This is a genomic window from Pseudomonas sp. R1-6, assembly GCF_051132115.1.
GTDB lineage: Bacteria > Pseudomonadota > Gammaproteobacteria > Pseudomonadales > Pseudomonadaceae > Aquipseudomonas.
The window spans coordinates 1145265-1257773 of sequence record NZ_CP071662.1 but is presented as its reverse complement, the minus strand read 5'-3'; the positions used below and the strand labels follow the sequence as shown (position 1 = coordinate 1257773).

Genomic DNA, 112509 nt, shown 5'->3' with positions numbered 1-112509 from the left:
CTGTTGGCCACCGACTCGGGCGGCCAGTCGTTCGATGAGTGTTTCACGCTGCTGTGGTGGCAGCTCAAGGAACGTTTTGGCGAACGATTCGAGATTCCCCTGGGAAGCTTTTCGGTCACCGTCGAACTGCGCGGCCAGGGTGACGTCAACCACGGCCTGGCGAGCCTCGACTGCCAGGCATTGATCGAGTACCTGATCCACTACGGCGCCATCGACGGCGAACCGGTGCCGTTGCCCGACCTGCCCTACCCGGCCACGCCGCTGGCGGCCGTCGAACCGGTGGCGACGCCGGTTGGCGGGCTGCTGGTGTACAACGCCCTGCCCGGCGAGTACATGGAGGCGGGGCAACTGATCGCCGAAATCATCGACCCGGTCAACGACACCGTCACGCCCGTTCATTGCCGCAACGCCGGGCTGCTTTATGCCCGCTCGCTGCGCCGCATGGCCACCGCCGGCATGGTCATCGCCCATGTCGCCGGAACCGAAGCCTACCGCAGCGGCTACTTACTTTCGCCTTGAGGATGCCTGTTCCATGTACAAACTGACCATCGAAGGCCTGCACAAGAGCTATGGCCAGCACGAGGTGCTCAAAGGGGTTTCACTCAAGGCCAGGACCGGCGACGTGATCAGCCTGATCGGCGCCAGCGGCTCGGGCAAAAGCACCTTCTTGCGCTGCATCAACTTCCTCGAACAACCCAACGACGGCGCCATGACCCTGGACGGCCAGTCGATCCAGATGATCAAGGATCATCACGGCATGCGCGTGGCCGATGCCGACGAGCTGCAACGCATCCGTACGCGCCTGGCCATGGTGTTTCAGCACTTCAACCTATGGAGCCACATGACCGTGCTGGAAAACATCACCATGGCGCCACGCCGGGTGCTGGGTGTCAGCAAGCAGGAAGCCGACGAGCGCGCCCGTCGTTATCTCGACAAGGTCGGCCTGCCGGCCCGCGTCGCCGAGCAATACCCGGCGTTCCTGTCCGGCGGGCAGCAACAGCGCGTGGCGATTGCCCGCGCCTTGGCGATGGAGCCGGAAGTCATGCTGTTCGACGAACCGACTTCCGCCCTCGACCCGGAGCTGGTGGGAGAAGTGTTGAAGGTGATCCAAGGCCTGGCGGAAGAAGGCCGCACCATGATCATGGTGACTCACGAAATGAGCTTCGCCCGCAAGGTTTCCAATCAGGTGCTGTTCCTGCACCAGGGCCTGGTGGAAGAAGAAGGCGCGCCGCAAGACGTGCTGGGCAACCCCAGGAGCGAGCGACTCAAGCAGTTCCTCAGCGGCAATCTGAAATAACTCCCCGCCTCCGTGGCGAGGGAGCTTGCTCCCGCTGGCGTTCAATCAACGAGTCTTAAACACAGCAATACCTGCGGGAGCGAGCTTGCTCGCGAAGGCGATAGACCAGTCGCCATCGATGCTGCCTGAGCTGGCCCTATCGCGAGCAAGCTCGCTCCCACAGGGGTCCGCGCCCGACCAGTCGATCAAATAAACCTTCATCTCCTGCCGTGGTCACTGAAGAAGGACCTTCAGGGCGCACACGGCACGCATGGCGACATCCAGCAACTTCGCAAAAAAGTGGTTCGACGCCCGGGGCTGGAAGCCGTTCGCTTTTCAAAAAAATGTGTGGGCCGCGGTCAAGCGCGGCGAGTCGGGGCTGCTGCACGCCAGCACCGGCGCCGGCAAGACCTACGCCGTGTGGTTTGCCGCCCTCAACCGTTTCGCCCGCGCCGTGCCGCCGCCGGACAAACCCCGAAAACGCAAACCTGCGGCCGAGCCGTTGACAGTCTTGTGGATAACGCCGATGCGCGCGCTGGCCGCTGATACCGGCAAGGCACTTCAAGCGCCCCTCGACCCGTTGCAGATCCCCTGGACCGTCGGCCTGCGCACCGGTGACACCAGCGCGAACGAACGCGCCCGCCAAGGCCGACGCCTGCCCACGGCGCTGATCACCACCCCGGAAAGCCTGACCCTGATGCTGGCCCGCGCCGACGCGAAAACCGCCGTTTCGACCTTGCGCATGGTCGTGGTGGATGAATGGCACGAATTGCTCGGCAACAAGCGTGGCGTGCAGTTGCAACTGGCCCTGGCCCGCTTGCGGCGCTGGCATCCGGGGCTGATCGTGTGGGGAGTCTCCGCGACCCTGGGTAACCAGGCCCACGCCGAACAGGTGCTTATCCCACAAGGCAATGGTGCCAGCGTGCAGGGTGCCAACGCCAAGGCTCTACAGGTCGATACGCTGTTGCCGCCGACCCTTGAACGTTTCCCCTGGGCCGGGCACATCGGCTTGAAAATGCTGCCCCAGGTCGTCGCCGAAATCGACGCCAGCAGCAGCTGCCTGGTCTTTACCAACACCCGTGCGCAGTCGGAAATCTGGTACCAGGCGATCCTCGAGGCACGTCCGGACTGGGCCGGGCTGATCGCGCTGCATCACAGCTCGTTGTCCCGCGAGACCAGGGATTGGGTGGAACAAGCCCTCAAGGATGGCCAGCTCAAAGCGGTGGTGTGCACCTCAAGCCTGGACCTTGGGGTGGATTTTCTGCCGGTAGAACGGGTGTTGCAGATCGGCTCGGCCAAGGGTTTGGCGCGGCTGATGCAGCGCGCCGGACGCTCCGGCCACGCGCCGGGACGGACCTCGCGAATCACACTCGTGCCGACCCATAGCCTGGAACTGATCGAGTCCGCCGCCGCGCAGGACGCCGTGGCGCAGCGGCGCATCGAGCCCCGGGAATCGCCGCACAAACCCCTGGACGTGCTGGTCCAGCATTTGGTCAGCATGGCCCTGGGCGGCGGTTTCAGGCCCGACGAACTGTTCGACGAGGTCCGTGGCGCCTGGGCTTACCGCGATTTGAACCCTGCCGAATGGGCATGGGCCCTGGCGTTCGTGCGCCACGGTGGACTCTCGTTGACGGCCTACCCTGACTATCGACGGGTCGAGCCGGACGAGCACGGCGTATGGCGCGTGCCTGACGCACGCCTGGCCCGGCGCCACCGCATGAGCATCGGCACCATCGTAAGCGACGCCAGCCTGCAGCTGAAGTTCTGGAGCAAGGGTGGGGGCGGCAGGACCTTGGGCAGCGTGGAAGAAGGTTTTATCGCGCGGCTGCGTCCCGGCGACGGGTTTCTCTTCGCCGGGCGGTTATTGGAACTGGTCCGGGTCGAAGACATGACGGCCTACGTGCGGCGCAGCCAGGCGAAAAAAGCTGCCGTGCCACGCTGGAACGGCGGCCGCATGCCACTTTCCAGCGAACTTGCCGCCGCGGTCGTAGCACGCCTGAGCGAGGCCGCCGCAGGCCATTTCGACGGCCCGGAGATGCGCGCCGTGCAACCATTGCTATCGACGCAACTGCGCTGGTCCGGCCTCCCCACGCAGAGTACGTTGCTGGCCGAAGCGCTCAAGTCCCGGGAAGGCTGGCACCTGTTCCTCTATCCATTCGCCGGGCGCCAGGTTCACCTCGGGCTTGCCAGCCTGCTGGCCTGGCGCGTCAGCCAGCGACAACCGGTGACATTTTCCATCGCGGTCAACGACTACGGACTGGAACTGCTCAGCGCCACCCAAGTGGACTGGTCAGCGCACCTGAACCCGGGGCTCTTGCGCACCGATAATCTGCTGGTGGACGTGCTCGCCAGCCTGAATGCCGGAGAATTGGCGCTGCGGCGCTTTCGCGAGATCGCCCGAATCGCCGGGCTGGTATTCGCCGGCTATCCCGGCGCGCCGAAGAGCACACGGCAAGTCCAGGCCTCCAGCGGACTGTTTTTTCAAGTGTTCAAGCAATACGACGCCGATAACCTGCTGCTGGCACAGGCCGGCGAGGAGGTCCTGCGCGAAGAATTGGATATACGCCGACTGGAGCAGACCTTGGAACGCCTCGATACGTTGAAGCTGGACCTGCACATCATTAAACGCCCCACCCCGCTGGGCTTCCCGTTATTGGTGGAACGGTTCCGCGAAAGCATGAGCTCGGAAAAACTTGCCGATCGCATCCGCCGGATGGTCAGCGAACTGGAACGAACCGCCGATAAAGGTACCGTCTGATGCCCGCGCCCTACCCCATCAACCTCGCCGGTGAAGAACTCTGGCTGCTGCCGCACAAAGCCCTGTACTGGCCGGCCCAGGAAACCCTGATGGTGGCCGACGCACATTTCGGCAAGGCCGCTGCCTATCGCAGCCTCGGCCAACCGGTGCCCCACGGCACGACGGCGAGCAATATCGCCGAGCTGGATCAACTGCTGGCAAGCGTGCCGTGTCGATTGCTGATTTTCCTTGGGGATTTCCTTCACGGGCCTGGTTCCCATGCCCCCGGCACACTGAACGCTCTCGCCGGTTGGCGTGAACGGCATCAAGCACTTCCCATCACACTCATACGTGGCAATCACGACAAGAGCGCTGGCGATCCACCGCCCTCGATGAATATCCGCGTCGTACCCGAGCCACTGCTGCTGGGCCCGTTCGCCGTGCAACACGAACCCACGCCGCACCCAAGCCGACATGTGCTGGCCGGGCATGTGCACCCGGTCTATCACTTGACAGGCAAAGGCCGGCAACGGCTTCGGCTTCCGTGTTTCCGCCTCGGTAGTGATGTCAGCCTGCTGCCGGCCTTCGGTGCGTTCACCGGAGGCTATCGGGTCGAGCAGGACAACGACTGCAAGATCTTCGTGATTGGCGACAACGAAATATGGCCCGTCAGCTGAAGCGCATTCGCTTCAACTGACGGGCCATATGTGATCAGGCTACGGGCGCAGGAGGCGGCTCGTCGGGAAGTGTCGGTTCGCCGGGTTCGGTTGGCTGCTCGTTGGGGGTATCGGGATCTGGCTGACCGGGGATGCCGCCTGCCGCTTCAGCAGGATGGGCCAGCAGTGACCAAGCCAGGACGCCGATCTGATTGGGCTCAAGACTTGCCAGTTCGGCACTGATTCGCGGATCGATCTTCATAGAGCTACTCCTGAGCGAAGGCCCATTGGGCTGACGCAAAAAAACGGGCAGTACACTTCATAGAGTGCCTGCCCGCCCAGGAATTCCAACAGCTCGTCAGAATCAGGTACGCGGCAGTGTCACGCCGCGCTGGCCCTGGTATTTGCCACCCCGGTCCTTGTAGGACACTTCGCACTCTTCATCGGATTCGAGGAACAGCATCTGCGCCACGCCTTCGTTGGCGTAGATCTTGGCCGGGAGGGTCGTGGTGTTGGAAAACTCCAGGGTCACATGGCCTTCCCATTCCGGTTCCAGCGGCGTGACGTTGACGATGATGCCGCAACGGGCATAGGTGCTTTTACCCAGGCAAATGGTCAGCACGTTGCGCGGAATACGGAAATACTCGACGGTGCGGGCCAGGGCGAAGGAGTTCGGCGGAATGATGCAGACATCGCTCTTGATGTCGACGAAGCTCTTCTCGTCGAAGTTCTTCGGGTCGACGGTGGCCGAGTTGATGTTGGTGAACACCTTGAATTCATCGGCGCAGCGCACATCGTAGCCGTAGCTGGAAACACCGAAGGAAATCAGCCGGTCGGCGCCTTCGCCACGCATCTGGCGCTCTACGAAGGGCTCGATCATGCCGTGCTCTTGCGCCATGCGGCGAATCCACTTGTCCGATTTGATGCTCATGGCGGGTTTCCTGAATAGCGAGGTGGAAAAAACTGTCCGGCATCTTACCGGGGCGCGGGGCGGGTTCAAAGTGCGGGACGCAATTCTCGCCGATCCACCTTGATTTCCGGGCCCTGGCGGCAACCGTCAGCGCCGTCAGTCATTAAAACCGAGAAACCTTCGCAAAGACCATTGGCACGTTCCGGAAAAAGGGTTAAGGTGGCGTCACTGTGCTGCTTGTGTCACTGAGAATCTCTACACGATATGTTGAATTTCGATCCAACCATCTACAAGAATTTTTCCTGCTCTTTGCACTCAGTCTCGGCCAGGGTTCTTCCTGAGTCGCAGTTATCTTTGTTCAAGGAGTTACACCATGTCTAATCGCCAAACCGGTACCGTTAAGTGGTTCAACGATGAAAAAGGCTTCGGCTTCATCACTCCACAATCCGGTGACGATCTGTTCGTTCACTTCAAAGCTATCCAATCCGACGGCTTCAAAAGCCTGAAAGAAGGCCAACAGGTTTCTTTCATCGCTACCCGCGGTCAGAAAGGCATGCAAGCTGAAGAAGTTCAAGTTATCTAACTTGTACTTGCTTTAGTAAGAAGCCCCGCCCTTAAAAGCGGGGCTTTTTTGTGCCTGTTGATTTTTCAGGCACAAAAAAACTGTGGGAGCGAGCTTGCTCGCGATAGCGGTCTGTCTGATCCACCGTTATCGCGAGCAAGCTCGCTCCCACAGGAGGGTTCGTTGATTAGCCTGGGATTACCAGGTCACACCGAACCCAGCCGTGTAGCGCGTCTTACTGATGTCGCTGTCTTCCGTCCCTTCGATGACATCTTTCTCGGCCTTGAGATTGAGTGACGCCCAGTCGGTCACTTTATAGCGCAACCCCAACTCTGCGTCGTAGGCATAATCCGCCACGCCAGACAGCGGCTTGCCGACTTCGCCATTGGTGAAAAACTCAACCCGCTTGCCGATCAGGTAACGGTTGTAGTCCCATTTCATGGCGACGGAATAGAAGTTGTCCTTGCCGCCATCGCTGTACTCGTAATCGGTGCGGTTGAGCAGCGAACCCAGGGAGAACGCACCCAGTTCGTCGTCCCAGAACTGGTAGCCCGGACCGGTACCCACGACACGCTGGCGGGCCAGGTCCTCGACTTTGTCGCGCTTGTAGTTGAGCCGACCTTGCCAGAACCATTTATCGGTGATGAACCGGTCGAGGGAGTACTCCAGTCGCCAGTTATCAGCCGAGACTATGTCGTCTTGGAATTCGCGGTTGTATTCGCCTTCGGCGGTGTGCCGCCACCTGCCGTGGCGCGCCGAAGTCTTGAAGTCGATGTCGTAGTCGTCGGTGTCGTTTTCCGCCCGCTGGTAATCCAGTGCGGCGTCGATATTGCCCTTCCACACCAAATCCTCGACCACCGGCTTGGGCTTGAGAATCTGCTGGATGCTCGCCAGCTCGACGGTCTTGGGCACATCACCATTGGCCAAGGTCACCTTGCCATCCTCGGCCGCCTGCAACGCCTTGGCCTTCTCGCCACTGTAAGCGTCCTGCTTGACCAACAACTGCTGGTCGCTTTCAAGGGTCTTGACCTGTTTCCAATCGATAGGGACCGCGCCGGCATAATCGGTCTGGATCAGCAACTTGCCGCCGTCGAAAACGGTGATCTTGCCGCTGAGCTTGTCGCCGTTCTTCAACCAGACGGTATCGGCAAGCAAAGGCATGGAGGCGCTCGTAACAGCTAGGCAAAGCAGGGTTCTGGACAACATAAGCGATAATGGGCTCAAGTTTGCGATGAAAAGGCGGCATTATCCCCCAGGATGACACCTCAGCAACGACTGACCCACGTATGGAAGATGAGTTCATTTATCAACCCGCCCTGTAGGAATTAATCTACAGACGGACACTTTCAGGAACCGCGCTTGTGACTGACGCCACTTCGGCCACCGAGAACGCCGCCCAGATCCGCCGCACCACGCTTTACCTCACCCTGGCACAGGTGCCTGCCGGCAAAGTCGTAACCTACGGCCAACTCGCCGAAATGGCCGGGCTGGGCCGCGCCGCGCGCTGGGTCGGACGAACCCTCAGCCAATTGCCCGGCGACACGAAGCTGCCCTGGCATCGCGTGCTCGGTGCCGGCGGTCGGATCAGCCTGCCGGTGGGAAGCCCCTCAGGGGATGAACAACGCGCGCGCTTGCGCACGGAGGGGATCAGTGTCCTGAATAATCGTGTTGATATTCAGCGCCATGGCTGGCGCCCGGTAGAGCACAGCGGTTAGAGTGCGCGCTTTGTTTTCGCAATTTTTGAGGCAGACTCCAGCCCATGCCCCGTAAAACCTGGCGCGCCGCCCTCGCCGCCTATGCCAGTCCTTCGACGCTCGTGCTGTTGCTGCTTGGCTTCGCCGCCGGCTTGCCGTACATGCTGGTGTTTTCCACGCTCTCGGTCTGGTTGCGCGAAGCCGGCGTGGCTCGCGAGACCATTGGTTACGCCAGCCTGATCGGCCTCGCCTACGCCTTCAAATGGGTCTGGTCGCCATTGCTGGACCAATGGCGCCTGCCACTGCTGGGCAAGCTGGGACGCCGCCGATCCTGGCTGGTGCTGTCCCAAGGGCTGGTCATCCTGGGCCTGGTGGGCATGGGTTTCTGCGATCCGCAAAAGCACCTGTCCTGGCTGATCGCAATCGCGGTAATAGTGGCCTTCGCCTCCGCCACCCAAGACATCGCCGTCGATGCCTATCGGCTGGAAATCGTGGACGACACCCGCCAGGCCGCATTGGCAGCCAGCTACATGTCCGGCTACCGGGTCGCCGCCCTGCTGGCCACGGCCGGCGCGCTGTTTTTCGCCGAGGGCTTCGGCTCCACCGGGTTCAGCTACAAACATTCGGCCTGGGCGGGCACGTACCTGTTGTTCGGCGTGCTGATGGTGCCCGCCTTGCTGACCTCACTGTTCATGCGCGAGCCTCCGGTGCCACTGCGCACACAGTTGCAGGCCGGGCGCTATACCTTCGTCCATCAGCTCGCATCGGTGTTCGTCCTGATCGTGCTCCTGGTGTCGGTCCCGGCCATGTTCACCCAACTCTATAACACCGACTTCGCCAGCGTGCTGTTCGAGGGCGTCAGCCTGCTCGACCTGCTGCTCGAGGACCGGGCGTTCCTGCGCGCCATCCTCTATATCCTCCTGACTGTCATGTGCCTGTCGTCGATGGGCCGTCGCGGCCTGGCGCCGGTGCTCACCCCCGTCAACGACTTCATCCTGCGCTACCGCTGGCAGGCGCTGCTGCTGCTCGGCCTGATCGCCACCTATCGCATGTCCGACACGGTCATGGGCGTCATGGCCAACGTGTTCTACATCGACCAAGGATTTACCAAGGACCAGATCGCCAGCGTCAGCAAGATATTCGGGCTGATCATGACGCTGGTGGGCGCCGGCATGGGCGGCCTGCTCATCGTGCGATTCGGCATCTTGCCGATCCTGTTCATTGGCGGCGTGTCCTCGGCGGCCACCAATATCCTCTTCTTGATGCTCACGGGGATGGGCGCCGACCTGGAGATGCTGATTGTCACCATCTCCCTGGACAACTTCAGCTCCGGCCTGGCGACCTCGGCATTCGTCGCGTACCTGTCCAGCCTGACCAACCTGAAATTCTCCGCAACCCAGTACGCCCTGCTCAGCTCGATCATGCTCTTGCTGCCGCGCCTGATCGGTGGGTATTCCGGGGTCATGGTGGAAAAGTTCGGCTATCACGATTTTTTCCTGATCACCGCCCTGCTCGGCGTTCCAACCTTGCTGCTGATCGCGCTCCACTGGTATCAGGAAAATCGCCGCCAGGACTCGACGCACGGAACCGAGTCAGAGCCGGAGTCGAAATCGACGCCGACCCGGCCCGCCCAAGAGTCGTAGGCCCAAGAATCGTAGGAAAGCTCAGCAGGCGCCGAAGAAAGCGGCGCCTGGATCCGGCAACAGGCCACGCGCCTGTACGCCAGGGCATCTCGCCCGTACAATGCTGCGTCACTTCTCGTCATCAGCAACCGACAACGGCCAACCATGCGCACCAGTCAATTTTTGCTCGCCACACAGAAAGAAACGCCTTCCGACGCCGTCGTGATCAGCCACCAGCTGATGCTGCGTGCCGGCATGATCCGCAAACTCGCCTCCGGCCTGTACACCTGGCTGCCGATGGGCCTGCGGGTCATGCGCAAGGTCGAAGCCATCGTCCGTGAAGAAATGGATGCCGCCGGCTCTCTGGAAGTGTTGATGCCGAGCACCCAACCGGCCGAGCTGTGGCAGGAGTCGGGACGCTGGGAGGAGTACGGCCCCGAGCTGCTGCGCATCAAGGACCGTCACGGTCGCGACTTCTGCGCAGGCCCGACCCACGAAGAAGTGATCACCGACCTGATGCGCAACGAGTTGAGCAGCTACAAGCAGCTGCCCATCAACCTGTATCAGATCCAGACCAAGTTCCGTGACGAGATCCGTCCGCGCTTCGGCCTGATGCGCGGTCGCGAGTTCATCATGAAGGACGCCTACTCGTTCCACGCCGACCTGGCGTCGCTGCAGGTTACTTACGACCGCATGCACCAGGCGTACTGCAACGTGTTCACCCGCCTGGGCCTGAAATACCGCCCGGTTGAAGCCGACAACGGCTCTATTGGCGGTGCCGGCTCCCACGAATTCCACGTACTGGCCGAGTCCGGCGAAGACGACATCGTCTTCAGCAACCGCTCCGACTACGCCGCGAACATCGAGAAAGCCGAAGCCGTGCCACGGGAAACGTCCCGCGCCGCGCCGACCGAAGAATTGCGCCTGGTGGATACACCCAACACCAAGACCATCGCCCAGTTGGTGGAAGGCTACAACCTGCCGATCGAACGCACCATCAAGACCCTGATCGTGCGCGCGGAAGAAGAAGGCAAGCTGATCGCCCTGATCGTCCGCGGCGATCACGAGCTCAATGAAATCAAGGCGGCCAACCAGCCTGGCGTCGCAAGCCCATTGGTCATGGCCACCGACGCCGAGCTGCGCGACGCCATCGGCGCCGGCGCCGGCTCCCTCGGCCCGCTGAACCTGCCGCTGCCGATCATCATTGATCGCTCGGTGGAGCTGATGAGCGATTTCGCCATCGGCGCTAACATCGACGACAAGCATTATTTCGGCGTGAACTGGGAGCGCGACCTGCCGGTTCCAGCCGTCGCGGACCTGCGCAACGTGGTGGCCGGCGATCCAAGCCCGGACGGCAAGGGCACTCTGGAAATCAAGCGCGGTATCGAAGTCGGACACATCTTCCAGCTGGGCGACAAGTACAGCAAGGCGATGAAATGCGAGGTGCTGGGCGACAACGGCAAGCCGGTCACCCTGCAGATGGGCTGCTACGGCATCGGTGTATCCCGCGTGGTGGCCGCTGCCATCGAGCAGAACAACGACGAGAACGGGATCATCTGGAGCGACACACTGGCGCCCTTCCAGGTCGCGCTGGTGCCGCTGCGCTATGAAACCGAACAGGTTCGCGAAGCGACCGACAAGCTCTACGCCGAATTGACGGCCGCTGGCTTCGAGGTGCTGCTGGACGACCGCGACAAGAAAACCAGCCCCGGTATCAAGTTCGCCGACATGGAACTGATCGGTATCCCGCACCGGATCGTAGTCAGTGATCGCGGCCTGGCCGAAGGCAACCTGGAATACAAGAGCCGCACCGAGGCCGAGCCGCAAGCGCTACCGGTCGCCGAAGTGCTGTCCTTCCTCCAGGCTCGTATCCGCCGCTGAGACCAGATAGAGACGTCATGTTCAAGCGAAACACCTTAGGCCTCGGGGGCGCCGCACTGTGCGGCGCCCTGTTGGTCAGCGGCTGCGCCAACCAGATGTCGCAACGCAACGAGCACGAAGAACGGATCGAGCGCAAGCTGCTCGACCATAGTCTGCAAATCGATGTGGGCGAGCCCAAGGTGCTCGACTTGCCGCAGCGTCGGGTTCGGATCAACGAGCAAAAGACTTTCGAGGTCACTGAATTCGAAGTCACCCGGCACTACGATCGCTACACGCCCTACCAGCCATGGCGCGAGGTCTATGAGATCCCGCTGGGCGCGGTGGCGGTGGTGGCCGGTGTCGGCGCGAACGTGGTCAATGTGTTCGCCCTGGGCACCTTGCCTGACACCGCGACCCGTGACTGGATCAGCTACGGTTTCGCCGGCCTGAACCCATTCATGAACGTCCCGTCCAACGGTCGAGCGCAACAAAACCTGGCCGGTATCGACGAAATCCAGCGCGACAAGCGCACCGAGCACTCGAGCCTGCCCTGGAGCGAACGCCCGGTACAGGTGAAGGCCGCCCGCCAGACATTCGAGATGAGCACCGACCGCAACGGGGTGCTGCGCTTGAACCTGCTGGAAAGCCCGTTCGCCGAACATGACCTGAGCCAGTTCGGCAAATTGCAGATCAGCGTGACGGATGCCCAGGACGAGGTGCATACCGACTCGTCGCTGAGCATCAGCAGCACCCTGCGCAGCAAATTGGTCGAAGCCCACGCATTGATCTACGACGACCTGGAAGATGACGAAGTGAGCCAGTGGGTTCACCGGGTCAAACGCCTGTCGGAACTGGGCCTTGAAGAAGAAGCCAGTGAGCTGGAGCAAAGCCTGATCGAACTGACCCGCAACGATCCGGAACTGCAGACCGAGTTCCTGAAGGCTTTGACCAAGGATGGCGGACGGTTGGTGGCGGACCCAGGGGCGAGTTGAACCTGGCTGAACGAGGGATGCTTCCCCTGTGGTGAGGGGATTATCCCTCACCACAACGAGCGCTTACCGATCAAACAGCTCCAACTGTTTATACCCTCCCCGCAAATCCTCCAACCGTACCCCGATCCCCAACAACCGCACCGGCTTGCCGCCACGGTTGAAGGCCTGGGTCAACAAAAGCTGGTAACTGCCCAGATCCCGCCCGGCCCCGGACTGCTCCAGGGTGGTCTGGGTGAAATCATGGAATTTGACTTTGACGAATGGCTTGCCCGGGCGGTAACTGCTGTCGATCCGCGCCATGCGCCCGCTGAGGGTTTCCATCAGCTCCGGCAACTTGTCCAGGCAGCTTTTCAGATCGGGCAGATCAACGTCGTAGGTGTTTTCCACGCTGATGGACTGACGACGGCTGTCGTTGTGCACCAGACGCTCATCGATCCCACGGGCAAGGCTCCAGAGGCGCTCGCCAAAACTGCCGAATTCACGCACCAGGGCGAGCTTGTCCCACTGACGCAACTGTGAACAATCGGTGATCCCGAGCCTGTTCAACTTGTCGGCGGTGACCTTGCCAACACCGTGGAGTTTATTCACCGGTAATGCCGAGACGAAATCTTCCACTTGGTCGGGGGTGATGACAAACAAGCCATTGGGCTTCTTCCAATCACTGGCGATCTTGGCGAGAAACTTGTTCGGCGCAACGCCAGCGGACACGGTGATGTGCAGCTGATTGGAGACACGCCGGCGAATGTCTTGGGCAATACGCGTGGCGCTGCCGCCAAAATGCGCGCTGGCGGAGACATCCAGGTAAGCCTCGTCGAGGGACAGCGGCTCGATCAGATCGGTGTAATCGCTGAAGATCGTGTGGATTTCCTTCGACGCCTCTCGGTAGGCGTCCATCCTCGGCTTGACGATGGTCAGGTCAGGGCAGAGCTTCAGCGCATGGCCGGAAGACATGGCAGAGCGCACGCCATAGGCCCGGGCCTCATAGTTGCAGGTCGCGATTACGCCGCGCCGGTCCGCCGAGCCGCCGACCGCCAATGGCTTGCCGGCCAGCTGCGGATCATCACGCATCTCGATAGCGGCATAGAAGCAGTCGCAGTCGACGTGGATGATTTTGCGTTGCGTCATGAGAGAAGCGGCACACGAATTGATTCGGGGCGCCAGTATCTCATTCGAACCTGTATATAGCACCAGTGCTTTGAAAGATCCTTCGTTGAACCTTGAAAATTCCTACACGGATGTATTTCCTCAATCACCAAGAGCCGGCCAATAGGGCGCCAGCCCTTGCCCGGCTTGCGTCACAGCGTGAAACCTGGCCCTGGGCCTAGGCTAACCGCTTGAAGCGGAACATGTTTTTCCTGAGCAAGGGTTGACAGCCCGTCGATCTTCTGTAGAATGCCGCCTCACAGACGCGGGATGGAGCAGCCTGGTAGCTCGTCGGGCTCATAACCCGAAGGTCGTCGGTTCAAATCCGGCTCCCGCAACCAAACATCAAGAAAGGCTACTCGAAAGAGTGGCCTTTTTTGTGCGCGCCTGATTTATGCGCCTGCGCCCCATGGCGCTTCTATCAACCTAAGCCCTTGCTGATGGTTGTAGGACAATTTTCTTTTGTTTTCGTGTATTTAGGTGAACTCGTCGTTTATTTCACCCAGCCCCTTATTAACGGTTGACACTCTGGCGTTCGCCTGTAGAATGCCGCCACACAGACGCGGGATGGAGCAGTCTGGTAGCTCGTCGGGCTCATAACCCGAAGGTCGTCGGTTCAAATCCGGCTCCCGCAACCAAACATCAAGAAAGGCTACTCGAAAGAGTGGCCTTTTTTGTGCGTGTCGAAAAAACTCCATGACAAATATTTTGTAATATTTTCCACCGCAGGGATTGGTAACTTGGCTGGATACCCCCATCCTGTCGCGCATAGCTCAAGAGGTGATTGATGCGCGCCCACTCGTCTGACCCACAAGACACTGTTTCTGCGACACAACCGATCAAGGCCGAGCGATTGCGCTGGATGGAGCGGATCAGCCAGTACCGGCAACCGATCGGCCTCGCTGTCACGCTGCTCCTGTTTGCAATTGCCTTGATCGCCTGCCGCCATCTGTTGAGCGAGCTCGACCTTTACGCCCTTCACGACTCGATCCTCGAGGTGCCGAGGCCGGCCCTGCTCGGCGCGATCGCCGCGACCGTGGCCGGTTTTGTCATTCTGCTGGGCTATGAGTGGTCCGCCACCCGCTACGCGGGGGTGAAGCTGCCGCCGCAAACCCTGGTGCTAGGGGGCTTCAGCGCTTTCGCCATTGGCAACGCCATCGGCCTGTCGCTGCTGTCGGGCGGCTCGGTTCGTTATCGCCTGTATGCTCGCCATGGCCTGGGGGCGACGGATGTCGCCCATATGACGTTGTTCGCCAGCCTGTCGCTGGGCTGCGCCCTGCCGCCCTTGGCCGCCCTGGCGACACTGAGCAATCTGCCTGCGGCATCCGCCGCCTTGCATCTTCCAGCCACGTTGCTGGGATCGATCGCCGTCGCGGTGCTGCTGCTGACTGGCGTGCTGGCGGTGGGTATCTATCGCCGTCGCCTGCCGGACCAACCCTACCGCGACAGCCTGCTGGTCAGGGCCGGTCGCCGGACCTTGCGGCTGCCAGGCCGACGCCTGACGCTCCTGCAATTGGTGATTACCGCGCTGGACGTCGCAGCTGCCGCGACGGTGCTCTATCTGTTGCTGCCCGAGGCGCCCCCGTTCGGTCCATTCCTGCTGGTGTACTTGCTCGCGCTGGCCGCCGGTGTACTCAGCCACGTGCCGGGCGGGGTCGGGGTGTTCGAGGCAATCCTGCTGGCCGCGTTTGCCGACAAGCTGGGTGCCGCGCCGCTGGCCGCCGCCTTGCTGCTGTATCGCTTGATCTACGTGCTGCTGCCGATGCTGGTAGCGTGCGTGCTGCTGCTGATCAACGAGGCGCAACGACTCTTCCAGACACGCCAGTCCTTGCGGGCGGCGTCAGGTTTCGCGGCACCGATCCTGGCCGTGCTGGTGTTTTTGTCGGGCGTGGTGCTGCTGTTTTCCGGGGTGACACCCGAAATCGACACCCGCCTGGAGCACATCGGCTTTCTGATTCCTCACCGACTGGTGGATGCCTCGCACTTTGGCGCCAGCCTGATTGGCGTGCTGTGCCTGTTGCTGGCCCAAGGCTTGCGCCGTCGCCTGTCCGCCGCCTGGATGCTCACCACCGTGTTATTGCTGGTGGGTGCCCTGCTCTCGCTGCTCAAGGGCTTTGATTGGGAAGAAGCCACGCTGCTGACCTTGACTGCTGCCCTGCTGTCGATCTTCCGGCGTTCGTTCTACAGGCCGAGTCGCCTGACCGAGTTGCCGTTTTCGCCGTTGTTCTTGATCGCTAGCCTGTGCGTCCTGGGGGCGTCGATCTGGCTGTTGCTGTTCGCCTATCAGGACGTGCCCTACAGCCATCAACTGTGGTGGCAATTCACCCTGGATGCCGACGCTCCCCGCGGCCTGCGCTCATTGCTCGGTGCCGCGGTGCTGCTGGTGGTGGTGTCGCTGACCTGGTTGCTGCGCACCGCGCGGCCGGTGATTCACTTGCCTACGGCACAAGAGCTGGAACGCGCCAAGTCCATTCTCATGGCGTCGTCTCAACCCGACGGCGGCTTGGCCCTGACCGGCGACAAGGCGCTGCTGTTTCACCCCAACGACGAGGCATTTTTGATGTACGCCCGTCGCGGCCGCAGCCTTGTCGCGCTGTACGACCCGATCGGGCCGACCCAGCAACGGGCGGAAATGATCTGGCAGTTCCGTGACCTGTGCGACATCTATCACGCCCGGCCAGTGTTCTACCAGGTACGCGCCGAGAACCTGCCTTACTACATGGACATCGGCCTGACCGCGATCAAGCTGGGCGAAGAGGCGCGAGTCGACCTCAAACGTTTCGATCTCGAAGCCAAGGGCAAAGAGATGAAGGACCTGCGCTACACCTGGAATCGCGGCACCCGTGATGGCCTGTCGCTGGAAATCCACGAGCCGGGCCAGGCGCCTATGGACGAACTGAAAGTCATCTCCGACGCCTGGCTGAGCGGCAAGAACGTCCGGGAAAAAGGCTTCTCCCTCGGACGATTCAGCGATGACTACCTCAAGCATTTCCGCATCGCAGTGATTCGTTTCGAAGGCCGGCCGGTGGCATTCGCCAACCTGCTGGAAACCCACAACCACGAATTGGCCAGCCTCGACCTGATGCGTGCCCACCCCGACGCGCCGAAGCTGACCATGGAATTCATGATGGTCGGCCTGATTCAACATTACAAAAACCATGGCTACGCTCGCTTCAGTCTCGGCATGGTCCCTTTGTCGGGCTTGCAGCCGCGGCGCGGCGCACCGCTGACCCAGCGCCTGGGGTCGATGGTGTTTCGCCGTGGCGAGCAGCTTTACAATTTCCAGGGGCTGCGCCGCTTCAAAGACAAATTCCAGCCTGACTGGGAACCTCGTTACATGGCCGTGCCCGCCGGACTCGATCCGCTGGTTGCGCTGGCTGATACCGCCGCCCTGATTGCAGGCGGCCTGACTGGATTGGTGAAACGCTGATGATGCAACGCTCGTGGCGATACGTAGTGGCCGCCCTGCTGGTGCTGGCTGTGATTCTCGGTGGCGGCTACTGGTATTGGAACCGCCCTGCCCCGCAACCGACCCTGGAACAACTGGAACCCGCCGACGGCGTGCCAATGACGCGCGTCATCCCCGGCACCAAGCCCCGCGCCCAGGTGCTGGTGGCCGTGAATGAGGACCAAAAGCTCAGCGACACCCAGTTGACGACCCTCAGCCGCAGCGGCTCGGCACAGATCGTCCAAGTGATCCTGCCCAAGGACTGCATGTTGCAAGGCCGTGCTCTACAGGCCGGCCTGAGACAACTCCACGGCCCGGCCACGCTGGTCAGCGGCATCGGCCCCGGCGCCGTGCTGGCCTGGCGCTGGTTGGCCGAGCAGAAGGACGACAATGCCCGGGCCGTCTCGGTGGACCTGGCCCTGGAAAAACCTGGCTGCACGCACCTGCTGCCCAAGAGCGCCGCACACGGTCACTGGCTGGTCGCCTGGAACGATAACCCCGACGACACCAGCGCCGGGTTCGTTCGTGATCAACACAATGCCGAAACCAGCATCAGCGACTACGACATCAACCTGCCGCAAGTGCTGAACAATGAACTGCGCAAGATCCTGGTAGGTGCCGAAAAGGGCAAGGGCGGCCTGAGCATCCCGGTGGTGGAGGTGCCCGCCAGCCTGGCCCGGGATACCGTGACGCTGTTTCTCTCTGGCGACGGTGGCTGGCGTGACCTGGACCGCGACGTGGCCGATGAAATGGCCAAGGTCGGCTACCCGGTCGTCGGCATCGACACCCTGCGTTACTACTGGCAGCACAAGAGCCCCGAACAGAGCGCCGCCGACCTGACCGAGCTGATGCAGCACTACCGCCAGATCTGGGGCACCAAGCGCTTCATCCTGACCGGCTACTCCTTCGGCGCCGATGTGCTGCCGGCGATCTACAACCGTCTACCGGCGACAGAGCAACAGCGGGTCGATGCAATCATCCTGCTCGCCTTCGCTCGCACGGGCAGCTTCGAAATCGAAGTCGAGGGCTGGCTCGGCAACGCCGGCACCGAAGCCGCCACCGGCCCGGAGATGGCCAAGCTGCCCGCCGAAAAAGTGGTGTGCATCTACGGCGCCGAAGAGGCCAACGAAAGCGGCTGCACCGACAAGACTGCCGTGGGCGAAGTCATCAAGTTGCCGGGCGGCCACCACTTCGATGAAAACTACCCGGCCCTGGCCAAGCGCCTGATCGGCGAGATCGACAAGCGCCAAACCAAGCCTGCCGTGCAATAAGCGGGGGGCAAGCCAGACAAAAGCCCCCACCGCCGCAAGGCACTTGGGGGCTTTTGTTAACGGCGACGTTCTGCCGCGTCGTATACTTCTTTATCTCGCCGCGCGCCAACGGCGACTATCAGCACCTGAATCGCTTTTCCGTCGACCCTGTAAACAATGCGGGTATCACCCGTTCGGATCCTTCGGCACCCGGCCAGGCTGGCTCTGAGCGGCTTGCCGATCTTGTCCGGCTCGCCATTGATGATCCGCTCTTCGATGACATCAAGGATACGGTTCGCAGCCGCAGCACCCAACTGATCCAGATCGTCTTGAACCTCCGGATGGTAAACAACGTTCCAAGCCATTCACCGCCCCTTCAGTCGTTTTTGGCATACCGCGCCCGCATATCCTCATGACTGACGGCCTTGGCCCGATCGAAATTGATCAAGCGCTCACGAGCCGTCGCCTCGACGCGAAGATTTTCCAGCTCATCGAGCATTTCCTGATAAGCGTCGACGTTGATGATCACCGCTGCGGGTTCATTGTCCTTGAAGATCACCAGCCTTTCGGTTGCACGACTCGATACTTCCTTGAGCTTCGCGCTGAACCCCCTGACCATTGCCGTAACGGATATCGCTTGATCCGCCCGCTCCAGTAGTGCTGCCATACCCCACCTCCTTCCACCTGATTCCGCATACTTTAAAACACATCTTTAACTGTAAAATATTACGTCATATTAGACGCAAATCAACGTAAGGAAAGACCAACCGACCAAATGCCAAGAGGCTCCCACAAAAAAGCCCCCACCGCCGCAAGGTAGTGGGGGCTTTTTGTTTCCCGGTGCTACATCTCCACCTGCGTCCCCAATTCAATTACCCGATTCAACGGCAGATTGAAAAAGCGCAGGTTGCCATTGGCATTTTTCAACATGAAAGCAAACAACGACTCACGCCAACGCGCCATGCCCTCCAGCTTGGAGGCGATAACAGTCTCGCGACTGAGAAAGTAGGTGGTGCGCATCGGACTGAAATCCAGGTCGTCCAAATGACAGAGCTTGAGCGCCTCGGGCACGTCCGGCTCGTCGGTAAAACCGAAATGCAGGATCACCCGGAAGAAGCCCTCGCCATAGGCATCGACCTCGAAACGCCGTTGTGGCGGCACGCGGGGAATGTCTTCGTAGACCACTGTCAGCAACACCACCTGCTCATGCAGCACCTGGTTGTGCAGCAGATTGTGCAATAGCGCATGGGGCACCGCATCCGAGCGCGCCGTCAGGAACACCGCCGTGCCCTGGACCCGGTGCGGCGGCTGCACGCGGATGCTGCTGATGAAGACCGGCAGCGGCAACGCCCCTTCGTCCAGCCGCTCCACCAACAGCTGCTTGCCGCGTTTCCAGGTGGTCATCAATACGAACAAGGCAATGCCGGCTATGACCGGGAATGCGCCGCCCTGGATGATTTTCGGCACGTTGGCGGCGAAGTACAGCCCATCTACCAGCAAGAAACCGAACAGCACCGGCACCGCCAGCAGCGGCGGCCATTTCCATAGCAACAGGATCACGGCGGAGACCAGGATCGTGGTCATCAACATCGTCCCGGTCACCGCCACGCCGTAGGCCGATGCCAGCGCTCCGGACGACTCGAAGCCCAGCACCAGCAAGACCACGCCGACCATCAAAGACCAGTTCACCGCGCCGATGTAGATCTGGCCCTGTTCGGCGCTGGAGGTGTGCTGGATGTACATGCGCGGGATGTAGCCGAGCTGGATTGCCTGGCGCGTCAGGGAGAACGCGCCGGAGATCACCGCTTGCGAGGCAATCACCGTCGCCAGCGTCGCCAGGCCCACCAAGGGCAGCAATGCCCAGCTCGGCGCCAGCAGATAGAACGGGTTGCGCGCCGCTTCAGGATCACCGAGCAGCAAGGCGCCCTGGCCGAAATAGTTGAGCATCAGGCCCGGCAGCACGAGGATGAACCAGGCACGGGCGATGGGTTTACGGCCGAAGTGGCCCATGTCGGCGTACAGCGCTTCGGCCCCGGTCAGCGCCAGCACCACCGCGCCAAGGATCGCTACGCCCATGCCCGGGTGGACGACAAAGAAACGCACGGCCCAGGCCGGGTTCACTGCGTTCAATACTTCCGGGTGCTGGCTGATGCCATACACGCCCAAGGCGCCGAGGACGAGGAACCAGGTCACCATGATCGGACCAAAGAGGATGCCAATGCGCGCGGTGCCGTGGCGCTGGATCAGGAACAACGCCACCAGCACCACCACCGATAGCGGCACCACCCAGTGATCGATGCCTTCGAATGCGAGGCCCAGGCCTTCGACCGCCGACAATACCGAGATCGCCGGGGTGATCATGCTGTCGCCATAGAACAGCGCCGCACCGATCAAACCGCAGATCACCAACAACGTACGCAGCCGCGCCCTGCCGGCCGCCGCGCGCCGCGCCAGGGCAGTCAAGGCCATGATTCCGCCTTCGCCCTGGTTGTCCGCGCGAAGGACGAACATCATGTACTTGATGGACACGACCCAGATCAGCGACCAGAAAATCAGCGACAGGATCCCCAGCACCCCGTCATGGTTGACGGGCACGCCATAACCACCGGAAAACACTTCTTTAAGGGTGTACAGCGGGCTCGTGCCAATGTCGCCATAAACCACCCCGACCGCCGCGACCAGCATGCTCAGCGGTTTGGCCGCCGAGTGCTCGGCGCCCGCCGCCTGACTACCTGCATGACCCATCCAACACTCCTGATTTCCAGACCTGCCTTCTTGAAAGAAGCCGTACGCTCTTGTGACGCAGCATGGGCGGTTTTACGCTTTGTAACAGACGTTCTGTTGACTGCAGCGTTCGCCAGAAGGCAAAGGCGCGAAGCATAGCGCAGCACTCGTCGTATTTCCCGGTATAAAGCTGGTCAAGTGCGGCGACCACGGATAGAATTGCGCACTTTTTGATCAGAGGCGCGTCAGGCGCCCTGTCTCCGCAAGAGACGATCCCCCTACACCGAGGTTAGACATGTCCACCACTACCGCGCCAGCCAATCCCAAGGTTGGCTTCGTATCCCTGGGTTGCCCGAAAGCGCTGGTCGACTCCGAGCGCATCCTGACCCAGCTGCGCATGGAAGGTTATGACGTTGTGTCCACCTACCAGGACGCCGACGTGGTGGTGGTCAACACCTGTGGCTTCATCGACTCGGCCAAGGCCGAATCCCTTGAAGTGATCGGCGAAGCCATCAAGGAAAACGGCAAGGTCATCGTGACCGGCTGCATGGGTGTGGAAGAAGGCAACATCCGCGACGTGCACCCGAGCGTGCTGTCCGTGACCGGGCCGCAGCAGTACGAACAAGTGGTCAACGCCGTGCATGAAGTCGTGCCGCCGCGCCAGGACCACAATCCGCTGATCGACCTGGTGCCGCCACAAGGCATCAAGCTGACCCCGCGTCACTACGCCTACCTGAAGATTTCCGAAGGCTGCAACCACAGCTGCAGCTTCTGCATCATCCCCTCGATGCGCGGCAAACTGGTGAGCCGTCCGGTGGGCGACGTGCTCGACGAAGCCCAGCGCCTGGTCAAGGCCGGCGTCAAGGAATTGCTGGTGATTTCCCAGGACACCAGCGCCTACGGCGTCGACGTCAAGTACCGCACCGGCTTCTGGAACGGCGCGCCGGTGAAAACCCGCATGACCGAACTGTGCGAAGCCCTCAGCACCCTCGGTGTCTGGGTCCGCCTGCATTACGTCTACCCGTACCCGCACGTCGACGAGCTGATCCCGCTGATGGCCGCCGGCAAGATCCTGCCGTACCTGGACATCCCGTTCCAGCACGCCAGCCCGAAAGTTCTCAAGGCCATGAAACGCCCGGCTTTCGAAGACAAGACCCTGGCGCGCATCAAGAACTGGCGTGAAATCTGCCCCGAGCTGATCATCCGCTCGACCTTCATCGTCGGCTTCCCGGGCGAAACCGAAGAAGACTTCCAGTACCTGCTGGACTGGCTGACCGAGGCCCAGCTCGACCGCGTCGGCTGCTTCCAGTACTCGCCCGTCGAAGGCGCACCGGCCAACGACCTGAACCTGGACGTGGTGCCGGATGACGTCAAGCAGGACCGTTGGGAGCGCTTCATGGCGCACCAGCAGGCCATCAGCTCGGCGCGCCTGCAAATGCGCATCGGCCGTGAGATCGAAGTGCTGGTGGACGAAGTCGACGAACAAGGTGCCGTCGGCCGCTGCTTCTTCGATGCTCCGGAAATCGACGGCAACGTGTTCATCGACAACGGCAGCAATCTCAAGCCGGGCGACAAGGTCTGGTGCAAGGTCACCGACGCCGACGAGTATGACTTGTGGGCTGAGCAGATCGGTTGATCCAGGCCCGGACTCAAGCCGAATAGGCTTTTGTGGCGAGGGAGCTTGCTCCCGCTGGGCTACGAAGTAGCCCTATCCTTGCGATTGCTACGCAATCGAGCGAGAGCAAGCTCCCTCGCCACAGGTTGTTTGCCAGCCAATCGCCGCCTCTAAAAAAAACTTTCTGAAGCCCTGCTCTGTAACAAGAAGCAGGGCTTTTTTACGGCTATCGTATGCAGACAAGTAAACTCCACCACAAGGAACAGGCGGACATGCGCCAGCATTCGGTCATCCACACACCGAAACCGAGCGATTATCAGGAACTGACCCGGGTCTGGGAGGCATCGGTACGGGCCACCCATGATTTCCTGCCCGACAGTTATATCGAACTGCTCAGAAACCTGGTGCTCACCCGTTACCTGGACGCGGTGATGCTCATCTGCACCCGTGATTCACGCCAGCGCATCACAGGGTTCGCCGGGGTCGCGGCTGGCAAGATCGAAATGCTCTTCATCGACCCCGAGCATCGCGGCCAAGGCCTGGGCAAACAATTGCTGCGCTATGCCATTGAACACCTGAACGCCGATGAACTGGACGTCAACGAACAGAACCCGCAAGCCCTTGGCTTTTATCTCAAGCAAGGGTTCGAAGTTATCGGTCGCTCGGCAAAGGATGGCATGGACCAGCCCTACCCGCTGCTGCATATGCGCTACAAGCAGCCCGATCTGAAAGCGGGGCGCGGCTAAAAACGGCATGAGGCAAATGGACCCGCGATTAACCGGCGCCAGACAGGTACAATGCCCACCCCTTTTTGTTACGGCCCCGTCATGACTGACCCGATTCGTCTCTCCAAGCGTCTCATCGAACTCGTCGGCTGTTCCCGTCGGGAGGCTGAGCTGTTCATCGAGGGCGGCTGGGTCACCGTGGACGGCGAAGTCATCGATGAACCGCAGTTCAAGGTCACCACCCAAAAGGTCGAACTCGACCCCCAAGCCAAGGCCACCGCGCCAGAGCCTGTGACCCTCCTGCTGAACGTCCCGGCTGGCATGGATGTCGACGCGGCAATGGCAACCCTGGGGCCACAGACCTTGAGCGAAGAACATCGCTTCGGCAAGCGCCCGCTCAAGGGCCACTTCCTGCGCCTGACCGCCAGCGCCGATTTGCAGGCTGGCGCCAGCGGCCTTTTGGTATTCACCCAGGACTGGAAAATCCTGCGCAAGCTCACCGCCGACGCGGCCAAGATCGAGCAGGAGTATGTGGTGGAAGTCGAGGGCGAGATGGTCGCCCACGGTCTCAATCGCTTGAACCACGGCCTGACCTACAAAGGCAAGGAATTGCCGGCGGTCAAGGCCAGCTGGCAGAACGAGAACCGCCTGCGCTTCGCCATGAAGAACCCGCAACCGGGCGTTATCGCGCTGTTTTGCCAGGCCGTCGGGCTCAAGGTCGTTGCCATCCGCCGCATCCGCATAGGCGGCGTGTCGATCGGCAAGGTGCCGTTGGGCCAATGGCGCTACTTGTCCGCCAAAGAGAAATTCTAATTTTCCGGCGCCGCACCGAACCGGGGCGCCCACTGCCTTCATCAGGATTGCACACATGATTCACAACGACGTACTGCGCAGCGTGCGCTACATGCTCGACATCAGCGACAAAAAAGTCGTCGAGATCATCAAGCTGGGCGGCTTGGAAATCTCCCTGGAAGATTTGGCCGGCTACCTCAAGAAAGATGAAGAAGAAGGCTTTGTGTTCTGCCCCGACCTGGTCATGGCGCATTTCCTCGACGGGCTGGTGATCTTCAAGCGCGGCAAGGACGAAAGCCGTCCGCCGCAGCCGATCGAAGTGCCGGTGACCAACAACATCATCCTGAAGAAGCTGCGGGTGGCCTTCGAGCTGAAGGAAGACGACATGCACGCCATCCTCAAGGCCGCCGACTTCCCGGTGTCCAAGCCGGAACTGAGCGCATTGTTCCGCAAGTTTGGCCATACCAACTACCGGCCGTGTGGCGACCAGTTGCTGCGCAACTTCCTCAAGGGCCTGACGCTGCGCGTTCGCGGCTAATGCCGAAGGGCTGTCATTTCTTGAAGCGCTGCTGATGGTGGCAGAGCTTTTGTGGCGAGGGAGCTTGCTCCCTCGCCACAAAAGCCCCCGCCATAAACGGCAAGACCAACCGCCCGCGCTATGATGCCCTTTCAACCCTGCCTTGATCCCCAGCTTATGACCTACAACGTCTCCCCCATCGGCTTCGTCCGCTCCTGCTTCAAGGAGAAGTTCGCCATTCCGCGCCAACCACAACTGGCCCCGGCCGCGCGCGGTGTGTTAGAGCTGGTGGCGCCGTTCGACCAGGGCGAGGCCGTGCAGGGTCTGGAGCAGGTCAGCCATGTCTGGTTGCTGTTCCTGTTCCATCAAGCCCTGGAAGACAAGCCACGATTGAAAGTACGGCCGCCGCGCCTGGGTGGCAATAAATCCATGGGCGTCTTCGCCACCCGAGCCACCCATCGCCCCAACGGTATCGGCCAGTCGGTGGTGAAGCTGGAACGGGTGGAGGCCGCTCGACTGTGGATCTCGGGCATCGACCTGTTGGACGGCACACCCGTGCTCGATATCAAGCCCTACGTCCCCTACGCGGACATCATCGACTTGGCCTCCAACAGGATCGCCAGCGCCGCGCCTGAGTTGATTCCAGTGCAATGGGCGGACTCTGCCCTGCTTCAGGCACGCGACCACGCAAGGCGCCTCGAAGAGCCCTTGGTGGAGCTGATCGAACAATGCCTGGCCCAAGACCCACGCCCGGCGTATCAGGTTCCTACAGCTGAACGGGAATACGGTGCGCGGTTCTGGGATCTGGACGTGCGCTGGCATTACCCGGAGCCGGGGGTGATTCGGGTGTTGGAAGTCGTTCCTACGGCTGGATAAAACCCGGAAACGAAAAAGCCCGCGCGGCCTTCATCAGGCGGCGCGGGCTTTTTATGGTCTGTCAGTTGGACCAAGTCGCTGCCGTCGCGAGCAGGCTCGCTCCCACAACTGATTTGCAGCGACCACCAAAGTTGTGGTCATACATATCCAGTGTGGGAGCGAGCCTGCTCGCGATGGCGGTCGGTCAGCCACCGCAAATGCCGAAGCTTACTTCTCTACAAACGCGCGCTCGATCAGGTAATCACCCGGCTCACGCATACGCGGCGAAACGGTCAGGCCGAAGCTGTTGAGCACTTCGCTGGTTTCGTCGAGCATGCTTGGGCTGCCGCACAGCATCGCGCGGTCGTCTTGCGGGTTGATCGGCGGCAGGCCGATGTCGCGGAACAACTTGCCGCTGCGCATCAGGTCGGTCAGGCGACCTTCGTTCTCGAACGGCTCGCGGGTCACGGTGGGGTAGTAGATCAGCTTTTCGCGTAGCGCTTCACCGAAGAACTCGTTCTGTGGCAGGTGCTCGGTGATGAATTCGCGATAGGCGACTTCATTGACGTAACGCACGCCGTGGCACAGGATCACTTTTTCGAAACGCTCGTAGGTTTCCGGGTCCTGGATGACGCTCATGAAAGGCGCCAGGCCAGTACCGGTGCTGAGCAGGTACAAATGCTTGCCAGGCTTGAGGTCGTCCAGCACCAGCGTGCCGGTGGGCTTCTTGCTGATGATGATCTCGTCGCCTTCCTTCAAGTGCTGCAACTGGGAAGTCAGCGGACCATCAGGGACCTTGATGCTGAAGAATTCCAGATGCTCTTCCCAGTTCGGGCTGGCAATCGAGTAAGCGCGCATAAGCGGGCGGCCGTTGGGCTGCTGCAGGCCGATCATCACGAACTGACCGTTCTCGAAGCGCAGGCCCGGATCGCGGGTGCACTTGAAGCTGAACAGAGTGTCGTTCCAGTGATGAACACTGAGGACACGCTCGTGGTTCATGTTGCTCATGTACGGGGGACTCCTGGAAATGATGCCGGCGCCGGTAATCTGCGCAATTGCATCGCATTCTAATGGCGGCGACAATATCTGTTAAATGGATTATTAAGATAAGGGTTATCGGTTATATCGATATGCGATTTACTCTACGGCAACTTCAAGTCTTCGTCGCTGTCGCCCAGCAGGAAAGCGTGTCCCGTGCCGCGGGCTTGCTCAATCTGTCGCAGTCGGCCGCCAGCACTTCCATCACTGAATTGGAGCGTCAATCCAGCTGCCAATTGTTCGACCGCGCCGGCAAGCGCCTGAGCCTCAACGCCTTGGGTAAGCAATTGCTGCCCCAGGCCGTGGCACTGCTGGACCAGGCCAAAGAGATCGAAGACTTACTCAACGGCAAGTCCGGCTTCGGTTCGCTGGCGGTCGGGGCCACGCTGACCATCGGCAATTACCTGGCGACGCTGCTGATCGGCGGATTCATGCAGCGCCATCCCGAAAGCCAGGTGAAGCTGCACGTGCAAAACACTGCCAATATCGTGCACCAGGTCGCCCATTACGAAATTGATCTGGGTCTAATCGAAGGCGATTGCAGCCATCCGGACATTGAGGTGCAGAGCTGGGTCGAGGATGAGTTGGTGGTGTTCTGCGCGCCCCAGCATCCACTGGCCAAGCGTGGTCAGGCGACCATGGAGCAATTGACCCATGAAGCGTGGATTTTGCGGGAGCAGGGTTCAGGTACGCGGCTGACCTTCGATCAGGCCATGCGCCACCACCGCAGCGCGCTGAACATCCGCCTGGAATTGGAACACACCGAAGCGATCAAGCGAGCAGTGGAATCGGGCCTGGGCATTGGCTGCATTTCGCGCCTGGCGTTGCGTGATGCTTTCCGTCGCGGCAGCCTCGTGGCCGTGGAAACCCCGGACATGGACCTGGCGCGGCAGTTTTATTTCATCTGGCACAAACAGAAATACCAGACCTCGGCCATGCGTGAATTCCTCGACCTCTGCCGGGCCTTCACCGCTGGGGTCCAGCGCAGCGACGAGATCGTCCTGCCTGCCATCGCTTGAATCAGAGCAGCACCAGGCCCCAGACCAGGGCAATCATCGTCAGGGCGACAAGTTGGGCCGCGCTGCCCATGTCCTTGGCATTTTTCGACAAGGGGTGCAGCTCAAGGGAAATACGGTCGATCGCCGCCTCTACCGCCGAGTTGAGCAACTCCACGATCAAGGCCAGCAGGCACACCGCTATCAACAGCGCCTGCTCCACGCGGCTCACGTTCAGGAAAAACGACAACGGAATCAGGATGACGTTAAGCAGGACCAGTTGACGGAACGCCGCTTCGCCGACGAAAGCTGCACGCAGCCCGTCCAGGGAATAGCCGGAGGCATTGAGGATGCGTTTCAGGCCGGTTTGGCCTTTGAAAGGAGACATAGAGTGGGCAACTGATCGATAGGAGTGGAGAAGCTACTGTAATTGCAGTCAAAAAAGCGTGAATTCAGGCGCTACGACTGCGGCGAAATTGACTCAAGTTGTTGCAACAACAAGGCAGCCTGGGTCCGGGTGCGCACATTCAATTTACGAAAGATCGCCGTAACATGAGCCTTGATGGTGGCCTCTGACACATTCAGTTCGTAAGCGATCTGCTTGTTCAACAGACCTTCACAAACCATGGTCAGCACTCTGAACTGCTGGGGCGTCAGGCTCGCGAGCCCTTCGCTGGCCGCCTTGGCCTCGTCGGACACGCTCACCGCCTCGAACGCCTGCGGCGGCCAGGATACATCACCGCTGAGGACGGCCTTAACCGCCCGTTGAATCATTTCGAGGGAGCTGGATTTGGGGATGAACCCGCTGGCACCAAATTCGCGGGCCTTGACCATCACCGAAGCTTCTTCCTGGGCTGAGACCATCACCACGGGAATCTGCGGATACTGCCCACGCAACAGGACCAGCCCTGAAAACCCATACGCGCCGGGCATGTTCAGATCCAGCAGCACCAGGTCCCAATCAGCCTTTTCCGCCAATCGGGCTTCCAACTCCGCGATGCTGGCCACCTCCGTCAACCGGACATCCGAACCAAGGCCCAGGGTCACCGCCTGATGCAACGCGCTGCGAAAGAGCGGGTGGTCATCGGCAATCAGGATTTCGTATGTGGCCATTTTTCAAATGATCCTGTTTTTTTAAGGCAGGCCCGATGCATTCGCGCCTCGCCATGCAACTCAAGATAACGCCATTCAGCGTTATCCACAGGGGCACGTTCAACGCCAATCACAGCGTCTTAAACTCCGGCCTCACCCTGGTCGGCGCCAAGCATGCCCAGCGAAACCGGGGTGGTCAAGCTGCACGGCCACCGCTGTACCCAGTATGGGCCACTATTAGGCCAACGCCGCCTGAGCCGAGCGGACAAAGGGCAGCAGTTCGGCATGGGCCGGAGTCGACACGTTCACTTCCTGCTGACGCTTGGCACCCAGGTAATGCTGGCTGAACACATCGAAATAGGCGTCCAGGGCCGACGCCGCGTCGCTATCGCCCGCCAGCTCAAGGCACAGCGCCGCGACCTCGGCGGTGCACAGGTGCTCACTGCGTGTGGAGCGCCGCAAGCGATAGCGCGACAGCCTGTCGGGCAGCAGGCTCAAGATGGGCAGCCGGTCAAAGTAAGGACTTTTACGGAACATCTTGCGCGCTTCCGTCCAAGTGGCATCCAGCAAGATGAACAAGGGACGCTTGCCCCGAGCCAGATCAACCGTGTGGGTTACCCGGGAGGGTTCGACATACTCACCTGGAAATACCAGGTACGGTTGCCATTGTGGATCGTTCAACAAAGCCAGGAGTTGCTCATCGACATCAGTGCGCGACCAGATGAAGGCATGGTTATCCCGTACCACATCGGCGATCAGCCAGCCCGTGTTGCTCGGCTTGAAGACTTCCTTATTGGTCATGATCAGGCAGACGCCGGAACGGGTCTCGACGCTCGGACGCCAGGCACACAAGCAATGGCTCTCGATCACTCGACAGGCGCCACAACGGGGCGCGCGCCACCCTCGGGCCTGGAGCGGCTTGATGCCTTCATCGACGCGTTGGTCGCGCAAGCGGGCTACGGCGTTGGAAGCACAGCTCATCGCGGGCAACGCCCGCAGACAGGAAAACTTGACACGAACCACACTCGCAAGGGCAATGAAGACCGGCAGTCTACCAGAGCGCGCAAACCTGTACCGTCTACCCGGGCTTCCCTATAATCGCCGCCACTGAACGCACAGTCACGTGACCGGTCGAACCACCAGTTACTGAACCAGGAGAGTTTCATGCTGCGCCTTATCGTTCCAACCGTTGCCGTTCTGCTGGCGACGTCCATCAGCGCTCAGGCTGCGTCGCTGAAAGAACTCGAACTGAACAAGATGCTGCAGAACGTTGCCAAGCAAAGCAGTGTCGGCACGCCGCGCGCGATCAACGAAGACATTCTTGACCAGGGCTACACCGTCGAAGGCACCGAGCTGATCAACCATCTCAGCGTCCAAAGCAGCCATGCGCAAAAAATGCGCGCGGATCCCAAGGCGGTTTATTTCCAGCTGGGCTCCACGGTGTGCACCAATCCAGGGTTCCGCAAACTCATGGCCAAGGGCGCGACCATGCGCTACGAGTTCACCGAAGTGAAGACCAACCGTCCGGTCGCCAGCGAACGTTTCCAGGAATCGGATTGCCCGAAACCGGCCAAGACCAAGAAATAATCAACCCGCGCGCGCGCGCCGCTGCTCTTCGTCGGCGCGCAGTTCCGCCACCAGCGCCTGCAAATAGCGTGATCGCCATTCCCGACCTTCCAGCCGACGGCAACATTCCTCTTCCAGGCTTACCCGATTGGCTTGAGCCGCTTCCAACAACATCAAATACAACTGCCCTTCGAGCTCCAGCGTTACCCTGGTCATTTCTCCCGCCTCCCTGCCCATCAATGCTGCATTTCATCGCGCGGACGCCCAGCCCTGGACGTCGAACTACGTTGGCACGCCTTTTATGGAGTAAATCAGAGCGGTACGCACCCAGCCGGTGAGCTGACGAGCGGTACGGTCCGACGTCATTACTGAACCCATCGCGAGCGACCGATGAGCGTAGGACTACGGGGAAATGTTGCAAACGTTCACATTCGAGCGCCATGATCTGGACAGCGAAGTTCACCGCCAGAGGCTAGATTCAACGTATCGTTTTTACTGGGCAGAAAGAGGCTGCCCTCGCCAATAAGCGATGTTCAACCGTTTTTCATCCAAGGGAAACAGCAGGACCCGTTGGATGGCTTGGCCGCCTTGCTGCAGATTACGTCGAGCCAGGTTTACGCCCGGGCACGCGCCCGGACTCACAACGGCACAGGAAGTGTCGTGGCCCTGATGAATCTCTCGTCAGGACCGGGGTCCTGTTCAGAAGGAGAAGCTGAATGCCTTACAAACCGAATGACCTGCTCAGCCGTCATTTTGAGAGCCATGGCCACGACCTCACCCGCAAGGTCGAAGAGCAACTCAACCTGGTATCGCCCAACAGCCCCAACCTCCCCATCTACCGCGACATGATCCTGACCGTGCTGCGCATGGCCCAGGAAGATCACAACCGCTGGAATGCCAAGATCACGCTTCAGGCCCTTCGGGAACTGGAACATGCGTTTCGAACGCTGGAACAATTCAAAGGGCGCCGCAAGGTTACGGTCTTCGGCTCGGCCCGAACGCCCATCGAACACCCTTTGTATGGCTTGGCACGGGAGCTGGGAGCGGCGCTGGCTCGGTCAGACATGATGGTGATTACCGGCGCAGGCGGCGGGATCATGGCCGCGGCCCATGAAGGCGCGGGCCGCGAGCACAGCCTGGGATTCAACATCACCCTGCCCTTCGAGCAGCATGCGAACCCGACCGTCGAAGGGACGCAGAACCTGTTGCCGTTCCATTTCTTCTTCACTCGCAAGCTTTTTTTCGTCAAGGAAGCCGATGCCTTGGTGCTGTGCCCCGGCGGTTTCGGCACTCTTGACGAAGCATTGGAGGTCCTGACGCTGGTGCAGACGGGCAAAAGCCCATTGGTACCGGTGGTATTGCTGGACGTGCCCGGAGGCAAGTTCTGGCAGAGCGCCCTGGACTTTATCCGCGAACAATTGGAGGAAAACCGCTACATCCTGCCGACCGACATGAAGTTGATGCGCCTGGTGTACTGCGCCGAGGACGCTGTGGAGGAAATCAACCAGTTCTACCGTAACTTCCATTCCAGCCGCTGGCTCAAGCATCAGTTCGTGATCCGCATGAATCACGAACTCAGTGAACAAGCACTGCAACAAATGCAGGCCGAGTTCGCCGACCTGTGCCTGAATGACTGTTTCCATCAGCACGCTTACAACGGCGAAGAACCCGAGGAAGCGCCCTTCAGTCATCTGACGCGATTGGCATTTACGTTCAACGCCCGTGACCACGGTCGTTTAAGGGAATTGGTGGACTACATCAACCTGCCGGAAAACTGGGCCCAACCCACCGCCAAGGCCCACCCCCTGACTTGGGAGCCGATCAAGGTAACGTGAGCCCATAAAAAAACGGCCCGCTATCGACATAGCGGGCCGTTTTTAGTCGTCCATGCTGCGACCACTGAACAAGCGGTTGATCATTTCCATGGAATAGCCTCGATACGCCAGGAAACGCCCTTGCTTGGCACGCTCCCGAATGTCGATAGGCAAATGTCCCGAAAACTTGCGGCGCCAGGTCTCGGCTAACTGTTGCTGCCAATCGATACCGCTCTCGCGCAAGGCTGATTCGATATCCGCTCGTTGCAACCCGCGTTGGCCAAGCTCTTCACGAATGCGCATCGGACCGTAGCCGGAGCGGGCGCGATAAGAGACGAAGCTCTCCAGGTACCGCGCTTCCGATAACAGCCCCTCTTCCGTCAAACGGTCAAGAGCGGCGTCGATCAACTCATCAGGAGCCCCGCGTTGACGCAGTTTACGCGTCAGCTCCACACGACCGTGCTCGCGCCTGGCGAGCAGGTCCATCGCAGCTCGCCGCACCGCGACGAGGGTATCGAGTACGGCGGTCATCGGATCAATCAGATATCAGCGTCGGCCAGGTCGTCGGCAGTCTCGCGGTTGGCCACGGCTTTGACGTCCGCCACCGGGCTCAACAGCTTGTCACGCAGTTGCTTCTCGAGGGCTGCCGCGACTTCCGGGTTGTCCGCCAGGAATTTGGCCGAGTTGGCCTTGCCCTGACCGATCTTGGTGCCGTTGTAGGCATACCAGGCGCCCGACTTCTCGACGAAACCGTGCAGCACACCCAGATCGATCATTTCGCCGTTGAGGTAGATACCCTTGCCGTACAGGATCTGGAACTCAGCCTGACGGAACGGCGATGCCACCTTGTTCTTCACAACCTTGACGCGGGTTTCGCTGCCGACAACCTCATCACCTTCTTTCACCGCGCCAGTACGACGGATGTCCAGGCGAACCGAGGCGTAGAACTTCAACGCGTTACCACCGGTGGTGGTTTCAGGGCTGCCGAACATCACGCCGATCTTCATGCGGATCTGGTTGATGAAGATCACCAGGCAGTTGGCGTTCTTGATGTTACCGGTGATCTTGCGCAAGGCCTGGGACATCAGGCGAGCCTGCAGACCCACGTGCGTGTCGCCCATCTCACCTTCGATTTCCGCTTTCGGTACCAGGGCCGCCACGGAGTCGACGATGATCACGTCAACTGCGTTGGAGCGCACCAGCATGTCGGTGATCTCCAAGGCCTGCTCGCCGGTGTCCGGTTGGGAGACCAGCAGGTCATCGACGTTGACGCCCAGCTTGCCGGCGTATTCCGGGTCCAAGGCGTGTTCGGCGTCGACGAAGGCGCAGGTAGCGCCCGCTTTTTGAGCCTGGGCGATCACGGACAGCGTCAGCGTGGTCTTACCGGAAGATTCGGGACCGTAGATTTCAACAATACGACCTTTTGGCAAGCCGCCGATGCCAAGCGCGATGTCCAGGCCCAGGGAGCCGGTGGAGATGGAGGGAATAGCCTGGCGGTCCTGATCGCCCATACGCATTACGGCACCCTTGCCGAATTGACGTTCGATCTGACCCAAGGCCGCAGCCAAGGCTTTCTTCTTGTTGTCGTCCATTAAAGTCCTCACGTAATCAATAAGGCCTGACGGCCAACACCTGTATAAGTAGCCAGTATTATTCCACAGCGATCGGGGATCGCCTACCCCTGATTTGAGATTTCTGCGGCGGCATGTTGTAACAGCCCGTCTAGCGCGGCCTTCACCGTTTGTCGGCGGACCTCGTCGCGGTTGCCAGGTAAGAATTTCTGCTCGCTGTACACCGCCTCGCCAACACCCCAGGCAAGCCACACCGTGCCCACCGGCTTGCTCGGCGAGCCCCCGTCCGGCCCGGCCACGCCGCTGACCGCCACGGCAAACCGCGCCAGGCTTTTCTGCTGGGCGCCGCGCACCATGGCCTCCACCACCTCGCGACTGACCGCGCCGACTTTGTCGAACAGCTCTGCGGGAACACCCAACTGCTGGGTTTTCTGGCGATTGGAATACGTGACAAAACCGGCCTCGAACCACGCCGAGCTCCCCGGAATCCGAGTGATTGCCTCGGCGATCCCCCCGCCGGTGCAAGACTCGGCCGTGGTGACATGGGCATTTAGCACCTGCAAGCGCCTACCCAATTCAGCGGCCAGTTCAGTGATGTCGTCCACGCTGCTCTCCTGATTCGACGCAATGGGCCCTACCGTACACGAGCAATCGCCGCTTGCAAGACTCGGCGGATTACCGGCCCAGCGCCTTGACATACGCCTGGCAGGCCTGCAAGGCAATCAGTCCACGGTCGCCCGCGTCGGTGATGGCGATAATTCGTTGAGCATGCGCCGGGTCAAGTCGGGCGCGTGAGGCGCCATGATCCACGCCGCCGGTACCGGTGGTGGCAGGCACTGTACAACCGGCGGCGACATCGTCGGCGTCGAGGAGGACTGACAGCCGGACATCGGCAGTAGCAAGGCGATCGCGCAGGCGATCCTGATCACGTTGGGCATCGCTCAGGGCTCGGTAATGGGTTTGTTCGCTGTTGGAGAGTTGTTGTTCCAGGGCGAGGCGTTTCTGTGTTTCCTTATGCTGGGAAGCCGCAGCTGCCGCGGTCATCTGCTTTAAGGTTTCGGCCTGCGCCCGCGCTTGCTCGGCCAAGACCCTGCCGTAACGCCAATCCTGGACCTTCCATGCCATGCTGGTCGCCAGCAGTAAAAGCCCCAATACTGTGATGGGAAAGAACCTCAACAGCGCCGGATTCATCCCAACACCTGCAACGCCCGCCCATGCAAGGCCCGCCGCTGCGCCGCGCCATTCTGGCCGCCATTGATCCGCTGCGTGATGGCGTCGAATCGACCAGCATCAGCGAGAGAATTAAGCCCATGCGACGCCCAGAACCACGCAGCCGAAAGCGCGGCCCATCGCGGCAGCTCGAGCAATGCAGGCTGCTTCATCAGATCCAGACTCAAGGCTTTACCGCAGGCCTGGTAATTAGCCCGCCCGGTGATCTGGATCAGACCTCGCCCACGGTATTTTTGCCCGTCGCCATCGGCTTCGGGGGAGTTGCCCAGGCACGAAGCCAATCGGCCAGTGTCATACTTTGATAAATAAACATCGTTGCCTAGCTCCCGTACGTGCCGCAGCTGGCCGGACTCGTGCCCCACCTGCGCAATGAATGCGGCGGCACGCTTGGGGCCGATGATCTGGTAAAGCTCCATGGCAGTGCCTAGGAGAGGTGCAAAAACGCCGGCATTGTCGCCGGCGTTTGGGAGGATACGCAGTAGTTGGGCTGGGGTGATGAACATGGCGCTCTCTTTAACGCGAATGAATACAACAACGATCATTGACTAACGGAATGGAATGAATGAGCAGGCGAAGTAGTTTTGAGAAATCGCTCATTACGGAGTCATCGTTTACACCGTTTGAAAACATGAGCTTTAGCGAATGTAGGAATGTAAAAAGTGGACCGGTTTTCATCATCGCCTCGGGCAACTCAGCGAAGGGCTTTCCGCTGGAGGAGTTTTCAGCCGTACCCATGATTACCATGAACGGCGCTATATCCATGTTCAGCCAAGCGCATACAAAACCCTTTTTTTACATCTGCTCCGATACCCACTTCCCGCTCCAGCAGCCCGATCTTTTTGCAACCGCTATGCGGCTCAGTGAGAACGTTGCCTTATGGGAGGACCAGTTCGACATCGTCCAAGCTAAGCCAAGCGGGCGAGCCTTCGGCTTGAAAAAAGCTCCCAGGGCCTCGATCTGCTCCACGTTATTCAACCCGCAGAAGTCTCTCGTCAGGTACAGATCTCTTTTTAGCAAGCGAAGCAAAGACATCGGCTTCAGCAAAAATATGACCCTCGGTTGCTTCGATGCCAGGACGGTGATGTATTTGGCCTTACAGGTCGCCTACCATCTGGGCTTCAATAGGGTTTTCCTTGTAGGTTTCGACTTGGACCAAGCGGCCGGCCGATTCTATGAAACGGTCGAAAGCAAACGCTCGCCCTGCGGGTTGGATCAGCATTACAAGACTCGCATCCTGCCTTCTCTAAAACTGATGTCCAAGCAGATCATTGATGACGATTTTCAGGTGTATAACTTGTCCGCGACCTCAAGGGTGCCGGCGGATATCATCAAAAAAATCAGTCTCGACGACGCACGGCGAATGCTACGTAACTGAATGATGGCCCCTCCAAGCCCCGGTCACGCTCTTGCATCCAGGCAAGTCGCCTCAACGCTGCAGCGGTAGCTTTTCTCCCGGCTACCGCTGGCGGTGACCTTGTCGATCGACCAGCGACCGCGCATGAAATCGGGCCAGGAAGGATCGAGCAGCACGATGCCCTCGGCGGACAGCCCCGGGTTACCCGGGCATTCGATCGTCACCTTGAGGGCCTCGCGCAGCATCCGGCGCACCTCGCCTTCGCCGGCGGCGCGGGCCTCTTCTGCGCTCTGGAAGCGCTGGCGCAGGGTCTTGAACGGCGCGATGCCGCTCTCCTCGACCCGCAGCTTGCCCGCCGCCGCATCCCACCAACAGGTCTTGCAACCCTCGTACTTCGCCCGCGCGGTTTCATCCAGCTTGGCCGAAATGAAAGCGTGGTCGCCCGGGCGATTGTTCGTCGTCACCGACAGCCTTATCTCGGGCAGGACCTTGCCCGACAACGACTTCGCCTGACCGCGCCGGGCCAGCACATACAACTCGTTGACTGGTTTGGCCACAGCGTCATAACGATGGGCCAGGCGGGTCAGCAAGCCCATGTCGGTTTCGTTGGTTTGGTCAATGTGCTCGACTTTAATCAGCGAAAGCTCCGGCGCCACACGGGGCGAGAACCCGTGCCTGGACGTCAGCTCCCGAAACAACGCCCCCAGGGTCGTCGGGCCATGGCTGATGGATCGGCGCTGCTTGAAGCCCGTCTGGTCAGCCGCGCTGAACGGCGCCGCCATGGCCACCAGAACGAGTTGCAGAGGAAACAGCAACGGCGTGCGCCGAGTGATGACAAACTCGCCTTTGTCCACCAGCCCCGATTCCAGATATCCGACCCGCAGGCCGATTTTCCCGCCCAGGCTTGGCAACCCTTCGAGTCCGTCCAGGCTGATGGTGAGCGTCAATTGATCGGACTCGATCCCCGCCGCGTCGACGTGGCTCCAACCGAGCAGGCGTTCGTTGAGCAGCGCGGCGTTCGCACCATAAATTTCCACCGCAGGCGTGAAACCCAATGACATGTCGCCTCCTTAATCCCAGGCCGAAACCGGAGGGATCGCCACGGGCTTGAGATCCACTTCCGGCAGGACAATCCATACGCCCGCCGGCAATACCGGGCCCCATTGCGCCAACCCCGGATTTAGCAGCCAGAGCGCCTCCTCAACGAGGTCGTCACAGCGCTCAAGCTCGCGGTACAGCAACAGATTCACCGAATCACCGGCGATACTTCGAACCCTACGCATTGGCGAACTCCGTCAAATCAATCACCCAACCGACCACCATCGCCGTGCCATCGTCGATGACCTCGGTCTGGGTCTCCGACACCTTGTTGATCTGCCACAGCCCCCAGTTGCGACCGATGCCATCGACCAATGGCAAAGGGATGCGCAAGGCTTGCAGCGCTCGCAATTCATCGAGGCGATCCATGGCGGTCGCATACATCGATTTGCCGGTGATCGTCAGCCCTTGCAAGCCTTGCCCGACCTGACTGGACCTGGGTTTGCTGGTGAGGATGTCGATGTTTTTCCAGCCACCGTCCGAGGTGCGAACCAGCGAGTGATAAGCGAAGTTGCGGGAGAGGCCGAAAATGAAATTGCCCAACGCCATTTGTTGACGCATCACGTACCTCCGTCCGTCAGGGCCGCGTCACTGCGCATGGCGAGTGAGTTGGGCATGAGTTGGAATTGGCTGCTGATTTGTTGCACCACCAGGTTCGCCAATTGGGCGGCACTGGCCTGATCCTGGCCGTTGATGTAGATGTTTGCGGTCAGGGTGTTTTGCTGGGTGGTTGCCTGGGTGCCGTGCAGGTCTTCGCTGACCTGCCCTGGGGCGGCGAGCCTGTCGGCGGGCGTGGCGAGTTTGTCACCCAGCCAGGACCCCGCCTCCCTGCCCATCCAGCTTCCCGTCAGGCCGCCAACAAGCGCGCCGATCGCTCCACCGAGGACGGTGCCGATGCCCGGACCGAAAAAGGTGCCAATCGCAGCGCCTGCCGACGCGCCCGCCCAGCCGCCGCCAGCGGCCCCCAGGCCCTCTCCGATCATTCCGCCGTCCCCATTGATCGCGCCCTCGACGACCTCAGCGGCGGCACCTAAAACCATCGCTTTGGGCATTAAACGAGTCACCGTACGCAATGAGCTGGTCACGCCTTGCAGGGAGCGGCCGCCGCTCACACCACCCTCGGCCTTCGCAGCGCTCGTCGGCTCCAAAATTCGCTTGGCAGCTCGACTGCCCAATTCATCCGTGAGGGCCTTGAGCAACGCCCCCACTAGCGGCTTGATCGCCGCGCCGACCAGCACAATGGCGGCGGCGGCTTTAGGTGAGGTTTCGGCCAACTCGCTCATGTCATCGTTCAACGACCCGAGCCATTGCAGCGAGCTGTCCACAACGGGTGTCACGGCATTGCCAGCGGCCGCCGACAAACGCTCATTGCTGGCATTGAAGACGTTCCACCGACCTTGCTGGGTGTTCGACAACGCCAACGCATCCTGCCGCACCGAGCCCTTGTCACCCAATAGCGACGTGGCGTAGTGGGCCGGGTCTTTCACCTGCCAGAACGCTGCGTTCACATCGTCAAGCTTCTGCGCCATGCGTAGCACCGCTTGGTCGCCCACGCCAAACAGCGAAGCGGCGAGGTTCGGGCGCTGGTCCACAGGCTGCGCATTCAAGGCCGCCAATACCGACATCACCGTACCGGGCGCTGCGTCTTTGTCACGCAGCCCACTCGCCACTTCCTCTGGGTCAAGCCGCAACTGCTTCCAGGCTGCCTGCTCGGTCGCGGAGGCTTGATTGCCCTTGCCCAAAGCCTTCGCGAAGCTATCCAGCGGGGCGCCGGCTTCAGCTTGTTGCGAACCGGTGTTGAGCAACGCCGCCGTCAACGCTGCGGCTTGCGCTGGTTGCAAACCCGCCGAGGTCGCGGCCGCACCGTCACGCTGCAACACGGTACCGATCTCACTGGCTTTCGCACCGCCGGGGAGCTTGCCGAGGTGGTTGGTTGCATCCGCCAGGTCAAACGCTTTTTCAGCGCTGAGTTTCATGGCGGTGCGCCAGCCGAGCAGCATCTCGGCGGCTTCCATGGCCGGCATCTTGAATGTGGATGCCGTCACCCCTGCATCACTGGCAAAGCGCAACAGTGCCAATTGCCGGTCCGAGGCATTGGGCAGATCGCTGCTGATTCCCGCCCTGGCCGCCAGGCTTTCCATCCTCACGACATCAACCGCCGTGGTCCCGCCCGCCGCCACCAATGGCGCGCTGGCGATGCGCTGGGTGGGCTCAGCCATCTCGGCAATCTGGCGAGGGCCGAATTGGGTGGCCATCTTCAGATCGGCAATGGCTGAATCCATCGCTATCGCGGGTTTCAGCAGTTCTGGTGGCTCAATACCGCCGGCCGGCTGACCCTTCGGTTCCTTGGCTGTTTCGCCCTTGGCGCCGGTTCCCATTGCCTGGGAAAACAATCGCTGCGCCGAAAGCTTGACGGTCAGCGACTCGATTGCCGTGGTCAGTCGGCCGAGCTTGAGCCCAAGGTTTTCCATCGCGAGGCTCAGTCCTGGCAGCCGATCCCCAGCGGAGATGATCACACTGCTCGCAGGGTTCGTATTTGAGGCCGCCGACCCACTCTCAGTGAAGGCTGCGTATCTGAGCGAATATCTATCGTCCGCCATCCCGCTCTACTCCTGTTTCACGCCAAGGCGAGTGATCGCGATGTCGTATCGGCGCAAGGCCTTGCCGGCGTCCCACTCCAGGATTTCCGCTTCACTTACCGAGTAAATGAGCGGCACCACATCGAGGATCACTTCGATGTCGCGCTCCGAAAGAAGTCCGCCGGTTTGTTTAAAAAATCGTCGATGCGCACCTGAAGTTGCGTCCAGTCAGGCACAGTCAGCGAGGCCAGATCGGGCAGCATCAGGCCGGTGCAATGGGCCGTGATGAACTCGGCGCGTTCCTTAGCCGTCTTCAGTTTCTTCATCGCCTTGGTGGCCCGCAGAACCGGCATTTCCAGGGTTAATGAGGTCAGGCTGCGGCCCGCGACGTCGAGTGGTTGCAGCAGCGGCACCTGGTCAGGATCGGCCTGTGGGTCATCCAGAAAATACGACGCCGGGCGCGTGGACATTTCGTGCACGTACTGGGCAATGCTCACGTAATCCGGACGCTTGAGCTGATCGAGTTCCTTGCCCGACAGGCCGGTGGCCAATTTGGCCAATTCGAAGAATTGCTCGTCTTCGTCATCGCCGGCACGGGCCAAGGCGTCTTTTTGCGCGGCGTAGTACAGCGGCCTGAGTTGCAGTTGCTCGAGCTGCGAACCGTCGTCATCGGTGATCGGCGATAACAGCTCAAGGGTTGGAGGCATCCAGGACATAAAATCAATTCCTTGAAAAATCGGGGATCCCCTGTGGGAGCGAGCTTGCTCGCGATGGCGACGTTCATTCAATATCAAGGTGTCTGACACTCCGCTATCGCGAGCAAGCTCGCTCCCACAGGGATTGCATCTAGCCGGCTGGCAACTGCTTAAGGCAGCAACACCGCACGACGCGCATCGCCAAGAATGTCGACGCCGTTGAGCACGAACTTCTGGGTGCGCACGTCGATGTCGATCACTGGGATGCCGTTTTCCAGGCGACTGTAGGTGCGGCAGGACAGCTCCAGGGTGGTGGTGGGCGTCTCGTTCATTTTCAGGGCGGCTTCGTCGAGGGATTTCAACTTGCCGCCCACAGTGTGGTAGGTGAACCAGGTATTGCCGTCCTGATCCTGGCCCGCCTCGCGCACGTTCAGCAGGATGTCGTCTCCGACGCTCACGCCCAGCGCCAGCATGATTTCCGGGCCGACACCTTGCAGCACCAGTTTGGCTGTCAGCGCTTTGCCGCTCTTGGCCATTTCCTCGCCGATGAAGCGTCCGCCGCGCATTTCTTCCATTTCGAATTCAATTTTCGGCGGCGTGAATTCTTCCACGGTCGCCGACAACGGCAGGCCCTGCAGGGTGGCCGCAATGGCCTGTCTTACGCGGTTGGTAAACATTAGAGAACGTCCTCCAAAAACTGCTCGATGATTTCATCGCGGGCATTGAGTTGATAAATCATGTGTTCATTCGGCGCATAGCGGCCGTAGTCGATGACTACGTACCAGGTGCCGTTCTTGTACTTCTCGACGCTGTTCAGTTCCGGGTGCAGGTACACGCTGCCGCCAGGAATGGTTTCGTCGGCCACCAGGGTTTGCAGCCAGTCGTTGATGCGCTTGACCTCCTGGTCCATGAACGACTTGGTCAGGTTCTTGGCCATGGCTTTCTGGCCGGCCTTCACCAGCTTGCGGCTGATGGCGTCTTCCAGGCCGACGTAGCTGATGAACTTGCCGGTGATGGAACGGTTGCCCAGCAAAGAGAAGCCGCCGAGGATGGTGCGGGCGTAATAGCTGACGCCGTAGCGGTTGAGCAGATCGCCTTCGGTGGAGGTGTCGAGGATGTTGTATTCGACGGTGCGGGAAACGTCCTCGGCGAAGGTCACCTGATTGCCCGGACTCTCCCACTGCTTGACCTTGGCAAGTGCGGCGATGGCCAGGCTCGACGGGGCCAGGAAGACGTTTTTCTTCGCCGCCTTGGAGTACACCGCCGGCATGTTGTGCACCACCAGGCAACGGTCGAAACCGAGGTCGGCGCCGCCCAACTCCTGGCTGTAGGTCACTTGATCAGCGACCGAGGCGTCCTTGCCATCCAGCACCACACGGGCCTTGATGCGCTTGCCGAACGAAGCGAACTCGCCGGCCACGGCCTTGGTGCCGGTGAAGCCCGGCGCGCCGATGATCGTCAGGTCTTCGGCCACGCCACTCAACGCGGCCAGGCCCAACTTGCGCCCGGTCTGCGCCTCGATGCCGCCGATTACATTGTTCTGCGTGTCGGCCAGTGTCGCGCCCTCTTCGACGATGACCACATACACCGGCACCTTGACCACTTTGAGGATCTGGTACACCGCGTGGAACAACGTCCCCGCCTCGGCACCGCTCGGGTCGAGCTGGGCTTGGGTGGTAAAACTGTTGATGCGAAACGGGGTATTTTTCGGAATCAGCGGGTTGGCATTCGGCGCGGTGCCGACCAGCCCGATGACGTTGTCCCCCAGGCCACCCATGGCCTCGGGAGATTCGGTGGCATTGACGGTGATGCCGTTGTGCTCGAAGTTCAAAACCTCAGCCATGGTTATTCAGCCTTTTTGGTGGTGGCCTTTTTGGCCGGGGTGGATGCGGAAGCCGATTCGCCGGCTTCGGTTTTTTTCAATGCCAGGCGACCGGCGCTGAGCAAGGCGTTGGCCTCGACGTCGAGGAGGTCGAGTTCCTGGCCGGTGGTCGACCAGTGACCGCCGCCGGTGGGGTATGGGAGGAGCACGGTGTAGGTTTGGCGTGGTGCCATTTGGGTTTCTCCGGATGTGAAAAAGCCCCTTGAGGAAGGGGCTTTTGGGTGTTTTGACAGGTAAGAAAACGCCCCGTCGGTGCGGGGCGTCTTTATTGGGTTTGGATGGCGAGCCATGACGGCGCGATTGGCCGAGATTCCAACGAAGGAAAGTCAGCCGCTTGCGGCCAGTCCCGAAGGGCCTGCCGATAAGCCAACAGCTGTGGAAATTGCTCGACTGTCAAAGTGGGCGCTAACACAAGATCGCGCTCGTCACGATGGCGCGCGACCAGCCAGTCAGTTTTCCGGACCTCTAAATCACGCCAATTGCGCTCGAATGCAACTGACTGCTCTGAGGACACGAGCCGATCAACGGCTCCGGGCCAGCCGTCAACAACCTTTATCTCCTTGCCTTGATTTATACCCTCCATCAAGGTTTCGTAAGTTTCTTGGGAAAGCTTGACACAGGCCTTCCCGACCGCATCGCCATATGGCTTGCCTGGATAAAACCCGCCAGTCTCGGCACAAAAAAATACAGCCATGTTCAATACCCCCAATATTCCCAAGTACCTTGCACCGTAGGCGCGGCCACCGTGGCGTGATTGTTAATACACACCACAATTGATGTCTTTGAAGAGCCGTTCGGCCGTGGCTGGACGTTCATTAGTCCCTGGTTATAAACCGTGCCTGACCCGGAAAGAAGTCCGTTGGGAAAAGCCTTCGGCAGAGTGATAGCCATGGTGACATAAGCCCCACTGGCAAGATTGGAAGTAGTAAACGTTCCCCACTGACGGATCAGCCCGCTCGGATAGTCTTGGCTGCCGCTGAGGCCAATACTAGCGGAAAACATTCCTGAATATTTAGTCAGAACGGTGCCCGAAACCACTCTCCAGCCACTAGGATTGGAAACCAATATGATGCTCTCGAAAACATCGATAGGGACGACGGGCAGAACAGATAGTCCGATAGATATCGCCGGATCGCCCAGGAAGGCTTTCAAATGAAACGGCCCTGCTCCTGCAGAAAGAATGATCGACTGGCCTGGCGTTGTCGTTGAAAGCTGCGGCAACGTGACATCCAACCCAGCTAAGCCGACAGATCCAATAATCAGACATCCCGTATCGTTTACCGTCAGCGCAGTTGAAGCTGTAATTATCTTGATGCCCGCATAGTTACCAAGTAGCGAATTAATGGCTGCTGAATCTACAATCTGGGCGGAGCCTGATGCCCACCATCCACTGGTTCCGTCAGTCGTAAGGTCCAGCGTGGAACCCGCAGGAATAACCGTCGTAGTCTTGATACGACTTCCCGACTTAATGTTGTCCAATCCTGGACAAAGAATAGTTATTATGCCCGTACCCCGATTTCGAAGGCTTATCGTTCCACCGGGGCCGCCGCTACTTGCGGCGGGTAAAATGATATTAAACGTCCCGATGCAAGACACCATAGAACCGAACGCCGTAGAAGGTACAAGCGTCGTATTGGATGTCGCATTAAGAAACCCTCTGTAATTACCTTTCGCGCGCTCCACATATTCGGTAGTGGCCAATAACTTGCTGCTATCGAAAAGTGCTGGCGTATTTGCCGTTGGGTCAACCAGAGCAGGGGAATTGAGCGGCGCAAACCCTTGCGTGATGTTCTGAAACACCAACGCCGTAGTGCCCAGCACAATCACCCCATCGGTAATCAGCTGCCAGATCGTGTTACCAAGCGTCGTCCCCTCCTCCACCGAGACAATCAATCCCGAGGTCACTTCGACACTCGCATCGGCATCCGTCGCCCGAACCCAAGCACCGTTCGCAACCACGTAGATACCGTTGTCCTTCGCCAAGGTCTGGGACTTGACCAAGACCCGATCCCCAGCAATCACCGCAACACCATCAATCGTCTGCGCGCCGTTCAAGACTATATTGGCCGTCGTCGCAGCCCGTACGGATTGCTTCCTGTCGAGCTTGGCCAGCTCATCGGCAACGTAACTTGCAACCCAAGCCCGCGTCGCCTTGACCACCGTATCGTCAATCAACAACGTCACCAGCTCGGCATTACTCGTCTCGAAAATCGACCGGATATAAAACTCTTTCCCCGAGCCCGAAGTCGCCAATACCGGCTTGAACGACTCCGGATATTTGACGATCGCATACAAAATCCCGGTATCGGTCCAGATCCCCGCCTCACGCACATACCAGCCGCCCACGTCGGACGGGATGGTGACCTCGGCCAGCAACCAACTCGGATTCTTCTCATCCTGGAACAGCGCATTGAGCGGCCCGCGCCAGACTTCGCGCTTGAGCGCGGTGGCGGTAGCCGCCGGGTTGTATTGCGCACCGCCGCCGTCACCGACGGAAATCTGGGACAACTTGATCGGTGTGCCCGCCGCCTTGCAGGCGGTTTCGTAGGCGATCCCCGCATCGGTGAGCAGGGTGTAGTAGTCGGCCATTTAGGACTCCTGTGGATAAATAGTGGAGGTTTCGACGGTGTAGAGCCCGGCGGCCATATAGGCTTGGCCCGAGGCTTCCAGCCCTTCGATGACAATCGGGAAGACGGTAGTCAGCTCACCGCACAGCGTGGCGGCGCCGATGACGTGACGGCCGAAGGCACTCAAGCCGACCGAAACGCCCAAGGTGTCGCGCTCACTCTTGGCATCGGCCAGGCGGCGGTCGAGACGGGCGTCGATGGTTTCGCTGTAGGGCTGTTCCGTGAACGCCCTGACGGAAAAACTGTAGGGCGGGCCTGGTGGCGTTTGTTCATACCAGGCGCGCACTTCGGGCCTGAGTTGCAAACCCTTCGCGGCATTTTCCAGCGCCGTTCGCGTCCCGGCCTGCCGCGCGGTGGGCCAGGCGAGTTCCACGGTCAGGCGCTTTTCAGCCTCCGGCGCCGCGGTGCTCCACTCACTGACCCCACGATCCGCCCCCAGATACGGCAGGAACGCCAAAGGCGTGGCCGCCGGGTTCATCAACTCGGGAAACGGCGGATCGATGCGCTCCAGCAATTGGGCAAACCCAAGATCCAGCGCCCGCTCCAGCGGTGAACTGTTGACCGGCAGCAGGCTCGGTCGAGATGTGTCGTCGCTCATAACGTATCCACCTCGACCTCGACGCCCGTGCAGTACGGCGCCTGGAAAGCCGTCGTCACGATCGGCGCAAGCGGTTCGAGAATCTGCAGTTGAACCGCGCCGGCGCTGTGCAGCGTGTAGTCAATCCAGCTCGGGTCCACCCGACCTTCCAGGCGATGGCAGGCCTCGGCGTATTCCTGCAGTTGCCGCTGTGCAGCAACCTGGGTCAGGCCCGAGTCAGGGCCGGGATTGATCTTCGCCACGACGCGGATCTTGTAGTTCTTGATCTGCGCGGGCTGGACGATGACCAGGTCGGTTTCCGGCCGTACATCCGGTCGGGTGAAGTGCTCGCGAACGCCGTCGAGCAACGCTTCGGATGGCGTTCCATCGCCGTCGCGGGACAGTACCGTGACCGTGACTTCGCCGGGCGCGGTGCGGCGTCCGTTGCCGTCCTTGATCTGGGCGGCGTAGCTGTCCGGGTCGAAGGTGTACGTGACCGTCACCACACCCGCCGAAGCGCTTTCAACCTTCACGACGGGGCGTTGCCCCAGGGTGAAAATTTCCCGTCGATATTGCATGCGCGAGCCAGCCGCCGGGGCATGGGGCGCCAGGTAGTAGCGCAGCCGCGCATCGTCATCGCTCTCGTAGACCGGGGGAACGGGCGGGAATGCCGCCGGATCGCCCGGGTCGAGCAACTGGCGTTCAAGACCCATGTCCGCGAGGCGAGCATCGAGGTTGGTGCCGGTGGCCCACCACGCCAGCATCTGCTTGATGCGGGCGTTGTATTTGCGTTCGTGGGTTTGCAGCCGGACACAGAACGCCTCGAGAGCCAGGGTCAGCAGTTCGCTTTCGTTTTCGAGGCTGTCCACCAGTTTTGCGGCGCTTGCGGGAGAGCGTGCCGCGACATACTCCACCACGAAGGTCTTGAATTCTGCGAGCAGATCCTCGAATGCCTCGACGGTGACGATGGCCGGTTCGGCCAGTTGGTTCTGGCCGGGTATCAACATGCTCATGCCACCACCTCGAAAGTCTGTTTGCGGTTTCTCCAGGTGCCGGCGAAACGCAGCAGCAATCCCGCACCGTGCCGGCTGGCAACGATGACCTGCGGCTCGAAATCATCGATACCGTTGTGCGGGTTGTAGAACGCTTGGGCCGCATGGCTCTGGGCGAGGATCAGCAGGTCGTCACCGAGGTTCTGCCCCAGTAACTGCGTGAGTGCGCAGCCATACAACGGGCGCTTCTGACGAGTGCCCAACGGCGTGGTCAAGGCACGGGTAGCGCGCTGCACGAACTGCAGCCAGTCGTCGACCGTGGCGCCGGTATTTCGATCGATTCCAATCATGGGGAAATCTCTTATGCGGTACTGATGACGCGTCCCTGGTGATCCACCACCGGGCCGCTCAGGTGCACACCCGACGCGTCGAGGCGAATGCCAACAGCGCCCAGTTGCAACTCGATGGTTTGCGGCGTCATCACCAAACTGGATGGGCCAATGTTCAACCGGAGGGATTCGCGGGAACCGCTGAATGCCGCCGGACCGTTGTTCCAATGCAGGACATGGCTGGAGTGGTCGTAGCCGTTTTCCGCGCCGTCCTGATAGAGGCGACGCGTCAGCGAAGCCTGGGTCGAGACGGGCGGAAACTGACCACCGTTAAGGCCGAACAGCGCCACCGCTTGGCCACCGCCGTCGCCGCCGCCATGGTTGAGCAACAGGCACTGCTCGCCCACGGACGGAATCCGCGACTCGCTCTGGGCACCGGCGCTCGGGTTGAAGAAGCGGATCGCCGGTGTCAGCAGCCCGCCATGGCTGACCTTGCAGGTATTGGTGGCGGCATCGACTTCCTGACACACACCGATGCGACAGAAACTTTCCGCACGCCGATGCAGGTCTTCGAGCTCGGTTTCCATCTGCGCCAGACGCTCGATGATCGGCCCCAGATGCATCCGCAACAGCGCATCAAACATGGTTCAACCCTCGAGTGCTGTGTATTGATCTGGGTCGTCGATGCTCGAGACTTCCCAGGTTCGCGCGAATTTCGGAATGCCCAACGGGTCATCCAGCAGCGTTGGCCCCAGGTACAGGGCCTGGCTGAAAGAAAGGGTCCAGGCGGTGTATTGCCGCGCCGGATGGATGAATGTAGACGGGAGGCCATCGAGCTCCGTCGGCAGGTCGCATTGATCACCGGACAGCCCCCAGCGGTTATCCATGACCAATTGCTTCAGCTCTGCGGCCAAATCGCAGGCGTCCCATCCCGGAACGGCCATGACCACCTGCAAAGACACCGTCAGCACATGGGCGATACGCCCGTCGTTGGCGCGAAGGCCGGACGCATCGCGCTCAATGGCGATCAGCACCCAAGGTTGGTCGTCGGTGCCGTCGAATTCTTGGGGGCTGCCGATCTTCAAGGCGGGATAAGTGGCGCGCAGCGTCTGGGCAATGGCGAAGAACAGCTGCGACGGTTTTTCGAGGACGGCAGGCATCGAGGCCTCCTTTTTTACGGCGGCACGAAGAACGCCAGTGAGGGATCAATGTGGATCGGAACGGGAATCACGCGGCGGCAGTTCACTCACGCCCATCCGTTTGGCGGCCCAGCGTTCGTAAAGCCCGATGGCCACGTCCGCCCCGGCCATCGCCGTCAGGCAACCGAAGGCACCAGCGGCCCAGATCGACAGGCCCATGGCGTACAACAGCATGATCGCCGAGACGCCACAGACCATGCAGGCACCGGAACGCAGCGCCAGGCGCCGCAGCAGCGACCAGCCACGGGCGCCTTCCTTATCGGCACGCCACATCTCGCCAGTCACCCCGCCCACCAGGGCGAGCACGATGACCAGCCAGATCGGCATGTCCAGCAACGCTTGTTGCTCGTTTGTCATGTCTCGTTTCCTGGGGTGATTAAGATTGGGCGGGGAAGTTGTTTGAAGTGGAATGAGATGTGGATCGGTGCAACCCATTAAGTTGCTAGAAACGGGGTTCAAACATTTGTCGGGTTATTTGAAAGCTGACATCACTTTGTAATCAGCATGTCCACACTGGTCGCATCGCAGGAGTTGTTAGCCTTTCTATCGATGACCAGATAAAGCGAAGACGCCGGCGTGACGGCGACGTTGTTCAACATGAACGTGGTACTGCCTCCGTTTGCCAGGCTCCCGGACTGAAGCACCGTGTCGCCCAGGTTGAGCGACCAGCCAACACCATCCCCGCAGGCGTTATGCAGGTCATTGACCCGGCCCAGTACGTTGATATTGCCGGTGACGGGACTGGCCCAGCGGAAGATGCTCTGGCTGTTGGTGCCGGGATGCGTGGCGACATCGCCCTGCTTGAACACGAAGCTGGTGCCCGAGCCGGTGAAGGTGAAGCTTTCATTTGGAATGGAGATCCAAGCGCCCGTCACATCGTCGCGCCAGCATGTCGTTGGCTTGCCACTACAGACCCCGGCCTGAAATGTCGGAAAGAGCGTGTAGTTGGCCGAGGCATTCACGCCCGATTTGTTTTGCATGAACGACCACGGCGAACCGGCCGGCGCGGCCTCGGTCATCAGATACATGTCCCGGGCCAGGTTCCACGACATAGCCGTATCAGCCCAACCGTTCAGGGATACGAAGGACGACAGAAACGCAGTCGCCAGCAGAGTTTGTTTGAGCAGTTTCATGTTCTTGCCTCGATGGATGTCGTTGAGTACGCAGTGCAGAATTTTTCCCGCAACGCTGTTCGCTCGCTGGCGTTCACTCGAGGCTCAACGGCCTTCACATGATTCAACGTCCCGCATCGGGAACACTTGATCTGGAGTTCGGTGTTCTCGCCCATCCGGGCCAGAAGTTTTTTACAGTGACCGCATCTGAAATCCTTCAGCATCGAAAGCCCTCCCATTGGCGGCGGTTTGAAATGCCTCGCGGCACAGGCATTCCAAAAAGCCCGGTTACCCAGGCTTTTCAGTAATGCGCTTGATCTTTCGGCGCGACTGGCGCGGTACGGATCCATTCAAATTGTTTTTCCGGCCGCGGTCCCTGCCCGCCGGATAACTGCTTCTGGTGCTTTACGCTGCACACCCGGGCCAGTTGCCAACCCTCTGAACCGTTAAGGCCGGTTCATCGCTGCCTGTGGGTAGAACTAAAGAGCTTTGTTGCCAGCCGCTTTGTCGAGCGGCTTGGACACAGAATATGCATTGATGCATATACAGTCAATGCGTAAATGCATTTATTTATGCATGACAAATGCATGAACGCATGAAACCCGCAGAAACACTGAGGGTTGCCAGTTTTCAGGAGGCGAAAAAAAACCCGCGCGGCGGCGGGTTTTATCTGACAGCGGAGGGGTTAACGGGCGTACATGCCCCACCAGAAGACGTGACCGAGGATGACGATCTGCTCGTCCTGCATTTCCTGGAACGTGTAGTCCTCATCCGGATGTTCATCGCGGTTGAAGCTGCGCAGACGAATGCCAGTGGGCAAGCGGTATAGCTGTTTCACCCGCAGTTGGCCGTTGTGGTTGATGGCGTAGAGGTCACCGTCGACAATGTCGCCGATCCCGCACTTGCCCGCGTTCACCCCAACCGTGGCGCCGTCACGCAGCACCGGCAACATGCTGTTGCCGCGTACCGTCACACACTTGGCCTGGTCGAACTGCACGCCGTTGTGGCGCAGGCTGCGCTTGCCGAAGCGCAGGCTGGAGCGCTCGCTTTCCTCGATGACGAATCTTCCTGATCCAGCAGCCAATTCAACCTCACGCAGAAAAGGAACGGACACCTCGTCTTCCTCGACGGGTGTGTCATCGTCCCACAGGCTTATGTCCTTGAGTTCGGAATGCGGCTCGTCGCGGCGGGTATTGCCGGCGGGCACAACGTCCGCGCGCCCGCGCAACTGGTCGGTGCTCACGGCAAAATATTCGGCGATCTTCGAGATGTGTTTATCCGAAGGGTCGACGATCTTGCCGCTGAGGATCCGCGAGAGGGTGGACTGAGGCACGCCGGTACGCCGGTGAAGCTCCGTGGGGGAGATCCCGTGCTGATCGAGCAATGCTCTTAATACAGTAGAAACGTTGCGTTTTTGCATAACGCGCATAATGCTTGTTCTTTTGGCGGAAGACAAATGCTGATTTGCATAAATATGCTATTCCAGCGTCGCGCATTTCTTGTGGCGAGGGAGCTTGCTCCCGCTTGAGTGCGAAGCGCTCACAAGAAGGGTCTGCTGCGCAGCCCAGCGGGAGCAAGCTCCCTCGCCACGGAATTCGTCCTACAAGCCCTTGGGAAAAGGCTTCAAAGGCGTCCTTCAAATGTGCGACCCAAGGCTACGTTTCCTTGCGCCTCTGCCTACAACTACGCCAGAATCCGCCGGCTTGTGCGCCTTGGATCCCATCGGTACTTTTGATCTCGTCACTGCTCATCAGTGATCGGGTTTAGTAGCCCGGTATTTCCAAGATGTACATCGCTCCATCCAGTCAGGTATTCCCATTCCTGCATTCGATGGTAGCTGTGCGCAGGGCGCCCTCGGGTGCGCCGGTTTCTTGGATCCCCGGTCTACTAACCTGCGTACAGCTGCCACCCACTTCGTTTAGTAGCGAATCGGTGATGGCTCCCACTTCGAGGATCCAAGCATCATGAGCAAGAACACTCCAAATCCCCCAGACGATCACATCTCCCGCACCCAATCGGCCAACGCCAAGAAACTCGACGACGCGGCCACCCGCGCCATGAACTACTACCTCAAGCCGAAAACCGACAAAGCAACCGCTGACACACCCGACACCCTTTTCATCATCGCCCCCAACGTCGACGCCGAATGCCTGCTCGCCAATCTCAGCGAAACCCTGGCCTCGGCCAACGCCATGGTCAGCGACCTGAAGGGCTCGCGGCGGAATATTGCGCTGGGGGTTCAACAGATGATCGAGCTGAGCCAGTTGCTGGCGAATCGGGCGTTGGATGTGGTTGAGGTGAGGTAGCACTCATGATGCAAGCCAAGACCTGAGAGAAACCCGAGTCATCACTGCGGGAGCGAGCTTGCTCGCGATAGCGGTAGTCCAGTTACAACTAAGTTGTATTGGCAACCGTCATCGCGAGCAGGCTCGCTCCCACAATTGGATCGGAGTACAGCCGGAGGAACAGGCCGACTTGCGGGCTCTTCAAAAGTGACCCGCCGTCAGGGCGGCACCCTAAGTAGCCGTTACCGAAAAAACGGATAAGCACACAGTCCTGCATACCACTCACCTATGGGTAGCACGAGACCGCCCATGTTAACCTTGCGCCCATCGCGGAAAAGCCGGGCCGATGCCCCTCCTTTTGCCTACACCTTTCAACGAGCTTTGCCTGACCCCAATGAATACAGCCGTGAACGACCTGTCCTCCCACACGCCGATGATGCAGCAGTACTGGCGCCTGAAGAACCAGCACCCCGATCAGCTGATGTTCTACCGCATGGGCGACTTCTACGAGATCTTCTACGAAGATGCGAAGAAAGCCGCCAAGCTGCTGGACATCACCCTGACGGCGCGTGGGCAATCGGCGGGCATGGCGATTCCGATGTGTGGGATTCCTTACCACGCAGCGGAAGGTTATCTGGCGAAGCTGGTCAAACTCGGCGAGTCCGTGGTGATTTGCGAGCAAGTCGGCGACCCGGCCACCAGCAAAGGGCCGGTGGAACGCCAGGTCGTGCGGATCATCACGCCCGGCACGGTCAGTGACGAAGCCTTGCTGGACGAGCGTCGGGACAATCTGATTGCTGCAGTCCTGGGCGACGAGCGCCTGTTCGGTCTGGCGGTGCTGGACATCACCAGCGGCAATTTCTCGGTGCTGGAAATCAAGGGCTGGGAAAATCTGTTGGCGGAGCTGGAACGGGTCAACCCGGTGGAGCTGTTGATTCCCGACGACTGGCCCAAAGACCTGCCGGCGGAAAAACGCCGTGGCGTACGTCGTCGGGCACCGTGGGACTTCGAGCGCGATTCGGCGTTGAAAAGTCTTTGCCAACAGTTCGCCACGCAAGACCTCAAGGGCTTTGGTTGCGAAAACCTGACCCTGGCCATCGGCGCTGCCGGTTGCCTGCTGGCCTACGCCAAGGAAACCCAGCGCACCGCCCTGCCCCACTTGCGCAGCCTGCGTCACGAACGCCTGGATGACACGGTGGTGCTGGACGGCGCGAGTCGACGCAACCTGGAGCTGGACACCAACCTGGCCGGCGGACGCGACAACACCTTGCAGTCGGTGGTCGATCGCTGCCAGACCGCCATGGGCAGCCGCCTGCTGACCCGCTGGTTGAACCGTCCGCTGCGGGACCTGACGGTACTGACAGCGCGCCAGTCTTCCATTACTTGCCTGCTGGACCGTTATCGCTTCGAGCAGTTGCAACCGCAGCTCAAGGAAATCGGCGACATCGAGCGGATCCTCGCTCGCATTGGCCTGCGCAATGCCCGTCCCCGCGACTTGGCGCGCCTGCGCGACGCCCTCGGCGCGCTGCCGGAACTGCAAGTGGCGATGACCGACCTCGAAGCACCGCACCTGCAACAACTGGCGCGCACCACCAGCACCTACCCGGAACTGGCCGCGCTGTTGGAAAAAGCAATTATCGACAATCCGCCGGCGGTGATCCGTGACGGTGGCGTGCTGAAAACCGGCTACGACGCCGAGCTCGACGAACTGCAATCGCTGAGCGAGAACGCCGGCCAGTTCCTGATCGACCTCGAAGCCCGGGAAAAAGCCCGTACGGGCCTCGCCAACCTCAAGGTCGGCTACAACCGCATCCACGGATACTTCATCGAACTGCCGAGCAAGCAGGCCGAGCAAGCCCCGGCCGATTACATTCGCCGCCAGACCCTCAAGGGCGCCGAGCGTTTCATCACTCCGGAGCTCAAGGCGTTCGAAGACAAGGCGCTGTCGGCCAAGAGCCGCGCCCTCGCCCGGGAAAAAATGCTCTACGAAGCCCTGCTCGAAGACTTGATCAGCCAGCTCCCGCCGCTGCAGGACACCGCCGCCGCCCTGGCTGAACTGGACGTGTTGAGCAACCTGGCCGAACGCGCGTTGAACCTGGACCTGAACTGCCCGCGCTTCGTCAGCGAACCGTGCATGCGCATCAGCCAGGGTCGTCACCCGGTGGTCGAGCAAGTACTGACCACGCCGTTCGTGGCCAACGACCTGAGCCTGGACGACAATACCCGCATGCTGGTGATCACCGGCCCGAACATGGGCGGTAAGTCCACCTACATGCGCCAGACGGCGTTGATCGTGCTGCTGGCCCACATCGGCAGCTTCGTGCCGGCGGCCAGCTGCGAACTTTCCCTGGTGGACCGCATCTTCACCCGGATCGGCTCCAGCGATGACCTGGCGGGTGGGCGTTCGACGTTCATGGTGGAAATGAGCGAAACCGCTAACATCCTGCACAACGCCACCGAACGCAGCCTGGTGCTGATGGACGAAGTCGGCCGGGGCACCAGCACCTTCGACGGCCTGTCCCTGGCCTGGGCTGCCGCTGAACGCCTGGCTCAACTGCGCGCCTACACGCTGTTCGCCACGCACTACTTCGAATTGACCGTACTGCCGGAAAGCCAACCGCTGGTAGCAAACGTCCACCTCAACGCCACCGAGCACAACGAACGCATCGTCTTCCTGCATCACGTGTTGCCCGGCCCAGCCAGCCAGAGCTACGGGTTGGCGGTGGCGCAGCTGGCCGGCGTGCCGAGCGATGTCATCACCCGCGCCCGCGAGCACCTGAGCCGCCTGGAAACCACCAGCCTGCCCCACGAAGTACCCCGCCCGACCAAAGGCAAACCGGCCGCGCCGCAGCAAAGCGACCTGTTCGCCAGCCTGCCCCATCCGGTGCTGGATGAACTGGCCAAGGTTGACCTGGACGACCTGACGCCACGCCGTGCACTCGAATTGCTTTATACATTGAAGACACGGATCTAACGCACAGGCTTTCAAGCTGTTAGAATCTCGCGCGGTTTGGGATGCTGCTGCCTATTAGCCTGGGTTTGCAGACTATCGCTCCCGAACCCCGCGACCCCTACCGTGAAGGGGCTTCGCCGCAGCCGCCTGAGGAGAGAATTAGAAATGACCTTCGTCGTCACCGACAACTGCATCAAGTGCAAGTACACCGACTGCGTAGAAGTGTGTCCGGTGGACTGCTTTTACGAAGGCCCGAATTTCCTGGTCATTCACCCGGACGAGTGCATCGACTGCGCCCTGTGTGAACCGGAATGCCCGGCGAATGCCATTTTCTCGGAAGACGAAGTGCCAGCTGGCATGGAGAACTTCATCGAGCTGAACGCTGAATTGGCGGACATCTGGCCGAACATCACCGAAAGGAAAGACGCTTTGCCGGACGCTGAAGAGTGGGATGGCAAGCCAGGCAAGATCGCAGACCTCGAGCGCTGATCTTTCCCGCGTCACCAAAGGCCCCTTGCGGGCCTTTTTGCTGGTTGAAAACAAAATCGCAGGCAAAAAAAAGGGGCGGTTTGACCCGCCCACATTTTTTCCCTAATCCCTTTAATCCTATTCATCGTCCTGATGAATCGCATCCTGCGATATCCTTTCCTTCCCATCATCCTTGACAGGTGTGTCTGTCCGTCGACACAGGACTGATATTAGTGTTTTCCCATTTCCGTGCAATGGCCCGCAGGCGTCTTCGTGCCCTCTGTAACAGTCCGTTCACAGAAACTTATCTTGTTTAAAAACAACTAGTTAACTATTTTTCACCGCATTCGTTAGTCATCTGTCCCATTGAAGGAAAACCGAACGCTTACGTAACAGTAGGCAAAGGCTTACAAACTGAAACTACAAAATGGGTAGGACTGGAAAATCAAATGGCCCAGAAACGCAAAAGCCCCGAACCAGTCGGGGCTTTCTCTGCTGCGCTTGGTGAGTGTTATTGAAACAACGATTCGCTCGACAGGCCATTTTTCTCCAGGATCTCCCGGAGGCGCTTGAGGCCTTCGACCTGGATCTGCCTCACCCGCTCCCGAGTCAAACCAATCTCCAGGCCGACATCTTCCAGCGTGCTGCTTTCATGGCCGCGCAAGCCGAAGCGGCGAATCACCACTTCCCGTTGCTTGTCCGTAAGCTCCGAGAGCCACTGGTCGATGCTCTGGGACAAATCGTCATCCTGGAGCAACTCGCATGGATCGGTGGGACGGTCATCGGTCAGGGTATCGAGCAGCGTCTTGTCAGAGTCCGGCCCCAGGGAAACGTCCACCGACGAAACCCGCTCATTGAGCCCAAGCATGCGCTTGACCTCACCCACAGGTTTTTCCAGCAGGTTGGCGATTTCTTCAGGTGAAGGTTCGTGGTCCAGCTTCTGGGTCAGTTCACGGGCAGCCCGCAGATAGACATTCAACTCCTTGACCACATGGATCGGCAGCCGAATGGTCCGGGTCTGGTTCATGATCGCCCGTTCGATGGTCTGGCGGATCCACCAGGTCGCGTAGGTCGAGAAACGGAAGCCGCGCTCGGGGTCGAATTTCTCGACAGCGCGAATCAGCCCCAGGTTTCCCTCTTCGATCAGGTCCAGCAGCGAAAGCCCACGATTGACATAACGTCGGGCGATTTTCACCACCAGGCGCAGGTTGCTTTCAATCATGCGTTTTCGACCGGCCGGGTCGCCACGTTGCGACAGGCGCGCAAAATGAACTTCTTCCTCGGGGGAGAGCAGCGGCGAGAAACCGATTTCGTTGAGGTACAGCTGAGTGGCGTCCAGCGCCCGGGTGTAGTCGATGTACTTATGTTGTTTAAGTGAAGCGGAGTGTTTGGATTTGGCACGAACGGAAGGTGGAGTCGCCCCTTCATCATTCGACATCGAATCCATAGCGATGCCGGTCTCCATAAGGAGAACCTCATCGTCGATGTCAAACTCCGGCACTTCTTTACTGAGAGCCATTGTTATAGTCCTTTGGTGAGTTCGACCTCAAGCTCGAGCGACGCCTTTATCCTTGGCAACGCTGGAGCCTGTTCCCTCTACGTGACGGAACAGGCTGACAACCGAATCAACGACGTGGCAGGAATTGCAGCGGATCTACAGGTTTACCTTGTCGGCGAATCTCAAAATGCAGCTTCACCCGGTCTGTACCCGTTGATCCCATCTCGGCAATTGTCTGTCCGACCTTGACCTGCTGCCCCTCCCGAACCAACAGCCTGCGGTTGTGACCGTAGGCACTGACGTAGGTATCGCTGTGTTTGATGATCACGAGTTCGCCGTAGCCCCTCAAACCACTCCCGGCGTACACAACCGTGCCATCAGACGCGGCTAAAACAGGCTGTCCCAAATCCCCGGCGATATCAATTCCTTTATTCAAACTACCGTTTGAAGAGAATTTTCCAATGAGAACGCCATTAGAAGGCCATCCCCAGCCAGTCGGGGCGGGGCCTGCAGGAGGCATCGGAGCAGGGGCCGGCTTGTTCGCGACGGACGGTACAGCCGCCGGCGCGGGACCCGCCGGACGACGGATAACCGTGGTTTTGCTTGAGGACGAAGGTGTGGAACCGGACTGGGTGACGACCGCCGTAGGCGTTGAACCGCTGCGCCCGTCAAAGCGAATTGTCTGACCTGGGTGGATCGTATAAGGCGCAGGAATGTTGTTCCGGGCCGCGAGGGCTTTGTAGTCCCAGCCGTAGCGAAAAGCGATGGAAAACAGCGTATCGCCACGCCGGACTACATACTGGCCGGTCGTGACCGTTGGCCGTTGCGGTGTCGCATTGTTGCGATCGACCACTCGGACGTTACCCGAAGGCGTGCTGGAACAACCGACCAGCAAGGTACCCAAGAGAAGGCCAGTCACCAGGCGCTTTAAGCTCGTGATACCCATACGCTGCGCAATGACTGTGAGACTCACCCGCCGCTCCCTTTGTGGTGGCTGAAGAAATTCGAAACTGCCTGTCCAGGCAGACATGTTGCCCTATGGCTCGTCGACATTGCGCGTCTATAAAGGAAGCGCAATGGCCGCCCGCACACGTTTGCTCGACGCTGTTTAACGTTATCTGGCAAACCGAAGCCCGGCGAACGGGTGCTGCCGTAAGACACAGTCCGTGTCCTGGAATTCAGCATCCGAATCACAAATGCTCAGGCCAACGGCCCGTTGAGCAACGGTACGAAACGCACCGCCCCGAGGACGTGTCGTGAAAAACCGTGCTCTTCGCGCACAATCAACATCAATTGCTGGACTTCACCCGCACCGACCGGAATGACCAGGCGCCCGCCCGGAGCAAGCTGATCCAACAAGGCCTGGGGGACGTCTGTGGCCACCGCCGTGACAATGATGCCGTTATAAGGCGCCAACGCTGGCCAGCCTTCCCAACCGTCTCCCCAGCGAAATACCACGTTGCGCAGATTCAATTCCACGAGACGTTCCTTGGCGCGATCTTGCAGCACCTTGATCCGCTCCACGGAAAACACACGTTCCACCAACTGCGACAACACGGCGGTCTGATAGCCCGAACCCGTGCCGATCTCCAGCACCTTGTCCAGCGGCCCAGCCTCCAGCAGCAGCTCGCTCATGCGGGCCACCATATAAGGCTGGGAAATGGTCTGGTTATGGCCGATCGGCAACGCCGTGTCTTCATAGGCGCGATGGGCCAGCGCCTCATCGACGAACAGGTGACGCGGCGTGCGACGAATCACCTCCAGCACCTGGGCATTCGACAGCCCTTCTTCGTAAAGCCGCTGGATCAACCGTTCCCGAGTGCGCTGGGAGGTCATGCCAATTCCCCGGCGCAGCATATCGTCTTGTTCACGTGACATCAGTGCAGCCCCTCCAGCCAGCCTTCGAGATGCCTGAAGGCATCGTTGAAGGTTCGATCCAGCTGCAACGGCGTGATCGAGACGTAGCCCTGCATGACCGCATGGAAGTCCGTGCCAGGCCCGCCATCTTCGGCGTCGCCGGCGGCCGCGATCCAGTAGCCGGCCTTGCCGCGCGGATCGACGACATGCATCGGTTTGGCCGCGCGGGCACGATGGCCCAGGCGAGTGAGCTGGATGCCACGGATATGGTCTAGCGGCAAATTCGGGATATTCACGTTCAGCACCGTGCGCGGCGGCAGGTCCAGTTCGCCGTGGGCCTCCACCAGCTTGCGGGCGAAGTAGGCGGCGGAAGGCAAGTTGTCGACCTGCCGTGAAACAAACGAAAAGGCAAAAGAGGTGTGGTTCAGGAAACGACCTTCCAGGGCCGCGGCAACCGTACCCGAATACAGCACATCGTCCCCCAGGTTTGCCCCCAGGTTGATACCTGAGACCACCATGTCCGGCTCGCGCTCCAACAGGCCATTCAGGCCCAGGTGCACGCAATCGGTTGGCGTACCGTTGAGGCTGATGAAACCATTGTCCAGGTAGCAAGGATGCAACGGACGATCGATCGTCAGCGAACTGCTGGCGCCGCTTTTGTCCTGGTCCGGGGCGATCACCACGCACTCGGCAAAATCCGCCAGCGCAGCATAAAGCGCGGCAAGACCGGGTGCTGTCACCCCGTCGTCGTTAGAAATCAGAATACGCATGGGTTGTCCGTCTGCCCTGCAGGCACCAGATCGACGAGTTCGCGCACCAAGACAGTGGCGAAACATCCGGCCGGCAGGACGAATTCCAATTGCAGAATGTCCAGCGAGGGATAATGCCACGACAGCCCGCCAATGGGCAGCCGCAGGATGCGACGTTCGTGACTCATCCCCGCGTTTATCAACCAGTCGCGCAGGTCCGCCTCGCTCTGGGCGACGGCCTGCTCTAATTCAAAGACCACGCCAGCGGCGGGTGAAGGGCCTTCGCCCCATTGGGGACCGGTCGGGTGCAGATCGAGAATCGCCAGGCGCGGATCGCTGCATTCAGCCTCCCCGGCCGGGAAAAAACTGCGGCTGTCGGTGAAAGCCAGCAGATCGCCCACCTGGGCGTGTTGCCAGGTACCGTCGGCCACTCTGGCCGCCAGCACTTTGTTGAAGAGAAAACTGCGGGCCGTCGACAGCAGGCGCGAACGCACGTTGCGCTGTTCCGGCAAGGCTTTGCGCGCCGCCCATGCACGAGCATCGACAACATTGCCACCTTCGTGGCCGAAGCGCTGGGCGCCGAAATAGTTAGGGATGCCCTGGCGAACAATTTGTTGCAGGCGTGCCTCGATCGCCGCTTTGTCGCCTGTGAACTGGGTCAGGCGCAAGGTAAAACCGTTGACCGAGTGCGCACCGCGCTGCAGCTTGCGCCTGTGGCGGGCGGTCTTGAGGATTTTCAGGGTGTCGTTTTCGGCCGCCGACAGGTCCGGGTCGGCCTTGCCTGGCAATTGCACGCTGAACCACTGACGAGTCAGTGCCTGGCGATCCTTGAGTCCGGCGTAGCTGACCGTGCGCAGCGGCACGCCGGCGGCCTTGGCGATACGCCGGGCAGCCTCCTCGGTGTTCAAACCGCGTTTTTCCACCCAGATCCACAAGTGCTCGCCATCGCCGGTCAACGGAATGTCGAGCACTTCATCGACCTGGAAATCCTCCGCCGTGGCTTTCAGTACCGCGCTGCCCAACGACTCGCCATAGGCCCGTGGCCCCAGTAGTTCAAGTTCGGTCATGAGCGCAACAACAAGGCAACGGAATGGACGGCTATGCCTTCTTCACGACCGACGAAGCCCAGCTTCTCGGTGGTGGTGGCCTTCACGTTCACCTGGTCCAGGTCTACCTGGAGATCTTCGGCAATCCGCTGGCGCATCGCTTCGATGTGCGGCGCCATCTTTGGCGCCTGGGCAACGATGGTGTTGTCGACGTTGCCCACTTTCCAGCCCTTGGCATGGATCAAGGAAACCACGTGACGTAGCAGCACACGGCTGTCGGCGCCCTTGAATCGCGGGTCGGTGTCAGGGAAATGCTTGCCGATATCGCCCAGGGCGGCAGCGCCGAGCAAGGCATCGCTCAAGGCGTGCAGCAACACGTCACCATCAGAATGCGCAAGCAGCCCGAAGCCGTGTGCGATCCGCACGCCGCCCAGAGTAATGAAGTCGCCTTCAGCAAAACGGTGAACATCGTAGCCGTGGCCAATACGCATAAAAAAACGCCCCGATTTTTGTCAGGGCGTGATTCTACCTGCATTAGCCGTTCAGGGCGCGTGCATGATGTTGCAAGTGTTCATCGATGAAGCTGGCAATGAAGAAGTAGCTGTGGTCATAGCCGGGTTGCAGCCGCAGTTCCAACGGGTGATCGGCCGCCTTGGCCGCCTGTTGCAAGGCTTCGGGCTTGAGCTGGTTGGCGAGGAAATCATCGCGATCACCCTGGTCCACCAACAGCGGCAGCTTTTCTCCCGCTTCGGCGATCAACGCGCAGGCATCCCATTCGCGCCATTTCGAACGGTCTTCCCCAAGGTAGCGGGCGAACGCTTTCTGTCCCCACGGGCAATCCATCGGATTGTTGATCGGAGAAAAGGCCGACACCGAACGGTAACGCCCGGGGTTGCGCAAGGCGCAGACCAGCGCGCCATGACCGCCCATGGAATGACCGCTGATGCCACGCTTATCCGAAGCCGGGAAATGCGCTTCGACCAACGCCGGCAATTCCTGCACGACATAGTCATGCATCCGATAGTGTCGCGCCCAAGGATCCTGCGTGGCGTTCAGATAGAACCCTGCCCCCAGGCCGAAGTCCCACGCACCGTCCGGATCACCGGGCACTTCGGCGCCACGGGGGCTGGTGTCCGGCGCGACGATGATCAAGCCCAACTCGGCGGCCATGCGCTGGGCGCCGGCCTTTTGCATGAAATTTTCGTCCGTGCAGGTCAAACCGGACAACCAGTACAGCACCGGCAACTTACCGCCCTGCTCCGCTTGCGGCGGCAGATACACGGCGAAGACCATGTCGCAACCCAGCACTTCGGAACGGTGCCGGTAACGCTTGTGCCAGCCGCCGAAGCTCTTCTGGCAGGAAATGTTTTCCAGGCTCATGACCGACCTCAGAAATGAATAACGGTACGGATGCTCTTGCCTTCATGCATCAAGTCGAATGCCTTGTTGATGTCCTCCAGGCCCATGGTGTGAGTGATGAAGGTATCCAGCGGGATCTCGCCCTTTTCAGCCATGTCCACGTAGCTCGGCAGTTCGCTGCGACCGCGCACGCCGCCAAAGGCCGAACCGCGCCAGACGCGTCCGGTTACCAGTTGGAACGGACGGGTGGCGATCTCCTGGCCGGCCCCGGCCACGCCGATGATCACCGATTCGCCCCAACCTTTATGGCAGCATTCCAGGGCGGCACGCATCAACTGCACATTGCCGATGCACTCGAAGGAAAAGTCCACGCCGCCGTCTGTCATGTCGACGATGACTTCCTGGATCGGACGGTCGAAATCTTTCGGGTTGACGCAATCGGTGGCGCCCAGCTGCTTGGCGATTTCGAACTTGGCCGGGTTGATGTCGATGGCGATGATGCGCGCGGCCTTGGCCTTCACGGCACCGATCACGGCCGAAAGCCCGATACCGCCCAGGCCGAAGATCGCCACGGTGTCACCCGGCTTGACCTTGGCGGTGTTCAACACGGCGCCGATGCCGGTGGTAACGCCGCAACCCAGCAGGCAGACCTTTTCCAGGGGCGCATCTATCTGGATCTTCGCTACGGAGATTTCCGGCAGCACGGTGTATTCAGAGAACGTCGACGTACCCATGTAGTGGAAAATCGTCTCGCCCTTGTAGGAAAAGCGCGAAGTACCGTCCGGCATCAGGCCTTTGCCCTGGGTGGCGCGGATGGCCTGGCAGAGGTTGGTCTTGCCCGACTTACAGAATTTGCACTGGCCGCACTCCGGGGTGTACAGCGGGATCACATGGTCACCCACCGCCACCGATGTCACCCCCTCGCCGATGGCTTCGACAATGGCGCCGCCTTCATGGCCAAGAATCGAGGGGAAGATCCCTTCCGGGTCAGCGCCGGACAGCGTGTAGGCATCGGTGTGACAAACGCCCGAAGCCACCACGCGCAACAGCACTTCGCCCGCCTTGGGCATGGCCACGTCGACTTCAACGATTTCCAGGGGTTTCTTGGCCTCGAAGGCAACGGCAGCGCGTGACTTGATCATCCGGATACTCCAGCAAAATAAAACGAGACAGGGAGTGTAATCCTATGCCGGAAACTGAATAATCCAGCCGAAAGCAAAACATTATTGCCATATAGGGATAATCAGCCATGTCAGACAACCGCTGGGAAGGCATCGATGAGTTCGTGGCTGTGGCCGAATGCAGCCAGTTCACCGCCGCAGCCGAACGTCTCGGTGTGTCGTCTTCCCATATCAGTCGACAAATCGTACGGCTTGAGGAGCGCCTGCAGACACGCTTGCTTTATCGAAGTACCCGTCGGGTAACGCTGACCGAAGCCGGGCAGACCTTCTTGCAGCATTGCCAGCGCTTGCAGGATGGGCGCGAGGAAGCATTGCGGGCCGTCGGTGATCTTGCCAGCGAACCCAAGGGCATGCTGCGCCTGACCTGTGCCGTTGCCTACGGTGAACGGTTCATCGTGCCATTGGTGACGCGGTTCATGGGGATCTATCCACAGTTACGGGTGAACATCGAGCTGAGCAATCGCGCGCTGGACCTGGTGCATGAAGGCCTGGACCTGGCGATTCGCCTCGGCCGCTTGCAGGACTCACGGCTGGTAGCCACGCGCCTGGCACCGCGGCGGATGTACCTTTGCGCTTCGCCGTCCTACCTGGAACGTTATGGTCGGCCCCATAGCTTGTCGGAACTGAGCCGCCACAACTGCCTGATCGGCAGCTCCGACATCTGGCAACTGGAGCAGAACGGCCGGGAATTTTCCCAGCGGGTGCAGGGAAACTGGCGCTGCAACAGCGGGCAAGCGGTGCTGGACGCTGCGTTGCAAGGCGTGGGGTTGTGCCAGTTGCCGGATTATTACGTGCTGGAGCATCTGCACAGCGGTGCGTTGATTTCGTTGCTGGAAGCCCATCAGCCCCCAAACACGGCGGTGTGGGCGCTTTATCCGCAGCAGCGACATCTGTCGCCGAAGGTGCGCAAGTTGGTGGATTACTTGAAGGAAGGGTTGGCTGAGCGGCCGGAGTATCGGGGGTAACGCTGGTTTTATATTGCCTGATCGATTGCTATCGCGAGCAGGCTCGCTCCCACAGTGGATCTTCAGCGAATACAAACTTTGCGTACAGACAACATCCCTTGTGGGAGCGAGCCTGCTCGCGATGGCGATCCTGAAGACGCCTCCATTGCTCGCTTAACGCCGATTCGCCCACCGCTGGCGCAACCACTCAAGGTCTTCCGGCCGGGTGACCTTGATGTTATCCGCCCGCCCTTCAATCAGCCGAGGCGCTTGCCCCGCCCACTCCATGGCGGACGCGTCATCGGTTATCACGGCATCGGCCACCAGGCTGTCGGCCAGGGCCCGGTGCAAGGCGCCAAGACGGAACATCTGCGGTGTATAGGCTTGCCAGATCACGCTGCGATCGACGGTCTCCAACACACGGCCATGCTTGTCGGCGCGCTTGAGGGTGTCGCGAGCCGGGACGGCCAGCAGGCCACCGACCGGGTCGTTCGCCAGCTCATGGAGCAACGTATCCAGGTCGACCCGGGCAAGATTGGGACGCGCGGCGTCGTGAACCAGCACCCAATCGAAATCGTCGGCGCCCTGTTCGTGTAAGTGCAGCAATGCATTGAGGACCGAATCCGAACGCTGCTCGCCGCCGTCCACCCGCTGGATCCGGGGATCGCTGGCGCAGGCCAGGGTCGGCCAATAGGGATCGTCGTGAGCAATGCTGACCACCACGCCCTTGATGGTCGGGTGATCGAGGAAACAGCCGAGGCTGTGTTCAAGAATTGTGCGTGCGCCCAGTTGAAGGTATTGCTTGGGTCGGTCCGCGGCCATGCGAGCACCAACGCCCGCGGCAGGAATCACGGCCCAGAAGGCCGGTGGACGGATGCTCATTGGGCCAACTGGTAGAGGGTTTCGCCCTCCTTGACCATGCCCAATTCATGGCGAGCCCGCTCTTCGACGGTCTCCATGCCTTTCTTCAGTTCCATCACTTCGGCGTCCATCACCCGATTGCGCTCCAGCAATGCCTCGTTTTCGGCGTGCTGGTCGGCAATCTGCTGATTCAGCTCGGCCACTTGCGCCAGGCTGCCATTGCCCACCCACAGGCGGTACTGCAGGCCGGCCAGCAACAGGAGCAAGACGAGAAACAACCAATTGGGACTGCGCATCGAATATCAGGTATCCAGTGAAAAAAGACCGCCATGCCAAACTTTGAAGCGTCTGATAGCACGAAGCCTGGAAGATCCAGGCTTGTGCTTGATAAGGCATCAGATTAGAGGCAAAACCACCGCGTTGGTAATTGTTGCGACGCAATCCGCTGTCTTTTTACCATTTACCGCTTAACCGCGAAACTCGGCGCGACCGTTGTACTTGGCCTTGCCGTTCAACTGCTCTTCGATGCGCAGCAGTTGGTTGTACTTGGAAACGCGGTCGGAGCGGCACAGCGAACCGGTCTTGATCTGGCCCGCCGCGGTGCCCACGGCCAGGTCGGCAATGGTCGAGTCTTCGGTCTCACCGGAGCGGTGGGAGATCACGGCGGTGTAGCCGGCAGCCTTGGCCATCTGGATGGCTTCCAGGGTTTCGGTCAGGGTGCCGATCTGGTTGAACTTGATCAGGATAGAGTTGGCGATCTTCTTGTCGATGCCTTCTTTCAGGATCTTGGTGTTGGTCACGAACAGGTCGTCGCCCACCAGCTGGGTTTTCTCGCCGATCTTGTCGGTGAGGATTTTCCAGCCAGCCCAGTCGGACTCGTCCAGGCCGTCTTCGATGGAAATGATCGGATAGCGCTCGGTCAGGCCCTTGAGGTAGTCGGCGAACCCTTCGGCGGTGAACACCTGACCTTCGCCGGACAGGTTGTACTTGCCGTCTTCGAAGAACTCACTGGCCGCGCAGTCCAGGGCCAGGGTCACGTCGGTGCCCAGCTTGTAACCAGCGTTGGCCACGGCTTCGGAGATCACTTTCAGGGCGTCTTCGTTGGACGCCAGGTTCGGTGCGAAACCGCCTTCGTCACCCACGGCGGTGCTCAGGCCACGGGCCTTCAGCACAGCCTTGAGGTGATGGAAAATCTCGGTGCCCATGCGCAGGCCTTCGGAGAAGGACTTGGCGCCAACCGGCTGCACCATGAATTCCTGGATGTCGACGTTGTTATCGGCATGTTCGCCGCCGTTGATGATGTTCATCATTGGCACCGGCATCGAGTACACGCCTGGCGTACCGTTGAGGTTGGCAATGTGGGCGTACAAAGGCAGGTCCTGGTCCTGAGCGGCGGCTTTGGCGGCGGCCAGGGACACTGCGAGGATCGCGTTGGCGCCCAGGGTGGCTTTGTTTTCGGTGCCGTCGAGCTTGATCATGGCCTGGTCGAGGGCCTTCTGGTCGGCAGGGTCCTTGCCCAGCAACAGGTCGCGGATCGGACCGTTGATGTTGGCGACGGCTTTCAGCACGCCCTTGCCCAGGTAACGGCTCTTGTCGCCATCACGCAGCTCCAGCGCTTCGCGCGAGCCAGTGGAAGCACCGGACGGCGCGCAGGCGCTGCCGATGATGCCGTTGTCGAGAAGCACGTCCGCTTCGACAGTGGGGTTGCCACGGGAGTCGAGAACTTCACGACCTTTGATGTCGACGATTTTTGCCATTGTTGTAAACACTCCAAAGTTGACGAAAACGACGCAGCGAGAAGAAAACTTTTACGGTCGGCGGGTATAGAGCAGCGGGCAGGCTCGCCGACGACAACGCCCGGCCCGCAGGCCAGAGCGTTGATCGAGCGGTACTTTACCGGAGAAAACCGCGTTACGCGGTTTCTATCGTCGGAAAACCCTTGACCAGCTCATCCAGCAACTTGAGCTGAGACAGGAAAGGTTCCAGCTTGTTCAAGCGCAAGGCACAGGGGCCGTCGCACTTGGCATTGTCGGGATCAGGGTGGGCTTCAAGGAACAGGCCAGCCAGAGACTGGCTCATGCCGGCCTTGGCCAGGTCGGTCACCTGGGCGCGACGACCGCCGGCGGAATCGGAGCGACCGCCGGGCATTTGCAGCGCGTGGGTCACGTCGAAGAACACCGGGTACTCGAACTGCTTCATGATGCCGAAGCCGAGCATGTCCACGACAAGGTTGTTGTAGCCGAAGCTCGAACCGCGCTCGCAGAGGATCAATTGGTCATTCCCGGCCTCTTCGCATTTGCTCAGGATGTGTTTCATCTCCTGGGGCGCGAGAAACTGGGCTTTCTTGATATTGATCACCGCGCCGGTCTTGGCCATCGCGACCACCAGGTCGGTCTGGCGCGACAGAAAGGCCGGCAACTGGATGATGTCGCACACTTCGGCGACGACCGCGGCCTGGGCCGGCTCGTGGACGTCGGTGATGATCGGCACGCCGAACGCTTGCTTGATGTCCTGGAAGATCCGCATGCCTTCTTCCAGGCCGGGGCCACGGTAGGAGGTGACCGACGAACGGTTGGCCTTGTCGAAGCTGGCCTTGAAGACGTAAGGGATACCCAGCTTCTGGGTCACCTTCACGTATTCTTCGCAGACCTGCATCGCCATGTCGCGGCTTTCCAGCACGTTCATGCCACCAAACAGCACCATGGGCTTGTCGTTGGCAATCTCGATGTCGCCGACGCGGATGATCTTCTGGGCCATCGTCTTATGCCTTTTTCTGGTGTTGAGCCAAAGCGGCTTTCACGAAACCGCTGAACAGCGGGTGACCGTCGCGCGGTGTCGAAGTGAACTCCGGGTGGAACTGGCAGGCCACGAACCATGGATGGTCGGCAGCTTCGACCACTTCGACCAGCGCGCCGTCACCGGAACGACCGGAGATCTTCAGGCCGGCTTCGATCAGTTGAGGCAGCAGGTTGTTATTCACTTCGTAGCGGTGGCGATGGCGCTCGACAATGACATCCTTGGCGTAGCAGTCGTGCACCTTGGAGCCGGCTTCGAGCAGGCATTCCTGTGCGCCGAGGCGCATGGTGCCGCCCAGGTCGGAGCTTTCGGTACGCACTTCGACGGCACCGGTGGCGTCTTCCCACTCGGTGATCAGGCCCACGACCGGGTGGCCACTGGCACGATCGAATTCGGTGGAGTTGGCGTCTTTCCAGCCCATCACGTTACGGGCAAACTCGATGACCGCCACTTGCATCCCGAGGCAGATGCCCAGGTACGGCACCTTGTTTTCACGAGCGTATTGCACCGCGGTGATCTTGCCTTCCACGCCGCGCAGGCCAAAGCCGCCCGGCACGAGGATCGCATCGGCGCCTTCGAGCAGGCCGGTGCCCTGATTCTCGATGTCTTCGGAGTCGATGTAGCGCAGGTTGACCTTGGTGCGGTTGCTGATGCCGGCATGACTCATCGCCTCGATCAGCGACTTGTAGGCGTCCAGCAGCTCCATGTACTTGCCGACCATGGCGATGGTGACTTCGTGTTCCGGGTTGAGCTTGGCATCGACCACGGCCTCCCACTCAGACAGGTCCGCGCTGGCGCATTGCAGGCCGAAGCGCTCGACGACGAAATCATCGAGGCCCTGGGAGTGCAGGATGCCCGGGATCTTGTAGATGGTGTCGGCGTCTTCCAGGCCGATGACCGCGCGTTCTTCCACGTTGGTGAACTGGGCGATCTTGCGACGCGAGGACATATCGATCGGGTGATCGGAGCGGCATACCAGCACGTCCGGCTGCAAGCCGATGGAACGCAGTTCCTTGACCGAGTGCTGGGTTGGCTTGGTCTTGGTTTCGCCGGCCGTGGCGATGTACGGCACCAGCGTCAGGTGCATCAGCATCGCGCGCTTGGCACCGATTTCGAAACGCAACTGGCGGATGGCTTCGAGGAACGGCTGGGACTCGATGTCGCCCACGGTACCGCCGATCTCTACCATCGCCACGTCCGCGTCGCCGGCGCCCTTGATGATGCGGCGCTTGATTTCGTCGGTGATGTGCGGGATGACCTGGATGGTCGCGCCCAGGTAGTCACCACGGCGTTCCTTGCGCAGCACGTGCTCGTAGACACGGCCGGTGGTGAAGTTGTTGTTCTGGGTCATGGTCGTGCGGATGAACCGCTCGTAGTGGCCCAGGTCCAGGTCGGTCTCGGCGCCGTCATGGGTAACGAACACTTCACCGTGCTGGAACGGGCTCATGGTGCCCGGGTCGACGTTGATGTACGGGTCCAGCTTGAGCATGGTGACCTTAAGTCCCCGCGCCTCCAGGATGGCCGCCAATGAAGCCGAGGCAATGCCTTTCCCCAATGAAGAAACAACACCGCCCGTGACGAATATGTAGCGCGTCATGAAAAACCCTAGAAGTCTGCGTTAAAGCGGTCCGAGCCGCCGGGGAAAGCGAAGGAAGGCCGAAGCCCCCGATCACCTGCATTAATCACAGTGCACCTTTCAAAAAAACCGCCGCGTCGGGACAGACCGGAGGTGAAATCACCGGTACGTTGCTCGCTACACATTTTTTGGAATCGCCCAGCAAAGACTGCTTGGTAATCGGCAACTCCTGCAATTCAGGCGAATCCACAGAAGTTGTATCAAGAAGGGAGCGTAGTCTACCGGAAAGCCCCTTTCAGCTCAAACCCAGATCTTGCCTTTCATGGCTGCCAAATGAGTTGCCAACGGTCGCTGGCGTCCCGATCGAACCCCTTCAGATTGGCCAACCCCAGCAATTGCTCGCCCCGGTACAGGAGCGGCAAACGGCCACGGACGAACGCCGGCACGCTGTTTTCGTTGAGCAAACGCTTGAGGTCCCGGTGCCCACGACCCGGCAATTCCATGACTTCGCCGCCCCGGCGATAGCGAACGCAAAGCGGTCCCGGGGGGGCTTCGCCGCGCAAGATCACCCGGCCATTGCCCGGCAAGGCCAAAGGCTGATCCACGCAAGGCCATTCAACGGGGCCTGAGACTGGCTGCAGCCAGTGGTCGGATAACCACCAGATGCGTCCGCCGGTCCGGTGTATTTCCCCATCGGCCAGTCGCCAGACAGGATGGCCATCGTCCCTGGCATCACGCAACGAGTCCCAGCCAACCCAATGGTCACTGTCGGGAAGCCTCGTGACCGGCGCCAGCCAATGACTCAACGCATTGCGTTGCCGGGCGGGGGACAGGGCCCGAAAAGATGTCATTTCAAGGGACCGCAGCCCGAGCCAATCGAAGGCATTCGGCGTGAGGGCGCGCGCCAGGTCGATCTGCGCCAGCTCGTCCAGCAAGCCTTGCGCCTCGCTCAGGTGCGCGGCGCTGCGGGCCAGGGTCAGCGACGCCTGGGGCCACTGCTCGGCCAAGACTGGAAAGACCCGCTGCCGCAGGAAATTGCGGGCGTAACGATGATCGTCATTGGAGGGATCTTCGACCCAGCTCAAGCCATGCCGGCTGGCATAGGCTTCCAGTTCCGCCCGGGAGACATCGAGCAATGGTCGCAGCAAAAGCCCCTGCCCCAAGGGCCGCCGCCTCGGCATTGCCGACAAGCCCCGCGCCCCGGCCCCGCGCAGCAAACGAAACAACAGGGTTTCGGCCTGGTCGTCCCGGTGTTGGGCCGTGAGCAGCACTTCGTTGTTCTGCGTCGCCGCGATGAAAGCCATGTAACGCGCATCCCGGGCAGCGCGCTCGACACTGGCGCCGGGCCGGACCTCAACGCTGATCACTTGCAGCGGTACCCCAAGGGCCTCGCAGACCCGGCGACAATGTTCCGGCCACGCCTCGGCCACGGCCTGGAGGCCATGGTGGACATGGATGGCGCTGAGGGGCGGCAGGACCTGGCTTTTTGCCAGGGAAACGAGCAGGTGCAGCAGGACGGTGGAGTCGAGGCCACCGGAGAAGGCGATGCGCCAGGTGGACGCGTTGCGCCAGTCAGATAACTGAGCGAGAAGCCGGTTGGGCAGATCCGTGTTCGAGTTCATAGGAGTCAGCCTAGGGCATAAACAACTGTGGGAGCGAGCTTGCTTGCGATGGCGGTGTCTCAGTCAACTCAGGAGTTGAATGTTAAATCGCTATCGCGAGCAGGCTCGCTCCCACAAGGTATTGCAATCAGATCAGAGACCGTAGCTCATCAAGCGCTCATAGCGACGGGCCAGCAGCGCGTCGTTGTCGAAGGTTTTGAGCATCGACAACTGCGAGCTCAGTTCAGCGCGAATCAGCGCCGCTGCTGCGGCCGGATCGCGATGGGCGCCGCCCACTGGCTCGTTGATCACTTTATCGACGATGCCCAGGCCCTTGAGGCGCTCGGCGGTGATGCCCATGGCTTCGGCGGCATCCGGTGCCTTCTCGGCGGTTTTCCAGAGGATCGAAGCGCAACCTTCCGGCGAAATCACCGCGTAGGTGGAATATTGCAGCATGTTCAATTGGTCGCAGACACCGATGGCCAACGCACCGCCAGAACCGCCTTCGCCGATCACGGTGGCGATGATCGGGGTCTTCAGGCGCGCCATCACGCGCAGGTTCCAGGCGATCGCTTCGCTCTGGTTGCGCTCTTCAGCGTCGATGCCCGGATAGGCGCCTGGGGTGTCGATGAAGGTCAGGATCGGCATCTTGAAGCGCTCGGCCATTTCCATCAGGCGGCAAGCCTTGCGGTAGCCTTCCGGACGCGGCATGCCGAAGTTGCGACGCACCTTCTCGCGCACTTCGCGGCCCTTCTGGTGACCGATCACCATCACTGGCTGGTCGTCCAGGCGGGCGACACCACCGACAATCGCGGCGTCGTCGGAGAAATGACGGTCGCCGTGAAGCTCATCGAACTCGGTGAAGATGTGTTCAATGTAGTCCAGGGTGTAGGGACGACGCGGATGACGCGCCAGACGCGCGATCTGCCAACTGGTCAGCTTGCCGAAGATGTCTTCGGTCAGCGTGCGGCTCTTGTCCTGCAGCCGAGAGATTTCATCGCCGATATTCAGCGAATTGTCGTTACCGACCAAGCGCAACTCTTCGATCTTGGCTTGCAGGTCGGCGATCGGCTGTTCGAAATCTAGAAAATTCGGGTTCATAGGCGTCCGTCTTGGGTCGACGTCCAAGAGAGCTTGGGCCGGCCGGTTGTCTATTCGCGCCCTACCTTAAGGGAGAGGCGCGTTCAGGTCGAGATTAAAAATTCGAGTCGAGGTCAGGGGCGCTCCGGGTGCGGGAGTGGCCCCTGGCCGTCAACGGTATTGGAGGAAGACGTTGTCTTTGCCGAACTGGTCACGCAAGGCTTGAATCAACGCATCCGCCGGGTCGATCCGCCACCCCTCGCCAAACTGCAGCACGGCCTTGGCGTCGGGGCGCACATATTCCATGGTGATCGGGCATGCACCACGGTGGCGCTTGAACAACTCGCCTAACCAGCGTAGCTGATCGCCCTTCAAATCCTGGGTCTGCAACTTCAGGCGCAGGCTCTCGGCCAGGTTGGTGCGGGCATCCTCCATGCTCATTACGCGTTTGACCCGCAACCGCAGGCCGCCGGAAAAGTCATCATTGCTGACCTCCCCTTCCACCACGACCATCGCATCTGTCTGCAGCAACGACTGCGCCGAATGGAACGCGTCGGCAAACAATGACGCTTCGATACGCCCAGAGCGGTCGTCGAGGGTGATGAACCCCATCTTGTCGCCCTTTTTGTTTTTCATTACCCGCAGGGCGATGATCATGCCGGCGACCGTTTGCGTGTCGCGTGCCGGCTTCAGGTCGATGATGCGCTGACGGGCGAAGCGGCGGATCTCGCCTTCGTATTCATCGATCGGGTGACCGGTGAGGTACAGACCCAAGGTGTCTTTCTCGCCCTTGAGGCGTTCCTTGAGGGTCAGCTCCTTGGCCTTGCGATGATTGGCATACACATCGGCGTCTTCCTCGACGAACAACCCGCCAAACAGGTCGGCGTGGCCGCTGTCGTGGGTGCGGGCCGTCTGTTCGGCGGCCTTGATCGCTTCTTCCATCGCCGCCAGCAACACCGCGCGGTTGCGGTCGATGTTGGCCTGGTAGGCCTTCGGCTCGTCATGGAAGTACGGGCCCAAACGGTCCAGGGCGCCACTGCGGATCAGCCCGTCGAGGGTACGCTTGTTGATACGTTTGAGGTCGACCCGGGCGCAGAAATCGAACAGGTCCTTGAAGGGCCCGTCCTGGCGCGCTTCGGTGATCGCCTCCACCGGGCCTTCGCCCACGCCCTTGATCGCGCCGAGGCCGTAGATGATGCGGCCTTCGTCGTTCACCGTGAACTTGAACTCCGAAGCGTTCACGTCCGGCGCGTCGAGGCGCAGCTTCATGGTCCGCACTTCTTCGATCAAGGTCACGACCTTGTCGGTGTTGTGCATATCCGCCGAGAGCACCGCCGCCATGAACGGCGCCGGGTAGTGTGCTTTCAACCATGCCGTCTGGTACGACACCAGGCCATAGGCGGCGGAGTGGGATTTGTTGAAGCCGTAGCCGGCGAATTTTTCTACCAGGTCGAAGATGTTGCCCGCCAGGTCCGCATCGATGCCGTTGTTTGCACAACCTTCGATGAAACCGCCGCGTTGCTTGGCCATCTCCTCAGGCTTTTTCTTACCCATCGCTCGACGCAGCATATCCGCGCCGCCGAGGGTGTAGCCGGCCATCACCTGGGCAATCTGCATCACCTGTTCCTGATACAGGATGATGCCGTAGGTCGGTGCCAGTACAGGCTTGAGGCCCTCGTACTGGTAGTCGGGGTGCGGATAGGCCAGCTCGGCGCGCCCGTGCTTACGGTTGATGAAGTCGTCCACCATGCCCGATTGCAGCGGGCCCGGACGGAACAGGGCCACCAGTGCGATCAAGTCTTCCAGGCAGTCGGGCTTGAGTTTCTTGATCAGCTCCTTCATGCCTCGGGATTCAAGCTGGAACACCGCCGTGGTTTCAGCTTTCTGCAACAGGCTGTAGGTCGGCTTGTCGTCAAGCGGAATGAAGGCAATGTCCAGCGGCTCTTCGCCGACCTTGGCCCGGTCGCGGTTGATGGTCTTGAGCGCCCAGTCGATGATGGTCAGGGTCCGGAGGCCAAGGAAGTCGAACTTCACCAGGCCCGCCGCCTCGACGTCGTCCTTGTCGAACTGGGTGACCAGGCCGTCGCCCTCTTCATCGCAATAGATCGGCGAGAAGTCGGTCAGCTTGGTCGGCGCGATCACCACGCCCCCGGCGTGCTTGCCGACGTTACGCACCACGCCTTCGAGCTTGCGGGCCATCTCCCAGATTTCCGCGGCCTCTTCGTCGACCTTGATGAAGTCCCGCAGGATTTCTTCCTGCTCGTAGGCTTTTTCCAGGGTCATGCCGACTTCGAAGGGGATCATCTTCGACAGGCGATCCGCCAGGCCGTAGGACTTGCCCTGCACCCGCGCCACGTCGCGCACCACAGCCTTGGCGGCCATGGAACCGAAAGTGATGATCTGGCTCACTGCGTTGCGGCCGTATTTTTCGGCCACGTAGTCGATCACCCGGTCGCGACCGTCCATGCAGAAGTCGACGTCGAAGTCGGGCATGGAAACCCGTTCCGGGTTGAGGAAACGTTCGAAGAGCAGGTCATATTCCAGCGGGTCGAGGTCGGTGATCTTCTGCACGTAGGCCACCAGCGACCCGGCGCCCGACCCCCGGCCAGGGCCTACCGGCACGCCGTTGCTCTTGGCCCACTGGATGAAGTCCATCACGATCAGGAAGTAGCCGGGGAACCCCATCTGGATGATGATATCCAGTTCGAAATTCAACCGATCGACATAGACCTGGCGCTTGGCTTCGTAATCTTCGGTGGTGTCCTTGGGCAACAGGACGCTCAGCCGTTCTTCGAGGCCGTCGAACGAGACCTTGCGGAAATATTCATCGATGGTCATGCCATCGGGAATCGGGAAGTTGGGCAAAAAGTGCTTGCCCAGCTTCACTTCGATGTTGCAGCGCTTGGCGATCTCGACGGTGTTTTCCAGCGCTTCGGGCAGGTCGCTGAACAACTCGGCCATTTCCTCGGCGCTCTTGAGGTACTGCTGGTCGCTGTAGTTCTTCGGCCGACGCGGGTCGTCGAGGGCGCGGCCCTCGCCGATGCAGACGCGGGTCTCGTGGGCCTCGAAATCTTCTTGCTTGATAAACCGCACGTCGTTGGTCGCCACCAGCGGCGCACCGAGCTTGTCGGCCAGGGCCACGGCGGCGTGCAGGTGCTCTTCGTCATTGGGACGGCTGGTGCGCTGCACCTCGATGTAGAAGCGATCCGGGAACACCGCCATCCAGTCGCGAGCGAGCTGCTCGGCTTCTTCGGTATTGCCGCTGAGCAGGGCCAGGCCGATCTCGCCCTCCTTGGCCGCCGACAACATGATCAAGCCTTCGCTGGCCTCGGCCACCCATTCGCGCTCGATGATGATCGAGCCGTTGCGCTGGCCGTCGATAAAGCCGCGGGAAATCAGCTCGGTGAGGTTGCGGTAGCCCACGGCATTCATCACCAGCAGGCTGATACGGCTCAGCGGCGCATCCGGGTCCTTGCTCGCCAGCCACAGGTCGGCGCCGCAGATCGGCTTGATCCCGGCGCCCATGGCGTTCTTGTAGAACTTGACCAGCGAGCACATGTTGTTCTGGTCGGTAACCGCCACGGCAGGCATGTTCATGCCCACCAGGGTCTTGACCAGGGGCTTGATCCGCACCAGACCGTCGACCAGGGAATATTCAGTGTGCAGGCGTAGATGAACGAATGAAGCCGGCATAGTGATCCTGCGTTAAGTCATGAAAACAACAAGGCCCGGATTGTACCGGGCCTTGGGTAAAACATCAGCCATGTGTATCCCGTCAGGCAAATGCGCACACTACTTTTGTGGCGAGGGGATTTATCCCCGCTGGAGCGCGAAGCGGTCCTTTAGCTGACAACCCGTTGCCTGATGGGCTTTTGGGGCCGCTTCGCAGCCCAGCGGGGATAAATCCCCTCGCCACAAATCCACATTCGCCTTTATGTAATGGGAGCCTGATTACTCACGATCAGCCCACCACGCGCTTCATAAGCCAGCCGAACCGGCGCGAACGAACGCCTGTGGATCGGCGTCGGCCCAAGGCGTGCCAGGGCTTCCAGATGCACCGGGGTCGGATAACCCTTGTGGCTGCCAATCCCGTAGCCGGGGTAGATCAATTCGAACGCGGCCATTTCCCGGTCGCGGCTGACCTTGGCCAGGATCGAGGCGGCTGCGATGGCCGGAACCTTGCCGTCGCCCTGGATGACCGCCTCGGCGCGCATCGACAGTTTCGGACAGCGATTGCCGTCGATCATCGCCAGCTTCGGCGTGACATGCAGCCCGTGCACCGCACGCTGCATCGCGAGCATGGTGGCGTGCAGGATATTGAGTTCATCGATCTCTTCGACTTCGGCCCGGGCGATGCACCAACTCAAGGCTTTCTCACAGATTTCGTCATAAAGCTTTTCGCGACGGGCCTCGGTGAGTTTCTTCGAGTCATCGAGACCCAGAATCGGCCGTGTCGGATCGAGAATCACCGCCGCCGTTACCACCGCGCCGCACAACGGGCCGCGTCCTACTTCATCGACACCGGCGACAAGCTGTTCCACCTCGGCGACCAGGTTGAAATCCAGGCCCATCTGCAGCTTTACGTTGCTCATTGTTTCTTGCCGATCAGGGTCAATACAGCCTCCGCAGCCTGGTTGGACGCATCGCGTCGCAAGGTGCGGTGGATTTCGTCAAAGCCCCGGGTCTGTTCCTCGCCGCCGTCGATCAGGGGCAACAGCGTATTGGCCAGCGACTCGGCGGTTGCATCGTCCTGAAGCAGCTCGGGTACCAGCAAGCGCTGGGCCAGAAGATTCGGCAAGGAAACGTAAGGGCTCTTGACCATGCGCTTGAGAATCCAGAACGTCAGCGGCGCCAAACGATACGCGACCACCATTGGGCGTTTGTATAACAACGCCTCAAGGGTAGCAGTGCCAGAGGCAATCAACACGGCATCGCAGGCGGCCAGCGCTTGGTGGGACTGACCGTCGAGCAGCATCACCGGCAAATCGCGCTCGGCCAGCAAGGCTTCAAGCTGGCCGCGCCGCTGCGGGCTGGCACAAGGAAGAACAAACCTGACATCGGGACGCATCGTCCGCATCCGTTCGGCGGCGTCGAAGAACAACCCGCCCAGGCGACTGACCTCGCCGCCCCGGCTGCCAGGCATCAACGCCACCAGCGGCCCTTCCGGCAGGCCCAATGCCTGGCGAGCCGCCGCGCGGTCTGCCTCCAGGGGAATGGTATCGGCCAGGGTGTGCCCGACAAACCGCACCGGCACGCCTTTTTCTTCGTAGAAGCGGGCTTCGAATGGCAGCAGCGTGAGCATCAGGTCGCAGCCTTCGCGAATCTTCAGCACCCGCTTCTGCCGCCAGGCCCAGACGGACGGGCTGACGTAATGCACGGTCTTGATGCCAGCCTGGCGCAACTTGAGCTCGATATTGAGGGTGAAGTCCGGCGCGTCGATGCCGATGAAGACGTCCGGTTTCTCCTCGATCAGCGTCTGGATCAGTTTCTTGCGACGGGCCAGTAACTCGCGCAAGCGCCCGAGCACCTCCACCAGGCCCATGACCGACAGCCGCTCCATGGGAAAGTAGGACTCCAGGCCTTCGGCCTGCATCAACGGGCCGCCGACACCGATGAATTCGACCGCGGGATGCTGCGCCTTGAGCGCGCGCATCAAGCCGGCACCCAGGATGTCACCGGAAGCCTCTCCCGCCACCAGCGCAATACGCAGATTGGCCATGGTCAGCGGGTGATGCCGCGGGTCGAAGACTGGATGGAGTCGCGGAATGTCGCGACCTCCGGGAACTGCACTGACGCTTCGGCCAGTTCGGCGAGCGCCTGCTCGACCGTCAGGCCCTGGCGGTAGACGACCTTGTAGGCGCGGCGCAAGGCCGTGATCGCCTCTTCACTGAAACCACGACGACGCATGCCTTCGAAGTTCATGCTGCGGGCTTCGGCCGGGTTACCGAACACCGTGACATAGGCCGGGACATCCTTGCCGATGGCGGTGCCCATGCCGGAGAAACTGTGGGCACCGATATGGCAATACTGGTGGACCAGGGTGAAACCGGACAGGATCGCCCAGTCATCCACATGCACATGGCCGGCCAACGCGGTGTTGTTGACCAGGATGCAATGGTTGCCAATGATGCTGTCGTGACCGATATGGGCATAGGCCATGATCAGGTTGTGATCGCCCAGCGTCGTTTCGGAACGGTCCTGGACGGTGCCACGGTGGATCGTCACGCCTTCGCGAATCACATTGTGATCGCCGATCACCAGGCGGGTTTCTTCACCTTTGTACTTGAGATCGGGCGTGTCCTCGCCTACCGATGAAAACTGGTAGATGCGATTGTGCCGGCCGATCCGGGTCGGGCCCTTGAGAATTACGTGGGGACCGATCACCGTGCCCTCGCCGATTTCCACACCTGCGCCGATGATTGACCAAGGGCCAACCTCGACATCGGCGGCCAGCACGGCCGACGGATCGATGATTGCGCGAGGGTCAATCAAACTCATAGCTTGCGTTCCGCGCAGATGATTTCAGCGGAGCAGACCGGCTTGCCGTCGACCGAAGCCTGGCATTCGAATTTCCAGATCTGGCGCTTGCAACTGATGAACTTGGCCTCGAGGATCAATTGATCGCCCGGGGTCACCGGCTGGCGGAAACGCAGCTTGTCGGAGCCGACGAAGTAATACAGCGTGCCATCGGCAGGCTTCACGTCGAGCATTTTGAAACCAAGGATCCCGGCAGCCTGAGCCATCGCTTCGATGATCAACACGCCCGGCATGATTGGATGCGCTGGGAAGTGGCCATTGAAGAACGGTTCGTTGATGCTGACATTCTTGTAGGCGCGAATGCGCTTGCCTTCAACATCCAGGTCCACGACCCGATCCACCAGCAGGAACGGGTAACGGTGAGGCAGGTATTCGCGAATCTCGTTGATGTCCATCATTTCGGGGGGAAGCCTATGTAAAGATTGGGAGCGCACGATTGACGCGCACCCCGCTAGCAAATCAAGGAGGCCAGGGCCTAGCGGCTGTGCACACTTGATATGGAAATGGTATCAGCCATCTGATGAAGCATTACCGCCAGGGGTCACGTCCCCTACACGCTTTTCCACCTGCTTGAGGCGCCGCGCGATGTCGTCGAGCTGGCGGATACGCGCCGCGCTCTTTCGCCACTCGGCAGCCGGTTGCATGGCTGTGCCGGAAGAATAGGCACCCGGCTCGGTAATCGAGTGGGTCACCATGGTCATCCCGGTCAGGAATACGTTGTCACAAATATCGATATGGCCCACCAGGCCCACGCCGCCGGCGAGCATGCAGTGCTTGCCGATTTTGGTGCTGCCGGAAATGCCGACACAAGCCGCCATGGCGGTGTGATCACCGACCTGGACGTTGTGGGCGATCTGGATCTGGTTATCGAGCTTGACGCCATTGCCGATGACCGTATCGGCCAGCGCGCCACGGTCGATGGCCGTATTGACTCCTATCTCCACGTCGTCGCCAACGCTCACGCCACCAATCTGGGCGATCTTTTGCCAGACGCCCTTCTCATTGGCGAAACCGAACCCTTCACCGCCCAGCACCGCGCCGGACTGGATCACCACCCGTTTGCCGATGCGTACATCGTGGTAGAGGGTGACCCGCGGAGCCAGCCAACCGCCCTCGCCGATCTCGCTACGCGCACCGATGAAGCAATGGGCGCCCAGCGTCACGCCGGCGCCAATCCGGGCCGCGCTTTCGATGACGACGAAGGGACCGATACTGGCCGAGGGATCGACGACGGCATCCGACGCGATCACCGCGCTGGGATGAATGCCTGCCGCCGACTTGGGCTTGGGATCGAACAGATGGGAAATTCGCGCGTACGCCAGGTACGGATCGGCCACGATCAGCGCATCGCCGACAAACCCTTCGGCATCGCCAGCCTTGAGCAATAACGCGGCAGCCCGGCTGTCAGCCAGGTATTTGCGGTACTGGGGATTTGCCAGGAAGCTCAACTGAGCTGGGCCAGCCTCTTGCAAAGTGGCTAGCCCAGTGATGACCTTCTCCGGGTCGCCACGCAGGGTGGCGCCGAGGAACTCAGCCAATTGGCCGAGCTTGATAGTCGCTGTCATGGATTACTTCAGCTGGTTCATGCGCTCGATGACCTGGCGCGTGATGTCGTATTGAGGTTTGACATCGATCACTGCGCCCCGCTCGAACACCAGGTCGAAACCACCTTTCTTGATGACTTCTTCCACGGCGCTGTCGAGTTTCGGCTTGAGCTGCTTGAGCATTTCACGGTCGGCCACGGCTTTCGCTTCGTTCAGTTCCTTGGACTGGAACTGGAAGTCACGAGCCTTCTGCTTGAATTCAAGCTCCAGGCGTTCGCGCTCGCCCTGGGCCATCTTGTCGCCACCGGCCACCAGACGGTCCTGAATGCCTTTGGCACTGCTTTCCAGGCCTTTGAGCTTGGTCAGTTGCGGGCCAAATTTCTTCTCGGCGTCTACGGCGTATTTCTTCGCCGCGTCGGACTCCAGCAAGGCCATCTGATAGTTCAGCACGGCGATTTTCATGTCGGCAAAAGCCGGGCCTGCGACCAGCACGGTCGCCAGGAGAACCAATTGAGTCAACTTACGCACGATGTACTCCTACAAAATCCGTTGTCGTTATCTTGGGTCAGACGCTTAGAACGTCTGGCCGAGGGAGAATTGGAACACTTGGGTTTCAGCGTCGTCCGGTTTCTTGATCGGCATCGCCAATGCGAAGCTCAACGGGCCCAGCGCGGTGACCCAGGTCACGCCCACACCGACGGAGCTGGCCAGGTTGCTGAGGCTGATGTCGTTGCACTTGGTATTGGAACTCGTACCGTTAGCGTTGGTGGTGTCATCACAACTGGAGTCGAATACGTTACCCACGTCCCAGAATACCGAGGTACGCAGGGAGCGCTGATCCTTGACGAACGGCATCGGGAACAGGATTTCCGCGCCGCCCTGGATGAGCACGTTGCCACCGAACGGCAGCGGATCCTGGTCCGGATCGCGGATGGTCCCCGGGTTGGTGCCACGGCTCGGCGTACTGCGCGGGCCCAAGGTGCTGTCCTTGAAACCACGGACCGAGTTGAAACCACCGGCGTAGTAGTTCTCATAGAACGGCAGGCCATCGGTCGAACCGTAGCCATCGCCATAACCCAGCTCGGTGTGCAGGCGCATGGTGTAGTTGTCGGTCAACGGCTGGAACAACTGGCCACGGTAATCGAGCTTGAAGAACGACAGGTCACTGCCAGGGGTGGTGGTTTCCAGCACCAGGCTCTGGGACCGACCGCGCGTCGCCAGCACGCCCTTGTTCAAGGTCGATTCGGACCAGCCGACAGACGCCTTGAAGTTCAGGTAGTTATCGCCTTCCTTCTCGACGAAATCGAAAATCTCGTCAACGGTGTAGCGACCGGTGTTGATCTTGTCCTGCTGCGCGGTGAGGCCGAAGGTAAGGCGCGAAGTCTCGCTGATTGGGTAACCAACGTTCACACCCGCACCCAGGCTGTCCACGGCGTAGCTGGAGATGTCAGCATCGAGCTCGTCGTAGTCGGTGGTGCGATAGAAGGCGTTGTAGCCCAGGCTCACGCCGTCGGCGGTCCAGTAGGGGTCCACGTAGCCAAAGTTGTAGCGGGTCTGGTACTCGCTTCGGGTCAGGCCGAGGCTGACCTTGTTACCGGTGCCCAGGAAGTTGTTCTGGGTGATCGACCCACCCAGGATCAGGCCCGCGCTCTGGGCGAAACCGACGCTGGCGGTGATCGAGCCGGAAGCTTGTTCTTCAACGCTGTAGTTCACATCCACCTGGTCATCGACGCCCGGTACGGCCGGGGTCTCGACGTTGACTTCCTTGAAGAAGCCCAGGCGTTCCAGACGGGTCTTGGACTGGTCGATCAGGTAGGTCGACGCCCAACCGCCTTCCATCTGGCGCATTTCACGACGCAGCACTTCATCTTCGGATTTGGTGTTGCCACGGAAGTTGATGCGGTTGACGTAGGCACGCTTGCCCGGATCCACGGCGAAGGTGATGTCGACGGTATGGTCTTCATCGTGCGGCTGCGGCACGCCGTTGACGTTGGCAAAGGTATAACCCTCGTTACCCAGGCGACGGGTGATCAGCTCGGACGTGGTGGTCATCAGCTTGCGCGAGAACACCTGGCCCTTCTGCACGAGCAAGAGTGATTTCACCTGGTCTTCAGGGACTTTCAGGTCACCACTGAGCTTGACGTCACGAACGGTGTACTTCTCGCCTTCGTTGACGTTGACGGTGATGTAGACGTGCTTCTTGTCCGGGGTAATGGACACCTGGGTCGAAGCGATATCCATGTTGATGTAGCCACGGTCCAGGTAGTAGGAACGCAGGCGCTCCAGGTCACCGGAAAGTTTTTCACGGGCGTACTTGTCGTCGTTCTTGAAGAACGACAGCCAGTTGGTGGTCTTGAGCTCGAACAGGTCGATCAGGTCTTCATCCGGGAAAACCGTGTTGCCCACCACGTTGATGTGCTGGATGGCCGCCACGGTGCCTTCGTTGATGTTGACCTTCAGGCCGACGCGGTTGCGTGGCTGCGGCACCACTTCGGTGTCGACGGTGGCCGAATAGCGACCCTGGGCGACGTACTGGCGCTGCAGCTCGTTACGCACACCTTCGAGAGTGGCGCGCTGGAAGATCTCGCCTTCGGCCAGGCCGGATTGCTTGAGGCCTTTCATCAGGTCCTCAGTGGAAATCGCCTTGTTGCCCTCGATCTCGATACTGGCGACCGAAGGGCGCTCGACGACCGTGATGACCAGGACATTGCCGTCGCGGCCCAGCTGGATATCTTGAAAGAAGCCGGTCTTGAACAACGCACGAGTGGATTCCACCAGGCGCCGATCATCCGCCTGCTCGCCGACGTTCAGCGGCAAGGCACCAAAGACGCTACCTGCGGAAACCCGCTGGAGGCCGTTGACGCGAATATCAGAGATAGTGAAGGACTCGGCGTGAACTTCGGCGATCATCAATACGGTGAGAACCGCAGTTAGCAGCAGACGTTTCATGAAGTCCTTTCTTATTCCAACTGGCAATAAACAAACTGCCGCAAAATGCGGCAGATTCGCAATTCAGCGAAGCGTTACAGACGACCCAGATCGTTGACCAAGGCAAGCAACATCACCCCGACCACCAAGCTGATACCGATCTGTATCCCCCAACCTTGCACCCGATCCGACAAGGGACGCCCACGCGCCCACTCGATCAGATAAAACAGCAGATGCCCCCCATCCAGTACCGGGATGGGCAGCAAATTCAGAACCCCCAGGCTAATGCTCAGATAAGCAAGGAAATTCAGGAAATCAGCGACGCCCGACTGGGCAGAAGCGCCCGCCACTTTAGCAATGGTTATCGGTCCACTCAAGTTTTTTACCGAGAGCTCGCCGAACAACATTTTCTTCAGCGAGTCGAGGGTCAGGACACTCATGGTCCAAGTACGCCGCGCGCCCTCGCCAATTGCCGCGACAGGGCCGAAACTGACCTCTCGAACCATCTCCGGTGGCCAGTCGACCGCCTTGACCCCCGCCCCCAGGTAACCCGTCGGCGCTTTGGCTTCGCCACGGGCGGCCAACGTCACGGGAACATCAATCGTGGCGCCGTCGCGCTCCACGCTCAGCAATATTTTGGCATCAGGACGGACACGAACCGAGTCGACCACCTGCTGCCAGTCGCTGACCGCCCGCCCATCGAACGCGAGCAAACGGTCACCGGTCTTCAGGCCCGCGGCATGTGCCGGGCCTTTCGGGTCGAGTTCGGCGAGGACAGGCGCCAGCGCGGGACGCCATGGACGGATCCCGAGGGAGCGGATCGGATCAGGCTCGTCGGCACCTTTGAGCCAATTATCGAGTACCAGCTCCCGGGGCGAGTCCGCGGTGGATCCCTCCTCGCGAACGATCATCTGCAGGGAACCGCTCTCACCCAGGCGACGCACCAATTGCAGATTGACGGCGGCCCAGCCTGATGTTGGCTCGCCATCGATGGCCACGATTTCCTGGCCCGCGCCCAACCCGGCGCGCGCCGCAACGCTCCCCGCCTCGACCGCGCCAATGACAGGGCGCACCTGCTCGCTGCCCAGCATGGCCAGCGCCCAGAAAAACACCAGGGCCAGCAGGAAGTTGGCGATCGGCCCCGCCGCCACGATGGCGATGCGCTGACGAACGGTCTTGCGATTGAAGGATTGGTCGAGCTGGTCGAGAGGAACTTCACCCTCGCGCTCGTCGAGCATCTTCACGTAGCCGCCCAGGGGGATGGCCGCGACAACGAATTCAGTGCCCTGCTTGTCGTGCCAGCGTAGCAGGGGCATGCCGAAGCCGACGGAAAAACGCAGGACCTTGACGCCACAGCGACGCGCGACCCAGAAATGGCCGAATTCGTGAAAAGTGACCAGCACACCCAGCGCAACCAGGGTGCCGACGATCATATAGAGCGCGCTCATCTGTTTTCTCCACAATCCTGCCCAGGACAACCCTGGCTAACGTACCGCAGCCTCAACGCCCGTGGCGGCTCAACCACTGGCCCGCCAACTGGCGAGCCCTGGCATCCACGGTAAATACCGCGTCAAGGTCATCGAGGGAGACCACGGCCTCGAGGTTCAAGACTTCCTCGATGATACTCGCGATCTCGAGGTAACGGACACGCCCATCGAGAAACGCTGCAACCGCCACTTCGTTAGCGGCATTAAGCATGGCCGGCGCGCTGTCGCCCACCTCGGCCGCCTGCCGCGCCAGGCGCAGGCAGGGAAAGCGCTGTTCATCGGGCGCCTGGAAATCCAGGCGCGCGATCGCGAACAGGTCCAGCGGCGCCACTCCCGAATCAATCCGCTCCGGCCAGGCCAACGCGTTGGCGATCGGCGTGCGCATGTCCGGGTTGCCCAACTGGGCCAGCACCGAACCATCGACGTAGTCGACGAGGGAGTGGATCACGCTCTGCGGGTGGATCACCACTTCTACCTGCGACGGCTTGGCGTCGAACAGCCAGCAGGCCTCGATCAACTCCAACCCTTTGTTCATCATGCTGGCTGAATCCACGGAAATCTTGCGCCCCATGGACCAGTTCGGATGAGCGCAGGCCTGCTCGGGTGAAACATGCACCAATTCTTCCAGCGGTGTCTGCCGGAACGGACCACCGGACGCCGTCAGAAGAATCCTCCGGACGCCCACTGTCCCCAGGCCACGGGAAAAGTCCTGCGGCATGCATTGGAAAATCGCGTTGTGTTCGCTGTCGATCGGCAACAGTACCGAGCCGCTTTTGCGCACCGCTTGCATGAACAGCGCGCCAGACATCACCAGCGCCTCTTTATTGGCGAGCAGAATTTTCTTGCCAGCCTCCACCGCCGCCAAGGTCGGGCGCAGCCCCGCCGCACCCACGATCGCCGCCATCACGGCGTCGACTTCCGGATCGGAGGCCACCTGGCAAAGACCCTCTTCCCCCACGAGCACCCGGGTTTGCAGCCCCGCGGCCCGCAGGTCGTCTTGCAACGCGCTCGCCACGCCAGCCTCGGGCACCACGGCAAACCGTGGCGCGTGGCGAATGCACAGCGCCAGCAACTCGCTCAAGCGCGTGAAACCACTGAGGGCGAACACCTGGTAGCGCTCAGGGTGCCGGCCAATGACGTCCAGCGTGCTGAGGCCGATCGAACCCGTAGCGCCCAGCACAGTGATCTGCTGTGCACGACTCACGACGCGGCCATCCAGAGCAGAACGGCGAAGACAGGAATCGCGGCAGTCAGGCTGTCGATACGATCCAGTACGCCGCCGTGGCCCGGCAGCAGGTTACTGCTGTCCTTGATCCCGGACTGGCGCTTGAACATGCTTTCGGTCAAGTCGCCGACCACCGAGACAAACACGATGAGGGCTGCGCCGAACAACCCCATCAACAGTTGCGCGACGGTCCAGTCTCGCACGAAGCCGACCACCGCCGTGATGACCAGGCTCAAGGCAAGGCCGCCATAGACGCCTTCCCAGCTCTTGCCAGGACTGACCTTTGGCGCCAGCTTGCGCTTGCCGAAGGCACGGCCAGAAAAATAGGCTCCGACATCGGCGCCCCACACCAGCACCATCACCGCCATGATCTGCCAGTTGCCCAGAGGCCCCTGCTTGATCCAGATCAGCCCTTGCCAGGCCGGCAACAGGATCAGCAGCCCTATCACCAGCTTGGTCGCGGCATTGGACCAATGGTGCGTGGTACGCGGATAGGTCAAGACCAGGAACGTCGCGGTTGCCCACCAGAGCACCGCCGCTCCCAGTACCCAGGGCGCAATACCAGGCACCACATACATGATGAACAACATGGCCGCTACCGCCGCCGCGTAGGTCACGCGCGCCGATTGAGAGGCAAAACCCGCCAGCCGCGCCCATTCCCAAGCGCCCAACGTCACGACCAGGCCGATGAACAGGGCGAAGCCCGCACCTTCCAACAGGAAAAAACCACCCAAGGCGATGGGCAACAGGATCAAGGCTGTGATGATTCGTTGTTTTAGCATTAAACCCGGGCTCCAGCTTCGATCTGCTCGCTCGTTTTACCGAAACGACGCTGACGGGAAGCGAAATCGGCCAACGCGGTGCGCATGGCTTCGTGTTTGAAGTCCGGCCAGAACAGGTCGGAGAAGTACAGCTCGGCGTAAGCCAGCTGCCACAGCAGGAAATTGCTGATGCGGTGTTCGCCACCGGTGCGGATGCACAAGTCCGGCAGCGGCAGGTCGCCGGTCGCCAGGCACGTTTGCAACAGGTCGGCAGTGATGTCCTCTGGCCGCAAATGACCGGCCTGAACCTCCCGCGCCAGCCGCTGGGCGGCCTGGGCAATATCCCATTGGCCGCCATAATTGGCGGCGATTTGCAGGACAAACCGATCGGCGCCAGCCGTGGCTGACTCAGCCTCACGCATTGCCGCCTGCAGCTCAGGATGAAAACGTGAACGATCGCCGATGATCCGCAAGCTGATCTTGTTTTCGTCCAGGCGCTTGGCTTCACGTCGCAAGGCCTTGAGGAACAGGTCCATCAAGGCACTGACCTCATCGGCCGGACGCTGCCAGTTCTCGCTGGAGAAGGCGAACAGGGTGAGCACCTCGACGCCGGCCTCGGCACACACCTCGATGACTGCACGGACCGCATCAACCCCGGCTTTATGCCCGGCGACGCCGGGCATAAAGCGTTTCTTGGCCCAGCGGTTATTGCCGTCCATGATGATCGCCACGTGGCGCGGCACCGCGAACGGCACGGCCTGCTTGGTCTTATCCATTAAAACGAGACCCTTATACGGCCATCAGGTCTTTTTCTTTCTCGTCCGTGGCCTTGGTGATCTGGGCCTCGGATTCTTTGGTCAGCTTATCGATATCAGCGATGGCACGACGCTCTTCGTCTTCACTGATTTCCTTATCCTTGACCAGCTTCTTCAGCTCACCCAACGCGTCACGACGGATGTTGCGCACGGCAACACGCGCGTCTTCCGCAGCGCTACGGGCCTGTTTGGTAAAGCCTTTGCGCGTTTCCTCGGTGAGAGCGGGCATCGGGATCAGCAGCAGCTCACCCAGGTTAGTTGGGTTGAGGTTCAGACCGGCGCTCTGGATCGCCTTGTCTACAGCAGCGAGCATGTTGCGCTCGAAAGCCACGACCTGCAGGGTGCGCGAATCTTTCACGGTGACGTTGGCAACGCTGCTCAGCGGTGTGTCAGTGCCGTAGTAAGGCACCATGACGCTGCCGAGGATGCTCGGGTGAGCCTTGCCGGTACGAATCTGACCGAATGCGTGGCTCAGGGAGTCCAAGGATTTCTTCATGCGCTCTTCAGCGTCTTTCTTGATTTCGTTGATCATTGCTTGCCTTCCTCGATCAGTGTTCCTTCGGCGCCGCCATGGACGATATTCAGCAGGGCACCGGGTTTGTTCATGTTGAAAACGCGCAGCGGCATCTTGTGGTCGCGGCACAGGCAGATAGCCGTCAGATCCATTACACCCAGCTTGCGATCCAGCACTTCATCGTAGGTCAGATGATCGAACTTCTCGGCATGCGGGTCTTTGAACGGGTCAGCGGTGTACACGCCATCTACCTTGGTTGCCTTGAGCACGACATCGGCATCGATTTCGATCGCTCGCAGGCACGCGGCCGAATCCGTGGTGAAGAACGGATTACCGGTACCGGCGGCAAAGATCACCACTTCCTTGGAGTTGAGGTGGCGCATGGCCTTGCGGCGATCGTAGTGATCGGTCACGCCAACCATGGAAATGGCCGACATCACGATGGCCGAGATATTGGCACGCTCCAGCGCGTCGCGCATAGCCAGAGCGTTCATCACAGTGGCCAGCATGCCCATGTGGTCGCCCGTGACCCGATCCATGCCCGCCGCGCTCAGCGCTGCACCACGGAACAGGTTGCCGCCGCCGATGACCAGGCCGACCTGTACGCCGATCCCGACCAACTGGCCAACTTCCAGAGCCATGCGGTCCAGCACTTTCGGATCGATCCCGAACTCTTCCGAGCCCATCAGGGCCTCGCCGCTAAGCTTGAGTAGAATGCGTTTATAGCGAGCCTGATAACCACTGCCCTGCTGAGCCATTGCGAATCTCTCCTGCGGCGTATTTTCTCAAAAAATTCTTAACGGGCTGTTTGCAGCCTCGTTCACTCTAGCTTGACGCTGACACAGCGCCATCGGAACACGGCTTTGTAAGCCAGTTCCGACAGGAAACCAATATAAATCGGCATCCTCATCCAAAAAGAGGCTGCGCGCGTGAGCGGGCAGCCTCTTCTGGGCGACAGTCGTTGAACCGTCTTATTGCTTGCTGGCAGCAGCTACCTGAGCAGCAACTTCTTCAGCGAAGTTGTCGACCGGCTTCTCGATGCCTTCGCCTACTTTGAAGTAGGTGAACGAAACGATTTCAGCGCCGGCTTTCTTAGCCAGGTCGCCGACCTTGATTTCCGGGTTCTTGACGAACGCCTGCTCAACCAGGCTGGCTTCGGCCAGGAATTTGGAAATACGGCCGCTGACCATTTTTTCAGCGATTTCAGCAGGCTTGCCTTTCAGCTTCTCTTCGTTCAGCTGCAGGAAAACACCCTTCTCGCGCTCGATCGCTTCAGCCGAAACGTCCGAAGGCAGCAGGAACTCAGGGTTGGTTGCAGCCACGTGCATGGCGATGTCTTTCGCCAGCTCGGTATCGCCGCCCTTCAGGACAACTGCAACACCGATCTTGTTGCCGTGCAGGTAGGTACCAACCACATCACCTTCAACGCGAACCAGGCGACGGATGTTGACGTTTTCGCCGGTCTTGCCAACCAGGACCAGGCGGGCTTCTTCCTGAGCTTCGATCAGCGGAGCTGCGTCGGTCAGTTTGTCAGCGAAAGCTTTTTCGACGCTGGCAGCGACGAATGCCTTGAAGTCATCCTGCAGAGCCAGGAAGTCGGTCTGGGAGTTGACTTCCAGCAGAACGGCGGCTTTACCGTCGTCCTTTATGGCGATGGCGCCTTCAGCGGCAACGTTGCCAGCTTTCTTGGCAGCCTTGATGGCGCCCGAAGCGCGCATGTCATCAATGGCTTTCTCGATGTCGCCGCCAGCCTTGGTCAAGGCTTTCTTGCAATCCATCATGCCTTCGCCGGTACGCTCGCGCAGTTCTTTGACCAACGCTGCAGTAATCTCTGCCATTTCAAAATCCTCTTGGATAGGTTTTCAACCATTCCACCCGACCGAACGGGCGATCAATTCTTCCTGGAAAAACCACTGTTTATAGATCGCTGCAGGTTACAAACAGGTAGCTGCGCTTGCGACAAGTGGTTTTCGAGGTGGCAAAAAGGGGGCCAAGCCCCCTTTTTGCTTACTGAGTCAACGCCAGGGCGTCAATTACTCAGCGGCTGCCGCCGGAGCTTCTTCAGCGAAGACTTCGGTGCCGCCATTAACGTTGTTGCGACCACGGATAACAGCGTCAGCCATCGAACCCATGTACAGCTGGATGGCGCGGATGGCGTCATCGTTGCCTGGGATGATGTAGTCAACGCCTTCCGGGCTGCTGTTGGTATCGACAACGCCGATGACCGGGATACCCAGCTTGTTGGCTTCGGTGATCGCGATGCGCTCGTGGTCAACGTCGATCACGAACAGTGCGTCAGGCAGACCGCCCATGTCCTTGATACCGCCCAGGGAGCGGTCCAGCTTCTCAAGATCGCGAGTGCGCATCAGCGCTTCTTTCTTGGTCAGCTTGGCGAAAGTACCGTCTTCGGACTGGACTTCAAGGTCACGCAGACGCTTGATGGAAGCGCGGATGGTCTTGAAGTTGGTCAGCATGCCGCCCAACCAGCGGTGATCGACGTACGGCGAACCGCAACGTGCTGCTTCTTCAGCAACGATCTTGCCGGCGGAACGCTTGGTGCCGACGAACAGAATCTTGTTTTTGCCCTGGGCCAGGCGCTCTACGAAGGTCAGTGCTTCGTTGAACATCGGCAGGGTTTTTTCAAGGTTGATGATGTGGATCTTGTTGCGCGCGCCGAAAATGTACTTGCCCATTTTCGGGTTCCAGTAACGGGTCTGGTGGCCGAAGTGCACACCGGCCTTCAGCATATCGCGCATGTTGACTTGGGACATGATAGTTCCTTGATAAGTCGGGTTTGGCCTCCACGTATCCCAATGACCAACCAGCGGCGGTGAAAGCCGAAGGCACCCAGGTCATCGTGTCGACACGTGTGTGGATTTAAGCTTACGGGGTCATCCCCGGAAAGCGGCGCATTTTATACCACAGCAAGGGCGAAAACGGAACACGGATTCTGAAATCCCGGTGAAGCCCCCTTCCCACAGCCCTTTCATGGGCCATGGATGCACACCCCTATAGAGAGAAGCGATGCATGTGGACGGGGATTTGCGCTGATCGTCTGTTAGAATCGCCTCTTTCAGGGCCGCATGGATCATCATCCGCCGCCCATTTCGTTTTGAACAGCGCCGTCGGGCGCAGAGAGAGCCTGTATGACCGTTACCCTCAAGACTCCCGAGGACATCGCTAAAATGCGTGTCGCCGGCAAACTCGCCGCCGAAGTGCTGGAAATGATCGCCGACTACGTCAAGCCGGGCGTTACCACTGAAGAGCTGGACCGCATCTGCCACGACTATATCGTCAACGAGCAGAAAGCCATCCCTGCCCCGCTCAACTATAAAGGCTTTCCGAAGTCGATCTGTACCTCGATCAACCATGTGGTCTGCCATGGCATCCCCAATGAGAAACCATTGAAGGACGGCGATACCCTGAACATCGACGTCACTGTCATCAAGGATGGCTACCATGGCGATACCAGCCGGATGTTCCATGTCGGCAACGTACCGGAGTGGGCCGAACGCCTGTCCAAGGTCACCCAGGAATGCATGTACATGGCCATCGAACTGGTAAAACCGGGCTGCCGCCTGGGCGACATCGGCGAAGTGATCCAGAAGCATGCGCAGAAGAACGGCTTCTCGGTGGTGCGCGAGTTCTGCGGCCACGGCATCGGCAAGGTGTTCCACGAAGAACCGCAGATCCTGCATTACGGCCGCGCCGGCACCGGCATGGAACTGCAGGCGGGCATGACCTTCACCATCGAGCCGATGATCAACCAGGGCCGCGCCGACACCAAGGTACTGGGCGACGGCTGGACCGCCATCACCAAGGACCGCAAGTTGTCGGCGCAATGGGAGCACACGCTGCTCGTCACCGAGACCGGCTACGAAATCTTTACCCTGCGCAGCGATGACACCATCGCGCGTGTTTCCGCCTGACCCGTACCCAGCCTATAGATATAGATAGAAAGGAAAGTCATTCGATGCCGCAGGTGGACCCCGAACTCTTCGACCGCGGCCAGTTCCAGGCTGAACTGGCCCTGAAGGCAAGCCCCATTTCGGCGTTCAAGAAGGCGATCCGCCAGGCCCACGAAGTGCTCGACCAGCGCTTTCGCAGTGGCCGCGATATCCGCCGGTTGATCGAAGACCGCGCCTGGTTCGTCGACAACATCCTGCAAAAGGCCTGGGACCAGTTCAACTGGAGCGAGGATGCCGACATCGCCCTGGTGGCGGTGGGCGGCTACGGGCGTGGCGAACTGCACCCCTATTCCGACATTGATCTGCTGATCCTTTTGGAAAGCGCGGACCACGAGATTTTCCGCGATTCCATCGAGCGCTTCCTGACGCTGCTGTGGGACATTGGCCTGGAAGTCGGCCAAAGCGTGCGTTCTGTGCAGGAATGCGCCGACGAGGCCCGCGCCGACCTGACGGTGATCACCAACCTGATGGAAAGCCGCACCATCGCCGGCCCCGAGCGCCTGCGCCAGCGCATGCTGGATGTGACCAGCACCGCGCACATGTGGCCCAGCAAAGACTTTTTCCTGGCCAAGCATGCCGAGCAGAAGGCCCGGCACCACAAGTACAACGACACCGAATACAACCTGGAGCCCAACGTCAAGGGCTCGCCCGGCGGGCTGCGTGACATCCAGACGATCCTGTGGGTCGCCCGCCGTCAGTACGGCACGCTGAACCTGCGAGCCCTGGCCGGCGAAGGTTTCCTGGTGGAAAGCGAGAACGCCTTGCTGGCATCGTCCCAGGAATTCTTATGGAAGGTCCGCTACGCCCTGCACATGCTCGCCGGACGCTCCGAGGACCGCTTGCTGTTCGATCATCAGCGCTCCATTGCCGGCCTGCTGGGTTTCGAAGGACAGGATGCCAAGCAATCCATCGAAAACTTCATGCAGCAGTACTACCGTGTCGTGATGAGCATCGCCCAGCTCAGCGAACTGATCATCCAGCACTTCGAAGAGGTCATCCTCGCCCCCGAGGACGAGGAGCCGCCGCAGCCGATCAACTCGCGCTTCCAACTGCACGACGGCTACATCGAAGCGCGCAATGCCAATGTGTTCCGCCGCACCCCGTTCGCCATGCTCGAGATTTTCGTGCTCATGGCCCAGCAACCGGAAATCAAGGGCGTGCGCGCCGATACCATTCGCCTGCTGCGGGAAAACCGGCATCTGATCGACGATGATTTCCGCCACGATATCCGCAACACCAGCCTGTTCATCGAACTGTTCAAGTGCAAGATCGGCGTGCACCGCAACCTGCGACGCATGAACCGCTACGGGATCCTGGGGCGCTACCTGCCGGAATTCGGCTACATCGTCGGGCAGATGCAACACGACCTGTTCCACATCTACACGGTCGACGCCCACACCCTGAACCTGATCAAGCATCTGCGTAAGCTGCAGTACACCCAGGTGTCGGAGAAATTTCCGCTGGCCAGCAAGCTCATGGCCAAGCTGCCCAAGCCCGAGCTGATCTACATGGCGGGGCTGTATCACGACATCGGCAAGGGCCGCCAGGGCGACCATTCCGAGATTGGCGCGGTGGATGCCGAGGCTTTTTGCCAGCGGCACCAACTGCCAACTTGGGACAGCCGGCTGATCGTCTGGCTGGTGCAGAACCACCTGGTGATGTCCACCACCGCCCAGCGCAAGGACCTGTCCGACCCGCAGGTGATCCATGACTTCGCCCAGGCCGTTGGCGACGAAACCCGCCTGGATTACCTCTACGTGCTGACCGTTGCCGACATCAACGCCACCAACCCGACCCTGTGGAACTCCTGGCGAGCCAGCCTGTTGCGCCAGCTCTACACCGAGACCAAGCGCGCCTTGCGCCGTGGCCTGGAAAACCCCGTGGACCGCGAAGAGCAGATCCGCCGCACCCAAAGCGCGGCCCTGGATATCCTGGTGCGCGGGGGCACCGATCCGGACGACGTCGAGCAGCTCTGGTCGCAATTGGGTGATGATTATTTCCTGCGCCATACCGCCGGCGACGTGGCCTGGCACAGCGACGCGATCCTGCAGCAACCGGCCGATGGCGGGCCGCTGGTGTTGATCAAGGAAACCACCCAGCGCGAGTTCGAGGGCGGCACGCAGATCTTCATCTATGCGCCGGACCAGCACGACTTCTTCGCGGTGACGGTGGCGGCGATGGACCAGCTCAATCTCAACATCCATGACGCTCGGGTCATTACGTCCACCAGCCAGTTCACCCTCGACACCTATATCGTGCTCGACACTGACGGCGACTCTATTGGCGACAACCCGGCGCGGGTCAAGCAGATTCGCGACGGACTCACCGACGCTCTACGCAACCCGGCGGACTATCCGACCATCATCCAGCGACGCGTGCCCCGCCAGCTCAAGCATTTTGCCTTTGCACCACAAGTGACGATCCACAACGACGCCCAGCGTCAGGTCACGGTGTTGGAGCTCAGCGCACCGGATCGCCCGGGCCTGCTGGCGCGAGTCGGCCATATTTTCCTGGAATTCGACCTGTCGCTGCAGAACGCCAAGATCGCCACGCTCGGCGAGCGGGTGGAAGACGTTTTCTTCATCACCGACGCCCACAACCAGCCGTTGTCCGATCCGCAGCTTTGCAGCCGCTTGCAGGAAGCGATCGTCCAGCACTTGAGCGTCAACCAGGAACCCGATGCTCACCTGACTCGCATTAGCATCTGAACGAACAAATTCCCCCTGTAGGAGCGAGCCTGCTCGCGAAATCGACGGGTCAGTCAATGGTTTTGTCGACTGACACACCGTATTCGCGAGCAAGCTCGCTCCCACAAAGGATCGCGCCCACATTGAACGAGGCCCCCGATGAACAACGCTTTGAACCAGCTCCAGCCGTACCCGTTCGAAAAACTCCGCGCCCTGCTCGGCAGCGTCACGCCGAACCCGGACAAGCGCCCGATCGCGTTGTCCATCGGCGAGCCCAAGCATCGCTCGCCAAGCTTCGTGGCCGAGGCGCTAGCCAGCAATCTGGAAAAAATGGCGGTGTACCCGACCACACTCGGCATCCCGGAACTGCGTGAAGCCATCACCGGCTGGTGCGAGCGCCGCTTCAACGTGCCGAACGGCTGGCTCGACCCGGCGCGCCACGTGCTGCCGGTCAATGGCACCCGCGAAGCCCTGTTCGCCTTCACCCAGACCGTGGTCAACCGTGGCGACAACGCCCTGGTGGTGAGCCCGAATCCGTTCTACCAGATCTACGAAGGCGCGGCGTTCCTGGCCGGGGCCAAGCCGCATTACCTGCCGTGCCTGGACACGAACGGTTTCAATCCGGATTTCGATGCCGTCTCGCCGGACATCTGGAAACGTTGCCAGATCCTGTTCCTGTGCTCCCCCGGCAACCCGACTGGCGCGCTGATCCCGGTGGATGTGCTGAAGAAACTCATCGCCCTGGCGGATGAATATGACTTCGTCATCGCCTCGGACGAGTGCTACAGCGAACTCTACTTCGACGAACAAACCCCGCCGCCAGGCCTACTCACCGCCTGCGTCGAACTGGGCCGCAAGGACTTCAAGCGCTGCGTGGTGTTCCACAGCCTCTCCAAGCGCTCCAACCTGCCCGGCCTGCGCTCCGGTTTCGTGGCCGGCGACGCCGATATCCTCAAGGGCTTTTTGCTGTACCGCACCTATCATGGCTGCGCGATGCCGGTTCAGACCCAACTGGCGAGCATCGCCGCGTGGAACGACGAAGAGCACGTGCGAGCCAACCGCGCCCTGTACCGGGAAAAATTCGACGCCGTGCTGGAAATCCTCAGCCCGGTGCTGGACGTACAACGCCCCGATGGCAGCTTCTACCTGTGGCCGAACGTAGCGGGCGATGATGCCGCCTTCTGCCGCGACTTGTTCGAACAGGAACACGTAACCGTCGTGCCAGGCTCGTACCTGTCCCGCGACATGGACGGCGTCAACCCAGGCGCCGGCCGCGTGCGCATGGCCCTGGTTGCGCCATTGGCCGAATGCGTGGAAGCGGCGGAGCGGATCCGAGCGTTTATCCAGCGCCGGGGTTGATGGCTGTATCGCGCTGAAGCGGACCGCTGTTGTGGCGAGGGAGCTTGCTCCCGCTGGGCTGCGTAGCAGCCCAAAGCAGTCAACTCAATCTGCCTGACATACCGCGCTGCCCGGTTTCACGGCCGCTTCGCGCTGGAGCGCCAGCCCGGCCCAGCGGGAGCAAGCTCCCTCGCCACAGGGGTTTGATGTAGACCTCATATTTGTTGACACCACATACCCTGTGGGAGCGAGCCTGCTCGCGAAGAGGCCAGCACTTATTACATCAAGTCCGAAGCTCTACCCGATCCAGGCACTTGTTCGCCAACAACACCCCCAACTCAATCATCTGCGGCACCCCCAACGCTACATGCCGTCGCGAGCCGTCCTGATCGAAGGCAAAGTCGTTGAGCACGCATTGGCCGAAGCCAGGGTTTTGCTGAGGTTGGCCAGCAACACTTCGGTGTCGATACCTTCAGCCACAGTGAACAACTGCACTGAGGGCTTGGGTTCTGGCTCGCTGTCGTCATCAGGCTTGAGATATTAATCCAGCACACGGTTAGCGGCTTCTTGCAGCTTTTCGGGGGCGTAATCCTCCGTGCTCCTAGAGATGTTCGGATTCTCACGTCCGACCGCTGAATTGGCAGCGACACCCAGAGGCTAGAGCCCTCGCTTCCGACGGACAACCTTAAAAACGTGTCGGAAACTTCGGCGCGTCTGACAGACCACGATCTATCTGCTCAGACAAGAAAAGACATAAAACGTACCGCGAACGCCAAGCCTTTGATTTCGCTGATGTTGTAAACCGACAGACCTCATTTAACCCTGTTACGAGGGTTCAAACTGGCTTGAATTCGCTATCGCCGGTAGCCATAATCGACCCCGTCACCAGCGAGAGCTGGCAGGAGTCTGGGTCCCTCTCGGGGGGTTGACCCAGCGGCGCAGAAAGGGCGAAGCAAGCTCAACTGCGTGTCGATTGAAGCCGCCTTCGGGCGGCTTTGCTTTTTCATGAGGATAAGGAATGCCTCTTTTTTACCATCCCAAGCAAGGTGATGTTCTTCTTTGTGACTTCACGCGGGGCTTTGTTGCGCCTGAAATGTTGAAGATCCGCAAGGTGGTGGTGATCTCCCCCACTGCCACACATAGTCGCAAGCTCTGTACCGTGGTGCCGATTTCCTCCACAACGCCACAGACTCAGCAGGACTGGCATCACCTGCTCCGCACCAATCCCCTCCAGTCCGATGGCTACAAAGAACTGTGGGTAAAGTGCGACATGATCTATACCGTGAGTTTTGAACGTCTGGATAAACTACACAGAAAGACTCGATCCAAGGGTCGAGAGTACTTTGTTCCTCGCCTGGGCTCTGAAGACATGCAAGGCGTGATCACCGGTGTGAAGGCTTACCTTCCGCTCTGACCCAGCCTCTATTGATCGACTCCAGATTCCACCTCGCTCCGAACGCAGTAAGCGTTACACACCCGGCAACAGCTCGCCGTTGAAGTGCCATATTAACCACCTAGCATGGGCTTGGCCTTTGTAGCAATGTCGCAACGACTCCATGTGGGAGCGAGCTTGCTCGCGATAGCGGTGTATCAGTCAACATCAATGTTAGGTGTAAGACCGCCATCGCGAGCAAGCTCGCTCCCACCGGTTTTGGTGTACATCAACCTGGGCCGCCGCGAAACCGTCCGGTCATGGCATAATCCTTCACCTTTTATTTCCGGCACCTGCAGGGGCAGTTCCTTGACCGATTCAAGCAAAACGTTGCACCTTTTCGGCATCAAAGCCTGTGACACGATGAAAAAGGCGCGCACCTGGCTCGATGATCACGCTGTGCATTACGATTTTCATGACTACAAGACCGCCGGCATCGACCGTGAGCACCTGACTCAATGGTGCGACGAGCATGGCTGGCAAGTGGTGTTGAACCGCGCCGGTACGACCTTTCGCAAACTCGACGACGAACGCAAAGCCGATCTCGACCAGACGAAAGCCATCGAACTGATGCTCGCCCAACCCTCGATGATCAAGCGCCCGGTGCTCGACCTCGGTGACCGTACCCTGATTGGCTTCAAGCCAGATATCTACGCGGCAGAAATAAAGTAAGCCTGCCCAGTCCATTTTGTAGAGGTAATTTCATGTCCACTACCCTGTTCAGCCTGGCCTTCGGCGTCGGCACCCAAAATCGTGAAGGCGCCTGGCTGGAAGTGTTCTACGCACAGCCATTGCTCAAACCGTCGGCCGAAATCGTGGCAGCCGTCGCGCCGATCCTTGGCTACAGCGAAGGCAACCAGGCCATCACTTTCACCACCGCTCAGGCCTCGCAACTGGCCGAGGCACTTCGCAGCGTCGACGCCGCGCAAGCCAAGCTGTTGACTCGCCTGGCTGAAAGCCACAAGCCGCTGGTCGCCACCCTGTTGGCCGAGGATGCCCAGCTGAGCTCCACCCCTGAGGCTTACCTGAAGCTGCACCTGTTGTCCCATCGTCTGGTCAAGCCTCACGGCCTGAACCTGGCCGGTATCTTCCCGCTGCTGCCGAACGTGGCCTGGACCAGCCAGGGCGCGATCGACCTGGCCGAACTGGCCGAGCACCAGCTCGAAGCCCGCTTGCGTGGCGAGTTGCTGGAAGTGTTCTCGGTGGATAAATTCCCGAAAATGACCGATTACGTGGTCCCGGCCGGCGTGCGTATCGCCGACGCCGCGCGCCTGCGCCTGGGCGCCTATGTGGGTGAAGGCACCACGGTCATGCACGAAGGTTTCGTCAATTTCAACGCCGGCACCGAAGGCCCGGGCATGATCGAAGGCCGGGTTTCGGCGGGCGTGTTCGTCGGCAAGGGCTCGGACCTGGGTGGCGGCTGCTCGACCATGGGTACTCTCTCGGGCGGCGGCAACATTGTGATCAAGGTCGGCGAAGGCTGCCTGATCGGCGCCAACGCCGGCATCGGTATCCCGCTGGGCGACCGCAACACCGTGGAGTCGGGCCTGTACGTGACCGCCGGCACCAAAGTCGCCCTGCTGGACGAGAACAACCAGTTGGTCAAAGTGGTCAAGGCCCGCGATCTGGCCGGCCAGCCGGACCTGTTGTTCCGCCGTAACTCCGAGACCGGCGCGGTGGAATGCAAGACCCACAAGTCGGCCATCGAGCTGAACGAAGCATTGCACGCGCACAACTAAGCTTCACACCATCACCTGTGGGAGCAGATTTGCTCCCGCAGGGTCCGGCGTAACTCCAGCAGGGCCCGCAAGCATGTTGATTCAATCCCCCTGGCGTGCCGATTTCCCGGCCATCGCCGCCCTGCAACGGCAAGGCCAGACCTACCTGGACAACGCCGCCACCACGCAAAAACCCCAAGCTTTGCTCGACGCTCTGGCGCATTACTACGCCAACGGCGCGGCCAATGTGCACCGGGCGCAACATCTGCCCGGAGCCCTGGCCACCCAGGCATTCGAAGACAGTCGCCTCAAGGTTTCACAATGGCTCAACGCGGGTGACTGCGGGCAGATCGTATTCACCCACGGCGCCACTTCGGCGTTGAACCTGCTCGCCTACGGGCTGGAACACCTGTTCAACCCAGGCGATGAAATTGTCGTCAGCGCCCTGGAACATCACGCCAACCTGTTGCCCTGGCAGCAACTGACCGAGCGCCGCGCGTTGAAACTGGTGGTACTGCCGCTGGACGCCGACGGCGTTATCGACAGCGCTGCGGCCGCCGAGCTTATCGGCCCTCGCACGCGCCTGTTGGCGGTGAGCCAATTGTCCAACGTGCTTGGCACTTGGCAGCCGTTGCCGGCATTGCTGGCGATGGCCAAGGCGCAGGGTGCGCTGACGGTCATCGATGGCGCCCAAGGCGTCGTCCATGGTCGTCATGATGTGGAGACCTTGGGCTGCGACTTCTATGTGTTTTCCAGTCACAAGCTGTACGGCCCAGAAGGCTTGGGCGTGCTGTTTGGCCGCACCGCAGCGCTTGGCCAACTGCGTCACTGGCAGTTTGGCGGCGAAATGGTGCAGCAGGCCGATTACCACAGCGCCACCTTCCGCCCGGCGCCACTGGGTTTCGAAGCCGGGACGCCGCCTATCGCCAGTGTGATCGGCCTGGGAGCGACCCTCGATTACCTGTCCGGCCTCGACGGTCAGGCGATCATCGATCATGAAACTGCCCTGCATGACTATCTGCTTCACGGCCTGCAGGCGCGCAACGGCGTGCGCCTGGTGGGCGAGCCGCAACTGGCCCTCGTCAGTTTTGTGGTCGACGGCATCCACAATGCCGACCTGGCGCACCTGCTGACCGAGCAAGGCATCGCCGTGCGCGCCGGGCATCACTGCGCAATGCCGCTGTTCAGGCATCTGAAGCTGTCCGGGGCGATTCGGGTGTCGCTGGCGCTGTACAACGACTCCGCCGATCTCGAACGTTTTTTCGAGGCCCTGGACCAGGCCTTGGAGATGCTGCGATGAACCTGCCTGCCGATGCGGTCGCCGCGCTGCAAGTTTTTCAGGACGCCTCCGGTTGGGAACAGCGGGCCCGCCTGCTGATGCAGTGGGGCGATCGCCTGGCGCCATTGAGCGATGCAGACAAGTGCGACGCCAACCTTGTCCACGGCTGTGAGAGCCAGGTGTGGTTGGTGGGGCAGTTGCGCGACGGCCACTGGCAGTTCTCCGCCAACAGCGATGCGAGATTGATCCGTGGCTTGGTGGCGTTGTTGCTCGCGCGGGTCAATGGCTTATCCGCTGACGAGTTACAGCAGGTGGATTTACCGGATTGGTTCAATCAGTTGGGGTTATCGCGGCAGCTATCGCCGTCGCGCAGCAATGGATTGAATGCGGTGTTGAAGCGCATGCGCGAACTGACGCAATAACCTGTGGCAAGGGAGCTTGCTCCCGCTTGACCGCGAAGCGCTAACATTAATGGGTCTGCTGCGCAGCCCAGCGGGAGCAAGCTCCCTCGCCACAGGTCCCTTAGTCAACTGCGCTGCATCACTCCCCGGGTTTGACCCTGTCCGCCGGCCGCCGCACGCCCGCGACAATCTTATCCACAGCCTTGGTCGCCGCGACCATGCCGAACGTCGCCGTGACCATCATCACCGCGCCGAACCCGCCGGCGCAGTCGAGCTTGACGCCGTCTCCGACAAAACTCTTCTGCAAGCAAATGCTGCCATCCGGTTTCGGGTAGCGCAGCTGTTCGGTGGAGAACACGCACGGCACGCTGTAGTGGCGGGTCACGGTGCGGGAGAAGCCGTAATCGCGGCGCAAGGTCGAGCGCACCTTGGAGGCCAGCGGGTCATTGAAGGTGCGGTTCAAGTCACAGACCTGGATCAGCGTCGGGTCGATCTGCCCGCCCGCGCCGCCGGTGGTGATGATCTGGATCTTGCGGCGCTTGCACCAGGCGATGAGCGCGGCCTTGGCGTTGACGCTGTCGATGCAGTCGATCACGCAGTCGATGTTCGGCGTGATGTACTCGGCCATGGTGTCGCGGGTGACGAAGTCCGCGACTGCATGCACGGTGCAATCGGGGTTGATGCCACGCAGCCGCTCGGCCATCACCTCGACCTTGGGCTTGCCGACGGTGCTATCCAGGGCGTGTAGTTGGCGGTTTGCGTTGCTGACGCAGACGTCGTCCAAGTCGAACAGCGAAATCTCGCCCACGCCACAACGGGCAATGGCTTCCGCCGCCCAGGATCCGACGCCGCCAACACCGACAATTGCCACATGGGCCGCCCGCAGGCGCTCCAGGCCTTCGATGCCATACAAACGGGCGATGCCGGCAAACCGTGGATCTTCTGTACTCATGACCGTTACCCCAAAAACCGGCGCGCATTATAGGGCTTTGCCGTGGCAATTCGAGCTGTTCGCGAATTGAATCCCACCAATTTCCCCTTGTGGGAGCGAGCTTGCTCGCGATGGCGTCAATCCAGTCAATAGAGTATCGACTGATCCACCGCCATCGCGAGCAGGCTCGCTCCCACAGGATTTGTGTTCCAACCGACCAGCACCAGGGGGCCCATGAGAGTCGTTTTGCTATAAGATAACCGCCATTTTGCGCGAGCCAGCCTGCTCCCGCACTAGCCTTGCGTCCACATTATTCCCGGAGCTTCCATGACGGCCCACGCCGACCTTTCGCCGACCCTGCAACTCGCCATCGACCTGATCCGCCGTCCGTCCGTGACGCCGTTGGATGCCGATTGCCAGAAAATCATGATGCAGCGCCTGGGCGACGCCGGTTTTAAGCTGGAGCCGATGCGCATCGAGGATGTGGATAACTTCTGGGCCAGCCATGGCAAGCAGGACGGCCCGGTGCTGTGCTTCGCCGGCCACACCGATGTGGTGCCGACCGGTCCGGTGCAGGCGTGGCAGCTCGACCCGTTCAATGCGGTCATCGACGAACACGGCATGCTCTGCGGCCGCGGCGCGGCGGACATGAAAGGCAGCCTGGCGGCGATGGTTGTGGCGGCCGAGCGGTTTGTCGCCGACTACCCGGACCACAAGGGCTCGCTGACTTTCCTGATCACCAGCGATGAAGAAGGCCCGGCCCACCACGGCACCAAAGCCGTGGTCGAACGCCTCAAGGCCCGCCAGGAGCGCCTGGACTGGTGCATCGTCGGCGAGCCGTCGAGCACCACGCTGGTGGGCGATGTGGTCAAGAACGGCCGTCGCGGCTCCCTCGGCGCGAAACTCACCGTACGCGGCAAACAGGGTCACGTTGCTTATCCACACCTGGCGAAGAACCCGATCCACCTGGCCGCGCCGGCCCTGGCCGAACTGGCCGCCGAGCACTGGGACCATGGCAACGATTTCTTCCCACCGACCAGCTTCCAGATCTCCAACCTGAACTCTGGCACCGGCGCGACCAACGTGATCCCCGGCGATCTGGAAGCGGTGTTCAACTTCCGCTTCTCCACTGAATCCACCGTCGAGGGCCTGCAACAGCGCGTCGCCGATATCCTCGACAAGCATCAGCTGGACTGGCACATCGACTGGGCTTTGTCCGGCCTGCCATTCCTCACCGAGCCGGGTGCCCTGCTGGACGCCGTGTCGTCGAGCATCAAGGACGTGACGGGCCGCGAGACGAAAGCTTCCACCAGCGGCGGCACGTCCGACGGTCGCTTCATCGCCACCATGGGCACGCAAGTGGTGGAGCTGGGGCCGGTCAACGCGACTATCCACCAGGTCAACGAACGCGTGTTGGCGGCCGATCTCGACGTCCTCACCGAGATCTACTACAAGACGCTGATCAAGTTGCTCGCCTGATGCTCGCCTGTCCGATCTGCAGTGAACCGCTGAACGCGGTGGACAACGGCGTGGTGTGCCCCGCCGGGCATCGGTTCGACCGTGCGCGGCAGGGTTACCTGAACCTGTTGCCGGTGCAGCACAAGAACAGCCGCGACCCCGGCGACAACCAGGCGATGGTCGAAGCTCGCCGCGACTTTCTCAACGCCGGGCACTACGCCCCGGTCGCCCGGCGCCTGGCCGAATTGGCCGCTGAACGGGCACCTGGGCGTTGGCTCGACATCGGTTGTGGTGAGGGCTACTACACCGCGCAAATCGCCGATGCCCTGCCCAACGCCGATGGCTATGCCCTCGACATCTCCCGCGAAGCGGTCAAGCGCGCCTGCAAGCGCAACCCGCGGCTCACCTGGTTGATCGCCAGCATGGCCCGGGTGCCGCTGGCGGATGGCTGCTGCCAGTTCCTCGCGAGTGTGTTCAGCCCGCTGGATTGGCAAGAGGCCAAGCGCTTGCTCAGCCCCGGCGGCGGCCTGATGAAAGTCGGCCCTACCGCCGGCCACCTGATGGAATTGCGCGAGCGCCTGTACGACGAAGTGCGCGAGTACACGGACGACAAGCACCTGGCCTTGGTGCCGCCCGGCATGGCGCTGGATCACAGCGAAACCCTGGAATTCAAGCTGACGCTCGACAGCGGCCAGGACCGCGCCAATCTGCTGGCGATGACGCCCCACGGTTGGCGCGCCAGCGCCGAGCGCCGCGCCAACGTGATCGAACAGGCCGAGCCGTTCGAAGTCACGGTGTCGATGCGCTACGATTATTTCATTGTTCAATAATTAACCTTTGGCCCCTGGCAATCGCTTGGGGCCAGCTAAATCCGCGAATGGATTTTTCAAGACCGCAGTGAGGACATCCATGCGCCAACCCGATATCGAGATTTACCTGAAGGACGCCGACGTTGACCACAAGGCCATCGCCCACTGGCTAGGCGAGGCCCTGGGCCCATGCAGCGACTGGGTACAGAAAGGCCAGACCTACAAGTGCAAAGCTGGCCACATTCCGGTGACCTGGCTGCCCAAGGCCGTAGGAAAATGGAACAGCCTCTATCTGGAAAGTGACCAGACCCCGTGGGAAGACGACATTGCCTGCGCCCGCGCCGCCTTCGCCGCGCTGAACGTCGAAGTGCGCTGCGCGCCCGGCTCCTGGGTGGAAGAAGAAGGGGAAGAATCGGCGGACCGCTGGATCCGCATCAGCGCCGATGGGGAAGAAGAGATTACCTGGAAAACGGCGTGATTTAGCGCCCAGCGCTGATCTAATGTGGGAGCGAGCCTGCTCGCGAAAGCGGTGTGACAGTTAATGAGTCATTGTCTGATACACAGCTTTCGCGAGCAGGCTCGCTCCCACAGGTTTTTGTGTTGCCGGTGAATGCGGCTTACAACCCCACCACATCCTCAGCCTGCAGGCCCTTCTGGCCTTCCACGACCGCGTACTCGACCTGCTGGCCTTCGGTCAGTGAGCGGTGGCCCTCGCCACGGATCGCGCGGTAATGCACGAACACATCCGCTCCGCCCTCGCGCTGGATGAAGCCGTAGCCCTTGGCGTCGTTGAACCACTTCACACTGCCGGTTTCGCGTGTTGCCATGATGCTCACTCCTGTTTTCTTATTGTTAAGTCGGCTTTTCCCGCCCGATTGAAAAGGCAAAGCCGTACGAACCTAAGCCACCGTCCGAACGTCCATGTTTGGAAGCCCCGGGCAGTAACCGGCCGAGTATATGACACCCGGAAAAACTCTCAACTGACTTTACTTCGGTGCTTTTTTGCCGATTTTCGACGAATCCGGCACACTGGCGCCCGCTCCATCCCATTCACTCATGCAGAAGCCGTATGACCCGCTCCCCGTTCCGCCGTCTTGTGTTTGGCACCTTGCGCCGACTTTTATATCTCTGGGTTCGCTCCGAGACGATCAATCAGTCGTCCTTTACCCTCAACCTCGACCGCAGTCGCCCCGTGTTCTACGTCCTGCAAGACCCTTCGCTGACCGACCTGGCGGTGCTCGACACCGAATGCACCAAGGCCGGCCTGCCGCGCCCGGTACTGCCGGTCTCGGTGGGAAACCTGCTGGAGCCGGCGGCATTCTTCTACCTGACGCCGGCACCGGACTGGCTCGGGCGCCAGGATAAACGCGGTGCGCCGCCCACCCTGACGCGGCTGGTCGACGTGCTGACCCACAACGCCGCCGAGGACGCGCAGATCATTCCGGTCAGCGTGTTCTGGGGCCAATCGCCCGACAGCGAATCCAGCCCGTGGAAACTGTTGTTCGCCGACAGTTGGGCGGTCACCGGACGCCTGCGCCGATTGCTGAGCATCATGATCCTGGGGCGCAAGACCCGCGTGCAGTTCTCCGCCCCGATCCATCTGCGCGAACTGATCGAGCACGATAAAGGCCACGAACGCACCGTGCGCATGGCCCAGCGGATCCTGCGGGTACACTTTCGCAACCTGAAAGCGGCGGTCATCGGTCCCGACATCTCCCACCGACGCCATCTGGTCAAGGGTCTGTTGAACCAGCCGCTGGTCAAGCAGGCCATCGCCGAAGAAGCCGAGCGGGAGAAGATCTCCCCGGAGAAAGCCAAAGCCCAGGCCCTGCGCTACGGCAACGAGATCGCCTCGGACTACACCTACACGGCCATCCGCTTCCTGGAAGTGGTGCTGAGCTGGTTCTGGAACAAGATCTACGACGGCATCAAGGTCAACCACATCGAAGGCGTGCAAAACGTTGCCCAAGGCCATGAAGTCATTTATGTCCCCTGCCACCGCAGTCATATCGACTACCTGCTGCTGTCGTACCTGCTGTTTCGCAATGGCCTGACGCCACCGCACATCGCCGCCGGCATCAACCTGAACATGCCGGTGATCGGCAGCCTGCTGCGCCGCGGCGGGGCGTTTTTCATGCGCCGCACGTTCAAGGGCAACCCGCTCTATACCGCCGTGTTCAACGAATACCTGCATACGCTGTTTACCAAGGGATTCCCGGTGGAGTACTTCGTCGAAGGCGGCCGTTCGCGCACCGGGCGCATGCTGCAACCCAAGACCGGCATGCTCGCCATTACCCTACGCAGCTTCTTGCGCTCGTCACGCATGCCCATCGTCTTCGTGCCGGTGTACATCGGTTATGAGCGGGTCCTGGAAGGCCGTACCTACCTGGGCGAACTGCGCGGCGCGAGCAAGAAGAAGGAGTCGATCTTCGACATCTTCAAGGTCATCGGCGCCCTCAAGCAACGCTTCGGCCAAGTGGCGGTGAACTTCGGCGAGCCTATCAAGCTGGCGGAATTCCTCGACGGCGAGCAACCTGGCTGGCGCCAGCAGGAGCTGGGCCCGCAATTCAAGCCGGCCTGGCTCAACGCGACCACCAACCGCCTCGGCGAACGCGTGGCGCGGCACCTGAACGAGGCGGCCGCTATCAACCCGGTCAACCTTGTCGCCTTGGCATTGCTGTCCACCAGCCGACTGGCTCTCGACGACCAGGCCATGGCCCGCGTGCTGGACTTGTACCTCGCGCTGCTGCGCAAAGTGCCCTATTCGCCCCATACCACCTTGCCTGAGGGCGACGGCCGGGCGTTGATCGAGCATGTCAAAGGCATGGACCTGCTGTCGGAACAGAGCGATGCCTTGGGCAAGATTCTGTATCTGGATGAACAGAACGCCGTGTTGATGACCTACTACCGCAACAACGTGCTGCACATCTTCGCCCTTCCGGCGCTGCTGGCGAGCTTCTTCCAGAGCAGCTCGCGCATGAGCCGCGAACAGATCCTGCGTTATACACGAGCCCTGTATCCGTACTTGCAATCGGAGCTGTTCATTCGCTGGTCGCTGGAAGAACTGGACGATGTGGTAGACCAGTGGCTTGAAGCGTTCGTCGAGCAGGGCCTGCTGCGCTTCGAGAAAGACCTGTACTTGCGTCCCGTTCCAAGTTCTCGACACTTTGTGCTGCTGACCTTGCTATCGAAGAGCATCGCCCAGACCTTGCAGCGCTTCTACATGACCGTTTCGCTGCTGCTCAACAGCGGGCAGAACAGCATCAGCGCCGAAGAACTGGAAGACCTCTGCACAGTCATGGCCCAGCGGCTGTCGATCCTGCACGGACTCAACGCGCCGGAGTTCTTCGACAAGAGCCTGTTCCGCCACTTCATCCAGACGATGCTCGACCTCGACGTACTGCGCCGTGATGAAGCGGGCAAGCTAAGCTATCACGAGCTGCTCGGCGAATTGGCCGAAGGCGCGGCCAAGCGTGTGTTGCCGGCGGAGATTCGCTTATCGATCCGCCAGGTGGCGTTGCATCGCAGTGAAGACGCCATGGCTCCGGACACGCCAGTCACCCAGGATTGATTCTGTCACAGGCCCCAGGATTTCATTGGGGCCCCCAATATGGAAATGTCCCCATGAAAAAGCTTCTTCTCGTCGCTGCTGCCACGTTGCTCAGCGCCTGCTCCAGCACGCCGCTGGCCAGCAAGAACAGCCTCGACGGCGAGGTGTTCTACCTGCAACGCATCGCCTTGCCGCCCACTGCTACCTTGACCGTGAGCCTGCAAGACGTCTCCCTCGCCGACGCGCCAGCCGTGACGGTCGATGAGCAGCGGGGCCCCGTCAAAGGCCAAGTCCCATTACCATTCAAGCTCAGTTATGATCCGGCGCAGGTCAAGCCCGGCCACCGTTATGCCGTGAGCGCCCGCATCGAAGTCGACGGCCAGTTGATGTTCATCAGCACTGAACAACACACCGTGCAGCTCGATGGCAAAGATCCGCAGCCGTTGAAGATTCGCGTCAACGCTGCACGCTGATTCCTGTTCCACTCTTCAAGGAAGCTGCCATGCTCCGCTTTACCCTTCGTTTCACCGGCCTGTGCGCCGGCCTGTTGATCTGCGCCAATGCCATGGCCCTGTCCCTCGGCGACCTTTCCCAGAAAGACGCCACGGGTGGTCTCAAGGATGCCCTGACCCAAGGCGCCCAGGTGGCGGTCAAGCAGCTGGGCACCCCAGGCGGGTTCAGCAACAACCCGGACGTCAAGATTGAATTGCCAGGCAAGCTCGGCAAAGTCGCCAGCAAGATGAAAGCCTTCGGCATGGGCGACCAGGTGGATCAGCTGGAAACCAGCATGAACCAGGCGGCCGAAGCCGCGGTGGTGCAGGCCCAGCCGATCCTGGTCGACGCCGTGAAGAACATGAGCGTGAGCGACGCCAAGGGCATATTGAGCGGCGGCAACGATTCGGCCACCCAGTACCTGAACAAGAGCAGCCGCGAGCAGATTCGCGCCAAGTTCCTGCCCATCGTCAAGCAAGCCACCGACAAGGTCGGCCTGGCCCAGCAATACAACGCCTTTGCCGGCCAAGCCGCGACACTGGGAGTGGTCGATGCCAAGAGCGCCAATGTCGAGAACTATGTGACTGAACAGGCGCTGGATGGTTTGTTCGAGATGATCGCAAAACAGGAAGCCACCATTCGCCAGAATCCGGCGGCTGCGGCGACCAGTTTGGCGAAGAAGGTTTTTGGCACCCTCTAAGCCAAGCGCAAAAACACTGTGGGAGCGAGCCTGCTCGCGATATCGGTATCAGCCATAACATCTCTGTTGGCTGTAGCACCGCAATCGCGAGCAGGCTCGCTCCCACATTTGATTTTCAGTGCTATCAGAATCGGTTCAAGTCTTCTTGACTCTGAACCACGCCGCATACAACGCCGGCAGGAACAGCAGCGTCAATGCCGTTGCCACGATCAATCCCCCCATGATCGCCACCGCCATCGGGCCGAAGAACAGGCTGCGAGACAGCGGGATCATTGCCAGCACCGCCGCCAGCGCGGTGAGCACGATCGGGCGGAACCGTCGCACCGTCGCTTCGATGATCGCCTGCCACGGGGCAAGCCCGGCCTTGATGTCCTGTTCGATCTGATCCACCAGGATCACCGAGTTGCGCATGATCATGCCGGACAAGGCGATGGTGCCAAGCATTGCAACGAAACCGAACGGCTGGCGGAACACCAACAGGAACAGCGTCACGCCGATCAACCCCAGCGGCGCGGTGAGGAAGACCATGGCCGTGCGAGAGAAGCTGCGCAGTTGCAGCATCAACAAGGTCAGCACCACCACGATGAACAACGGCACACCGGCATTCACCGATTTCTGGCCTCGGGCCGAGTCCTCTACCGTGCCACCCACCTCAAGCAGATAACCATCCGGAAGTTCCGCCTGGATCGGATCCAGGGTCGGGAAAATCTGCTGCACCAGGGTCGCCGGCTGTTCTTTGCCGTAGATATCGGCCCGAACGGTCACGCTCGGCAGGCGGTTGCGGTGCCAGATCACGCCCTCTTCAAAGCCATACTCCAGCGTGGCGATCTGCGACAGGGCAACGGTCGTGCCGTTGTCGGTCGGCACCGCCAGGCTTGGCAACAGCGACAGCTCCGTGCGCTCATGCACCGTGCCGCGCAGCAGAATCTCGATCAACTCGTTGTCTTCACGGTACTGGCTGACGCTGGATCCGGTGAGGGAGCTTCGCAAGAAGCTCGACAGATTCGCGGTGGTCACCCCCAAGGCTCGCGCACGGTCCTGGTCGATGTTCAGATAGACCACTTTGCTGGGCTCTTCCCAGTCCAGATGCACATTGGCAACGTAGGGGTTTTCCCTGACTTTTGTCGCCACTTTCCTCGCCAGGGCCCGCACCTCCTCGATGTGCTCGCCTGTCACGCGAAACTGCACCGGGTAGCCCACCGGCGGACCGTTCTCCAGGCGCGTCACCCGCGAGCGCAAGGTTGGGAACTGCTCGTTCAGGGTGGTGATCAGCCAACTGCGCAACGGCTCGCGGTCTTCGATGGTCTTGGCCAACACCACGAATTGGGCGAAGCTCGGCGCCGGCAGTTGTTGGTCCAGGGGCAAATAGAAACGCGGTGAACCGGTGCCGACATAAGCGACGTAGTTGTCGATACCAGCGTGGTCCTTGAGCAACGCTTCCAGGCGCTTGACCTGCTCGGCGGTGTTGACCAACGAAGCGCCTTCGGCCAATTTCAAATCGACCATCAGCTCCAGGCGCCCCGACGCCGGGAAAAACTGCTGCGGGACAAAACGGAACAGCACCACCGAGCCCAGGAACAGCAGCACGGTCAACGCGATGACGGTCTTGCGCCGGCGCACACACCACTCCACCAATCGCCGTACACGCTGGTAGAACGGCGTGCCGTAGGGATCGGGCTGGCCGTCCACTGTGCCATGCTTGGCCGCATGAATCTTCGCCAGGTCCGGCAGGAGTTTTTCCCCCAGGTACGGCACGAATACCACGGCAGCCACCCAGGAAGCCAACAGTGCGAGGGTCACCACCTGGAAAATCGAACGGGTGTACTCGCCGGTGCCCGATTGGGCGGTGGCGATCGGCAGGAAGCCCGCCGCGGTGATCAAGGTCCCGGTGAGCATCGGAAACGCCGTACTGGTCCAGGCGTAGCTGGCCGCCCTGATCCGGTCGAAGCCTTGCTCCATCTTGATCGCCATCATCTCCACGGCGATGATCGCGTCGTCCACCAGCAGCCCCAGGGCCAAGACCAGCGCGCCGAGGGAGATTTTGTGCAAGCCGATCCCCAGGTAGTACATCGCGGCGAAGGTCATCGCCAACACCAGCGGAATCGCCAGCGCCACCACCATCCCGGTACGCAGCCCCAGGGAGAAAAAGCTCACCAGTAACACGATGGTCAGCGCTTCCACCAGCACCTGGACGAACTCGCCGACGCCGGTCTTCACCGCCGCGGGCTGGTCGGAAACCTTACGCAATTGCATACCGGCCGGCAGCGTGTTCTGGATGCGGGCAAACTCGACTTCCAGGGCCTTGCCCAACACAAGAATGTCACCGCCCTCCTTCATCGCCACGGCCAGGCCGATGGCATCTTCGCCCATGAACCGCATGCGCGGCGCGGGTGGATCGTTGAAGCCGCGACGCACGTCTGCTACATCGCCGATGCGGAAGGTGCGGTCGGCCACGCGGATCGGAAAGTCACGGATCTCTTCCACGGTCTGGAAATTCCCGGAAACCCGTAGCTGCAATCGCTCGCTGGCGGTCTCGAAGAATCCGGCCGTAGACACCGCGTTCTGCGCTTCCAGGGCTTGCTGGACCGCCGCCAGCGGCAGGCCGAGGGTCGCCAGTTTCACGTTCGACAGTTCGACCCAGATTTTCTCGTCCTGTAGGCCGAGCAATTCGACCTTGCCCACATCCTTGACCCGCTGCAGCTGGATCTGGATGCGGTCGGCATAATCCTTGAGCACGCCATAATCGAAGCCGTCACCGGTGAGTGCGTAGATATTGCCAAACGTGGTGCCGAACTCATCGTTGAAGAACGGCCCCTGGATACCCGGCGGCAAGGTATGCCGGATATCGCTGATTTTCTTGCGGATCTGATACCACAGCTCGGGAATCTGCTTGGAATGCAAGGAGTCGCGAGCCATGAACGTCACCTGGGATTCGCCCGGGCGGGAGAACGAGACGATCTTTTCGTAATCGCCGGTTTCCATCAGCTTCTTTTCGATGCGCTCGGTGACTTGGCGCGACACTTCCTCAGCCGTGGCGCCTGGCCAGATCGTGCGAATGACCATGGCCTTGAAGGTGAACGGCGGGTCTTCGCTCTGGCCAAGCTTGGTGTAGGAAAGCGCCCCGACGATTGCGAGCAACAGCATCAGGAACAGTACGATCTGGCGGTTCCGCAACGCCCATTCGGAAAGATTGAAGCCCATCGGGGGTTACTCCTTGGCCGCCAGGTTGACTACGCGGTTGGAGCGATCCACCGGCCGCACCTGCTGGCCGTCCAGGAGCACATGCACGCCAGCGGCCACCACCCAGTCATTGGCACCCAGGCCTTCAAGCACCGGCACGTTGTTTTCGCCAAAGGCACCGACACGCACCGGGACTTTCTTGAGGGTGTTGTCGGGGTTGACCACCCAGACATAAGTCGCGCCGTTCTCGGCGGTGAGGGCCGACAGCGGCACTGACAGGGGGACCTTTTCGGCATTCTGGATAAACACCCGGGCGCTCTGGCCCAGTTCCGCCGGGACGCTGCCGGCGGTGAAGGCGACACGAGCGGCGAAGGTGCGGGATCTGGGATCGGCGGCCGGCGAGAGTTCGCGGATACGTCCGCTAAAGCGCTGGTCAGGTTGGCTCCACAGCTCGACCGAAACCGGCTGGCCAATCTTGAACCGACCGAAACTCTGCTCCGGCAGGCTGATCAGCACCTCGCGTTCACCGTCGGTGGCCAGGGTGAAGACGGTTTGACCGGCCGACACGACCTGACCCACTTCCACCGAACGCCGGGCCACGACGCCATCCTGGGGCGCACGCAAAATCGAATAGCTGGCCTGGTTGCTGGCAACGTCGAATTCAGCCTTGATTTGCTTGACCCGCGCGGCCCCGGAGCGAAAAAGATTTTCGGCGTTGTCGTATTGGGAGCGGCTGACCATCTGCCGCTCCATCAAGGTCTTGTAGCGGTCACGCTCGGCACGCACCAGGCTCAGGTTGGCCTCGGCGGCAGCGACCTGGGCCCGGCTCGCCTCGAGTTGCAGACGCACGTCTTCGGGATCGAGTTCAGCCAAGGGTTGATTGGCCTTGACCCGCTGCCCCTCCTCCACCAGCCGTCGGCTGACTTTGCCACCGATGCGAAAGGCCAGGTCCGGCTCGAATCGCGCCCGCACTTCGCCAGGATAACTGTCCATCGCCTGGGCCGAGGGCTCGGGCTTGACCACCATGGCCGGACGGACGGTGACGGCCACCGGCTCTTCGTGGCCACACGCAGACAATAAAAAAGCCAGGCTGACTGGCACGGCGAGGGGCAGGACATAGCGGAACATGGTGGATGACCTTTCGCTAATGATGCTTGGAATAATTATACTGGCGGGTATGTTATTAATAGCAAACTCACCAGTCCAGTATTAAAGCGAAGAATGTCGAACAATCCTCCCCCTCCCAGCGGCCCTGGTCGTCCGAAGGATCTGGCCAAACGCCAGGCCATTCTCGATGCGGCCAAAAATCTCTTCCTGAGCCTGGGTTACGCCAGTACCAGCATGGATGCGGTGGCGACCGAGGCCGGCGTATC

The 112509-nt window shown here is 60.5% G+C and carries 110 protein-coding genes, 2 tRNA genes and 1 pseudogene (2 of these 113 running past the window's edge); 41 read left to right on the top strand and 72 right to left on the bottom strand.

What is annotated here, in order from left to right:
• The 4 genes from J3P81_RS05900 to pdeM all read left to right on the top strand — a co-directional run.
• Nucleotides 1-519, top strand: partial view of a succinylglutamate desuccinylase/aspartoacylase family protein gene (locus J3P81_RS05900; protein ID WP_434562616.1) — the final stretch only. Its footprint begins 600 nt before the window's first position; the window shows 519 of its 1119 coding nt (coding positions 601-1119); its start codon lies off the left edge, out of view; it ends in the stop codon at nt 517-519.
• Nucleotides 520-532: 13 nt separating this feature from the next.
• On the top strand, nt 533-1297 hold the full coding sequence (locus J3P81_RS05895; protein ID WP_420764304.1) for an ABC transporter ATP-binding protein: 765 nt from the start codon (nt 533-535) through the stop codon (nt 1295-1297).
• 250 nt (nt 1298-1547) lie between these two features.
• Nucleotides 1548-4034, top strand: a complete 2487-nt coding sequence (locus J3P81_RS05890; protein WP_434562614.1) for a ligase-associated DNA damage response DEXH box helicase — start codon at nt 1548-1550, stop codon at nt 4032-4034.
• Nucleotides 4034-4690, top strand: coding sequence for a ligase-associated DNA damage response endonuclease PdeM (pdeM, locus tag J3P81_RS05885; protein WP_434562612.1), 657 nt, complete (start codon nt 4034-4036; stop codon nt 4688-4690). The genes J3P81_RS05890 and pdeM overlap by 1 nt, the downstream gene beginning before the upstream one ends.
• Nucleotides 4691-4724: 34 nt before the next feature.
• Here pdeM and J3P81_RS05880 read toward each other — a convergent pair whose 3' ends face one another.
• Both J3P81_RS05880 and dcd read right to left on the bottom strand, forming a co-directional pair.
• Nucleotides 4725-4931: a hypothetical protein gene (locus tag J3P81_RS05880; RefSeq protein ID WP_420764301.1), complete on the bottom strand. Its 207-nt coding sequence runs from the start codon at nt 4929-4931 to the stop codon at nt 4725-4727.
• 102 nt (nt 4932-5033) lie between these two features.
• On the bottom strand, nt 5034-5600 hold the full coding sequence (gene dcd, locus J3P81_RS05875) for a dCTP deaminase (protein ID WP_017126297.1): 567 nt from the start codon (nt 5598-5600) through the stop codon (nt 5034-5036).
• 352 nt (nt 5601-5952) lie between these two features.
• Here dcd and J3P81_RS05870 point away from each other — a divergent pair, with 352 nt between their 5' ends.
• Nucleotides 5953-6162: a cold-shock protein gene (locus J3P81_RS05870; protein WP_002554837.1), complete on the top strand. Its 210-nt coding sequence runs from the start codon at nt 5953-5955 to the stop codon at nt 6160-6162.
• Between the two features lie 177 nt (nt 6163-6339).
• Here J3P81_RS05870 and J3P81_RS05865 read toward each other — a convergent pair whose 3' ends face one another.
• Nucleotides 6340-7347 (bottom strand): DUF481 domain-containing protein, encoded by a 1008-nt coding sequence (locus tag J3P81_RS05865; RefSeq protein WP_420764300.1) that lies wholly within the window; start codon nt 7345-7347, stop codon nt 6340-6342.
• A gap of 155 nt (nt 7348-7502) precedes the next feature.
• Here J3P81_RS05865 and J3P81_RS05860 point away from each other — a divergent pair, with 155 nt between their 5' ends.
• The 4 genes from J3P81_RS05860 (at nt 7503) to J3P81_RS05845 (ending at nt 12309) form a co-directional block, all read left to right on the top strand.
• Nucleotides 7503-7856 carry an MGMT family protein gene (locus J3P81_RS05860; protein ID WP_434562610.1) on the top strand — a complete coding sequence of 118 codons (354 nt, stop codon included), beginning with the start codon at nt 7503-7505 and terminating at the stop codon, nt 7854-7856.
• Nucleotides 7857-7900: 44 nt separating this feature from the next.
• On the top strand, nt 7901-9478 hold the full coding sequence (locus tag J3P81_RS05855) for an AmpG family muropeptide MFS transporter (protein WP_420764298.1): 1578 nt from the start codon (nt 7901-7903) through the stop codon (nt 9476-9478).
• A 144-nt stretch (nt 9479-9622) separates the two neighbouring features.
• Nucleotides 9623-11338 carry a proline--tRNA ligase gene (locus tag J3P81_RS05850; protein WP_434562608.1) on the top strand — a complete coding sequence of 572 codons (1716 nt, stop codon included), beginning with the start codon at nt 9623-9625 and terminating at the stop codon, nt 11336-11338.
• A gap of 17 nt (nt 11339-11355) precedes the next feature.
• The gene (locus J3P81_RS05845; RefSeq protein ID WP_434562606.1) at nt 11356-12309 is read left to right on the top strand and encodes a hypothetical protein; all 954 of its coding nucleotides are present in this window, start codon (nt 11356-11358) and stop codon (nt 12307-12309) included.
• A 63-nt stretch (nt 12310-12372) separates the two neighbouring features.
• Here the strand turns inward: J3P81_RS05845 and dinB are convergent, their stop codons facing one another.
• Nucleotides 12373-13434 carry a DNA polymerase IV gene (dinB, locus tag J3P81_RS05840; protein ID WP_434562604.1) on the bottom strand — a complete coding sequence of 354 codons (1062 nt, stop codon included), beginning with the start codon at nt 13432-13434 and terminating at the stop codon, nt 12373-12375.
• Between the two features lie 282 nt (nt 13435-13716).
• Between dinB and J3P81_RS05835 the strand changes: the two genes are divergently transcribed.
• The 4 genes from J3P81_RS05835 (at nt 13717) to J3P81_RS05820 (ending at nt 18171) form a co-directional block, all read left to right on the top strand.
• Nucleotides 13717-13793: transfer RNA gene (locus J3P81_RS05835), tRNA-Met, on the top strand.
• A 220-nt stretch (nt 13794-14013) separates the two neighbouring features.
• Nucleotides 14014-14090 (top strand) — tRNA-Met (locus tag J3P81_RS05830).
• 224 nt (nt 14091-14314) lie between these two features.
• Complete coding sequence (mprF, locus tag J3P81_RS05825) at nt 14315-16882, top strand: bifunctional lysylphosphatidylglycerol flippase/synthetase MprF (RefSeq protein WP_434564083.1); 2568 nt, start codon at nt 14315-14317, stop codon at nt 16880-16882.
• Nucleotides 16882-18171, top strand: coding sequence for a virulence factor family protein (locus J3P81_RS05820; protein WP_434562602.1), 1290 nt, complete (start codon nt 16882-16884; stop codon nt 18169-18171). Before mprF ends, J3P81_RS05820 begins: the two co-directional genes overlap by 1 nt.
• A gap of 56 nt (nt 18172-18227) precedes the next feature.
• Here the strand turns inward: J3P81_RS05820 and J3P81_RS05815 are convergent, their stop codons facing one another.
• The 3 genes from J3P81_RS05815 to J3P81_RS05805 form a co-directional block, all read right to left on the bottom strand.
• On the bottom strand, nt 18228-18515 hold the full coding sequence (locus tag J3P81_RS05815) for a type II toxin-antitoxin system RelE family toxin (protein ID WP_434562600.1): 288 nt from the start codon (nt 18513-18515) through the stop codon (nt 18228-18230).
• 11 nt (nt 18516-18526) lie between these two features.
• Entirely contained in the window at nt 18527-18817 is a 291-nt protein-coding gene (locus tag J3P81_RS05810) for a type II toxin-antitoxin system Phd/YefM family antitoxin (protein ID WP_434562598.1), read from the bottom strand.
• 176 nt (nt 18818-18993) lie between these two features.
• Nucleotides 18994-20835 (bottom strand): potassium transporter Kup, encoded by a 1842-nt coding sequence (locus J3P81_RS05805; RefSeq protein WP_420764452.1) that lies wholly within the window; start codon nt 20833-20835, stop codon nt 18994-18996.
• A gap of 334 nt (nt 20836-21169) precedes the next feature.
• Between J3P81_RS05805 and rimO the strand changes: the two genes are divergently transcribed.
• The 5 genes from rimO (at nt 21170) to tsaA (ending at nt 25399) form a co-directional block, all read left to right on the top strand.
• Nucleotides 21170-22510, top strand: coding sequence for a 30S ribosomal protein S12 methylthiotransferase RimO (gene rimO, locus J3P81_RS05800; protein ID WP_420764293.1), 1341 nt, complete (start codon nt 21170-21172; stop codon nt 22508-22510).
• A 251-nt stretch (nt 22511-22761) separates the two neighbouring features.
• On the top strand, nt 22762-23235 hold the full coding sequence (locus J3P81_RS05795; protein WP_420764451.1) for a GNAT family N-acetyltransferase: 474 nt from the start codon (nt 22762-22764) through the stop codon (nt 23233-23235).
• 81 nt (nt 23236-23316) lie between these two features.
• Complete coding sequence (locus J3P81_RS05790; protein WP_420764292.1) at nt 23317-24027, top strand: rRNA pseudouridine synthase; 711 nt, start codon at nt 23317-23319, stop codon at nt 24025-24027.
• A gap of 55 nt (nt 24028-24082) precedes the next feature.
• Nucleotides 24083-24544, top strand: coding sequence for a DUF1456 family protein (locus tag J3P81_RS05785; protein ID WP_420764291.1), 462 nt, complete (start codon nt 24083-24085; stop codon nt 24542-24544).
• A 156-nt stretch (nt 24545-24700) separates the two neighbouring features.
• A complete protein-coding gene (gene tsaA, locus J3P81_RS05780; RefSeq protein WP_434562596.1) occupies nt 24701-25399 on the top strand; it encodes a tRNA (N6-threonylcarbamoyladenosine(37)-N6)-methyltransferase TrmO in 699 nt (232 codons plus the stop codon).
• A 207-nt stretch (nt 25400-25606) separates the two neighbouring features.
• Here the strand turns inward: tsaA and fpr are convergent, their stop codons facing one another.
• The gene (gene fpr, locus J3P81_RS05775) at nt 25607-26386 is read right to left on the bottom strand and encodes a ferredoxin-NADP reductase (RefSeq protein ID WP_003198368.1); all 780 of its coding nucleotides are present in this window, start codon (nt 26384-26386) and stop codon (nt 25607-25609) included.
• A 122-nt stretch (nt 26387-26508) separates the two neighbouring features.
• On the opposite strand from fpr, the gene J3P81_RS05770 reads away from it, so the two are divergent.
• The gene (locus tag J3P81_RS05770) at nt 26509-27435 is read left to right on the top strand and encodes a LysR family transcriptional regulator (RefSeq protein WP_434562594.1); all 927 of its coding nucleotides are present in this window, start codon (nt 26509-26511) and stop codon (nt 27433-27435) included.
• Nucleotide 27436: 1 nt separating this feature from the next.
• Here the strand turns inward: J3P81_RS05770 and J3P81_RS05765 are convergent, their stop codons facing one another.
• The 3 genes from J3P81_RS05765 to J3P81_RS05755 form a co-directional block, all read right to left on the bottom strand.
• Nucleotides 27437-27799, bottom strand: a complete 363-nt coding sequence (locus J3P81_RS05765) for a diacylglycerol kinase (protein ID WP_420764289.1) — start codon at nt 27797-27799, stop codon at nt 27437-27439.
• A 71-nt stretch (nt 27800-27870) separates the two neighbouring features.
• Entirely contained in the window at nt 27871-28524 is a 654-nt protein-coding gene (gene erdR / locus J3P81_RS05760) for a response regulator transcription factor ErdR (RefSeq protein ID WP_434562592.1), read from the bottom strand.
• 216 nt (nt 28525-28740) lie between these two features.
• Nucleotides 28741-29484 (bottom strand): tRNA-uridine aminocarboxypropyltransferase, encoded by a 744-nt coding sequence (locus J3P81_RS05755; protein ID WP_434562590.1) that lies wholly within the window; start codon nt 29482-29484, stop codon nt 28741-28743.
• Between the two features lie 183 nt (nt 29485-29667).
• On the opposite strand from J3P81_RS05755, the gene J3P81_RS05750 reads away from it, so the two are divergent.
• Nucleotides 29668-30090: a quorum-sensing-regulated virulence factor family protein gene (locus J3P81_RS05750; protein WP_420764286.1), complete on the top strand. Its 423-nt coding sequence runs from the start codon at nt 29668-29670 to the stop codon at nt 30088-30090.
• Here the strand turns inward: J3P81_RS05750 and J3P81_RS05745 are convergent, their stop codons facing one another.
• A complete protein-coding gene (locus tag J3P81_RS05745; protein WP_420764285.1) occupies nt 30091-30285 on the bottom strand; it encodes a hypothetical protein in 195 nt (64 codons plus the stop codon).
• 500 nt (nt 30286-30785) lie between these two features.
• Here J3P81_RS05745 and J3P81_RS05740 point away from each other — a divergent pair, with 500 nt between their 5' ends.
• Nucleotides 30786-31904, top strand: a complete 1119-nt coding sequence (locus J3P81_RS05740) for a TIGR00730 family Rossman fold protein (protein WP_420764284.1) — start codon at nt 30786-30788, stop codon at nt 31902-31904.
• A gap of 42 nt (nt 31905-31946) precedes the next feature.
• On the opposite strand, the gene recX is transcribed toward J3P81_RS05740, so the two are convergent.
• From recX to J3P81_RS05715, 5 genes are all read right to left on the bottom strand, one after another.
• Nucleotides 31947-32414, bottom strand: a complete 468-nt coding sequence (gene recX / locus J3P81_RS05735) for a recombination regulator RecX (protein WP_420764283.1) — start codon at nt 32412-32414, stop codon at nt 31947-31949.
• An 8-nt stretch (nt 32415-32422) separates the two neighbouring features.
• Nucleotides 32423-33475 (bottom strand): recombinase RecA, encoded by a 1053-nt coding sequence (recA, locus tag J3P81_RS05730; RefSeq protein WP_420764282.1) that lies wholly within the window; start codon nt 33473-33475, stop codon nt 32423-32425.
• Between the two features lie 83 nt (nt 33476-33558).
• Nucleotides 33559-34059, bottom strand: coding sequence for a CinA family protein (locus tag J3P81_RS05725; protein WP_434562588.1), 501 nt, complete (start codon nt 34057-34059; stop codon nt 33559-33561).
• Nucleotides 34060-34129: 70 nt separating this feature from the next.
• A complete protein-coding gene (locus J3P81_RS05720; RefSeq protein WP_434562586.1) occupies nt 34130-34645 on the bottom strand; it encodes a lysis system i-spanin subunit Rz in 516 nt (171 codons plus the stop codon).
• Nucleotides 34642-35187, bottom strand: coding sequence for a glycoside hydrolase family 19 protein (locus tag J3P81_RS05715; RefSeq protein ID WP_434562584.1), 546 nt, complete (start codon nt 35185-35187; stop codon nt 34642-34644). The genes J3P81_RS05720 and J3P81_RS05715 overlap by 4 nt, the downstream gene beginning before the upstream one ends.
• A gap of 59 nt (nt 35188-35246) precedes the next feature.
• Between J3P81_RS05715 and J3P81_RS05710 the strand changes: the two genes are divergently transcribed.
• Nucleotides 35247-36059, top strand: coding sequence for a lipopolysaccharide biosynthesis protein (locus J3P81_RS05710; RefSeq protein ID WP_420764278.1), 813 nt, complete (start codon nt 35247-35249; stop codon nt 36057-36059).
• A gap of 23 nt (nt 36060-36082) precedes the next feature.
• Here the strand turns inward: J3P81_RS05710 and J3P81_RS05705 are convergent, their stop codons facing one another.
• The 19 genes from J3P81_RS05705 to J3P81_RS05615 all read right to left on the bottom strand — a co-directional run bounded on the left by J3P81_RS05705 (nt 36083) and on the right by J3P81_RS05615 (nt 50548).
• Complete coding sequence (locus J3P81_RS05705; RefSeq protein ID WP_434562582.1) at nt 36083-37099, bottom strand: phage late control D family protein; 1017 nt, start codon at nt 37097-37099, stop codon at nt 36083-36085.
• 9 nt (nt 37100-37108) lie between these two features.
• Entirely contained in the window at nt 37109-37321 is a 213-nt protein-coding gene (locus tag J3P81_RS05700) for a tail protein X (protein WP_420764276.1), read from the bottom strand.
• Nucleotides 37314-37697, bottom strand: coding sequence for a phage tail protein (locus tag J3P81_RS05695; RefSeq protein WP_420764275.1), 384 nt, complete (start codon nt 37695-37697; stop codon nt 37314-37316). Before J3P81_RS05695 ends, J3P81_RS05700 begins: the two co-directional genes overlap by 8 nt.
• On the bottom strand, nt 37697-39607 hold the full coding sequence (locus J3P81_RS05690) for a phage tail tape measure protein (RefSeq protein WP_434562580.1): 1911 nt from the start codon (nt 39605-39607) through the stop codon (nt 37697-37699). Before J3P81_RS05690 ends, J3P81_RS05695 begins: the two co-directional genes overlap by 1 nt.
• Before the next feature lie 257 nt (nt 39608-39864).
• A complete protein-coding gene (locus J3P81_RS05685; RefSeq protein ID WP_434562578.1) occupies nt 39865-40431 on the bottom strand; it encodes a phage tail assembly protein in 567 nt (188 codons plus the stop codon).
• Nucleotides 40432-40580: 149 nt separating this feature from the next.
• Entirely contained in the window at nt 40581-41087 is a 507-nt protein-coding gene (locus J3P81_RS05680; RefSeq protein WP_420764272.1) for a phage major tail tube protein, read from the bottom strand.
• Nucleotides 41087-42253, bottom strand: coding sequence for a phage tail protein (locus tag J3P81_RS05675; protein ID WP_420764271.1), 1167 nt, complete (start codon nt 42251-42253; stop codon nt 41087-41089). Before J3P81_RS05675 ends, J3P81_RS05680 begins: the two co-directional genes overlap by 1 nt.
• Nucleotides 42254-42255: 2 nt before the next feature.
• Nucleotides 42256-42465: a hypothetical protein gene (locus tag J3P81_RS05670; protein WP_434562576.1), complete on the bottom strand. Its 210-nt coding sequence runs from the start codon at nt 42463-42465 to the stop codon at nt 42256-42258.
• Nucleotides 42466-42557: 92 nt separating this feature from the next.
• Nucleotides 42558-42986, bottom strand: a complete 429-nt coding sequence (locus tag J3P81_RS05665) for a phage tail assembly chaperone (protein WP_434562574.1) — start codon at nt 42984-42986, stop codon at nt 42558-42560.
• 2 nt (nt 42987-42988) lie between these two features.
• A complete protein-coding gene (locus J3P81_RS05660) occupies nt 42989-44881 on the bottom strand; it encodes a phage tail protein (protein ID WP_434562572.1) in 1893 nt (630 codons plus the stop codon).
• On the bottom strand, nt 44882-45517 hold the full coding sequence (locus tag J3P81_RS05655) for a phage tail protein I (protein ID WP_434562570.1): 636 nt from the start codon (nt 45515-45517) through the stop codon (nt 44882-44884).
• Entirely contained in the window at nt 45514-46509 is a 996-nt protein-coding gene (locus J3P81_RS05650; RefSeq protein WP_434562568.1) for a baseplate J/gp47 family protein, read from the bottom strand. Before J3P81_RS05650 ends, J3P81_RS05655 begins: the two co-directional genes overlap by 4 nt.
• Nucleotides 46506-46838: a phage baseplate protein gene (locus tag J3P81_RS05645; protein WP_420764265.1), complete on the bottom strand. Its 333-nt coding sequence runs from the start codon at nt 46836-46838 to the stop codon at nt 46506-46508. The genes J3P81_RS05650 and J3P81_RS05645 overlap by 4 nt, the downstream gene beginning before the upstream one ends.
• An 11-nt stretch (nt 46839-46849) precedes the next feature.
• The gene (locus tag J3P81_RS05640; RefSeq protein ID WP_434562566.1) at nt 46850-47461 is read right to left on the bottom strand and encodes a phage baseplate assembly protein V; all 612 of its coding nucleotides are present in this window, start codon (nt 47459-47461) and stop codon (nt 46850-46852) included.
• Nucleotides 47462-47464: 3 nt separating this feature from the next.
• Nucleotides 47465-47977, bottom strand: a complete 513-nt coding sequence (locus J3P81_RS05635; RefSeq protein ID WP_420764263.1) for a hypothetical protein — start codon at nt 47975-47977, stop codon at nt 47465-47467.
• A 45-nt stretch (nt 47978-48022) separates the two neighbouring features.
• Nucleotides 48023-48373, bottom strand: a complete 351-nt coding sequence (locus tag J3P81_RS05630; RefSeq protein WP_420764262.1) for a phage holin family protein — start codon at nt 48371-48373, stop codon at nt 48023-48025.
• A gap of 131 nt (nt 48374-48504) precedes the next feature.
• On the bottom strand, nt 48505-49149 hold the full coding sequence (locus J3P81_RS05625) for a hypothetical protein (protein WP_434562564.1): 645 nt from the start codon (nt 49147-49149) through the stop codon (nt 48505-48507).
• Nucleotides 49146-49352 carry a Com family DNA-binding transcriptional regulator gene (locus J3P81_RS05620; protein ID WP_434564082.1) on the bottom strand — a complete coding sequence of 69 codons (207 nt, stop codon included), beginning with the start codon at nt 49350-49352 and terminating at the stop codon, nt 49146-49148. Before J3P81_RS05620 ends, J3P81_RS05625 begins: the two co-directional genes overlap by 4 nt.
• A 461-nt stretch (nt 49353-49813) precedes the next feature.
• The gene (locus J3P81_RS05615) at nt 49814-50548 is read right to left on the bottom strand and encodes a LexA family transcriptional regulator (protein ID WP_434564081.1); all 735 of its coding nucleotides are present in this window, start codon (nt 50546-50548) and stop codon (nt 49814-49816) included.
• Nucleotides 50549-51092: 544 nt separating this feature from the next.
• Between J3P81_RS05615 and J3P81_RS05610 the strand changes: the two genes are divergently transcribed.
• The 3 genes from J3P81_RS05610 to fdxA all read left to right on the top strand — a co-directional run bounded on the left by J3P81_RS05610 (nt 51093) and on the right by fdxA (nt 54855).
• Complete coding sequence (locus J3P81_RS05610) at nt 51093-51434, top strand: DUF6124 family protein (protein WP_434562562.1); 342 nt, start codon at nt 51093-51095, stop codon at nt 51432-51434.
• 385 nt (nt 51435-51819) lie between these two features.
• On the top strand, nt 51820-54387 hold the full coding sequence (gene mutS / locus J3P81_RS05605) for a DNA mismatch repair protein MutS (protein WP_420764259.1): 2568 nt from the start codon (nt 51820-51822) through the stop codon (nt 54385-54387).
• 144 nt (nt 54388-54531) lie between these two features.
• Complete coding sequence (gene fdxA, locus J3P81_RS05600) at nt 54532-54855, top strand: ferredoxin FdxA (RefSeq protein ID WP_065886008.1); 324 nt, start codon at nt 54532-54534, stop codon at nt 54853-54855.
• 490 nt (nt 54856-55345) lie between these two features.
• Here the strand turns inward: fdxA and rpoS are convergent, their stop codons facing one another.
• From rpoS to J3P81_RS05560, 8 genes are all read right to left on the bottom strand, one after another.
• The gene (gene rpoS, locus J3P81_RS05595; RefSeq protein WP_420764258.1) at nt 55346-56353 is read right to left on the bottom strand and encodes an RNA polymerase sigma factor RpoS; all 1008 of its coding nucleotides are present in this window, start codon (nt 56351-56353) and stop codon (nt 55346-55348) included.
• A 106-nt stretch (nt 56354-56459) separates the two neighbouring features.
• A complete protein-coding gene (locus tag J3P81_RS05590) occupies nt 56460-57305 on the bottom strand; it encodes a peptidoglycan DD-metalloendopeptidase family protein (RefSeq protein WP_434562560.1) in 846 nt (281 codons plus the stop codon).
• A 227-nt stretch (nt 57306-57532) separates the two neighbouring features.
• Entirely contained in the window at nt 57533-58168 is a 636-nt protein-coding gene (locus J3P81_RS05585) for a protein-L-isoaspartate(D-aspartate) O-methyltransferase (RefSeq protein ID WP_161796107.1), read from the bottom strand.
• 41 nt (nt 58169-58209) lie between these two features.
• A complete protein-coding gene (surE, locus tag J3P81_RS05580; protein WP_434562558.1) occupies nt 58210-58959 on the bottom strand; it encodes a 5'/3'-nucleotidase SurE in 750 nt (249 codons plus the stop codon).
• Nucleotides 58947-60005 (bottom strand): tRNA pseudouridine(13) synthase TruD, encoded by a 1059-nt coding sequence (truD, locus tag J3P81_RS05575; RefSeq protein WP_434562556.1) that lies wholly within the window; start codon nt 60003-60005, stop codon nt 58947-58949. Before truD ends, surE begins: the two co-directional genes overlap by 13 nt.
• On the bottom strand, nt 60002-60475 hold the full coding sequence (gene ispF, locus J3P81_RS05570; protein WP_434562553.1) for a 2-C-methyl-D-erythritol 2,4-cyclodiphosphate synthase: 474 nt from the start codon (nt 60473-60475) through the stop codon (nt 60002-60004). Before ispF ends, truD begins: the two co-directional genes overlap by 4 nt.
• A 43-nt stretch (nt 60476-60518) precedes the next feature.
• Nucleotides 60519-61364, bottom strand: coding sequence for an S-formylglutathione hydrolase (gene fghA, locus J3P81_RS05565; protein ID WP_434562551.1), 846 nt, complete (start codon nt 61362-61364; stop codon nt 60519-60521).
• An 8-nt stretch (nt 61365-61372) separates the two neighbouring features.
• Nucleotides 61373-62485: an S-(hydroxymethyl)glutathione dehydrogenase/class III alcohol dehydrogenase gene (locus tag J3P81_RS05560; RefSeq protein ID WP_434562549.1), complete on the bottom strand. Its 1113-nt coding sequence runs from the start codon at nt 62483-62485 to the stop codon at nt 61373-61375.
• Between the two features lie 107 nt (nt 62486-62592).
• On the opposite strand from J3P81_RS05560, the gene J3P81_RS05555 reads away from it, so the two are divergent.
• Complete coding sequence (locus J3P81_RS05555; protein WP_434562547.1) at nt 62593-63489, top strand: LysR substrate-binding domain-containing protein; 897 nt, start codon at nt 62593-62595, stop codon at nt 63487-63489.
• Between the two features lie 153 nt (nt 63490-63642).
• Here J3P81_RS05555 and ispD read toward each other — a convergent pair whose 3' ends face one another.
• The 23 genes from ispD to rpsB all read right to left on the bottom strand — a co-directional run bounded on the left by ispD (nt 63643) and on the right by rpsB (nt 89964).
• Complete coding sequence (gene ispD / locus J3P81_RS05550) at nt 63643-64350, bottom strand: 2-C-methyl-D-erythritol 4-phosphate cytidylyltransferase (RefSeq protein ID WP_434562545.1); 708 nt, start codon at nt 64348-64350, stop codon at nt 63643-63645.
• A complete protein-coding gene (gene ftsB, locus J3P81_RS05545; protein ID WP_420764249.1) occupies nt 64347-64625 on the bottom strand; it encodes a cell division protein FtsB in 279 nt (92 codons plus the stop codon). The genes ispD and ftsB overlap by 4 nt, the downstream gene beginning before the upstream one ends.
• Nucleotides 64626-64796: 171 nt before the next feature.
• Nucleotides 64797-66086: a phosphopyruvate hydratase gene (eno, locus tag J3P81_RS05540; RefSeq protein ID WP_258631378.1), complete on the bottom strand. Its 1290-nt coding sequence runs from the start codon at nt 66084-66086 to the stop codon at nt 64797-64799.
• Between the two features lie 154 nt (nt 66087-66240).
• Complete coding sequence (kdsA, locus tag J3P81_RS05535) at nt 66241-67086, bottom strand: 3-deoxy-8-phosphooctulonate synthase (protein WP_434562543.1); 846 nt, start codon at nt 67084-67086, stop codon at nt 66241-66243.
• Nucleotides 67087-67090: 4 nt separating this feature from the next.
• Complete coding sequence (locus J3P81_RS05530) at nt 67091-68722, bottom strand: CTP synthase (RefSeq protein ID WP_420764248.1); 1632 nt, start codon at nt 68720-68722, stop codon at nt 67091-67093.
• 299 nt (nt 68723-69021) lie between these two features.
• Nucleotides 69022-70323: a tRNA lysidine(34) synthetase TilS gene (gene tilS / locus J3P81_RS05525; protein WP_434562541.1), complete on the bottom strand. Its 1302-nt coding sequence runs from the start codon at nt 70321-70323 to the stop codon at nt 69022-69024.
• Between the two features lie 132 nt (nt 70324-70455).
• Nucleotides 70456-71403 carry an acetyl-CoA carboxylase carboxyltransferase subunit alpha gene (locus J3P81_RS05520; RefSeq protein WP_420764246.1) on the bottom strand — a complete coding sequence of 316 codons (948 nt, stop codon included), beginning with the start codon at nt 71401-71403 and terminating at the stop codon, nt 70456-70458.
• Between the two features lie 150 nt (nt 71404-71553).
• Entirely contained in the window at nt 71554-75075 is a 3522-nt protein-coding gene (gene dnaE, locus J3P81_RS05515; RefSeq protein WP_434562539.1) for a DNA polymerase III subunit alpha, read from the bottom strand.
• A gap of 239 nt (nt 75076-75314) precedes the next feature.
• On the bottom strand, nt 75315-75959 hold the full coding sequence (rnhB, locus tag J3P81_RS05510; protein WP_420764449.1) for a ribonuclease HII: 645 nt from the start codon (nt 75957-75959) through the stop codon (nt 75315-75317).
• A gap of 11 nt (nt 75960-75970) precedes the next feature.
• Complete coding sequence (gene lpxB / locus J3P81_RS05505) at nt 75971-77101, bottom strand: lipid-A-disaccharide synthase (protein WP_434562537.1); 1131 nt, start codon at nt 77099-77101, stop codon at nt 75971-75973.
• A gap of 2 nt (nt 77102-77103) precedes the next feature.
• Complete coding sequence (gene lpxA, locus J3P81_RS05500) at nt 77104-77880, bottom strand: acyl-ACP--UDP-N-acetylglucosamine O-acyltransferase (protein ID WP_420764243.1); 777 nt, start codon at nt 77878-77880, stop codon at nt 77104-77106.
• Nucleotides 77877-78317, bottom strand: coding sequence for a 3-hydroxyacyl-ACP dehydratase FabZ (gene fabZ, locus J3P81_RS05495; RefSeq protein WP_003184897.1), 441 nt, complete (start codon nt 78315-78317; stop codon nt 77877-77879). The genes lpxA and fabZ overlap by 4 nt, the downstream gene beginning before the upstream one ends.
• 111 nt (nt 78318-78428) lie before the next feature.
• Nucleotides 78429-79484: a UDP-3-O-(3-hydroxymyristoyl)glucosamine N-acyltransferase gene (lpxD, locus tag J3P81_RS05490; RefSeq protein WP_434562535.1), complete on the bottom strand. Its 1056-nt coding sequence runs from the start codon at nt 79482-79484 to the stop codon at nt 78429-78431.
• Between the two features lie 3 nt (nt 79485-79487).
• On the bottom strand, nt 79488-79991 hold the full coding sequence (locus tag J3P81_RS05485; protein WP_003184901.1) for an OmpH family outer membrane protein: 504 nt from the start codon (nt 79989-79991) through the stop codon (nt 79488-79490).
• A 45-nt stretch (nt 79992-80036) separates the two neighbouring features.
• Nucleotides 80037-82412: an outer membrane protein assembly factor BamA gene (gene bamA / locus J3P81_RS05480; protein ID WP_420764241.1), complete on the bottom strand. Its 2376-nt coding sequence runs from the start codon at nt 82410-82412 to the stop codon at nt 80037-80039.
• Nucleotides 82413-82486: 74 nt separating this feature from the next.
• Nucleotides 82487-83839: an RIP metalloprotease RseP gene (rseP, locus tag J3P81_RS05475; protein ID WP_420764240.1), complete on the bottom strand. Its 1353-nt coding sequence runs from the start codon at nt 83837-83839 to the stop codon at nt 82487-82489.
• Between the two features lie 52 nt (nt 83840-83891).
• Entirely contained in the window at nt 83892-85082 is a 1191-nt protein-coding gene (gene ispC / locus J3P81_RS05470; protein ID WP_420764239.1) for a 1-deoxy-D-xylulose-5-phosphate reductoisomerase, read from the bottom strand.
• Nucleotides 85079-85885 (bottom strand): phosphatidate cytidylyltransferase, encoded by an 807-nt coding sequence (locus tag J3P81_RS05465; RefSeq protein ID WP_420764238.1) that lies wholly within the window; start codon nt 85883-85885, stop codon nt 85079-85081. Before J3P81_RS05465 ends, ispC begins: the two co-directional genes overlap by 4 nt.
• On the bottom strand, nt 85885-86640 hold the full coding sequence (uppS, locus tag J3P81_RS05460) for a polyprenyl diphosphate synthase (protein ID WP_434562533.1): 756 nt from the start codon (nt 86638-86640) through the stop codon (nt 85885-85887). Before uppS ends, J3P81_RS05465 begins: the two co-directional genes overlap by 1 nt.
• Before the next feature lie 13 nt (nt 86641-86653).
• A complete protein-coding gene (gene frr, locus J3P81_RS05455; RefSeq protein WP_420764236.1) occupies nt 86654-87211 on the bottom strand; it encodes a ribosome recycling factor in 558 nt (185 codons plus the stop codon).
• A complete protein-coding gene (gene pyrH / locus J3P81_RS05450) occupies nt 87208-87951 on the bottom strand; it encodes a UMP kinase (RefSeq protein WP_039591983.1) in 744 nt (247 codons plus the stop codon). Before pyrH ends, frr begins: the two co-directional genes overlap by 4 nt.
• A gap of 213 nt (nt 87952-88164) precedes the next feature.
• A complete protein-coding gene (gene tsf / locus J3P81_RS05445; protein WP_072387961.1) occupies nt 88165-89031 on the bottom strand; it encodes a translation elongation factor Ts in 867 nt (288 codons plus the stop codon).
• Nucleotides 89032-89226: 195 nt separating this feature from the next.
• A complete protein-coding gene (rpsB, locus tag J3P81_RS05440; protein WP_003198231.1) occupies nt 89227-89964 on the bottom strand; it encodes a 30S ribosomal protein S2 in 738 nt (245 codons plus the stop codon).
• Nucleotides 89965-90339: 375 nt separating this feature from the next.
• Between rpsB and map the strand changes: the two genes are divergently transcribed.
• From map to dapC, 3 genes are all read left to right on the top strand, one after another.
• Entirely contained in the window at nt 90340-91122 is a 783-nt protein-coding gene (gene map / locus J3P81_RS05435; RefSeq protein WP_186705495.1) for a type I methionyl aminopeptidase, read from the top strand.
• A 44-nt stretch (nt 91123-91166) separates the two neighbouring features.
• Nucleotides 91167-93869, top strand: coding sequence for a [protein-PII] uridylyltransferase (locus tag J3P81_RS05430; RefSeq protein ID WP_434562531.1), 2703 nt, complete (start codon nt 91167-91169; stop codon nt 93867-93869).
• Between the two features lie 138 nt (nt 93870-94007).
• Nucleotides 94008-95207 carry a succinyldiaminopimelate transaminase gene (gene dapC / locus J3P81_RS05425; protein ID WP_434562529.1) on the top strand — a complete coding sequence of 400 codons (1200 nt, stop codon included), beginning with the start codon at nt 94008-94010 and terminating at the stop codon, nt 95205-95207.
• Between the two features lie 262 nt (nt 95208-95469).
• Here dapC and J3P81_RS05420 read toward each other — a convergent pair.
• Nucleotides 95470-95795: pseudogene (locus tag J3P81_RS05420) on the bottom strand (DUF6124 family protein).
• Between the two features lie 409 nt (nt 95796-96204).
• Here J3P81_RS05420 and J3P81_RS05415 point away from each other — a divergent pair.
• The 5 genes from J3P81_RS05415 to J3P81_RS05395 all read left to right on the top strand — a co-directional run bounded on the left by J3P81_RS05415 (nt 96205) and on the right by J3P81_RS05395 (nt 100037).
• A complete protein-coding gene (locus J3P81_RS05415) occupies nt 96205-96600 on the top strand; it encodes a type II toxin-antitoxin system PemK/MazF family toxin (protein ID WP_420764231.1) in 396 nt (131 codons plus the stop codon).
• A gap of 381 nt (nt 96601-96981) precedes the next feature.
• On the top strand, nt 96982-97290 hold the full coding sequence (locus J3P81_RS05410; protein WP_238349422.1) for an arsenate reductase: 309 nt from the start codon (nt 96982-96984) through the stop codon (nt 97288-97290).
• Nucleotides 97291-97322: 32 nt separating this feature from the next.
• Entirely contained in the window at nt 97323-98357 is a 1035-nt protein-coding gene (dapD, locus tag J3P81_RS05405) for a 2,3,4,5-tetrahydropyridine-2,6-dicarboxylate N-succinyltransferase (RefSeq protein ID WP_434562527.1), read from the top strand.
• Between the two features lie 73 nt (nt 98358-98430).
• The gene (locus tag J3P81_RS05400) at nt 98431-99636 is read left to right on the top strand and encodes an aminotransferase class V-fold PLP-dependent enzyme (protein WP_434562525.1); all 1206 of its coding nucleotides are present in this window, start codon (nt 98431-98433) and stop codon (nt 99634-99636) included.
• Nucleotides 99633-100037 carry a SufE family protein gene (locus J3P81_RS05395; RefSeq protein ID WP_434562523.1) on the top strand — a complete coding sequence of 135 codons (405 nt, stop codon included), beginning with the start codon at nt 99633-99635 and terminating at the stop codon, nt 100035-100037. Before J3P81_RS05400 ends, J3P81_RS05395 begins: the two co-directional genes overlap by 4 nt.
• Before the next feature lie 118 nt (nt 100038-100155).
• Here J3P81_RS05395 and tcdA read toward each other — a convergent pair whose 3' ends face one another.
• Complete coding sequence (gene tcdA, locus J3P81_RS05390; protein WP_053182857.1) at nt 100156-100968, bottom strand: tRNA cyclic N6-threonylcarbamoyladenosine(37) synthase TcdA; 813 nt, start codon at nt 100966-100968, stop codon at nt 100156-100158.
• A 306-nt stretch (nt 100969-101274) separates the two neighbouring features.
• Between tcdA and dapE the strand changes: the two genes are divergently transcribed.
• The 3 genes from dapE to J3P81_RS05375 all read left to right on the top strand — a co-directional run bounded on the left by dapE (nt 101275) and on the right by J3P81_RS05375 (nt 103692).
• A complete protein-coding gene (gene dapE, locus J3P81_RS05385) occupies nt 101275-102426 on the top strand; it encodes a succinyl-diaminopimelate desuccinylase (protein WP_434562521.1) in 1152 nt (383 codons plus the stop codon).
• Nucleotides 102426-103235 (top strand): putative RNA methyltransferase, encoded by an 810-nt coding sequence (locus J3P81_RS05380; RefSeq protein WP_434562519.1) that lies wholly within the window; start codon nt 102426-102428, stop codon nt 103233-103235. Before dapE ends, J3P81_RS05380 begins: the two co-directional genes overlap by 1 nt.
• A 79-nt stretch (nt 103236-103314) precedes the next feature.
• A complete protein-coding gene (locus J3P81_RS05375) occupies nt 103315-103692 on the top strand; it encodes a hypothetical protein (protein WP_420764225.1) in 378 nt (125 codons plus the stop codon).
• Nucleotides 103693-103831: 139 nt separating this feature from the next.
• On the opposite strand, the gene J3P81_RS05370 is transcribed toward J3P81_RS05375, so the two are convergent.
• Nucleotides 103832-104041, bottom strand: coding sequence for a cold-shock protein (locus J3P81_RS05370; protein WP_007927922.1), 210 nt, complete (start codon nt 104039-104041; stop codon nt 103832-103834).
• Between the two features lie 242 nt (nt 104042-104283).
• On the opposite strand from J3P81_RS05370, the gene plsB reads away from it, so the two are divergent.
• Genes plsB through J3P81_RS05355 form a run of 3 tightly spaced genes read left to right on the top strand, consistent with a single transcriptional unit; the run spans nt 104284 to nt 107956 of the window.
• Nucleotides 104284-106785, top strand: coding sequence for a glycerol-3-phosphate 1-O-acyltransferase PlsB (plsB, locus tag J3P81_RS05365; RefSeq protein ID WP_434562517.1), 2502 nt, complete (start codon nt 104284-104286; stop codon nt 106783-106785).
• 53 nt (nt 106786-106838) lie between these two features.
• The gene (locus J3P81_RS05360) at nt 106839-107237 is read left to right on the top strand and encodes a YbaY family lipoprotein (protein ID WP_420764223.1); all 399 of its coding nucleotides are present in this window, start codon (nt 106839-106841) and stop codon (nt 107235-107237) included.
• A 29-nt stretch (nt 107238-107266) separates the two neighbouring features.
• Nucleotides 107267-107956, top strand: coding sequence for a DUF4197 domain-containing protein (locus J3P81_RS05355; protein ID WP_434562515.1), 690 nt, complete (start codon nt 107267-107269; stop codon nt 107954-107956).
• 135 nt (nt 107957-108091) lie between these two features.
• Here J3P81_RS05355 and J3P81_RS05350 read toward each other — a convergent pair whose 3' ends face one another.
• Both J3P81_RS05350 and J3P81_RS05345 read right to left on the bottom strand, forming a co-directional pair.
• Nucleotides 108092-111157, bottom strand: a complete 3066-nt coding sequence (locus tag J3P81_RS05350; RefSeq protein ID WP_434562513.1) for an efflux RND transporter permease subunit — start codon at nt 111155-111157, stop codon at nt 108092-108094.
• 6 nt (nt 111158-111163) lie between these two features.
• On the bottom strand, nt 111164-112264 hold the full coding sequence (locus J3P81_RS05345; RefSeq protein WP_420764221.1) for an efflux RND transporter periplasmic adaptor subunit: 1101 nt from the start codon (nt 112262-112264) through the stop codon (nt 111164-111166).
• Between the two features lie 93 nt (nt 112265-112357).
• Here J3P81_RS05345 and J3P81_RS05340 point away from each other — a divergent pair, with 93 nt between their 5' ends.
• Nucleotides 112358-112509, top strand: the start of a protein-coding gene (locus J3P81_RS05340; RefSeq protein ID WP_420764220.1) for a TetR/AcrR family transcriptional regulator. The gene runs 484 nt beyond the window's last position; 152 of the gene's 636 nt are visible here — the first part of the coding sequence; the start codon lies at nt 112358-112360; its stop codon lies beyond the right edge, outside the window.

Excerpts from the sequence above, each read along its gene's own strand:
- tsaA (WP_434562596.1), top strand. The coding sequence starts at position 24,701 with ATGACCTACAACGTCTCCCCCATCGGCTTCGTCCGCTCCTGCTTCAAG.
- fdxA (WP_065886008.1), top strand. The coding sequence starts at position 54,532 with ATGACCTTCGTCGTCACCGACAACTGCATCAAGTGCAAGTACACCGAC.
- J3P81_RS05740 (WP_420764284.1), top strand. The coding sequence starts at position 30,786 with ATGCCTTACAAACCGAATGACCTGCTCAGCCGTCATTTTGAGAGCCAT.
- J3P81_RS05805 (WP_420764452.1), bottom strand. The coding sequence starts at position 20,835 with ATGCTGGTCGCGGCGGTCGGGGTGGTTTATGGCGACATTGGCACGAGC.
- truD (WP_434562556.1), bottom strand. The coding sequence starts at position 60,005 with ATGACCGAACTTGAACTACTGGGGCCACGGGCCTATGGCGAGTCGTTG.
- rpoS (WP_420764258.1), bottom strand. The coding sequence starts at position 56,353 with ATGGCTCTCAGTAAAGAAGTGCCGGAGTTTGACATCGACGATGAGGTT.
- uppS (WP_434562533.1), bottom strand. The coding sequence starts at position 86,640 with ATGGATAAGACCAAGCAGGCCGTGCCGTTCGCGGTGCCGCGCCACGTG.
- J3P81_RS05705 (WP_434562582.1), bottom strand. The coding sequence starts at position 37,099 with ATGTCATTGGGTTTCACGCCTGCGGTGGAAATTTATGGTGCGAACGCC.
- dcd (WP_017126297.1), bottom strand. The coding sequence starts at position 5,600 with ATGAGCATCAAATCGGACAAGTGGATTCGCCGCATGGCGCAAGAGCAC.
- ispF (WP_434562553.1), bottom strand. The coding sequence starts at position 60,475 with ATGCGTATTGGCCACGGCTACGATGTTCACCGTTTTGCTGAAGGCGAC.
- J3P81_RS05520 (WP_420764246.1), bottom strand. The coding sequence starts at position 71,403 with ATGAACCCGAATTTTCTAGATTTCGAACAGCCGATCGCCGACCTGCAA.
- J3P81_RS05770 (WP_434562594.1), top strand. The coding sequence starts at position 26,509 with ATGCGATTTACTCTACGGCAACTTCAAGTCTTCGTCGCTGTCGCCCAG.
- fabZ (WP_003184897.1), bottom strand. The coding sequence starts at position 78,317 with ATGATGGACATCAACGAGATTCGCGAATACCTGCCTCACCGTTACCCG.
- lpxB (WP_434562537.1), bottom strand. The coding sequence starts at position 77,101 with ATGGCCAATCTGCGTATTGCGCTGGTGGCGGGAGAGGCTTCCGGTGAC.
- fghA (WP_434562551.1), bottom strand. The coding sequence starts at position 61,364 with ATGAGCCTGGAAAACATTTCCTGCCAGAAGAGCTTCGGCGGCTGGCAC.
- J3P81_RS05375 (WP_420764225.1), top strand. The coding sequence starts at position 103,315 with ATGCGCCAACCCGATATCGAGATTTACCTGAAGGACGCCGACGTTGAC.
- frr (WP_420764236.1), bottom strand. The coding sequence starts at position 87,211 with ATGATCAACGAAATCAAGAAAGACGCTGAAGAGCGCATGAAGAAATCC.
- tsf (WP_072387961.1), bottom strand. The coding sequence starts at position 89,031 with ATGGCAGAGATTACTGCAGCGTTGGTCAAAGAACTGCGCGAGCGTACC.
- tcdA (WP_053182857.1), bottom strand. The coding sequence starts at position 100,968 with ATGAGTACAGAAGATCCACGGTTTGCCGGCATCGCCCGTTTGTATGGC.
- ftsB (WP_420764249.1), bottom strand. The coding sequence starts at position 64,625 with ATGCGCAGTCCCAATTGGTTGTTTCTCGTCTTGCTCCTGTTGCTGGCC.
- J3P81_RS05395 (WP_434562523.1), top strand. The coding sequence starts at position 99,633 with ATGAACCTGCCTGCCGATGCGGTCGCCGCGCTGCAAGTTTTTCAGGAC.
- rpsB (WP_003198231.1), bottom strand. The coding sequence starts at position 89,964 with ATGTCCCAAGTCAACATGCGCGATATGCTGAAGGCCGGTGTGCACTTC.
- J3P81_RS05345 (WP_420764221.1), bottom strand. The coding sequence starts at position 112,264 with ATGTTCCGCTATGTCCTGCCCCTCGCCGTGCCAGTCAGCCTGGCTTTT.
- erdR (WP_434562592.1), bottom strand. The coding sequence starts at position 28,524 with ATGGCCACATACGAAATCCTGATTGCCGATGACCACCCGCTCTTTCGC.
- ispD (WP_434562545.1), bottom strand. The coding sequence starts at position 64,350 with ATGAGCATCCGTCCACCGGCCTTCTGGGCCGTGATTCCTGCCGCGGGC.
- dapD (WP_434562527.1), top strand. The coding sequence starts at position 97,323 with ATGTCCACTACCCTGTTCAGCCTGGCCTTCGGCGTCGGCACCCAAAAT.
- mprF (WP_434564083.1), top strand. The coding sequence starts at position 14,315 with ATGGAGCGGATCAGCCAGTACCGGCAACCGATCGGCCTCGCTGTCACG.
- J3P81_RS05360 (WP_420764223.1), top strand. The coding sequence starts at position 106,839 with ATGAAAAAGCTTCTTCTCGTCGCTGCTGCCACGTTGCTCAGCGCCTGC.
- J3P81_RS05745 (WP_420764285.1), bottom strand. The coding sequence starts at position 30,285 with ATGACCAGGGTAACGCTGGAGCTCGAAGGGCAGTTGTATTTGATGTTG.
- J3P81_RS05630 (WP_420764262.1), bottom strand. The coding sequence starts at position 48,373 with ATGACAAACGAGCAACAAGCGTTGCTGGACATGCCGATCTGGCTGGTC.
- J3P81_RS05370 (WP_007927922.1), bottom strand. The coding sequence starts at position 104,041 with ATGGCAACACGCGAAACCGGCAGTGTGAAGTGGTTCAACGACGCCAAG.
- J3P81_RS05890 (WP_434562614.1), top strand. The coding sequence starts at position 1,548 with ATGGCGACATCCAGCAACTTCGCAAAAAAGTGGTTCGACGCCCGGGGC.
- J3P81_RS05795 (WP_420764451.1), top strand. The coding sequence starts at position 22,762 with ATGCGCCAGCATTCGGTCATCCACACACCGAAACCGAGCGATTATCAG.
- J3P81_RS05765 (WP_420764289.1), bottom strand. The coding sequence starts at position 27,799 with ATGTCTCCTTTCAAAGGCCAAACCGGCCTGAAACGCATCCTCAATGCC.
- J3P81_RS05355 (WP_434562515.1), top strand. The coding sequence starts at position 107,267 with ATGCTCCGCTTTACCCTTCGTTTCACCGGCCTGTGCGCCGGCCTGTTG.
- J3P81_RS05465 (WP_420764238.1), bottom strand. The coding sequence starts at position 85,885 with ATGCTAAAACAACGAATCATCACAGCCTTGATCCTGTTGCCCATCGCC.
- J3P81_RS05350 (WP_434562513.1), bottom strand. The coding sequence starts at position 111,157 with ATGGGCTTCAATCTTTCCGAATGGGCGTTGCGGAACCGCCAGATCGTA.
- J3P81_RS05810 (WP_434562598.1), bottom strand. The coding sequence starts at position 18,817 with ATGGCAGCACTACTGGAGCGGGCGGATCAAGCGATATCCGTTACGGCA.
- J3P81_RS05675 (WP_420764271.1), bottom strand. The coding sequence starts at position 42,253 with ATGGCTGAGGTTTTGAACTTCGAGCACAACGGCATCACCGTCAATGCC.
- fpr (WP_003198368.1), bottom strand. The coding sequence starts at position 26,386 with ATGAGCAACATGAACCACGAGCGTGTCCTCAGTGTTCATCACTGGAAC.
- rseP (WP_420764240.1), bottom strand. The coding sequence starts at position 83,839 with ATGAGCGCGCTCTATATGATCGTCGGCACCCTGGTTGCGCTGGGTGTG.
- J3P81_RS05610 (WP_434562562.1), top strand. The coding sequence starts at position 51,093 with ATGAGCAAGAACACTCCAAATCCCCCAGACGATCACATCTCCCGCACC.
- tilS (WP_434562541.1), bottom strand. The coding sequence starts at position 70,323 with ATGAACTCGAACACGGATCTGCCCAACCGGCTTCTCGCTCAGTTATCT.
- J3P81_RS05785 (WP_420764291.1), top strand. The coding sequence starts at position 24,083 with ATGATTCACAACGACGTACTGCGCAGCGTGCGCTACATGCTCGACATC.
- pdeM (WP_434562612.1), top strand. The coding sequence starts at position 4,034 with ATGCCCGCGCCCTACCCCATCAACCTCGCCGGTGAAGAACTCTGGCTG.
- J3P81_RS05750 (WP_420764286.1), top strand. The coding sequence starts at position 29,668 with ATGCTGCGCCTTATCGTTCCAACCGTTGCCGTTCTGCTGGCGACGTCC.
- J3P81_RS05690 (WP_434562580.1), bottom strand. The coding sequence starts at position 39,607 with ATGGAAAACCTTGGGCTCAAGCTCGGCCGACTGACCACGGCAATCGAG.
- J3P81_RS05620 (WP_434564082.1), bottom strand. The coding sequence starts at position 49,352 with ATGCTGAAGGATTTCAGATGCGGTCACTGTAAAAAACTTCTGGCCCGG.
- J3P81_RS05560 (WP_434562549.1), bottom strand. The coding sequence starts at position 62,485 with ATGATCAAGTCACGCGCTGCCGTTGCCTTCGAGGCCAAGAAACCCCTG.
- J3P81_RS05410 (WP_238349422.1), top strand. The coding sequence starts at position 96,982 with ATGAAAAAGGCGCGCACCTGGCTCGATGATCACGCTGTGCATTACGAT.
- J3P81_RS05645 (WP_420764265.1), bottom strand. The coding sequence starts at position 46,838 with ATGATTGGAATCGATCGAAATACCGGCGCCACGGTCGACGACTGGCTG.
- J3P81_RS05530 (WP_420764248.1), bottom strand. The coding sequence starts at position 68,722 with ATGACGCGCTACATATTCGTCACGGGCGGTGTTGTTTCTTCATTGGGG.
- map (WP_186705495.1), top strand. The coding sequence starts at position 90,340 with ATGACCGTTACCCTCAAGACTCCCGAGGACATCGCTAAAATGCGTGTC.
- J3P81_RS05650 (WP_434562568.1), bottom strand. The coding sequence starts at position 46,509 with ATGAGCATGTTGATACCCGGCCAGAACCAACTGGCCGAACCGGCCATC.
- bamA (WP_420764241.1), bottom strand. The coding sequence starts at position 82,412 with ATGAAACGTCTGCTGCTAACTGCGGTTCTCACCGTATTGATGATCGCC.
- J3P81_RS05895 (WP_420764304.1), top strand. The coding sequence starts at position 533 with ATGTACAAACTGACCATCGAAGGCCTGCACAAGAGCTATGGCCAGCAC.
- J3P81_RS05680 (WP_420764272.1), bottom strand. The coding sequence starts at position 41,087 with ATGTTTACCAACCGCGTAAGACAGGCCATTGCGGCCACCCTGCAGGGC.
- J3P81_RS05625 (WP_434562564.1), bottom strand. The coding sequence starts at position 49,149 with ATGAAACTGCTCAAACAAACTCTGCTGGCGACTGCGTTTCTGTCGTCC.
- plsB (WP_434562517.1), top strand. The coding sequence starts at position 104,284 with ATGACCCGCTCCCCGTTCCGCCGTCTTGTGTTTGGCACCTTGCGCCGA.
- dnaE (WP_434562539.1), bottom strand. The coding sequence starts at position 75,075 with ATGCCGGCTTCATTCGTTCATCTACGCCTGCACACTGAATATTCCCTG.
- dinB (WP_434562604.1), bottom strand. The coding sequence starts at position 13,434 with ATGACGCAACGCAAAATCATCCACGTCGACTGCGACTGCTTCTATGCC.
- J3P81_RS05660 (WP_434562572.1), bottom strand. The coding sequence starts at position 44,881 with ATGGCCGACTACTACACCCTGCTCACCGATGCGGGGATCGCCTACGAA.
- J3P81_RS05880 (WP_420764301.1), bottom strand. The coding sequence starts at position 4,931 with ATGAAGATCGATCCGCGAATCAGTGCCGAACTGGCAAGTCTTGAGCCC.
- rimO (WP_420764293.1), top strand. The coding sequence starts at position 21,170 with ATGTCCACCACTACCGCGCCAGCCAATCCCAAGGTTGGCTTCGTATCC.
- J3P81_RS05850 (WP_434562608.1), top strand. The coding sequence starts at position 9,623 with ATGCGCACCAGTCAATTTTTGCTCGCCACACAGAAAGAAACGCCTTCC.
- J3P81_RS05790 (WP_420764292.1), top strand. The coding sequence starts at position 23,317 with ATGACTGACCCGATTCGTCTCTCCAAGCGTCTCATCGAACTCGTCGGC.
- J3P81_RS05665 (WP_434562574.1), bottom strand. The coding sequence starts at position 42,986 with ATGGCTGTATTTTTTTGTGCCGAGACTGGCGGGTTTTATCCAGGCAAG.
- J3P81_RS05815 (WP_434562600.1), bottom strand. The coding sequence starts at position 18,515 with ATGGCTTGGAACGTTGTTTACCATCCGGAGGTTCAAGACGATCTGGAT.
- J3P81_RS05755 (WP_434562590.1), bottom strand. The coding sequence starts at position 29,484 with ATGAGCTGTGCTTCCAACGCCGTAGCCCGCTTGCGCGACCAACGCGTC.
- J3P81_RS05870 (WP_002554837.1), top strand. The coding sequence starts at position 5,953 with ATGTCTAATCGCCAAACCGGTACCGTTAAGTGGTTCAACGATGAAAAA.
- J3P81_RS05430 (WP_434562531.1), top strand. The coding sequence starts at position 91,167 with ATGCCGCAGGTGGACCCCGAACTCTTCGACCGCGGCCAGTTCCAGGCT.
- J3P81_RS05845 (WP_434562606.1), top strand. The coding sequence starts at position 11,356 with ATGTTCAAGCGAAACACCTTAGGCCTCGGGGGCGCCGCACTGTGCGGC.
- J3P81_RS05400 (WP_434562525.1), top strand. The coding sequence starts at position 98,431 with ATGTTGATTCAATCCCCCTGGCGTGCCGATTTCCCGGCCATCGCCGCC.
- J3P81_RS05695 (WP_420764275.1), bottom strand. The coding sequence starts at position 37,697 with ATGCGTCAACAAATGGCGTTGGGCAATTTCATTTTCGGCCTCTCCCGC.
- J3P81_RS05655 (WP_434562570.1), bottom strand. The coding sequence starts at position 45,517 with ATGAGCGACGACACATCTCGACCGAGCCTGCTGCCGGTCAACAGTTCA.
- J3P81_RS05615 (WP_434564081.1), bottom strand. The coding sequence starts at position 50,548 with ATGCAAAAACGCAACGTTTCTACTGTATTAAGAGCATTGCTCGATCAG.
- surE (WP_434562558.1), bottom strand. The coding sequence starts at position 58,959 with ATGCGTATTCTGATTTCTAACGACGACGGGGTGACAGCACCCGGTCTT.
- J3P81_RS05685 (WP_434562578.1), bottom strand. The coding sequence starts at position 40,431 with ATGTCCTGGATGCCTCCAACCCTTGAGCTGTTATCGCCGATCACCGAT.
- J3P81_RS05820 (WP_434562602.1), top strand. The coding sequence starts at position 16,882 with ATGATGCAACGCTCGTGGCGATACGTAGTGGCCGCCCTGCTGGTGCTG.
- recX (WP_420764283.1), bottom strand. The coding sequence starts at position 32,414 with ATGACCGCCGTACTCGATACCCTCGTCGCGGTGCGGCGAGCTGCGATG.
- dapE (WP_434562521.1), top strand. The coding sequence starts at position 101,275 with ATGACGGCCCACGCCGACCTTTCGCCGACCCTGCAACTCGCCATCGAC.
- J3P81_RS05865 (WP_420764300.1), bottom strand. The coding sequence starts at position 7,347 with ATGTTGTCCAGAACCCTGCTTTGCCTAGCTGTTACGAGCGCCTCCATG.
- J3P81_RS05380 (WP_434562519.1), top strand. The coding sequence starts at position 102,426 with ATGCTCGCCTGTCCGATCTGCAGTGAACCGCTGAACGCGGTGGACAAC.
- lpxD (WP_434562535.1), bottom strand. The coding sequence starts at position 79,484 with ATGACAGCGACTATCAAGCTCGGCCAATTGGCTGAGTTCCTCGGCGCC.
- J3P81_RS05855 (WP_420764298.1), top strand. The coding sequence starts at position 7,901 with ATGCCCCGTAAAACCTGGCGCGCCGCCCTCGCCGCCTATGCCAGTCCT.
- kdsA (WP_434562543.1), bottom strand. The coding sequence starts at position 67,086 with ATGGCCCAGAAGATCATCCGCGTCGGCGACATCGAGATTGCCAACGAC.
- dapC (WP_434562529.1), top strand. The coding sequence starts at position 94,008 with ATGAACAACGCTTTGAACCAGCTCCAGCCGTACCCGTTCGAAAAACTC.
- J3P81_RS05415 (WP_420764231.1), top strand. The coding sequence starts at position 96,205 with ATGCCTCTTTTTTACCATCCCAAGCAAGGTGATGTTCTTCTTTGTGAC.
- J3P81_RS05720 (WP_434562586.1), bottom strand. The coding sequence starts at position 34,645 with ATGAATCCGGCGCTGTTGAGGTTCTTTCCCATCACAGTATTGGGGCTT.
- J3P81_RS05640 (WP_434562566.1), bottom strand. The coding sequence starts at position 47,461 with ATGTTTGATGCGCTGTTGCGGATGCATCTGGGGCCGATCATCGAGCGT.
- J3P81_RS05700 (WP_420764276.1), bottom strand. The coding sequence starts at position 37,321 with ATGCGTAGGGTTCGAAGTATCGCCGGTGATTCGGTGAATCTGTTGCTG.
- J3P81_RS05715 (WP_434562584.1), bottom strand. The coding sequence starts at position 35,187 with ATGTTCATCACCCCAGCCCAACTACTGCGTATCCTCCCAAACGCCGGC.
- J3P81_RS05635 (WP_420764263.1), bottom strand. The coding sequence starts at position 47,977 with ATGCCTGCCGTCCTCGAAAAACCGTCGCAGCTGTTCTTCGCCATTGCC.
- eno (WP_258631378.1), bottom strand. The coding sequence starts at position 66,086 with ATGGCAAAAATCGTCGACATCAAAGGTCGTGAAGTTCTCGACTCCCGT.
- J3P81_RS05670 (WP_434562576.1), bottom strand. The coding sequence starts at position 42,465 with ATGGCACCACGCCAAACCTACACCGTGCTCCTCCCATACCCCACCGGC.
- J3P81_RS05710 (WP_420764278.1), top strand. The coding sequence starts at position 35,247 with ATGAGCAGGCGAAGTAGTTTTGAGAAATCGCTCATTACGGAGTCATCG.
- J3P81_RS05555 (WP_434562547.1), top strand. The coding sequence starts at position 62,593 with ATGTCAGACAACCGCTGGGAAGGCATCGATGAGTTCGTGGCTGTGGCC.
- J3P81_RS05585 (WP_161796107.1), bottom strand. The coding sequence starts at position 58,168 with ATGACCTCCCAGCGCACTCGGGAACGGTTGATCCAGCGGCTTTACGAA.
- recA (WP_420764282.1), bottom strand. The coding sequence starts at position 33,475 with ATGGACGACAACAAGAAGAAAGCCTTGGCTGCGGCCTTGGGTCAGATC.
- lpxA (WP_420764243.1), bottom strand. The coding sequence starts at position 77,880 with ATGAGTTTGATTGACCCTCGCGCAATCATCGATCCGTCGGCCGTGCTG.
- pyrH (WP_039591983.1), bottom strand. The coding sequence starts at position 87,951 with ATGGCTCAGCAGGGCAGTGGTTATCAGGCTCGCTATAAACGCATTCTA.